The following is a 111,209-nucleotide window of genomic DNA, read 5'->3' on the forward strand; positions in this document are numbered from 1 at the left end:
ATCGCCGAGCCGTACCCGATGCGGCTGGACTCGCCGATGATGTTGTTGGTGACCAGGATCGACAGCAGCTCGGTGCCCTGGGCGCCCTTGTTGAAGACGAACACGAGGTCGAAGGCGCGCAGTGCCTCGATGATCGTCACGACCAGCACGACGGTGTTGGTGGGGCGCAGGGTCGGGAAGATGACGCTCCTGAACGTCTGCCACTCGTCGGCGCCGTCCAGTGCGGAGGCCTCCCGCAGCGAGGGGTCGACGCTCTTCAGGCCGGCCAGGTAGAGGATCATCATGTAGCCGGTGTGCCGCCAGGAGGCCGCGACCAGCACCGCCCACAGGTTGAGGTCGGGGTCGCCGATCCAGTCGATGTAGTGGCCCGGCTCGTTGGCCCCGATGATGCTGTTGATCAGCCCGGTGTCCGGGTTGTAGACGAGCTGCCAGACGAAGCCGATGCAGGCCATGGAGATGACCACGGGCAGGAAGAACGCCGTCTGGTAGACCCGGCTGAAGCGGATCCGCTTGTCCAGCTGGACCGCGAGGAACAGCCCGAGCGGGGTCGGGACGAGGATCAGCACGACGAACCAGATGACGTTGTGCTCGACGGCCGGCCAGAACTGCGGGTTGTCCTGGAACAGCTGGGTGAAGTTCCGCAGGCCGACCCACTTGATGGAGTCGAAGCCGATGCCGTCCCAGGTGGTGAAGGCCAGGAGGACCGACGCGAGGGCGGTGACCCAGACGAGGGCCACGTGCAGCAGGGTCGGCACCCCGGCCATCAGGCCCAGGGTGATGCGGTCGCGGCGGGTCAGCAGGCGCTGGTGGCCCCGCCGGTCCCGTCCGGTGCCGGACGCGCGCCGCGGGGGCGGCACGGCGGCCGCCTCCGGGGACTTCGTGGGGGTGTCGGTCGCCATCTCGCGCGCGCTCACTCGGACGCGAAGATGGTCTTCTTCTGCCGCTCGATCGACGAGAGCAGACCGTCCACGCCCTTGGGGTTCTGCAGGAACTTCTGCAGGCCGGGCTGCATCACCGTGGAGGTGAAGTCGGGGCGCGAGTCGCGGTCCATGAACTGGGTGAGGCTCTTGGCGCCGGAGATCATCTCGAACGCCTTCTTCTGCAGCGGCGTGTAGGAGGCCGTCGAGGCATTGGTGGAGGCGGCCACCACGCTCGGGTCGCCCTTGAGGTAGATCTCCTCGGCCGCGGGGGTGCCGAGGAACTCCAGCAGCTTGACGACGCCGTCGTGGTTCTTCGGCGACTTCGACACCATGAACCCGTCGGTGGGGGCCTCCACGGTCTCCTGGCCGTAGGCCGGGTTGATCTCCGGGAAGGCGAAGAAGTCCAGGTCGTCCAGGTCCGCCTGGTTCGTGAACTGCTGGCCGACGAACGAGCCGAGCACGTACATCCCGGCCTTCTTCGCCACCAGCGTCTGCGCCGCGTCCTGCCAGGTGCGGCCCATGAACCCGTCCTGGTGGTACGGCAGGATCTCCGACCAGTGGTCGAACACCGCCTTGACCTTGGCGTCGGTCCAGGACGCCTTGCCGGCCATGAGCTGCACGTGGAAGTCGTAGCCGTTGACGCGGAAGTTGATCTGGTCGAAGGTGCCCATCGCCGGCCAGGCGTCCTTGTCGCCGAACGCGATCGGCACGAGGCCGTCCTTCTTCATCTGCTTGCACAGCGCCACGAACGCGTCCCACGTCGTGGGGACCTGGTAGCCGTGCTGCCGGAACACGCTCTTGCGGTAGAAGACCGCCCACGGGTACGTGGTCAGCGGAACGAAGTAGTACTTGCCGTCCTCACCCTTGCTGAGCTTCCGCATGGCCTCGGGGAAGTTGCCCGCGATCTTCTGCCACACGTCGTCGATCGGGGACGCCAGGCCCTTCTTCGCGAAGAACTGCATCCGGTAGCCCGCGAACCAGTTGAACACGTCGTCCGGAGTGCCCTGCAGGTACGAGTTGATCTGCTCCTGGAACGTGTTGTGGTCCTTGGTGTTGACCTTGACCGTGATCCCGGACTGCTGGGTGAACGCCGTGTAGATGTCCCCGTACGCCTTCTTCGGCACCGCGTCCGACTGGTTCGAGCCCAGCGTGACGGTCTTGGGGTCGGACGACGAGCCGCTGCCGCCGCACGCGCTCAGCAGGGGGACGCCCGCCCCGAGCGCTGCGGCACCGGCTATGCCCCGCAGGAGGGTCCGGCGGGCGGGGGAGGGAAAGGTCGGCGAGGTCGGCGAAGTCGGCTGCATTGACGGCTCCTGGGAGGGTGTGGGCCAGGCAGGACCACATCACGTTCGGCCATACCTGGTCTCAACCAATCAGAAACCAACTCGACCGAACATGGTGTGGCGCAATAACAGTCGTATGTCCAGTCACCGTCAAGGGGTGGTGTGCGCAGTTGTCGAAACGTAATCGACATTGCCGAACGGAGACACCCGGTCGGGATGCCTCCGTTCGGCGGTGTTCGTCGCTGTCCGGCCCGTGTCAGTCGAAGGCGGCGAACGCCTTCGAGAAGGCGGACGGCTCCTGGACGATCGAGCTGCACGTGGCGTCGGCGGTGCCCTTCGCGCCGCCCGCGCACTGCTTGTCGCGGGTCGCCGACCACATCGACAGCCAGCCCAGGCCCTTGGCCTTGGCGAAGGTGACGAGCTGGGCGGCGTCGTCCACCTTGAAGACCTCGGAGGCGACGTCGTTCACACCGATCATCGGAGTGACCGCGACGGCCTTCCACGCGGCGCTGTCGCTGAGCTGCAGGACGCTCTTGATCTGCGCCTGGGTGGCCGTGGCGGCCTGCTCGGCGTAGCTGCCCATGTCGCCGCTGTACGCGGGCCCGTAGTCCATCGCCATGATGTTGACCGCGGAGATCTTCACGCCGTTCTTCTTGGCGTCCGCCAGCAGGTTCACGCCGTCCTGCGTCAGGCCCTCCGGCATCACCGGCAGCGTGAACGACACGTCCAGGCCCGGGTGCTGGCGCTGCAGCGTGGCGATCGCCTGGGCGCGGCGGGTGTTGGCCGCGGTGTTGGGCAGCGCACCGCCCTCGACGTCGAAGTCGACCTTGGTGAGCTTGTAGGCGTCCACGACCTTGCCGTACGCCGCCGCCAGCGCGTCCGCCGAGCCGCAGGTGGTGCCCAGTTCGGAACCGGAGGCGCCGCCGAAGGAGACCCGGACGTCACCGCCCTTGCCGCGCAGCGCGCCGATCTGCGAGGCCACACCGTCGCTCGCGAGGTCGGTGACGCCGCCCCACTTCGGGGTGCAGCCGCCGCCGTCGGTGACGAAGGCGAGGTTGTAGTTCTTGACGCCGGTGGCGTTCGCGGCGCCGATCAGGTCGAAGGCCGGGTAGAGCGAGGTGTCGACGTACGGCGCGAAACCGGCGTTCGCGGTGGTGCCGGTGCCGGTGGACTGCGAGGGGCTCGCGGTGGGGGTCGGCGAGGCCGGTGCGGTGGACTGGGAGGGGGACGCGGTCGGGGTCCGGCTCGCGCTCGGCGTCGGGGCGGGGGTCTGGGTCGGGCGGCCGCTGGGCTCGGGGGTCGGGCCGCTGTCGGTGGAGCAGCTCGCGCCGTCGATGCGGCAACCGGTGGGGTCGACGGTGCCGTTGACGACGAAGCCGACGGTGACCGACTCGCCGGCCTTCAGCCCGTCGCCGTCCCACTTCGGGGGCCTGACGGTGACGTGCTGCCCGCTGACGCTCGACTCGGCGTTCCACAGCGAGCTCAGCCGCGCCCCGGACGGCAGGTCGAACTCCAGCGTCCAGTCGGCCTTCTGCTGCCCGCTGTTGTTCGTCACGACGTACTGCGCGGTGTACCCGGTCGACCAGTCGCTGGTCCTGGTGTACGCGGCGCCGATCCCGGCGGCCTGCGCGGTGCTCGTGAGCAGGACGACACCGCCGCCTATGACCGCCGCGGCGAGGGCGCCGCCGATCACCTTGTTCCTGCCACTGATCCTGCGCCGGTGCGTGCTCATGGCGTGCCTGCCTTCGTGGTTCACGGGGGGAGTGCGCGGGTCCCGGAGGGGGGACGCGGCAGCACGCTAGCGATCGGGAACCGGACAAACCGCCTGAGCCGGACGCGGGCCGTGGATCTTAGGGTGCGCTTAAGGATGGGATCGGGAGCGATTAAAGGGGGCGGCCGGCCGGCGGGTGCGGCGGCGGCGCACGGAGCCCCGGTGGCCGCGCCGGGACGGGGTGCTCTCCCGCCCGTCGAGCTGGATCCAGACGCGCACCTCGGTGCCGCCGAGCACCGACGAGCCGATCCGGACGTCCCCGCCGGTGGACTCGGCGAGCCGGCGCACGATGTCCAGGCCGAGCCCGGTCGAGCCGTCGCTGCCCGAGCCCCGGCCGCGGGCCATCGCGGCCTCCGGGTCGGCGATGCCGGGCCCCGCGTCGGACACCAGCACGATCACCGCGTCGTCGCCGTTGTGCACGTCGACCGCGAAGGCGGTGCCCTCGGGGGTGTGCCGGAACACGTTGCCCAGCAGGGCGTCCAGGGCGGCGGCGAGGTCGGCGCGGGCCACGGGTATGCGCACCGGCCGCTCCACTCCGGCGACGCGCACCTTGCGGCCCTCGTCCTCGGCGAGCGCCGACCAGAACGCCATCCGCTCCCGGACGACCTCGGCGGCGTCGCACCCGGCGCCCGGACCGGCCGCCGCGGTCTGCGGCTTGGCCTCGCGGGCGGTGCGGATGATGGTGTCGACCTCGCGCTCGAGCTGGGCGACCGCGGCCCGGGTCTGCTCGGCGGCGGGCGAGTCGCCGAGCGAGGCGGCGTTCAGCCGCAGCACGGTCAGCGGGGTGCGCAGCCGGTGCGACAGGTCGGCGGCCAGCTCCCGCTCGTTCGCGAGGAGCTGGACGACCTGGTCGGCCATCGAGTTGAACGCCACGGCCGCGCGCCGCAGTTCGGTCGGCCCCTCCTCGGGCACCCGCACCCCCAGCTGCCCCTCCCCCAGCTCGTGCGCGCCCTCGGCGAGCCGCTGTGCGGGCTGCACCATGCGCACGCCCAGCCGGTCGGCGACCGCGACCGAGCCCACCACCAGCGCGGCACCGACGGCGGCGAGCACCGCCCAGGCCGTGCCGACGCCGTTGGTGACCTCGGACTCGGGCACGAACACCTCGATCACCACGGTCCCGGAGCCGAGTGCGACCGGCTGCAGCAGGGCGGAGCCGCCCGGCACCTCGGCGGTGGAGGCGCGGCCCAGGCGGCGCACGGCGGCGACGTCCTGCTCGGCGGCGCGCCGCCGGCCCAGGTCGACGGCGGCCCGGCCGTCCCCGGCCGGCAGGTGCACGGCGAGGTCGTCACCGGCGCCGGCGGAGGCGAGGACCCGCTCCAGCTCCTCGCGGTCGGTGGTGATGGACAGCGCGGGGACCAGGACGGCGGCCTCCCGCTCGGCGTTGGAGAACGCGCGGTCGCGGGCCATCTCCCGCACCACCAGCCCGAGCGGCACCGCGAACGCCACCACGACCATGGCGGTGACCGCCAGGCAGACCTTGACCAGCGCCCATCTCATCGCGCCTGCTCCAGGCCCCGGGAGCCCTCACCGGGCGGTTCCAGCTTCACGCCCACCCCGCGCAGGGTGTGCAGGTAGCGCGGGCGGGCGGCCGTCTCCCCCAGCTTCCGGCGCAGCCAGGACAGGTGGACGTCGATGGTCTGGTCGTCGCCGTAGGACTGCTGCCACACCTCGGCCAGCAGTTCCCGGCGCGGGACCACCACGCCCGGGCGCCCGGCGAGGAAGGCGAGCAGGTCGAACTCCCGCCGGGTCAGGTCGAGTCGGACGCCGTCCAGCTCGGCCTGGCGGCGCAGCGGGTCCACCGTCAGGCCGCCGACGCGCAGCACCCCGGCCGTGGGGGCCTCACCGGCGCCGGAGCGGGCGCGCCGCAGCACGGCGGCCATCCGGGCGGCCAGGTGCTCCACGGAGAACGGCTTGGTGAGGTAGTCGTCCGCGCCGGCGTTCAACAGCCGCACGACCTCCGTCTCGTCGTCCCGGGCGGTGGCGACGATCACGGGCACGTCGGTGATCCCGCGCAGCATCTTCAGCGCCTCGGACCCGTCCAGGTCGGGCAGTCCGAGGTCCAGGATGACCAGGTCGAAGGGGACGTGGGCGACCTCGCGCAGCGCCTCCAGTGCCGTGCCGACGCTGCGCACGGTGTGCGAGGCGTCGGTGAGGTGCCGGATCAGCGCCGAACGTACGAACTGGTCGTCCTCGACCACGAGCACACTTGCCATGCGCCGCACCGTACGCCATGCCGCACGACCCGGTCCGGACCTGTGGACAACTCGCCCGCTGTGCGAACTGTGGTGCTCCTGGGGCAGTATGGCCGCGATGCGCAGAGGACTCGTACACGTACTCGCGTGGTCGCTCGCCACGGGCGCGGCGGTCACGCTGTCGTGGTGGGGCGTCCACACCGTGATGGCCGGCACCGCCTACGACCCGCCCCGCGCGCTGCCGTTGACGGCGGCCGGGGCCGCGGCACGGGAGCCGGAGCCGCTGGTGCCGGCGACGTCCCGCCCGGCGCCCGCCCCGTCGCCCGACCCCTCGCCGAGCCGGTCCCCGAAGCCGTCGCCCACCCCGACCGCCTCGCGGACCCCGCTTCCGCCGTCGCCGTCCCCCTCCCCCAGCGCGTCCGGCCGGATCAAGAGCTACGACACCGACGGCGGCCGGGTGGTCTTCGACATCGGCGCGTCCTCCGCGACGCTCGTCTCCGCGACGCCCGGGGCCGGCTGGTCGATGCAGACCTGGACGACCGCGTCCTGGATCCGGGTGGAGTTCGCCTCGGGCGCGGACCGCGTGTCGGTGTTCTGCACCTGGCACGACGGGCCGCCGCACGTGGAGGTCGGCACCTACTGACCGGCCCCGGACCGCCCGGTCCCGTGGGCCTCTCCGCCCCGGGTCAGCGGAAGACGGAGGGCGGCGGGACCGGCGAGGCGGTCGCCGAGGCGTCGCTCACGGGGGCCGCGCCGCCGCTGAAGTCGACCAGCGCCCGGCCGTGTTCGAGCCGCGCGGGCTGCGGGTCGGAGGCGGCCCTGCGGGTCAGCTCGGCCACCGGCAGCGGCCGGTCGGAGGCGACCAGCACCGCGTTGCCGAAGCGCTTGCCGCGCAGCACCGCCGGGTCGGCGACCAGGGCGAGTTCCGCGAACCGCGCGGCGGCGGTGGCGATCTGGCCGCGCAGGTGGGCCAGCGGCGGGCCGTCGGCGAGGTTGGCGGCGTAGACCCCACCGGGCGCCAGCGCGCGGCGCACCTCGTCGAGGAACTCCGTGGACGTGAGGTGGGCGGGGGTCCGGGCGCCCGCGAACACGTCGGCGATCACCAGGTCCGCCCAGCCGTCGGCCACCTTGGCCAGGCCCTCCCGGGCGTCGGCGGTCCGCACCCGGATCCGCGCGCCCGGGTCCCACGGCAGCTCCCGCCGGACCAGTGCGACCAGCGCGCCGTCCCGTTCGACGACCTGCTGGGTGGAGCGCGGGCGGGTGGCGGCCAGGTACCGGGCGAGGGTCAGGGCGCCGCCGCCGAGGTGGACGGCGCGCAGCGGCCTGCCGGGCGGCGCGGCCAGGTCGATCACGTGGCCGAGGCGCCGCTGGTACTCGAAGGACAGGTGGGCCGGGTCGTCGAGGTCGACGTGCGACTGCGGTGCGCCGTCCACCAACAGGGTCCAGGCGCGGGGGCGGTCCCGGTCCGGAACGAGCTGGGCGAGCCCGCCGCCGACGTCCTCGACGACCGCTTCGGCCCCGCCGCGCCGCCGGGGGTTCCTGGCCTTTCCCATGGGGACAGTGTCCCAGGCGCCCGGACACGTGACCGTCCCGGGGAGACGGAGGCGGGGGCAGGGGGCGGGCCTCAGCGGCAGCTGTCGGCCGCCTCGATGAGCCGGGCCGCCTCGCCCAGTGCCCGGCGCAGGACGGCGGGGTCGGTCGCCAGGTCCGCCTCGCCGGGCGGCAGCAGCCAGTCGCAGCCCTCGGCGGGCGGTGCGGGCAGGGCGACGTCCTGTCCCATCAGGGCCGGCTCCTCCTCGTGCGGTCCCTGCGCGTCCGTCCCCTCCAGCCGCAGCCCGCGTCCGTCGGTCTCGGTGCAGGTGCTGCCCGGTACGTCCCACCCGGCCGCCGTGCCCGCCGGGACCACGAACACCAGCGTCCCGCCGCCCTCGATGTGCAGCACCGGCCCGACGCCGTCGCCCGGCGCGCGGCGCAGGATGTCCACCGCCTCCAGGCCCTGCCGCGCCGGCACGCTCACCACGTCGCACGGCTCACACGGAACGTTGCTCTGGCTGGTCTCCACGCCGGCCTCCACGACGGAACGGAACCCACTGCGGTCTGTGGGGTTCAACGCGCGAGTGCGTCAACGGCTACGGCGAAATTGCGCCGCAAAGGATGGCAGTTCATGGCAGATCGCGGAGGAGATATCCGGTTTGTGGCCAAACCGTGCGTGGCGGCCCGACCACAGACGGTACGTTCTAGCCCGCCGGAAACAGGGCGGGACCGTCGGGGCTCCAGGGAGTCGCGGGAGTCCCGGGAAGATCCAGGGAGTTGCTCGGACGGCCCCGGGAGGTCCGGACCGACTCGCCCGGTCCCCGGCATGGTTCGACGGTTCGCACGAGAGGACCCGGCCATGGCGTCGTCATCGGTGCCCGCACCCCGGCCCCACCGGCCACCCCTGCCCAACGCCGCGTTCCGGCGGCTGCGCGGGCCGCGCTCGCCCGCCGAGTTCGCGGCGCTGGTCCGCCGGGCCGCGCGGGAGATCGGGGAGCGGGTGAGCTGCGACGCGCGCTACATCGGCCGGGTCGAGGCGGGCGAGATCCGCTGCCCCAACTACGCCTACGAGCGCGTGTTCCTGCACATGTTCCCCGGCCGCACGCTCACCGACCTGGGCTTCGCACCCCGCTCGTCCGTCCGCGGACGCGCGGCGCGCACCGCCGAGGACGTTCCGGGCACGGCTGAGACGGACGGGGCGTACGAGCCGTATGACCCGCAGGACCCGTACGACACGCACCACAACGACGAGGAGAGCGACGTGCTGCGTCGCGCATTCATGACCGGCGGGGGCGCCACCGTGGCCGCCGCCTCGCTGGGGCCCCTCGGCCTCTGCCTCGACGCGTCGCCCGCGCGGCGCCCGCGCCGGGTGGGGGCCGGCCAGGTGAGCGCCCTGGAGGAGGCGGTCCGCAGGATCCGGCTGCTCGACGACCGGCACGGCGCCGACGGCCTCTACCGGCGCGCGGCCGCCCCGCTGCGCGCCGCCTACGCCCTGCTGGACGCGGGCGCGACCCGGCAGGCGACCGCCGACCGGCTGCACGCGGGAGCCGGTGAACTCGCCATCTCCGTGGGCTGGCTGGCGCACGACTCGGGCCGCTTCGACGACGCGCGCTCGCACTACGCGGAGGCGCTCGCCACCGCGCGCGTGACGGGCGACCCGGCGCTGGAGGCGCACGCGTTCTGCAACACGGCGTTCCTCGCGCGCGACGCCGGCCGCCCCCGCGAGGCGGTGCGGGCCGCGCAGGCCGCCCAGCGGGCCGCGCGGGGCCTCGGTTCGCCGCGGCTGATGTCGCTGCTCGCGCTGCGCGAGGCGGGCGGCTGGGCCGGACTCGCCGACCGCGCGGGCTGCGAGCGGGCCCTGGTGCGCGCCCAGACCCTGTACGGGCAGGGCCCCACGGACGACGACCCCGAGTGGATGAGCTTCTACGGCGAGGCGGAACTGGAGGGCCTGGAGGCGCAGTGCTGGTCCACCCTCGGGGACTGGCCGCGCGCGGCCCGGCACGCGCGGCGTGCGGCGCGGCTGCAGGACCCGCACTTCACCCGGAACATCGCGCTGTACACGGCCGAGCTCGCCGACGACCTCGCGCGCGGCGGCCGCCCCGACGAGGCGGCGGTGGCCGGGACGCGCGTCCTGGACCTGCTCGACCAGGTGCAGTCGTCGCGCATCCAGACGATGCTGGCGGGCACGGCCCGGGTGCTGCTGCCGCACCGGCGGGCGAGCGGCGTGGCCGACTTCCTGGACCGCCACGCGTCCCGGCCCCGGGCGGTGTCAGCCGGGACGGTGTGAGCCGCCCGCTCCCGGGGCCCCTACGCGGCCAGGTGCCCCTGGTCGTTCCAGCTCTCGATGGCCGCTTCCCCGTACGCCCAGCCCAGGACGGACAGGGACGTCGGGTTGAGGCGGATGCGGGACGCGAAGTCCAGCGGCAGGCCCAGCCAGCGGGCGCCGATGGAGCGCAGGATGTGGCCGTGGGCGAAGACGAGGACGTCCCGGTCGGCCGAGCGGGCCCAGGCGACGACCTCGTCGGCGCGGGCCGTGACCTCGGCCAGGCTCTCGCCGCCGGGGACGCCGTCGCGCCAGATGAGCCAGCCGGGGCGGACCGCCTGTATCTCCGCCGGGGTCATGCCCTCGTACGTCCCGTAGTCCCACTCCATCAGCGTGTCCCAGACGGTGGCGCGGTCCCCGAAACCGGCGAGCTCGCACGTCTCCCGCGCGCGTGCCAGGGGACTCGTGCGGACCTCGACACCGGGCAGGGAGTCGAACGGGGACCGGTGGAGCCGCTCGCCGAGCAGCTTGGCGCCGCGGCGGCCCTCCTCCAGCAGCGGCACGTCGGTCCTGCCGGTGTGCTTTCCGGACAACGACCACTCGGTCTGTCCGTGCCGGGCCAGCAGGATGCGCGGTGCCATGGGGAGACCTTTCCGAGGGGTGCGGACGCGTGCGGACGGGTGCCGAGAAGTCCGGAAACGAACGTGCGGGGGGACGCGAGGGAGGACAGGAGGACATCGACGGGCGGGACCCCTCCATCATCGCGCACCCCGAGATGGGGCAACCCGGCGGGCGATCCCGGCGTCTTGTCGGCCGGGGCGCCCGGGACCGGGCGCGTACATACGCCGTAAAGTGACACGCCCGTGCCACAGCCGGTGGACACCCGTGCCACGGCGGGGGAACGGCCGCGGCACGGCCGGCCGCACGACCGCGACCGGACCCACCGGACCTGACCGGACCGCCGTGCACAGACCACTGAAGGGGGAGGCGATCGGATGCCCCACACCGAGACACCGGGCACCGAGGCGACCTCGCGGACCCGGCTGCGCTGGTGGACGGAGCTGCCGCTGATCGTGCTGGTGTACGCCTGCTACTCGGCGGGGCGGCTGCTCGCGCGCGGTGACGTGTCGTCGGCCGTGGACCACGGGCTGGCGATCCTGCGCGTCGAGAAGACGCTGCGCCTGAACGCCGAACACCCGCTCAACCGGCTGTTCACGCGCGAGGCGTGGCTCGGCGTCCCGGCGGACTTCTGGTACGCCTCGCTGCACTACCTGGTCACCCCGGTGCTGCTGGTCTGGCTGTTCCGCCGGCGCGCGGAGGTCTACTCGGCGGCTCGCACCTGGCTGATGACGTCGACGTTCATCGGTCTGATCGGCTTCACGCTGCTGCCGACCTGCCCGCCCCGGCTGCTGTCGGCGGACCACGGCTTCGTGGACACGATGGCCCAGTACAGCTCGTACGGCTGGTGGGGCGGCGAGGCGAGCGCACCGCGCGGCCTGGGCGGCATGACCAACCAGTACGCGGCGATGCCCAGCCTGCACGTGGGCTGGGCCCTGTGGTGCGGCGTGATGCTGTGGCGCCACGGCGGGACGCGGACGGCGAAGGTGCTGGGCGTGGCCTACCCGCTGCTGACCACGGTCGTGGTGATGGGCACCGCGAACCACTACTTCCTCGACGCCGTCGCCGGCGCGGCCGCGATGGGCGTCGGGCTGCTGCTGACCCCGTTCGTGACGCGCGCTCTGGACCGGGCGCGCGGGTGGGTCGTCGCACGCGTGCCGGTGTTCTCGGCGAACTCCGAGGCAACACCCGCCACGATTGTCAGTGGAGGATGCCAGACTTCCCCGGGTGAGCGATTTCCACGGCAGCGCGAGTCACGGTTCGAACCGGGAACCGAGCCGGAGGCCTCTCCCAGCGACGCGGGGGACGGGGCTCCGGCAGCGGCTCGCTGAGCTGCGCGGTCCCGAGGTACCGGCCAAGGCGCTGGACGCCCGCGCCCTCGCGGCGCTCGCCGCGAACCCCGGGTGCCGGCGGCGTGCGATCCTCGACGGCGCCGGGGTGGACAAGGCGGTGCTGGCGGACCGGCTGGGCTCGCCCTCCGCGTTCGGCCAGTCCCAGTTCGCGCTGACCCGGGGCAACGCCTTCGAGGCCCGGGTGAAGGCCGACGGCGGGGCCGAGCTGCTGGGCCTGGTGCACCGCACCCTGGACCCGGCCGCCGAGCCGCCCGCCGGCGCGGCCACGCCCGACCTGACGGCGCCCGGCCCCGAGGGGCGCACGGCGCGCACGGCGCTCGCGCTGCGCGAGGCCACGGAGGCGGCCGGCACCTGGACGCTGCTGGACCACCCGATGCTCGCGCTGGACGTCGCGGGCTCCCCGGCCTTCCTGGAGCCGGACGCGGTCGTGGTGCACCCCGACGGGAGCTGGACGGTCGTGGAGATCAAGTCCTTCCCGATGCTGGACGGTTCGGCGGACCCGGCGAAGGTCGGCGCGGCCGCCCGCCAGGCCGCGGTGTACGTGCTGGCGCTGGAGGAGGTCGCCGCGCGCCTGGAGGCCGCCCCGCGCGTGCGTGACCGCGTGCTGCTGGTGTGTCCCAAGGACTTCTCCAACCTGCCCACCGCGTCCGCCGTGGACATCCGCAAGCAGCGCGCGGTCACCCGCCGCCAGCTGACCCGCCTCACCCGCATCGAGGACATCGCGGGCGCGCTGCCGGAGGGCGTGTGCTTCGCCCCGGACCTGCCCGCCGAGCGGCTGGCCGAGGCCGTCGCGTCGGTGCCGGCGACGTACGCCCCCGAGTGCCTGGCCGCCTGCGAGCTGGCGTTCCACTGCCGTGAGCGCTCCCGCACGGCCGGCGCGGTGACCGCGCTGGGCCGCTCGGTCCGCGCGGAGCTGGGCGGCCTGACGACGGTCGAGGACGTGCTCGCCGCCGCGCGCGGCGAGGCGGGCGACCCGCGCGACCCGGCGGTCGCCGCGCTGCGCCGGGCCGCACGGCTGCGCGCCGAGGCACTGGCCGGCGCGGCGCTCCCGCCCGCCCGGGAGCCTGCGGACGGGCCCGCGGGGGCCGCCGGGACGCCGGGCACGGTGCGGGAGGCCGCGCCGTGTCGCTGATCGCCACCCTGTCCCGGCTCGAGGCGGTCACCACCGGCCGGGCGCAGCCCCTCGCGACGGTCCGCCACCGGCACCTGTCCGAGCGGCCGCTGGTGTTCGTGCCGCTGACCACGGCCGGTGAGGCCGGTGCGCCGCTCGGCGCGCTGGTCGGCACCGACCGGGACGCGCCGCGCCTGCTCGTCGTCCCGCAGCCGCGCGACCGCGACCTGAGGTTCGCGTTCCTCGCCGAGCTGGCCGATGTGGTCCTGCCCTACGTCGACTCCCACGCCGACGCCGTCGAGGCCGCCGAGCGCACCGAGACCGACCCGGAGACCGGCAAGCGGGTCAAGGTCGAGGTCGAGCTGTGCGCGGACGCGCCGCAGATCGTCGTGCCGAGCCGCGCGGGCGTGGAGTTCGTGCGTCTGCTCGGCCGGTCGATGCGCTTCCGCCGGACGGCGGAGCAGGATCCGGAGGCACCGCACCCCGCGCCCCCGCGCGTGCCGTTGCTCGGCCGCTGGCTGACCCACTACGGCGAGCGGGCCCGGGTGCCCGGTTCCTCGCTGCTGCTGGCGCTCACCGAGGTGCTGGGCCGGCACTGGGCCACCGGGCAGTCCACCCTGGAGGACCAGCACCTGGGCGCGCTGCTGGCGTGGATCGACCCGCCCGCGGGCACCTCGGGCGCCGAGGCGGCGCTGCGCGCGGAGCTGGCGCGGGACGAGCAGGGGCAGTTGCTGTGCCCGCCGGCCGGCCCGGCCACCGACCCGGCGTTCGACAACAAGCTGCTGGCCCCGGCGATCGAGCGCTACGACCGGGCGCGCACCGCGCTCGCCGCCGCGGAGGACGGCCTGGAGGCCGACACCCGGCTGGGCATCCTGACCGCCGCCGAGCGGGAGGTCCGCGAGCTGGTCCTCAGCCGGACCCGGCCCACCTGGGACGCGGTCTGGCGGGGCCTGGACCTGCTGCGGGAGCTGCCCGAGGGGGCGCACGTCGAGGAGCGGTGGACGCGCGACCGCTGGTCGTTCACCGGCCACCGCGACCGGGTCCTCGCGGGCGAGCCCCCGCAGCCGCGCCGCGACGACGCGGTGACCGCGGCGAACAAACTGGCCACGCGCGAGCGCGAACAGGCCCGCCTGGACGCGCAGGAGGCGCTCGACGACCCGCTGGTGATGGCGGGACGGCGGCTGGCCGGGGAGGCGTTCGCGGGCGAGGTCACCGAGGTCGTCATGGCGTACAGCGAGGGCAAGCGGCCCAGCCCGCGCCCGCTGGTGACGGTGCGCACGGACGACCGGCCGCACCTGGGCGAGCGCGCGAAGGTCTACCGCTCGCTGGGCGGGAAGCCGCAGTCGGCGGAGTGCGTGGGCGTCGACACCGACGACGGCCTGGTCGTGCTGCGCGTGCTCGACAAGATGGGCCGCGGCAAGGAGCCGGAGCCCGGGTCGGTGCCGGAGAAGGGCGACCGGGTGTGCTTCACGCTCTTCGAGCACGAGCAGCGCGGCGGCGCCAAGCTGCCCGACCCCGAGCAGACCCCGTGGACGCACGGCGGGCCGCCCGGGGAGCCGGTGCCCGAGGCCGCCGACCCCCTCACCCAGGAGGACGTCCTGTGAGCACCGAGGCCGACGTCGACCCCGGTACGGCCGCCGCGCGGGCCACCGCGGCGATCCTGCGCGACACGCTGCACGGTGACGCGCGCGGGGTCGTCGTCGACTCCCCGCCCGGCGCCGGCAAGTCCACGCTGGTGGTGCGCACCGCGCTGGAGCTGGCCGAGGCGGGCCGCCCGCTCATGGTGGTGGCGCAGACCAACGCCCAGGTCGACGACCTGGTGCTGCGCCTGGCGGAGAAGTCCCCCGAGCTGCCGGTGGGCCGCCTGCACAGCAGCGACGCCGACCCCTACGACAAGGCGCTGGACGACCTGCCGAACGTGCGCAAGTCGGCGAAGGCGGGCGACCTCGCCGGGCTGCCGGTGGTGATCTCCACGGCGGCGAAGTGGGCGCACGTGAAGGTCGACGAGCCGTGGCGGCACGCGATCGTGGACGAGGCGTACCAGATGCGCTCGGACGGGCTGCTGGCCGTGGCGGGCCTGTTCGAGCGGGCGCTGTTCGTGGGCGACCCGGGGCAGCTCGACCCGTTCGCCATCGTGGGCAGCGAGCAGTGGGCGGGCCTGTCGTACGACCCGTCCGCGTCGGCGGTGACGACGCTGCTGGCCCACAACCCGGACCTGCCCCAGCACCGGCTGCCGGTGTCGTGGCGGCTCCCGGCGTCGGCGGCGCGGCTCGTGTCCGACGCGTTCTACCCGTACACGCGCTTCCGCAGCGGCACCGGCCACGGCGACCGCCACCTGTCCTTCGCCGTGCCCTCCGACGGCTCCGGCCCCGACCGGGTGATCGACGAGGCGGCCGCCTCCGGCTGGGGCCTGCTGGAGCTGCCCGCCCGGCACACCCCGCGCACGGACCCCGAGGCGGTGCGCGCGGTCGCCACCGTCGTACGGCGGCTGCTGGACCGGGGCGGGGCGGCGACGTCGGAGCGCTCGCCGGAGCCCGCGCCGCTGACCGCGGACCGGGTCGCCGTCGGCACGGCGCACCGGGACCAGGCGGCCGCGGTCCGGGCGGCGCTCGCCGAGCTGGGCGTGCGGGACGTCACGGTCGACACGGCCAACCGGCTGCAGGGCAGGGAGTTCGACGTCACGGTGGTCCTGCACCCGCTGTCCGGCCGCCCCGACGCGACGGCGTTCCACCTGGAGACCGGACGCCTGTGCGTGCTGGCCTCCCGGCACCGCCACGCGTGCATCGTGGTCTGCCGGGCGGGCGTCGGCGACCTCCTCGACGACTACCCGTCGACGGAACCGGTCCAGTTGGGCACGCTGGTGAAGTTCCCGGACGGCTGGGAGGCGAACCACGCGGTGCTCGCGCACCTGGGGGAGCACCGGGTGGCCTGGAAGCCGTGACAGCGGGGGGCGTGCGCGGGAACATCCCCGCGCGTGCGCGGCTTGAGAGTGCGGCGGGGCCCCCTTGCGGGGCCGCGAGACAATGGAGGGTGGTCCGTGCGGAAGCGCCGGGCGGGCCGCACCCGACCCCAGGAGGAGGCACGACATGGCGGAGCCCACGCCGCGTCGCAACGAACCGCGGCTACGCCCCGCGCCCCTGCTCTTCGAGCCCGCCGAGGCCACGGGCGATCCGGAGCACTTCTTCGACCTGGAGTCCATCGACGACCCGAGGGCGCTGTTCGCGCGGGCGACGGAGCTGACGGTGGCGTTCCGGGCGGCGGCCGACCGCGCGCTGGAGTTCCAGGCCATGGCGGCGGCCCAGCTCGCCGACCCGCGCCGCTTCGACCGGCTGACCACGGCGGACATCGCCGAGCGGGCGGAGTGGACCGAGGACTACGCCAAGAAGATGGTCGAGTTCGGGCGGGACCTGATGCGCGGCGGCGAGGGCCGGAGCCCGGTCGACCCGGTCTGACGGGCCGGCGCCCCGGGCGGCGGCGCGCCAGGGCCACGCCACCCCGGCATATGCCAGGCGGGCACGATACCCGCTGACCCACCGCCGCGTCCCCGGTTCGCGCAACTCACCGGAACCGGCTGCTCACAGGCAGTAGATGTAGGACTCATGAGCAGCGTATGGGACGAGTTCTCCGACATCTCGGGCGTCACCGCGGACGGCGCCGCCTGGCTGGCCTCGGCCGGCGCATACCCACGCAGCACGCTCGCCCTGTGGGAGGAGCAGCCGGACGCCCCGGTCGTCCTGCCCTGCGGCTCGGTCTTCGACGTCGTGAACGTCCCGGCCCTGTTCGGCCGGCGGATGCTGGACCGGCTGTGGGACGAGGGCGCCGGCACCGGCCCGGTGGCCGTCTTCCGTGGCCGGGTCCTGCTGTTCGCCGCCCCCGGCACCGCCCAGCGCCTGCCCTCCCTGCTGGCGTGGGAGGAGTGGGGCGCACGGGACGCCCGGGACTGCCGTACGGCGGCCGTGCCGCCCCTGCTGTGCCACGGCACCGGCGACGCCGTGACCGTCCCGCCGCTCACCGCGACGGCCCCGGCCGGGGCCCGCTGGCTGGTCGCCCCGGACACGCGTCAGCCCTGGCTGCCGGGCCCGGAGGTGCTGCTCTGGGCGGCCGTACGGGCGGCCCGCTCGGCGGTGCGGATATCGATTTCGCCCTCCCCGGACCCTGATGCTAAGGTCTACGACGTCAGCAGGCGCCGCTAGCTCAGTTGGTTAGAGCAGCTGACTCTTAATCAGCGGGTCCGGGGTTCGAGTCCCTGGCGGCGCACACGACGGAGAAGCCCTTCGCGCAAGCGGAGGGCTTTTCGCATGGCCGAAAAGCGCCGCCCCGCCGCTCCCCCACCGGCGTCACACGCCCGGCGTGATCCGTACCGCCCACGTCCCCGACGCCGTGCGGCCCTCCACGTCCACCCGGACCCCGTGCCCGCCGTCCTCCCCCGGCACCGTGAAGCTCTCCCCCGCCGCGACCGGCGCGTCCGCGAGGGGCGGGTAGACCGAGTCCTCCCAGCATGCCTCCGTGTGCGGGTGGGCGTCGACCACCTCGACGGGTCCGCGGCCGGACTCGGCGCGGCCGTGGACGCGGTAGACGAGGATGCCCGAGCGGCAGGCGTAGCGGTCGTTGCCGGCGGGTTCGCGCGCCTCGAAGGCGAGGGCGCTGTCGGCGCCGGTGCGCACGACGGCGAGCTTCACGCCGCCGCCCGGCCCGAGGCCCGGCGTGCGCAGGCCCGGGGTGCGGAAGGCCGGCGGGCCCGCGGCGGCCGGATCGGGGCCCGCCGCGCCGGCGAGGGGCACGCCGGGACCGGCGGCGTCGGGTTCCAGCGCCAGCCGGGTCGCCCCGGGACCCCGTACGCACACCACCTGGCGGGACCGCAGCCAGCCCAGCTTCCACTTGTGCCAGGCGAACAGGTCCGGGGCCAGGGCGAACTGGCTGCCCATCAGGTCCCAGTCGCCGACGTAGGTGTCCCAGTCGCCCTTGCCGTCGGCGGGCCGGTGGTACAGGTCGGGCAGATCGAACACGTGGCCGGTCTCGTGGGCGAGGACCAGCCGGTCCGGCGGGTGCTGCTCGAAGACGGTGACGACCCGGCGGATGGCGGTGCCGTCCGCGTGCAGCGGGGTCTCCAGGTTGACGACCTTGGTGGCGTCGGAGTCGACGCCGGGCGCGTCCGGGTCGGCGACGAAGTAGACGAGGTCGTAGCGGGAGAAGTCGACCTGGGGATCGGCCGCGGCGAGCGCGTCGCTCAGGTAGGCGGCGCGGTGCCCGGGGTTCCAGTCGCGCTGTATGGCGTACGCCGTGGACGGCCTCGGCATCCGGATCCAGCGCCGCAGGGGGTGTGCGCGCAGGGTGAACCGGCCGTAGGACGCGCGGCGGAAGAAGTCGGTGGTGGCCGGGAAGTGGTCGGCCGTCAGCTCGGCCGGGGTGCTCATCGGGGTCCAGTCCGGGAACGACAGGAACACCATCACCGCGTCGAGGGACCGGGTCGGCCGGGGGTAGGCGGTGTTCCAGGTGTCCAGGCCCTCGGAGTGGTGGGCGGCGGTGCGCTGCAGCGCGCAGGGCTCGGGTGAGAAGGGCTCGGCCACCGAGGGACCGGTGATCAGCGAGGTCGCGGCGAGTGCCGACAGGGTGGTGAACACGGCCGCCGCGCTGCGCAGTCGGGGACGCGGGAGCGGACGACGCGGCACGAGGACCTCCGGGAGCGGTTCACGGGACACCGCCACCCAGCCTGTGCTGATTTGTCATACTGCGCCCTGTTTGTCTGCCCCAGACGAGTGAGGGCCGGGCCCGAAGCGGAGCGCGCGACACCCCCGGACCACTCACGGAACGTCACAAGCGATCGGGGGCCCGCAGAACCGGTCCAGTGCGGGCAGAAACGATCTGTCAGAAGGGCCACCGCTTCGGGGACACTGGGCAGTGGCTGCGCAACTCCGCGGCCAGCCTCTATGATCGGCACACTTTGCTGCGCGGACAGAGATCGAGTGCACTGCGGGAGCGAGCGGTGAGCGGAACGTCCGAAGGGCCGACGCCCGCGGCAGACCTCGACGGGTCCGCCGTCACGGAGCGTGACAGCACGGCACCTCCCGGTACCGGGGAGGTCATCGACACGGGGACCACGGTGCTCCTCGACACCTACCCGGCCGGCGCCGGTGACCCGGGCGTTCCCGGCGACCCCGACGACCCCGTTCCCTACCGGTCCGTCTTCGCCACCGCCCCGCTGGCCATGGCCGTGGTGGACCGCGAGGGGCTGGTCGTCGGCGTCAACGACGCCCTGGGCGCGCTGCTCGGGGGCGAGCCCGGGGCGCTGGTCGGGCGGGTGGCCGCCGACCTGCTGGACCTGGCCTCCGACGCGCGGACCTGGCACGCCTACCGCGAGGTGCTGCGCGGCCGGCAGGCGCGGCTGCGCTGCACCCGGCGGCTGAAGCAGCCCGACGGGCGCTCCCTGTGGGCGCAGGTGACCGTGGCCCCGCTGGACGGCCGCACGCCCGGCGTGCTGCTGTCGGTGGCCGACATCAGCGCCCGCCGCGACCTCCAGGCCAGGCTGCGGCACCTGCAGATGCACGACCCGGTGACCCGGCTGCCCAACCGCACCCTGTTCTTCGAGCGGCTGACGGCCGCCCTGGAGGCGGACTCCCTGGAACACGGCGGCACCGGCCGGATCGGCCTGTGCTACCTGGACGTCGACGGCTTCAAGGCGGTCAACGACACCCTGGGGCACCGCGTCGGCGACCGGCTGCTGGCGGCGGTGGCCGAGCGGCTGACGGCCTGCGCCGAGGAGGTCGGCAGGTCCCGGCCCGGCACCCCGCTGGTGGCGCGGCTCGGCGGTGACGAGTTCGCCCTGCTGGTGGAGGACTCCACCGGCACCGACCAGCTCTCGGAGCTGGCCGAGGCCGTGCTGAAGGCGCTGCAGGCGCCGTTCGACCTGGACGGGCAGCGGTTGAGCCTGTCGGCGTCGATCGGGGTGGTGGAGCGGCACGCGGCCGGGACGACGGCGACCGGGCTGATGCAGGCCGCCGACACCACGCTGTACTGGGCGAAGGTGGACGGCAAGGCCCGCTGGACGCTGTTCGACCCGGAGCGCAACGCGCACCTGATGACGCGTCAGGCGCTCGCCTCCACGCTGCGGCCCGCGATCGAGCGCGGGGAGTTCGTGCTGGAGTACCAGCCACTGGTCGGCATGGCGGACGGGCGGCTGCGGGGCGTGGAGGCGCTGGTGCGCTGGGACCACCCCCGGTTCGGGCTGCTGCCGCCGAATCGGTTCGTCGCGCTGGCCGAGGAGGACGGCTCGATCGTGCCGCTCGGCCGCTGGGTCCTGGCCACCGCGTGCCGGCAGGCCCGGCGCTGGCAGCTGGAGAACCCCGACGAGCCGCCGCTGTTCGTGAGCGTCAACGTCGCCGTGCGCCAGGTGTGGGACTCCGACCTGGTGGCGGACGTGGCGGCGATCCTCGCGGAGACCGGGCTGCCCGCGCACCTGCTCCAGCTCGAGCTGACCGAGTCCGCGGTGATGGGCTCGGCGGGCCGGCCGCTGCAGGCGCTGCAGGCCCTCAGTGACATGGGCGTGCACATCGCCATCGACGACTTCGGCACCGGCTACTCCAACCTCGCCTACCTGTCGCGGCTCCCGGTGTCGGTGCTGAAGCTGGACGGGTCCTTCGTCCGGGGCTTCCAGTACGAGGGGCGCGGCGACGAGGCCGCGCCGCCCAACCCGGCGGACGAGGTGATCGTCGAGGCGATGATCGACCTGGCGCACCGGCTCGGGCTGACGGTCACCGCCGAGTGCGTGGAGACGGCGGCGCAGGCGGACCGGCTGCGCCGCATCGGCTGCGACACCGGGCAGGGGTGGCTGTACTCCCGCCCGGTGACACCGGACCGCATCGCCGCGCTGCGCACCACCCGGGCCTGCACCTGAGCGGCCCGGGGAGGGTCAGGCGGTGGGCAACCCGTAGGCGTCGGCGATGAGTTCGTAGGAACGCAGGCGCAACTCGCCGCGGTGGGCGTGCGTGGTGAGCATCAGCTCGTCCGCGCCGGTGCGCTTGTGGAGGTCGTCGAGGCCCGCGCGGACCTCGTCGGCCGTGCCGTGCACGATGTTCGCCGTCCAGGACGTGAGGAACTCCCGCTCCATCGGGCTGAACTCGTACGCCTCCGCCTCCCGCGGGTCGGGGAAGAGACCGGGCCGTCCGGTGCGCAGCCGCACCATGTTCAGCCCCGTGGCGAGGACCTGGCGGCGGGCCTCCTCGGGGTCGTCGGCGGCCAGGGCCGAGACGCCGATCAGGGCGTACGGCGCGTCCAGGAGCGCCGAGGGCCGGAAGGACTCCCGGTACAGGTCGAGCGCCGGGATCGTGTTCTGCGCGGAGAAGTGGTGCGCGAAGGCGAACGGCAGGCCGAGCAGTCCGGCCAGGCGGGCGCTGAACCCGGAGGAGCCGAGCAGCCAGACCGGCGGGCGGTGCCGGGACTGCACCCCGCCGGGCGAGGTGGCCTGCACCGGGCCGGGCACGGCGTGGATGCGGCGGTAGGGGTGGCCGTCGGGGAAGTCGTCGTCGAGGAAGCGGGTGAGCTCGGCGAGCTGCTGGGGGAAGTCGTCGGCGCCCTCGTTGAGGGTGTCGGTGCGGCGCAGGGCGGCCGCGGTGGCCCCGTCGGTGCCGGGCGCGCGGCCGAGGCCCAGGTCGATCCGGTGCGGGGCGAGGGCCTCCAGCGTGCCGAACTGCTCGGCGATCACCAGGGGCGCGTGGTTGGGCAGCATCACGCCGCCCGAGCCGAGCCGGATGCGGCCGGTGTGGGCGGCGAGGTGGGCGAGGATCACCGCGGGCGACGAGGAGGCCACGCCGGGCATGGAGTGGTGCTCGGCCACCCAGTAGCGGTGGAAGCCGCGCGCCTCGGTGGCCCGGGCCAGCTCCACGCTGGTGCGCAGGGCGTCGGTGGCGGTGCTGCCGCTGCCCACGGTGACCAGGTCCAGCACGGACAGCGGCACGGGCGCGCTGCCGAGGACCGGGCCGCGGATCCCGTCGTCCGGGTGGGTGTCTGCCGGGTGTCCGCTCACCGGGTGCCTCCTGCTCGTGCGGTGCGTCGCGTCTGCCGGGGTCACAACAGGAGACGGTCCCCGCTTATTCCCGTCCCCGCTCGTTCCCGGGTGCCGGGCCCCCGGCCCCGGTGTCCGGGGCCGGGATGCCGCCTCAGACCTGCACCACCGGCTCCCGCGTGAAGAGGGCGCCCAGCGCCGGTGCGTTCACCCGGCGGTCGGCCAGGCGCAGGGCCTGCCAGACAGTGACCTGGTTGGCGGTGAGGACCGGCTTGCCCAGGTTCTTCTCCAGGGCCGCGATGTGCGCCGCCGTGCTCAGCGAGGTGCCGGGCACCAGGACCGCCTGCGCGTCGGCGTGGTCGGCGGCCCGGACCAGGGCGAGCAGTTCGGCCTCGTCCCAGGCGGTCGCGGGCGGCGCGCCCGCCGCATGGGTGACGACCACCCGGACGCCGCCGGCGGTGAGGAAGTCCGCGAACCGGGCCGTCTCCTCGGGGGAGTACGGCGCCGCGACCGCGACCCGGCCGGCGTCCAGCTCCCGTACGGCGTGCGCGAAGGCCACCGACGTCGACGAGGCGGGCAGGCCGGCGGTCCGGGCCAGGGCGCCGACCTGGGCCTGGGCGCCCTCCCAGCCGTAGGCGAAGCTGCCGCCGGTCGCCGCCCAGACGACGGCCTCGGCGCCCGAGAGCCGCAGTTGCTCGGTGGCGCCGGCCAGGGCGTCCGGCGCGCCCAGCCGCCCCACCGGGTCGGCCGCGTGCGGGTCGGGCTCGACGCGGACCAGGTCGACCCGGACGTCGCTGCCCAGGAGCTGCTCGATGCGGGGGAAGTCGTCCTCGGCGGAGTGGCCCGTGTGGAGGAGTCCGAGTGCGGTCATCAGCCAGCCTTTCCTGCGGTCGCTCGTGACGGTCGCGTGCGGTGCGGGGGCCGTTCCGGGCGACGCCCCCTCGACCGGGTACCCCGTGGGCGCCGTCGCGCCCCCACCGTCCACCCGGTCGGCCGGAAACGACCAGCTCACCAAGGCCGAATCCGTTCACGGAAGCACCGGGCGACGGTCGCGGCGCGCCCCGGGGACCTTCACGAGCCCTGTTCATGCGGACGGGGCCGCAATCTCGTCCACACCCCCTCCGGACGCCGCCCCGGGCCCGTATCGTGGACGTGATCCGCCGCCCGGACCGGGCCGGAGAGCGACCGCAGGGGGACACCGTGGCGCTGAGGAACGAGCCGACCGCGCCCTACCACTCGGCCCAGGACGCCCTGCGCGTCCTGGAGGGCGTCGCACGGCACACCGCCGGCGTCACCGAGGCCGGGCTCGCCCGCGCGACGGGCCTCGGGCCGGAGCGACTGACCCCGCTCCTGCTGATGCTGCGCCGCGAGGGATACGTCGAGCAGACCGCCGACGGGGCGTACGTCACCGGTGACGCGCTCGCCCGCCTCGGCTCGGCGCGCGGCCGCGAGGAGGCCCTGCGGGAGAAGCTCCAGCGGACCCTGGACCGGCTGCGTGACGCGGTGGGCGCCGCCGTCTACATCAGCCGGTACGTCGACGGCGAGGTCCGGGTCACCCAGTACGCCGCCGGCCCGGCCACGCCCGCGGTCCACGAGTGGGTGGACTTCCGCTGCTCGGCGCACGCCACGGCGGTCGGCAAGAGCCTGCTGACCCAGCTCGACCACGACGGCCGGCGCGACCACCTGTCGCGGCACCGGATGGCCCGTCTCACCTCGCGCACCATCACCAGCGACAAGCTGCTGCTGTCCCGGCTGGAGGCCCAGCCGCCGACGGTGCCGGTGCTCGACCTCCAGGAGTACGCCGTCGGCACGGTGTGCGCGGCCGTCCCGATCACCGCCGGGTCGTCCGTGGGCTGCCTCGCGCTGTCCCTCCCGGTCGCCCACGCGCACCGGCTGCGCCGGGCGGCCGACGCCCTCAACCGGAACGCGGCACCGGTGCTGCTGTCGCTGGCGATCCAGGGGCCGTGACCACCCGGGACCGCAGGACACGGTGGTCACGAGCACCCCCGCGGACCAGGTAGTATTTTCTTCGTCGCCGACCGCGGGAAGCGGACGGCGAGGGTCATGCGCCGCTAGCTCAGTTGGTTAGAGCAGCTGACTCTTAATCAGCGGGTCCGGGGTTCGAGTCCCTGGCGGCGCACCCTGCAAGGGCCTCTCGTGGGAGCGAGGGGCCCTTCGGCATGTCCAGGGCCGCCCGGTCCGTGCGCTCAGGCCCGGAACTCGCTCGCGTAGGTGACCACGAAGGCGACGCAGAAGGCCACGATCGCGCCGAGGAACACCAGCGAGCCCAGCGCCGTGGCCGCGGCTCCGGCCGGGTCGGGCCGCCGGGCGGTGGCGACCACGTCCGGGCCCGGCGCGTAGTGCACGGTGACGACGTCCCCCTCGACCACGGTCGCCGGGCCGCCCTGCTCCTCGAAGCGGACGCTGCGGCCGTCGCGGGCGCGGAACTCGTAGACGTGGTGCAGCGTCGTGCGGACCGCGGTGTCGTGGCCGCCCTGGGTGGTGGTGAAGGTCCGCAGACAGCGCGCCTCGGCGGTCAGCCCGCTGTTCCAGGCCCGCCGGAGCTGCGCCGAGCGGCGCACGACCCGGTACGCGGCGAACAGCGCACCGGCCGCGATCAGGCCGGGAAAGACGTAGAAGATGTCGTCCATCGTGCGGTTCCCCCGTGGTCCGCGCCGGCCCGGTCGGCCGGCGTGGGAGGAACCTACCCACGCCGGCCGGCCGGCCCGCTCAAGGGAACCTCAGAACGTGACGTCCGAGCAGGCGTAGAACGCGTTGCCCGTGTCGGCGACCGTCCACACCGCGAGGATGACGTGGTGCCCGCTCAGCCCGGACGGCAGGGTGCCGCTGTGGGAGAGGGTGGACGGCGGTCGCCGGCCGCCGTAGGGGACGGTCAGGAACGGGGTGAGGTTGAGGTCGGAGCGGGACAGGTTGTGGTCCTGGTTCCAGCCCTGCCTGGTGACGTAGTACTTGAAGTCCGTCGTGGCGTGCATGGCGGTGAACTGCCAGCGGAACGTGTAGCTCTGACCGCCCGTCACCCGGGTCGTGGGCCAGGCCCCGCCCGACGGTGTGCGCGGTGAACTGAGCTGCGCGAAGCGGCTGTTGCCGCCGCTGCACAGTTGCCCGTCGGCCGGTCCTGACGCCGGGAAGCCCTTGGGGCCCTCGACGCTCTGCGGCTCCCACTGGATGTCGCCGCAGTTGCTGACGGTGCCGTTCTGACAGAGCTTCTGCCTGCTGATGGGGAGATCGGTGTAGCCGTGGCCGCTGGCGCCACCGGAGGAGAGCACGAGGGCTCCGGTGGCGGCCAGTCCCACCGCGGCGGCGGACAGCTTGGTCCTGGTGCGCATACGGCCGCTCCTGATGAGACGTGGGGAGATGCAGTGAGCCGTGCAGGTCTAGACCAAGTTCGAGATTATGGCCGTTGGTTGAACATGTCCATACCAACCGCAGAACCTCACCGCGCAACCCGGGGAACGGACTTGACGTACCGTCAGGGGCCCTGGTCCCCGCGACCCGAGCAGAACGCCACCGTCAGGTCCTTCACCAGGGCCTTGCGCTCGTAGTCGTCGAGCTCGACCAGGCCCCGCATGGTCAGCCGGGTCACCGTGTCCTCCACCGAGTCCACGACCGAGGTGAGCACGCTCGCCCGCTGCTGGGCGTCCAGCGCGGCGATCCGGCGGCGGTGCATCGCGGCGGCCACCTCCGGCGCGTACTCCACCCGCACCGGCCGTACCGAGAACACCTCGAGGCCGACCGCCTCCGCGTCCCGCGCCACCAGCCGGGTCAGCCGCTCCCCCGCCGCCTCGACCGAACCGCGCCCGGTACCCGGCCCCTCCACCGGCACCCGCACCACGGCCGCCTCCACGCACGCGCGCAGGTACGTCTCGTGGTCGTCGACGCCCAGCGCGGCCCGCGCGGTGTCCCGCACCCGCCACACCACCAGCACCACCACCCGCAGCGGGACCCCGCTGCCGTCGGCGGCCTGCATCGGCTCGCTGCGCCAGTGCCGCAGCCGCACGTCCACCCGGCGGCGCCGCAGCAGCGGGTTCACCCACAACAGGCCGGTGCGGCGGACCGTCCCCCGGTAGCGCCCGAACAGCCCCAGCACCCAGGCCCGGCCGGTCCGGCCGCGCGTCAGACCGCCGAAGCCGAACAGCGCGAGCGCCCCCGTCCCCGCGTACGCCGCCCACTGCGCCGGACCGAGCCCGGCACCCGCGTACACCGGCAGCCGCAGCGCCGCCTCCACCGGCGCCGGCAGCACACCGGCCCACCACGAGGCGGCCGCGCAGCCGGCCGCGCCGCACGTCCCGGCCAGCAGCCCCACCGCCCCCGGCAGCACCCGCGCCGGGCGCTCGGCCGGCGCGGTGTCCACGGGGACGGGCGGGCGGTGCGCGGCCGGTGCCGGACGGCGCAGGCGGGGCTGCTCGCCGGTGCCCTGCCGCCGGGACACCACGGTCGGGGCGAGCGGCACGGGCCGGGGGTCGGGCTCGTCACGGAAGAGCAGGTGGACGGGGATCTCGGTGGTGGCCTCGTTCTTGATGAGCCGGACGGGCCGCGGCGGCCCCTCGGCCGCTCCGCCCGGCTCCGGTGTGTGTGCGGTGGTCGTACTCATAGGTGCCTCCAGCCTCCGCGCCAGATGCGTCACGACAGGGGGTACGGGTCCGCAGGGGCGGGCGGGCCCGTGCGGGTGGGGGCAGCGGGGGCTGCCCGGTGACTCCGGTGACTCCGGTGCCTCCTCACAGGAACAGCCGGCGCCAGGTCTCCGGCCCCGGGTAGCCGTCCGCCGCGCCGCCGCGCCAGCCCTGGGCGCGCTGGAAGGCCTCGACGTTGCGCCGGTCCGCCTCGCCCCAGCGCGGCCCGGGGCCGCTCGTGTAGTGGGTGCCGAAGCCCTTCTCCACCAGCCGCCGGCCGAGCTGCGTGACGTGGGCATTGTCCGCGCCGGGCCGGAACATCGCCTTGCCCGGGAAGGCCGGCGCGCCCGGAGCCGGCGAGGGGTCCGGGGTGCCGGTGGCGGCGGACGCGATGTCCCGGCCGCCTCCGGAGACCAGCAGGGACCAGGTGCGCGGCCCCGGCACACCGTCGGCGTTCTCGCCCCGCCAGCCCTGCGCCCGCTGGAACGCCTCGGTGGCCCGGCGGTCCGCGTCGCCCCAGCGGGGGCCGGGCCCGGAGCGGTAGAAGGACGCCCCGCCGCGCGCGGCCAGCATCTGCCCGAGCCGGGTGACGTACGCGTTGTCCGCGCCGGGTCCGAAGAACGACCGGCCGGGGTACGCGGCCTGCCCGCCGCCCGCGCCCGCCTCCGCACCGGCCGTGCCCGCGGTGACGCCCTTGTAGCGGTAGGGGACGTACTGGCCGGAGTGGCTCCAGTAGACGTAGGGGGTGGTCCTGCGGCGGGTGGCCGGCGGGGTCTGCTCGTAGGCGACGTAGGAGGTGCGGGTGTAGTCCGTCCAGCCGCCGAAGATCACGACGTGTGAGCCCTTCTGCGGGTTCGCGGGGTTGTGGAAGAGCAGGATGTCGCCGGGCTGGAGGTCCCCCTTGCCGATCCTGACGCCGAACTGGCCGAGGCTGCCCGTCCACTCGTTGCCCGGCAGGCCCCAGGCCATCGAGACGAAGCCGGAGCAGTCCTGGCGGTACCCGTCCGACCAGTACGCGCCCATGCTGTACGGGACCTGCGCGGCGACCCACACCTTGGCCCGTCTGATGATCTCGGCGCGGGTCGTCGGCGGGGTCTTCACACCCGTGGCGGGCCGGGCCGGGGCGCCGGCGGGGCCGTGCAGGGGTGCCGTGCCGCCCTGCGGGGTGCCGGGCTCGTCCTCCGCGGGGACGGCCGGCCGGTCGGGGGTACGGGGAGCGGTGTGCGGGGCGGCCGCGGCGGCGGGGGCGGCGCCCAGCGCCGCGCCGGTGGCGGCGGCCGTGCTCGCCACGACCGCGAGGACCCTGCCGGCCGGGGGTCCGGGGCGCCCGCGGGACACGGCGGGCCGGCTCAGCGGGCCCCGGCCGCAGGCGGGGCAGTCACAGTCGTCCCCCGGATCGATGTCCTCGAACGCCGGAGCCTCCATGCGATTCCCCTCACACCCCTGACGGAAATGTCCACTGCTGTACACATTGGTCAGCTTCTCAACTGTCGTCCGGGCGCGCATGTTGACGGTCCGAATGATGTACGCCGGGGACACGCGCCCTCCGGCGCCCTCCGCGGCCGCCCGGCGACGGGCGGGGGCGGCCGTGCGGTGGTCCGGAGCACCGCCGCGGGTCCTGTAGAGTTGTCGCCGTCAACAGGCGCCGCTAGCTCAGTTGGTTAGAGCAGCTGACTCTTAATCAGCGGGTCCGGGGTTCGAGTCCCTGGCGGCGCACCGACACGAGAAGGCCCTCCGCGGGAGCGGGGGGCCTTCTGCGTTGCTCGCGCGAGGCGGTCAGCGTGCCGCGCCCGTCAGGTACGCCGAGACGACCACGTTCGCCGTGTAGGTGCCGCTCGCCCGGTCGAAGGTGCCGCCACACGTGATCAGGCGCAGTTCGGCGCGACCGGCGCGACGGGGGCCGTAGGCGCGCGCGGCGTCGAAGCGGTCGCGGGCGACGAGCTCGACGTCCTCCACGGTGAACACCGCGACCCGGCCGTCGGCCCGCACCACCCGGACCGCCGCCCCCGCCGCGAGCGTGCCGAGCCGGGCGAAGACGGCCGGGCGGGTCCGGGTGTCGACGTGCCCCACCAGCAGCGCGGCGCCCCGGGCGCCCGGCGTGGTGCCGCGCGCGTACCAGCCGACGACGCCCGCCTGGTCGTAGGGCGGCGGGTCGATCGCGCCCCGGGCGTCCAGGCCGCGGGGGACGACGGGGGCCTGGACGCCGAGACCGGGGATGTCGATCCGCTGGGGTGCCGCGGCGCCGAGCGGCTCGGCGGCCGGGGGCAGGGGCGTGCCGGGCGGGCGCCCCGGGGCCGCGGCGCCGGTGACGGCGGGCACGGCGGGCCGCGGCCGTACGGCGGTGACGTCCAGCCCCCACAGCCACAGCCCGAGCAGCAGCACCGCCCAGGTCACGCCGGTGAGCAGGCGTGACCTGGCGGTGGCGGAGCCGGGCGCCTCCCTCATCGTGCGGACATCGCTCAGTCCGCCTCGCGGTTGCGGCGCGCGCTGCGCAGGACCACCGCGGTGGCCGCCACTCCGGCGAGGACCAGCCCGGTCACCGCCTGGGCCGCGCCGGGGCCCTCGATGCGGGCGTCGGCGACGGTGATCTGCGCGGTGCCCCCGCCGCCCGCGGCGACGGGCGCGACCGGGGAGGCGGCGGCGGACGCTCCGGCCCCCTGGGCGGCGGAGGCCGCGGCGACCTGGACCGTGCCGTCGACCCGCACGCCGGCGCAGGAGACGCGGACGGTGTGGGGGCCGGGGGCCGCCGAGGTGCGCACCCGGGTCTCGCCGACCAGGGTGCCGTCCGCGCCGGTGAGCCGGGCGTCGGCGACGAACGCCTCGGAGACCGCGACCGCCGTCCTCGACGCGCAGCCGCCGACCCGCAGGGTGACGTCGGTACCGGGGGCGGGGGACGACGGGGTCACCGAGACGCCGCGCCCGTCGGCCGCCGCCGCGTACGCGGCGGGGATCAGAGCGGTGACGGCCAGTGCGGCGGCCGCCGTTGCCGAACGGACTGTGACCTTCAATGCACCCATCGTGAAACCTCCTGGTACCAGGAGACTCCCCCGGGGAGGGGGGCACCGCATCCTCAGGAGTGCCGGAATTGCGCCATACGGGTGGTTTGCGGGGCCGGACGGGTTTCAGAACACGGGTTCCGGAACCGAACAGCCGTCCAGCATGCGCCCGGCGGGCCGCCGGGCGGTCCGCCGGGCGGGTCAGATGCGGTCGACCAGGTCCGCGATCGAGTCCACGACCTGTGACGGGCGGTAGGGGAAGTTCTCGATCTGCCCGGCGCTGGTCAGACCGGTGAGCACGAGGAACGTCTGCATGCCCGCCTCCATGCCGGCCAGCACGTCGGTGTCCATGCGGTCGCCGATCATCGCGCTGGTCTCGGAGTGGGCGCCGATCGCGTTGAGCCCGGTGCGCATCATCAGCGGGTTGGGCTTGCCCGCGAAGTACGGCTGCTTGCCGGTCGCCTTGGTGATCAGCGCGGCGACGGCACCGGTCGCCGGGAGCGGGCCCTCGGTGGAGGGGCCCGTCTCGTCGGGGTTGGTGCAGATGAACCGGGCGCCGTCGTTGATCAGCCGCACCGCCTTGGTCATCGCCTCGAACGAGTAGGTGCGGGTCTCCCCGAGCACCACGTAGTCCGGCTCGTGGTCGGTGAGGATGTAGCCGATGTCGTGCAGGGCGGTGGTCAGCCCCGCCTCGCCGATGACGTACGCCGACCCGCCGGGCCGCTGGTCGTCCAGGAACTTCGCGGTGGCCAGCGCCGACGTCCAGATGTTCTCGATCGGCACGTCCAGGCCCATGCGGCGCAGCCGGGCGTGCAGGTCGCGCGGGGTGTAGATCGAGTTGTTGGTGAGGACGAGGAAGGGCCGGCCGGACTCCTTCAGCTTCTTCAGGAAGGCGTCGGCGCCGGGGATCGGTACACCCTCGTGGATGAGCACACCGTCCATGTCGGTGAGCCACGATTCGATGGGCTTGCGGTCTGCCATGGTGCCGTCTCCTGACCTGCGCGGTGCTGCGTGGGCCCCAGCCTAGCGATCAGCCGTGAGCGGTCCCGGGGCGACCGGTCCCCGAGCTCAGCGCCGCCGGCGGGCCAGCAGCAGGGCCGTACCGGCCGCCAGCAGCACGGCCGCGGCCGCCGCGGCGAGGGGCGAGGCGAGGCCGGTGCGGGCCAGCTCGCCGGCCCGCTCGGTCAGGGAGAGGACGGCCCCGGGGGACGGGGAGCCGGACGGGGCGTCCGGCGCGGGGGTCGTGCCGGCGGCGGTCGCGGCCGCCGGGGTGGCACCGCCGGGGTCGGCGGCGGCCGGATCGGTGGGGGCCGGGTCGGTGGGGACCGGATCGGTGGGGACCGGATCGGTGGGGGCCGGGTCGCCCGCGACCGTGAAGCGGTAGTCGCCGGACTGGCCCACCCAGTCCCCGTCGTCGCCGTGCCGCTGCACCACGGCCGCGTTCGCGGTGACGTCGTCGGGCGCGGTGTCCGAGGTGAACGCGAGGCGGACCCGCACGGTGACGGTGGCGCGCGGTCCGACGGTGAAGCCCGGGAAGCCGTCGAAGGCGCCGACCAGCTCGTCCTCGTCGGTGCGCTGGAAGCGCACGGGGTGCGGGCGGCCGTCGGCGTAGAACTCCAGTTGCGGCTGGGACGGGCGCAGCGCGCGCCGGGTGTCGACCAGGACGACGACGGGGTGGACGCCGGCGCAGGTCCGGTCGGTGGTGTTGGCCAGGTCCAGGTACCAGGTGCCGTAGCCGCCGCCGGGTTCGTAGGCCGCGGGGCCGCCGCGCAGGCGGGTGGTGAGCGGGAAGTCCTCGGCGTCGGGGGCGTCGCACGAGGACGCGGCGGGCGTCGTCCGCACGGGGGCGGCGGCCGGGGCCGCGTGGGTGGGGGTGGCGGGGGCCGCGTGGGCGGGGGTGGCGGTGGGGGGGAACATGGTCGCGGCTAACGCGAGGCCGAGGGCGGTGGCGGGCGCGGGCGTGGTCGGTCGCATGGTCATGTGAGCCTGCCGGACGGGCGGCGGGCACCGGGGGCGCCGCTCCGGGCGGGACACGGAGTCCGCCCGTTCAGCTCATATGACTGGTATGACCGGCACCCGGAGGAGATGCGCGGGAGCATCCCGGGCTCGCTCACCGTGCACCGGATCGGTGATCATGGGTAGACGGGTACGCGGAACGCAGGCACGGCGCAGACGGACGCCGCCACGGACGCCGCCCACGGACGACGTCCACGGACGACGGATCGCGCACGCCGGACGACGACGCACACACGCATGACGGATATGGGGTCACGGTGAACTTCTGGTCGCTCTATCAGCACGGATTCGCGCGCATCGCCGCGTGCACCGGCCACGCCGCCATCGCCGACCCGCCCGCCAACGCGGAGGCGGTGCTGCGACTGGGCCGCCGGTGCGCCGAGGAGGGGGTCGCCGTCGCGCTCTTCCCGGAGCTGTGCCTGACCGGCTACTCGATCGAGGACCTGCTCCTGCAGGACACGGTGCTCGACGAGGTCGAGCAGGCCCTGCGCACCGTGGTGGAGGGGTCGGCGGACCTGCTGCCGGTGCTCGTCGTCGGGGCGCCGCTGCGCCACCGCAACCGGGTTTACAACTGCGCGGTCGTCGTGCACCGCGGCCGCATCCTCGGCGTCACCCCCAAGTCGTACCTGCCGAACTACCGCGAGTTCTACGAGGCCCGGCAGCTCGCCTCCGGCGAGGACGAGCGCGGCGGCACGATCCGCGTCGGCGGCGAGAGCGTGCCGTTCGGACCCGACCTGCTGTTCGCCGCCGAGGACGTGCCGGGCCTGGTGCTGCACGTGGAGATCTGCGAGGACATGTGGGTGCCGGTGCCGCCGAGCGCCGAGGCCGCGCTGGCCGGCGCGACCGTGCTCGCCAACCTCTCGGGCAGCCCCATCACCGTCGGCCGCGCCGAGGACCGCAAGATGCTCTGCCGCTCGGCGTCCTCGCGCTGCCTGGCCGCGTACGTCTACGCGGCGGCCGGCCTCGGCGAATCGACCACCGACCTGTCCTGGGACGGGCAGACGATGATCTACGAGAACGGCGTCCTGCTGGCCGAGACGGACCGTTTCCCGCAGGACGAGCAGTACGCGGTCGCCGACGTCGACCTGGACCTGCTGCGCCAGGAGCGCGCCCGGATGGGCACCTTCGACCACAACCGGCGCACCCTCCGCGACCGCACCGGCGACTACCGGCGGATCGAGTTCCGGCTCGACCCGCCCGCCGCCGACCTGGGCCTCAAGCGCCGCGTCGAGCGCTTCCCGTTCGTGCCCGCCGACGCCGCCCGCCTCGCCCAGGACTGCTACGAGGCGTACAACATCCAGGTCGCGGGACTGCAGCAGCGGCTCGCGGCGATCGGCAGCCCGAAGATCGTCATCGGGGTGTCGGGCGGTCTCGACTCCACGCACGCGCTGATCGTCGCCGCCCGCGCGATGGACCGCTCCGGGCGCCCGCGCAGCGACATCCTCGCCTTCACCCTGCCCGGCTTCGCCACCAGCGACCACACCAAGGGCAACGCGCACCGGCTGATGCGGGCGCTCGGCGTCACGGCGGCCGAGCTCGACATCACGCCGACGGCGCGGCTGATGCTCAAGGAGATGGGCCACCCCTTCGCCGAGGGCGAGCCCGTCTACGACGTCACCTTCGAGAACGTCCAGGCCGGCCTGCGCACCGACTACCTGTTCCGCCTCGCCAACCAGCGCGGCGGCATCGTGCTCGGCACCGGTGACCTCTCGGAGCTGGCGCTCGGCTGGTCCACGTACGGCGTCGGCGACCAGATGAGCCACTACAACGTCAACGCGGGCGTGCCCAAGACCCTCATGCAGCACCTGATCCGGTGGGTCGTCAGCAGCGGGCAGTTCGACGACGAGGAGACCGACGAGACGCTGACGGCGATCCTCGACACGGAAATCAGCCCCGAGCTGGTGCCGGGCGAGGAGCTGCAGTCCACCGAGTCGAAGATCGGCCCGTACGCGCTGAACGACTTCACGCTCTTCCACGTGCTGCGCTACGGCTTCCGGCCGTCGAAGATCGCGTTCCTGGCCTGGCACGCCTGGCACGACCGGGAGGCCGGCGACTGGCCGACCAACTTCCCCGACGCCAAGCGGGTCGCCTACGACCTGCCGGAGATCCGGCACTGGCTCGAGGTGTTCTGCCACCGCTTCTTCGGCTTCGCCCAGTTCAAGCGCTCGGCCATGCCGAACGGGCCGAAGGTCGCGGCGGGCGGCTCCCTGTCGCCGCGCGGCGACTGGCGCGCGCCGTCCGACAGCACGGCGGATGCGTGGCTGCGGGACCTGGCTCGGTGGGAGTGGCCGGAGGGGTAGCCCTCCGGGCGGGGCGGGCAGCCCTCCGGGCGGGTCGGGGGGCGTTGGGGTTGCTCTGTGGTGGCCGGGTGCGGGTTGTCCGTGGCTGGTCGCGCAGTTCCCCGCGCCCCTTTGGTCGGCACAGTGGGCCGGGGTTTCGAGGTCGGCGGCGTTGGGCTCGCTGTGCGGCCATGGGTGGTCGCGCAGTTCCCCGCGCCCCTTGGGTGGGCACAGGGGGCCGGGGTTTTGTGGTGGTCAGCCGTTCGGGTGGCCGAAGATCGGGGCCAGGAGGAGTTGGGCGGCGCCGTGGGCGACCCCGCGGGCTCCGGCCGGGGCCAGGGTGACCGGGACGGCGCCGTCCGGGGCGCCCTCGCGGCGGGCGCGGGCGTCCAGCACGGCGGCGACCCCGCGGACGAACACCTCGGGCGCGCGGGCCACCGTACGGCCGCCGAGGAGCACCCGGTCGATGTCCAGCAGGGCGGCGAGGTTGGCCGCGCCGACGCCCAGGACGCGGGCGGCGCCGGGCAGGTCGCCGTGGTCGAGGGCGGCGAGGCACAGGGCTTCGAGGCAGCCCCGGTTGCCGCAGGGGCAGGGCGGCCCGTCGAGCTGGACGACCTGGTGGCCGAACTCGCCGGCGCCGGTGCGGGCCCCGCGGTGCACCGTTCCGCCGAGCACCAGCCCGGCGCCCAGGCCGGTGGCGAGGTGGACGTAGACGAAGGACCCGCGCTCGCCGCCGACCGCGAGGCCGAGCGCGGCGGCGTTGGTGTCCTTGTCGACGACGACCGGCACCCCGAGCCGCCGCGCGAGCGCGTCCCGCAGCGGGAAGCCGTCCCACTCGGGGAAGCCGGTGACCCGGTGCAGGACTCCCCGGTCGTGGTCGAGGGGGCCGGGGAGGGCGACACCGACGCCGAGGAGCGTCCGCACCTCGCTCAGCCGACCGCTCTCCGTCCCGTCGGCGACCAGCCGGCCCGTCTCGCGGACCACCGCCTCGACCACCGCGTCCGCCCCCGCGCCCAGGTCCACCGGGACGCGCCGCTCCCCCGTCACCGTGCCGTCGAGGTCGACGAGGACGGCCCGCAGCTCGTCGCGGTCGAGGTGCACGCCGATCGCGTGCCCCGCGTCCGGCACCAGCCGCAGCACCGTGCGCGGCTTGCCGCCGGTCGAGGCGCGGCGGCCCGCCTCCGTGGCCAGTCCCTCCGCCCGCAGCCGCGCGGTGATCTTGCTGACGGCCTGCGGGGTGAGCCCGGTGCGCTCGGCCAGCTCCAGCCGGCTGATCCCGTCCGCGCCGGCCGTCCGCAGCAGGTCGAGCACCAGCGCGGTGTTGTGGCTGCGCAAGGACGGCAGGTTGGCGCCGCCCGGGGCTGCTGCGTTCGTCCTGTACACGCTCCCATTGTCCCCACCGCTTGCACTTTGGCAACAGCGTTGCGAAAGTAGGGGGCATGAGTGCTGCTGCTACCCCCCTCCGCGTGGGCTTGATCGGCTACGGCCTCGCGGGCTCCGTCTTCCACGCCCCGCTGATCGCCGCGACCGACGGCCTGGTCCTGGACACGGTGGTCACCTCGAACCCGGAGCGCCAGGAGCAGGCCCGCTCCGCGTACCCGGACGTGCGCGTGGCCGAGACCGCCGAGGACCTGCTGGACCGCGCCGACGACCTCGACCTGGTCGTCGTGGCGTCGCCGAACAAGACGCACGTGCCGCTCGCCACCGCCGCCCTGAAGGCCGGTCTGCCGGTGGTCGTGGACAAGCCCGTCGCCGGTACCGCGGCCGAGGCCCGTGCGCTGGCCGCCCTCGCCGAGGAGCGCGGACTGCTGCTGTCGGTGTTCCAGAACCGCCGCTGGGACAACGACTTCCTCACCCTGCGCTCCCTCCTCGCGGACGGCGCGCTGGGCGACGTGTGGCGCTTCGAGTCCCGCTTCGAGCGGTGGCGGCCACAGCTGAAGGGGGGCTGGCGGGAGTCCGGCGACCCGGCCGAGATCGGCGGTCTGCTGTACGACCTCGGCAGCCACGTCGTCGACCAGGCGCTGGTGCTGTTCGGCCCGGTGGTGTCGGTGTACGCCGAGTCGGACGTGCGCCGGCCGGGCGCGGAGGCCGACGACGACACGTTCCTCGCGCTCACGCACGCGAACGGCGTCCGCTCCCACCTCTACGTCTCCGCCACGACCGCCCAGCTCGGCCCGCGCCTGCGGGTCCTCGGCTCGACGGCCGGCTACGTGAAGTACGGCCTCGACCCGCAGGAGGCGGCCCTGCGCGAGGGCCTGCGCCCGGGTCCCGGCTGGGGCGAGGAGCCCGAGGACCTGTGGGGCCGCGTCGGCTCCGGCGAGTCCCCGGCGACCGGCGGCGGACGCCCCGTCCGCACCCTCCCCGGCGCCTACCCGGCCTACTACGCCGCGGTGGCCGGGGCCCTGCGCGACGGCGGCCCCAACCCGGTGACCGCCCTGGAGGCGGCCGCCGCCCTCGACGTCCTTGAGGCGGCCCGGCGTTCGGCGCGCGACGGAGTGGCGGTGGCGCTGTGACGAACGGCCCGCAGACCACCCCGCAGTCAGTTCCGCAGACCGCTCCGGAGGCCACCCCTCGGTCCGCCCCGGAGACGGACGCCACCCCGACCCTCGAAGAGCTGCAGGCGCAGGAACGGCGCCTGGTCTTCCGCCGGTTCACCCACGAGGACGCCTGGGCGCTGGGCGGCCTGCTGGTCGGGCTGGCCCGTGAGCGCCGGGCGCCGGTGGCCATCGACATCCACCGGGCGGGCCAGCAGCTCTTCCACGCGGCCCTGCCCGGCTCCACGCCGGACAACGACGCCTGGATCGCGCGCAAGCGCCGGGTCGTGGAGCGGTACGGCGAGTCGTCGTACCTGGTGGGCTCCCGGTTCCGGGCGAAGGGCACGACGTTCGAGGCGTCCTCCCGGCTGGACCCCGACACCTACGCGGCGCACGGCGGTTCGTTCCCGATCACCGTGGAGGGCGTCGGCGTGATCGGCGCGGTGACGGTGTCGGGCCTGCCGCAACTCCAGGACCACCGCCTGGTGGTGGAGGCCCTGGAGGAGTTCCTGGCCGGGCACTGAGCGGGCCCGGCCGGCCGGCTCAGGCGTCCTTCAGTTCCTGCCGCTGCCGCCCGAGCCCGGGGATCTCCAGTTCCACCACGTCCCCGGCCCGCAGGAACGGCTTCGGCTCGGGCCGGCCGAGGGCGACCCCGGCGGGCGTACCCGTGTTGATCACGTCACCCGGGTACAGCGTCATGAACTGGCTGACGTACCGCACCACTTCACCCACCGGGAAGATCTGCTCGGCCGTCGTCCCGTCCTGCTTCAGCTCTCCGTTGACCCAGAGCCTGAGCGACAGCGCCTGCGGGTCGGGCACCTCGTCGGCGGTCACCAGCCAGGGGCCGAGCGGGTTGAAGGTCTCGCAGTTCTTGCCCTTGTCCCAGGTGCCGCCGCGCTCGATCTGGAACTCCCGCTCGGACACGTCGTGCGCGACGGCGTACCCGGCGACGTGCGCCAGCGCCTCCTCGGCCGACCCCAGGTAGCGGGCCGTCCGCCCGACCACGACCGCCAGCTCCACCTCCCAGTCGGTCTTGGTGGACCCGCGCGGCACGAGGACGGTGTCGTACGGCCCGACCACCGTGTCCGGCGCCTTGAAGAAGATCACCGGCTCGGCGGGCGGCTCGGCGCCCGTCTCCCGGGCGTGGTCGTGGTAGTTCAGCCCGATGCACACGATCTTGCCGATCCGTGCGAGCGGCGGTCCGACGCGCAGCCCGGTGTCGTCCAGCGCGGGGAGGTCGCCCGCCGCGGCCGCCGCCCGCACGCGGCCGAGGGCCGCCTCGTCGGCGAGCAGTGCACCGTCGATGTCGTCCACCACGCCGGACAGGTCGCGCAGGACCCCGTCGGCGTCGAGCAACGCGGGTCGTTCCGCTCCCGCCGTACCGACTCGCAGCAGCTTCATGGTCACCGTCTTTCTCGATCACGGGCGTCCGCCCGACGCGGTGCGACCGGAGTGCGGCCGGCGCAGCCGTCGGAGGACTGGTCGATCCTCCAAGGCGGGCGTCCACTCTGCAATACCCGGTTCACGTACTGGACCGCAGGGCCGGGGCCGGGCGTCGGTGACCGGCCCACCGGCGCCCGGTGTCCGGCCGGTCAGCGGTACAGCACCGCCCGTTCCACCGCGCTCCACGTCGTGCTGGTCACCACGTACAGCGCGGCGGCCAGCGGGACCACCGCCACGGTGACCAGCGTGAGGAACGGCAGGAACGGCGCGACGCGCTGCACGGCGCCGAGCCCGGGCACCTGCCCGGCCGCGTCGGGCAGCGCGGGGCTCCCGGTGGCCGACGGGCTTCCGGCGGCGGCGGTCGGCGCGGCGGCCGTCGCCCGCTTCGTACGGACGTAGCCGAAGCCGGCGACCACCGCCATGACCGCGAACAGCCCGGCGTACACCAGCCCCGCCGTGCCGAACGCCCCGCCGTGGGCGAGCGCGTCGGCCCAGCGGTCGCCGAGGGGCGCGGTGAGCAGCCGGTGGGTGAGCAGGGAGTTGGTCTGGCCGCCCACGGTCGTGCTGGAGAACAGGTGGTAGAGGAGGAAGAACGCGGGGAGCTGGAGCAGGCCGGGCAGGCAGCCCGACAGCGGCGACACCTGCTCGCGGGCGTGCAGGTCGAGCACGGCCCGCTGGAGCTTCTCCGGGTCCCTGGCATGCCGCTCGCGCAACTCGGCGACCTGCGGCTGGAGCGCCGCCCGCGCCTTCTGCCCGCGCGCCGCCGCCCGGGACAGGGGGTGGACGAGGAGCCGTACGAGTGCGGTGAACAGGACGATCGCGGCGGCCGCGGCGGACGCGTGGAACAGGGGCTGGAGCAGGTCGGCGAGCTGCTCGACCAGGGTCGCGAAGACTGCGAGGACGGACATGGGTGCGGAACCCTCCGGGGGTCTCGTCGTGCCGGAAGCGGTGAGGACGGCATGACGGACGACCCGCGCGGGTCACGGAACCGCGACGCTGATCAGCGATGCTGCTGTGAGCGACCTATGAGTGACACCTGCGCGACGGTCGTCCGCAGGAGGTGCCCTGGCGCTCTCGGCCGGGAGCGGCCGCGGGCGTCCGGGTCGCGCTGGGGCAGGAACGCCGTGCGGCGGTCACGGTCCCGGATGGCGGTGCGCACCCGGGTGGGCGGCACGGCGGGCGCGCAGCGCGCGACGACGAGGGAGCAGACGGCGAGCGCGGAGGAGGCGGCGGCGGTCGCGGCGAGCGCGACGGTCGCGGAGAGGCTGCCGGCGTCGAGGACGGCGACGAGCAGCACGAAGAGGACCAGGCAGGCACCGAGGCGCCCGGCAGCACGGCTGCGGACCATCGCTTTCCCCCCTCCCCCCTGTCCCGCTCTCCCGTTCCTGCGGTCCCGCTTCCGTCGCGGGACCGGCCGCTCACACCGGATCCGGCTCCAGCGGCGTCAGCAGACGCTTCGGCCTGAGCAGCGCGCGGCTGACCGGATCCGCCGGGTCGGGGTCGGCTCCCGGTCCCGGCTCCATCACAACGTCCGGGACCGGCACGATGGTTCCGCACGCGGGACATTCGCCGTAGGAGCCGAGTTCGGTGCCGCAGGCGGCGTGCCGGAACACCCGCACCTGCTCCTGGTCGAACTGCTCGCGCCCCCACCGGCCCAGCGAGCGCAGGGTCGGCCACAGGGCGATGCCGCGCTCGGTGGGGACGTACTCGTCGCGCGGCGGCGACTGCTGGTAGCGGCGCTTCTCGAGGATGCCCTCGGCGGTGAGGGCCTGCAGGCGGGCGGCCAGGACGGCGCGCGGGATGCCGAGGTGGACGAGGAAGTCGTTGTAGCGCCGTACGCCGTAGAGCGCGTCGCGGATGACGAGCAGCGTCCAGCGCTCGCCGACGATCTCCAGCGCACGGGCGATGGAGCACTCCTGGGTCGCGTAGTCCTTGCCGAGTGCCATGGCCCCCACTGTAACCAGGTTCCCGACGTGGGTTCAATGAACGAACTGACCGTGCTACGGTGACGCCCATGCCCAGGTTCAATGAACGAACCCTAAGTGCCGTCGCCGACCGGTCCCGCCGCCCGGCACCCGCCCCTTCCGCGCCGCCGGCCGCGCCCATCCCCGAGGCCGCGGCCCGCCCCCGGGCCACCCTGGCCCTGACCAGCGCCGCCACCGCCGTGGCGCTGATGACGTACACGGCGCCGATGGTCACGCTGCCCGACACGGCCGCCGCCCTGCACACCCCGCTGTCGGCGCAGGCGTGGCTGCTCAACGGCACACCGCTCGGCCTCGCCGCCCTCCTGCTGGTCGCCGGCAGCCTCGCCGACGACTACGGCCGCCGGCGGATCTTCCTCGCCGGCACCCTGGCCCTCGGCGTCACCACCGCGGCGGGCGCCCTGGCCACCTCGACCTGGGTGTTCACGCTGGCCCGCATCGCCCAGGGGGCCGCCAGCGCCGCCCTGCTCGCCAGCAGCCTCGGCCTGCTCGTGCACGCCTTCCCGACCGCGCGCGGACGGCTGCACGCCACCGGCGTGTGGGGCGCGTTCGTCAGCGGCGGCATCGCCGTCGGCCCGCTGATCGCGGGCGCGCTGCCGTCCTTCCGGGTCGCGTACGGCGTCCTAGGCGTCGCCGCGCTCGTCCTCGCGGCGCTCGGCCCGCGCGTGCTCACCGAGTCCCGCGCACCGCGGGGCGGCCGGCCGGACCTCGCCGGAGCGGTCACCTTCGGGCTGGCGCTGGTCGCCCTGGTCGCCGCGCTGACCCTGGGCCGCGACGGCTGGCTGCGCGCGGCCGTGGCGTGGCCGGCGGCCGCCACAGTGGTGCTCCTCGGCGCCTTCGTGCTCGTGGAGCGGCGCACCGCCAAGCCGATGATCGACCTGGCTCTGTTCCGCAGCCCCCGCTTCCTCGCCTCCTCCGCGGGCGGCCTGTTCACCGGGCTCGCCGTGATCGGGCTGTTCTCCTTCCTGCCCACGCTGCTGCAGCAGTCCCTGGGCATGTCCGCGATGAACACGGCCTGGCTGTTCCTGCTGTGGTCGGGACTGTCCTTCGCGGTCGCGCTCCAGGCCAAGCGGCTGGCGGGCCGGGTGCCGCCGCGCCACCAGCTCGTCATCGGCTTCGTGCTGCACACCGTCGCCGTGGTGACGATGCTCGGCGCCCTGGGCTCCGGCTCCTGGGAGCGGCTGCTGCCCGGCCTGCTCCTCGGCGGGGTCGGCAGCGGCCTGCTGAACGCCGCGCTGCCGCTGCTCGCCGTGGAGTCCGTCCCGGCGGCCCGCGCGGCGATGGGCTCGGGCGCGCAGCAGACGTTCCGCTACGTCGGTTCCTGCGCCGGGGTCGCGCTGACGATCGCCCTGGTGACGTCGTCCGGCGGGAGCCTGGCGCACGGTGCGAACGTGGCGATGGTCGTGTCGGCGGGGCTGGCGGGGACGGGGGCGCTGCTGAGCGGGATGGCGTCGAGGTAGGAAGTCTCACCCCACCGGCCGGCCCCACCGGTCCCCCGGGGCGGCCCGAGGGTGCTGTCTGTCCCGGGCCGCGGGCCCGAACTCCCCGGCGACTTCCGGACTTTCCCCACGCGTTGGAGGAAGGGCTGCCGAAACCCTCGACAACACCGCACCCCGCCCCGATGCTCATCGACGCACGGGCGGGCGACGACCACCGCACCGCCGCACCCCGACGCCGCCGGTGGGGACGACCGGCGGGTGAGCGAGCGGAGAAGCGATGATCCGGCGCAGAACACTGCTGGCGGCGACGGGAGGGGCGCTGGTCGGCGGCGCCCTGGCCACGGGAACGGCCCGCGCCGACGCCACGGTCCCCGTGAACCCGAGTGTCTCGTACGGCAGTTGGGAGGGCTGGGGCACGTCCCTGGCCTGGTGGGCGAACGTCTTCGGCGCCCGGGACGACTTCGCCGACCTGTTCTTCACGACCGGGTCGGTGACGTACGACGGCACGTCGCTGCCGGGCCTGGGCCTGACCATCGCCCGCTACAACCTGGGTGCTTGCAGCTGGAACAGCGTGGGCGGCACGACCATGGCGGTGTCGCCCGGCATCCCCGCCTTCAAACAGATCGAGGGCTACTGGCAGGACTGGAACAACGAGGACCCGGCGTCCTCCGCGTGGGACTGGACGGCCGACGCGACCCAGCGGGCCATGCTGGTGAAGGCGACGGCGCGCGGGGCGACGAGCGAGCTGTTCGCCAACTCCCCCATGTGGTGGATGTGCCTGAACCACAACCCGTCGGGCGCCGCGGCCGGCGGCACCAACCTCCAGCCCTGGAACCACCGCCAGCACGCCTCCCACCTGGCCGCGGTCGCCCTGTACGCGAAGAACCACTGGGGCGTGGACTTCGCGACCGTCGAGCCGTTCAACGAGCCGTCGTCGTCCTGGTGGACGGCCACCGGCACACAGGAGGGCTGCCACCTCGACTCCGCGGTGCAGGCGTCCGTGCTGCCGTACCTGCGCAGCGAGTTGGACAAGCGAGGACTGACGTCGACACGGATCGCGGCGAGCGACGAGACCAGCTACGACGTGGCCCGCGCCACGTGGAACTCCTTCTCGGCGACGACGAAGGCGTACGTCGACCGGGTCAACGTGCACGGCTACCAGGGCTCCGGCGGCCGCCGCGACCTGCTGTACACGGACGTGGTGACGACGGCCCGCAAGGCCCTGTGGAACTCGGAGACCGGCGACGGCGACGGCACCGGCTACACCCTGGCGTTCGACCTGCTCTACGACTTCCGCTGGCTGCACCCGACGGCCTGGGTGTACTGGCAGGTGATGGACCCCTCCGCGGGCTGGGCGATGATCGCCTACGACGAGAAGACCCTCCAGCCGACGGCGGTCCAGACGAAGTACTACGTCATGGCGCAGTTCAGCCGGCACATCCGCCCGGGCATGCGCGTCCTGGACACGGGCGCGAGCAACGCCGTGGCGGCCCATGACGCGGCGTCGCGCCGCCTGGTGATCGTCGCCCTGAACACCTCCGCCTCCGCCCGGACGCTGACCTTCGACCTGTCCCGCTTCACGACGGTGACGGGCGGCCCGGGCGGCCTGGTCCCGCGCTGGACGACGGCGACGACGGGCGGCGGCGACCTGTACCGGGCACGCTCGGACACGTACCTGTCCGGGAAGACCCTGAGCGTGCCGTTCCCGGCGAAGGCGGTGCAGACGCTGCAGGTGGACGGGGTGACGGTGTAGGACCCACCGCACGGCGGGCAGGGCAGGACCGGCCAAAGGGGGACCTCACGTTTGTCACCGGCGGGCAGTACGGTGTCGTGCATGCGCCCCGACACGCCTGCCGAGAACGTCGACCACACCGCCGAAGCGGCACGCCTGGAGCGGTCCGCCGGCCTCTACCCGGAGGACGCGGAAGCCCTGCTGCTCCAGGCCGCGGCCCACCGGGAACTGTCCGGCGACCGCCCCGCCGCGACGGCCCTCTACGACCGTCTGCTGTCCGACCCGGCCGCGCTGGACAACCCCCACCTGGTGCGCGCCCTGAAGGCGTCGAACCTGTGGGAGTACGACCACGAGGCCGAGGCCAGGGCCATCATCGACGGCATCCGCGCGGCCGCCCCGCGCGACGCGGCGCCCTGGGTGATCGTGGCGGAGGCCCTGGAGGCGCACGACGAGCTGGAGCAGGCGCAGGAGACGTTCACGCAGGGCGCGCGGCTGCTGCTGACGGACGGGGAGGAGCCGCCGTACGCGACGCACCCGCTGCTCTTCGGCCGCCACCGGGTCCGCCGCATGCTGGGCGCGGACCACGACGCGTGGGACACGCTGGCCGACTCCCTGAGCTCGGCGCCGGTCCCGCTGGACGAGCTGCACGACCCGGGGCGCGTGTGGTCGCTGGGTTCGGACAACCCGGCGGAGCTGCGGGCCGAGATCAGCCGCCTGCGCGCGGAGCTGGGCACGTACCGCGAGGCGCTGTCCCGTCCGTTCCCGGTGGCGGTCCTGCACTGGCCGAAGGACGAGCTCACCGAGCTCCTGGACGCCTACCCGACCCTGTCCGCGGAGTACCCGTCCCACGAGGCGCACCTCGCGACCATAGAGTCCTCCCTCCGCGAACTCGCCACCTCCGGCACCCCCAACCTGGGCATCGTCACGGGCACGGTCCCGTCGTACGAGGCGTTCGCGGCATCGGAGGGCACGACCCCGGCGGACACGGCCCTCCTCCCCCAGTACGCCACGACCCTCGCGGCGCGGGGGCGGGCGGTGGCGTGGCCTCCGCAGGGGGCGGAGCCGTGCTGGTGCGGGTCGGGGGCGCCGTATGGTCAGTGCCACGGCCCGCACGCTTGACCTAGCCGGGTGGGGCGCGGTGCAGCCGACCGCCGGCCGCGGGTCGAGCGCAGCGCCCCCTGGGGCGGGCCGCTGAGGCACGGCACGAACGGGGAGCGAACGGGCCCAGCGGTCGTAACCGCTGGGCTCATGGCGCGGCGTCTGTGTCCTACTGCCCGAACTGGCTGTGTCGTTGGCGAGCCACGCGGGCCAGGCTCGCTTGTAGCTGAGCCCGGTTCTTCCCACGGGTTTTCAGCGCGTGGCAGTTGGGGCACAACGCGATCATGACGTCTGGGGTGTCCTGCCCAGTGCGGGCTAGCCCAACGACATGATCCACTTCCAGAAGAGGTTGATCGCTGTCCGTGCGCTCCTGCGGGTGGCCCAGACAAGAGGGGTTCTCACAGCATCCCTCACTGCGAATGATGACAGCGTCTCGAGCAGCCGCTGAACGCAGATAACGCTCGACCTTCGTCATCGTCGACCGTCGCGTTCGGCGGTCAGCAGTTCTGCGCGCGGCAGCCGTCAATCGCCTGTACCGCTCCTTGGGCGTGAGAAGCAGAGAAGCGCCCTGCTCGTCGTCCACTTCGATCGGCACCACGTCGACGGAGTCGTCGTGAACCCGACCGTCGTCCTGCTCCAAGGCTTCCTTGACCTCTGCTGGCCAGGTCGCCGGCAGCGGGGAGGGAACAGGAGCGAGCACCCAGACGTACTCACGCCGTTGCCGGTCATCGTCCCCGGGCCCCCAGCGCCGACGGCACTGGACGATGACGGCCCAGGTTTCGAAGGTCCAATGTCCTTTGTACGGCTTGTGCCAGTACCGCAGTGCCTTCCTCTGCACCTGGTAGCGCTGCATCGACTTGTTTCCCTTGACCATCGCCTGGTCACCGGAAAGGCCATCCCCTGTGTACGCAATCCAGCCCGTCTCCGGGATGCGATGGTCCCCGTACGGGCCCTTTTCGTCCGAATAGACGGAAAGGATGCCATCCGCGAGAGGCGTGATGCCTGACACGCCGTTGCCGCCATAAGCCTGCTGAATCGCCGTGCGATGCGGGAAGGGCTCCCCCAGCAGAGGCTGCAGGTAAGCGTCGACATGGCCAGGCACCAACGCGTGGACGTGCAGAGCCTGCAGCACTTCAGCCGGGTTCGCGCTGAAGAACCGGACGATGAGGTTGCTCATGGCCGTGATGGCGAGTTCGCGGTCCCTCACCAGGAGGTCGTAATCGGCTTCGAGCAAACCCCCGAGCGGGTTCACCTCGTCCAGGGCCGTCAGCGTAGGGCGGCGCAGCTCACTAGTCAGAGGCAAGCCACCCTCGTTGACCACCTCCCACACAGCATCGTTGCGGAGAGCCCAGAAGGGATAGCGCACGTCGGCCTCGCTCAGGTGCGGTGCGGCGAACTGAGCGAGTAGGGGACCCACTTCGCCCTTCACCAGCGACCACGGCTGGAGACGTGGACGACCCTGCACAGCCTGGGCGATGGCCCAGAGAAGAAGGAGGGGACGGTGGAGCGCTTGCCCTCCCGGGCGGTGATCCGGCCGTATCTTGCCGATCCGTCTGAGCAAGTCCTGCTGGTCGGTCACGTGCCCACTCCCCTCCGATGGTCCCAGTAGGACTATCTGATCAGATGGCACTGACAGTGGGACTTCACGCTCGAGACTAGGTGGTCGAAGAGGGGCCACCCGGCTGCCATGCGGCGCTTCAATGCCCGAGTGATGAATTGGACGCACTGCCACGACAGCTACGGGGATACCGATCGCGTCCCCCTGCTCCTGGAACAGGTGGAGGCCGAGGACAGCGCTGAGGCATGGGACGAGTTGGAATACCGGCTGGTCCTTGAAGACGACCTCGTTTTCCCCGCCAGTTTCGCCGCCGTGCCGCGTCTGGTGCGTCTCGCTCCAAGGAGTGCACGGGCGCGTCACCTGGTCGGAGCGATCCTACGACGCGCCGCAGGGCATCACGGCTGCGACGATCTGCTGGCGCACTGCAGCGACGCCATTGCGGAGTTCCGCCAGTTGCTGGACCAGCACCTACAATCCCGGCCGACTGACTACCTCGTGACCTTCGTCGATGCGCTCGCGGCCAAGGAGGAATACCACTGGAGCGCTGTCCTCGGAAACTTCGTGGACGACTTCTACCACCTGGCCTGCCCCCACTGCTCCGTGGACGTAACCATCGCTATGGGGGACCACGGGCGCTATTCAGCGATCCGGGACTGGACCCTGGGCGACGTGGATCGCCGAGCTCTACGGCCAGCCTCTTCCGAGGCACTTCGCGGCACCGGGAGGTGGATGCACGAGACTGCCGTCCGTGATGGGCACGAGGACCTCGCCGATGGGATTGCCTACCTCTTCGGACAAGCTGAATGCCCCCGCTGCGCCAGCGTCTTCTACGTCGCGGACGAGTACACCTCCGCCAATCGCCCTGTACTGCAATGAGTAGCGCCTCAGGAAGGTTGCCGTCAGCGATTACCCACCGCCCCCTCCCACACCCCCCGCATCTCCCCCACCACCCCCGGCGCCACCAGCACCAACGGCCCGTCGTACACCGGTGTCGGGGGAATCGCCACCGCTCCCGCCTCCGTGGCGATCAGGTACGCCGGGAGGGCGTCCACCGCGTGGAACTCGCCGACCGCCGCTGCCGTGGCGCGGCCCGCTGCCACCTGGGTCAGGGAGAGGGCCGTGGAGCCCATGACGCGGGTCGTGCAGTGGCGGGAGGAGAGCTCGGTGAGCAGGGTGTCCAGGCCCGGCCAGTGGGCGTGGGCCGCCCATTCCGTCAGGAACAGGTGGCCGGTCAGTGTCGTGTGGTCGGCCGCGTGGGTCGGGATGCCGTTCAGCCGAGCTCCCCGGCCCCTCAGCGCCGTGAACGTCTCCCCCCGCCACGGGTCCGCCACCAGGCCCAGCAACGGGGTGCCGTCGGGGGCGACCAGGCCCAGGGAGAAGGAGCACCAGCCGATGCCGTGGGCGTAGTTGGTCGTGCCGTCGACCGGGTCGACCACCCAGTACGGCGCGTCCGGCGCCGTGCCCCGCTCCGTGCCGTACTCCTCGCCCTGGATGCCGTGCGTCGGGAACGCGCGGTGCAGGGTCTCGCGGACGTACGACTCGATCTCCTCGTCCGTCCTCGTGACGATGTCCGCCGGGCCCGCCTTCTCCCTGACCTCGCCCGGCTCGCCGGGCCGGCGCGGGCGGCGGATCCTCTCCACGGCCCACTCCGCCACGTCGTTCGCCACCTCCAGCGCCGCGTCCAGATCGACGTCCGCGCCCGGGTGTCCGTGGTCCTCCGTCATGCGTGGGCCGCGTCCTTCCTCGTCGCCGTCGTCCGGTGCAGGAACCTGCTGATCGCCTCGTGCAGCGTATGCGGATCGTGTGGCGTTGCGTCGCCGGCCCACATCGTGCGGGGCGCGTCGGCGGCGGATGTTCATGCCCGCGTCGGCGGACGTCGCCCGGGCGTCGCCCGCCCTTACCGGGCAGCGGGCGGGACCAGCTCGGCCTTGCCGAACAACAGGGCGTAGCCGGGCGGGAGTTCCCTCAGGACGCGGTCGATCAGGTCGTCGCCCACCAGTTCCGGCAGCACGCTGAGGACCGAGCTGACGTCCCAGCGGGCCGTCGCCGGGGTCGCCCCCTCGATGCGCGCGGCCACGCCGTCCACGAACTCCGCCGCCGTCTGCGGGCGGGTCACCGGGATCTGCGAGGCGACCACCCGCGCCGCCTCCGGGGGCAGGGCCTGCGCCAGGGCCACGCGTTCGTCGCCCACGACGTGGCCGCCGAGGGCGGACAGGACGATCCTGGTGACGCGTTCCGCCTCCGCGGTGGTCGTGTACCGGCCCGCCTCCCGGACGGCGTCCACCAGACGGGTCCAGGCGCGGCTGCGGGCGGTCGCCTTTCCCGGCCTCTCCTGCCGCTCCTGCCCCACCGACGCTGCCGTCGTGCCGGGACCGCCCGATCCGTCGGGCGCGGACGGCCTGGGAACGGGCGCGGGGATCACCGTCCTACGGAGGGACTGCGTCGACATCACGGTCATCGTTCGGGCTGCTCCTCAGGGTTGGGGCGCGTCCCCGGGGGGGGGGCGCGGGCAGGGCAGGGCGTCCCGCGCGCCCGGCCGGGGCGCGGGACGCCGGAGTGGGTCAGTTGCTGATCTGCTTGCGGTCGCTCGTGCCGCCCGAGATCTGGATGCGGCGCGGCTTGGCCTGTTCGGCCACCGGGATGCGCAGGGTCAGCACGCCGGCTTCGTACGAGGCGTCGATGCGCTCCGTGTCGAGGGTGTCGCCGAGGAAGAGCTGGCGGGTGAAGGAGCCCGTCGGACGCTCGGCGACCAGCAGCTCCGCGCCCTCGGGGGCGGGGTTGCGGCGCTCGGCGCGGACGTTGAGGACGTTGCGCTCGACGTCCAGCTCGATCGTCTCGGGGTCGATGCCGGGGAGGTCGAAGTGGACGAGGAAGTCGTCCCCGGCGCGGTAGGCGTCCATCGCCATCGCGGCGGGACGGCCGGTGGAGCCGAAGACCTGCTGCGCGAGGCGGTCGAACTCGCGGAACGGGTCGGTGCGCATGAGCATCACGGTTCACTCCCTTCTTCAGGCGCTGCCTGTGCGATGCCCTACGCCTTCTTATATAGCTCCGGGGAAGAAAGTTGACAACCCCCGACTCAGGTCGGGGTCCGGCGCGGGGGGCGGAGTTAGCCTCGGGAGAGCCGGAGATATGGAGACCGGCAGCACCAGGAGGGCATCACATGGCGAAGGTTCCCAGTTCCGTGATCGCGGCCGGCGGGCTCGTCGGCGGGTACGGCGTGGCCCGCTGGACGCGCAAGCGTCAGCTCGGCGGCGCCGTGCTGGCCGTGGCGGGCGCCGCGGCCGCCCAGCAGTGGCGCCGGCAGGCCGGCGGCGTGGCCGCGGGCGCCCTGACCGCCGCCTACGTGGCGGCCTTCGCCGGTTCCCACCCGCTGGCCAAGAAGGTCGGCGCCTGGCCGTCGGTGTTCGGCGTGGCGGGCGCGGTCGCGCTGGCGTCCTGGGCGGTCGCCGACCGACGGGCCTGAAACCTGCCGGGTTCCAGCTCGGTGCCGCCTTGTCCCGCGCCGCCGCCGGCGGGACCATGAGGGGCGTGACCACGCCGGAAGTGCCGCCCCCGGGCCTCAGCTGGGTGACCGTTGTTCTCGATCCGTCCTGGCGGCGGACACCGAGGAGGGGGCCAGGGGCGCCCGGCGCGACGCGCTGACCACCTGCGGCTACGTGGTGCTGATGTTCGCGGTGGTCATCGCCATCGCCCTGCTGGCGGCCTGAGCCGCACGGCGACCGGCGACCGGTTCCCGAGGTCCGCGACCGGTGCCCGGGGCCCGGGGCCCATGACCGGTGCCCGGCACGACACCGGTCGACAACCAACCGCCCGCTCACCTCCCCCGCCCCGACCTGAACGCCCTCCGGTACCCCTGCGGGCTCGTCCCCGCCACCCGGCGGAAGCGTTCGCGGAACGCCGTCGGCGAGCCGAAGCCCGCCTGGGACGCGATGCGTTCGACCGGGTACTCCGTCGTCTCCAGCAGGTACTGCGCCCGGCGCACCCGTGCCCGGTGCAGCCACTGCAGCGGCGTCGTCCCCGTCTGCTCGCGGAAACGGCGGTTCAGCGTGCGTGTGCTCATCCCCGCCCGCGACGCGATCTCGTCGAGGGTGAGGTCGCGTTCGCAGTGGCCCTCCAGCCAGTCGAGCAGCGGCTCCAGCGTCGCGCCCGCCGGGGCCGGCGGCAGGTCGTGCACGATGAACTGGGCCTGCCCGCCCTCCCGTTCGAGCGGCATGACCGACATCCGGGCCGTGTGCGCGGCGACCGCCGACCCGTGGTCCCTGCGGACCATGTGCAGGCACATGTCCAGGGCCGCGGCCGCGCCCGCCGAGGTGAGGAACTGGCCGTTGTCGACGTAGAGGACGTTGGGGTCGACCTCGACCTTCGGGTAGCGCGCCGCCAGGTCGGCCGCCGCGCGCCAGTGCGTCGTCGCGCGCAGCCCGTCCAGCAGGCCCGTGGCCGCGAGGAGGAAGGCGCCCACGCAGACCGACGCGATGCGCGTGCCCCGGTCGGCCGCCGCGCACAGCGCCTCGGTCACGCCCGGCGGCAGCGGGTCGGTCGGTACGGCGACGCCGGGCAGGACGATCGTGTCGGCCTCCGCGAGCAGCTCCAGGCCGTAGGGCGCCCGTACGGTGAACGGCCCGGAGCGCACCTCCCGGTCCGGCGGGCCCGCCGAGCAGACCTTCACCTGGTACGGCTCGCGGCCGTCCGGGAGCCGGGCCCAGCCGAAGGTGTCGATCGGTGCGGAGAGGTCGAACGGGATGACGCCGTCGAGGGCGAGTACGGCCACGGTGTGCATGGCGGGATCGTAGGCGGTCGACGAGTTCCGGCCAACGGGCCCCTGGGCAGGGGAAGCAGCCCGAGCAACCCGGTCCGGCCTCGGGGGTCGCCCTGGCGGGAATCCGTCGCAACGTGGCAAGAGCGCCACTGCCACAAGATCCACGGCCCGCCTAGCCTCGGGCCGTGACCAAGTTCCTCCTCGCCGTGCACGTCCTCGCCGCGATCGTCGCGATCGGGCCCGTCACCGTCGCCGCCAGCATGTTCCCGCCGGCCGCCCGTCGCGCCCTGGCGGCGCCCGAGGACGCACGGGCCGCCGAGACCCTGCGGCTGCTGCACCGGATCTGCCGGGTGTACGCGGTCGTCGGCGTCGTCGTGCCGCTGTTCGGGTTCGCCACGGCGGGGCAGATGGGGGTGCTCGGCGACACCTGGCTGATCGTGTCCATCGTGCTGACGGTGCTGGCCGCCCTCGTCCTCGGCGCGCTGGTGCTGCCCCGGCAGGAGGCGCTCGTGGAGAACGGCGGCACCCCGGCGGCCACGGCCCGACTGGCCATGGTCACCGGGGTGTTCAACCTGCTCTGGGCCACCGTGACGGTGTTGATGATCGCGCGCCCGGGGTCGACGACCGGGGCGTAGGCGCCCCCCACGAGGACCCTTCGCCCGGTCCTCGCGAGGACCACTCACCCGTCCCTCGCGAGGACCGCTCCCCGGCCCCGGCCCCCTACGCCGGCGCCGACCCCGTCCCCGACGCCGGACCGCTGCCCGCCACCTCGCGGGCCTTGGAGGCCGCCGCCGTCAGCGGGCGAGCGATGTCCTCCAGCGAACGGCGCTCCGCGTTGACGGCGAGGAACGCCGCCACCAGGCCCGCCGCGCACATCAGGCCCGCGCCGATCTGGAAGGCGAGCACCGTGTCGCCGACCTTGCCGCTGTCGGTGAGGTCGGCGAACAGCAGCGGTCCGCTGATGCCGCCGGCCGCGGTGCCGAGGGCGTAGAAGAAGGCGATCGACATCGCGCGGGTCTCCATCGGGAAGACCTCGGAGACGGTCAGGTAGGCGCTGGACGCGCCGGCCGACGCGAAGAACAGCACCACGCACCAGCAGGCGGTCATGGTCACGGCGTCCAGCGAGCCCCGGTCGAACAGCCAGGCCGTGCCGAACAGCAGGATGCCGGACAGCAGGTAGGTCGAGGAGATCATCACGCGGCGGCCGACCGTGTCGAACAGCTTGCCGAGCAGCAGCGGGCCGAAGAAGTTGCCGACCGCGATGACGGCGAAGTAGTAGCCGGTGTGACCGCTCGGCACGTCGAAGAACTTCGTCAGGATCGCGCCGAAGCCGAAGGTGATCGCGTTGTAGAGGAACGCCTGCCCGATGAAGAGGGAGAAGCCGAGGATCGAGCGGCGGCGGTACTGGGCGAACACCGTGCGGGCGATCTCCTTGAACGTCACGCTGCCGCGCTGGTGGATCGTCAGCTCGCCCTCCGGCCGGGCCAGCGGCCGGCCCTTTTCCGCCTCCACCTTCTGCTCGATGGAGGTGACGATCTCCTCGGCCTCCTCGTCCCTGCCGTGGATCAGCAGCCAGCGTGGGCTCTCCGGGACGTGCCGCCGTACGAGGAGGATGACCAGGGCGAGGACGGAGCCGAGGGCGAAGGTCAGGCGCCAGCCGACGTTCGCCGGGAAGATGTCCGTGTTCAGGGCCGGGATCGACAGCAGGGAACCGCCGACCGCGCCCAGCCAGAAGCTGCCGTTGATGATCAGGTCGACGCGCCCGCGGTACTCGGCAGGGATCAGCTCGTCGATCGCGGAGTTGATCGCCGCGTACTCACCGCCGATGCCGAAGCCGGTGAGGAAGCGGAAGAGGAGGAACCACCAGGTGTCGAAGGAGACGGCGGTCAGGGCCGTCGCCGCCAGGTACACCGCCAGGGTGATCATGAACAGGTTCTTGCGGCCGAAGCGGTCGGTCAGCCGGCCCCAGAACAGGGCGCCCACGCAGGCACCGGCGACGTAGAGCGCCGCCGCGATGCCGGTGACCTGGCCGGAGGAGATCGGCAGGCCGCTGCCGGGCTCGGAGAGCCGCCCGGCGATGTTGCCGACGACCGTGACCTCCAGACCGTCCAGGATCCACACGGTGCCGAGACCGATGACGATCGTCCAGTGCCAGCGGGACCACGGGAGGCGGTCCAGACGGGCAGGTATGTTCGTGGTGATGGTGCGACCGGTCCCGGCCGGGGCTCCTGCAGTGGCCATGGGCTCCCTCCTCGTCGAGCGGAACGAGCATCGGGTGCCCCCGGCCGTTTCGTTTACGCGCCGAGCGCCTGCGACACGGTGTAGATCAGCAGACCGGCCAGCGAGCCCACCACCGTGCCGTTGATGCGGATGAACTGCAGGTCACGGCCGATGTGTGCCTCGATCTTGCGGGTGGTGTGCTCGGGGTCCCAGCTCGCCACGGTGTCGGTGATCAGCGAGGTGATCTCGCGCCGGTAGGTGGTCACCACGTGCACCGCGGCGCCCTCGACCCAGCTGTCGACCTTGTCCTGGACCTTGGGCTCGCGGGCCATCCGCGCGCCCAGCGACAGCAGCGCGGCCCGCACGCGCAGCCGCAGCTCGCTGCGCTCGTCCTCCGCGGCCGACACGATCATGGAACGTACGGCGGTCCAGGTGGACGCGATCAGGTCCTGCACCTCGTCGCGGGCGAGGACCTCGCCCTTGAGCCGCTCGATCCGCGCCCGGGTCTCGGTGTCGGACTGCAGGTCGGAGGCGAAGTCGGTGAGGAAGCGGTCGAGGGCGCCGCGGGCCGGGTGCGAGGGCATGTCGCGCATCTCGGTGATGAAGCGCAGCAGCTCCTTGTAGACGCGCTCGCCCACCTTGCGGTCCACGAAACGGGGCGTCCAGCCGGGCGCGCCGCCCTCCACGGCGCCCATCACCTCGCCGCGGTGCAGCTCCAGCCAGTCGTGCGCGCGGGACACCACCAGGTCCACGAACCGCCGGTGCCCGCCGTCGGCGACGACCTTCTCCAGCATCTTGCCCAGGCCGGGGGCGATCTCCCGGGCGTCGGCGCGCCGGGTGATGGCCTCGCCGACCACCGCCTGCACGTCGGAGTCGCGCAGCACGGTCAGCGCGCCGCGCAGCGCCGTGGCGAGCTCCGCCGTCACCCGGTCGGCGTGCTCGGGCTCGGCCAGCCACGCGCCGAGCCTGCTGCCGATGCCGACGGCACGCAGCCGCTGCCGAACGACGTCCTCGGAGAGGAAGTTCTCGCCGACGAACTCGCCGAGCGAGACGCCCAGGGCGTCCTTCTTGGTCGGGATGATCGCGGTGTGCGGGATGGGCAGGCCGAGCGGATGACGGAACAGGGCGGTGACCGCGAACCAGTCGGCGAGCGCGCCGACCATGCCGGCCTCGGCGGCCGCCGACACGTAGCCTGCCCAGGCACCGGCGCCCGTGTGCTCCGCCACCTGCGCCAGGACGTACACCAGCGCTACGAACAGCAGCATCCCGGTCGCGGTGAGCTTCATCCGCCGCACACCGCGCTGCCGTTCCTCGTCGGCGGCGGTGAACGCGGTCATGGTGCGGTACGACGGCGCTCCGGCCCCGGCCGGTCCCGTCGCCGACCCTGCCGCCGCCCCGGCCGCCGTCCCGGTCTCGGGGCCGCTCGCCGGCCCCGGGCCCTGCGCCTCGCCGGTCCCCGCGCGGTCCGGTCGCTCCAGTCGCTTCATCGCTCCACCCGTTCGGTGATCCCGCACACATTGTCCCCTCCTGTCCGACTCCCGGAACGGAACAGGAGTTCCCGTCGTCTGTCTGCCCGGGGGACCCCACCGTGTGTTCGTTCGGGGTTCCTCCCGGCTCGTGCCCGATCATGAGCTCACAGCACCACGGTCTTCGACCCCTTTCGCCCTAGGAGCACGCATCCGCATGGCCAGACGTCGTGGTTATGCCCTTCTGTCCGCGATCGCCGCGCTGATCGTGGGTCTGTCCGCCGCCATATACGCCGGGGTGTCGGCCGGTGAGGGCGGCGCCGTCGCGTCCGCGAAGGACGGCGCCGCGGGCCCCGGCCGGGGCGACCGGGTCGCCCCCGCCTCGACCGGCGTCTGGACCGGCACCTGGGGTGCCTCCCCGGTGGCCGGGGAGCCCGGCACCGGGACCGACGGGATGGCGGGACGCTCGGTGCGCAACGTCGTGCACACCAGCGTCGGCGGAACGAGTGCCCGCATCACGCTGTCCAACCTCTACGGGACCGGTCCGCTCACCTTCACCCACGCCACCCTCGCCCTCGCCGGCGGGGACGGGGCGGGCGCGGCGGCCGGGACCATGCGGCGCGTCACCTTCGGCGGGCACACGACGGTGACCCTCCCGGCCGGCGCCGAGGTGACCAGCGACCCGGTGCGGCTGCTCGTGCCGGCGGACTCCGACGTGCTGGTGACCACGTACTCCCCCACCGCGTCCGGGCCCGTCACCTCCCACCCGCACGCCCGGCAGACCAACTACCTCGCCGACGGCGAGCACACCGCCGACCTGTCCGGGACGGCGTACGTCGCCGACCGCGCCGACCGCTGGCGCTACGTGACGGCGCTCGACGTGTCCGGCCTGGCCGCCGAGGGGACCGTCGTCGCGCTCGGCGACTCCCTCACCGACGGGGTGACGTCCACGGCGGACGCCGACCGGCGCTGGCCCGACGTCCTCGCGGACCGGCTGCGCGAGGCGGCGGACGCCGGATCCGACGTGCCGCTGCACGGCGTCGTCAACGAGGGCATCAGCGGCAACCGCGTGCTCACCGACGGCACCGGCCGGCCGGCCGAGAACCAGAGCGGGCTGCACCGCTTCCAGCGGGACGTCCTCGGGCGGCCCGGGGTGCGGGTCGTGGTGGTCGACCTCGGCATCAACGACATCCTGCGCGACCCCGGGGTGGCCGACCCCGACCGCATCCTGGGCGGGCTGCGCACCCTCGTCCGGCGCGCCCACGCCCACGGCATCAAGGTCGTCGGGGCGACGCTGATGCCGTTCGAGGGGCACCGCGGCTACGACGACGCCCGCGAAGGCGTACGGCAGGAGGTGAACGCGGCGATCCGGCAGGGCCGGGTGTTCGACGCGGTCGCCGACTTCGACGCGGCGCTGCGGGACCCGTACGACCCGCGCCGCTTCCGGCCGGACTACGACTCGGGGGACCACCTGCACCCGAGCGACAAGGGGTACCGGGTGATGGCCCGCACGGTACGCCTCGACGACCTGCGCACCGCACTGCCGGCCCGCTTGTAGGCAGGGGGCGCCGGTCCCCACCCCGGGGGCGCGGGGAGCTGCGCGACCAGCCCCCGCGCACCCGCGGACGGACGACTACTCGCCGTACCCCCGCCGGTCGCGACGGTCCCGCCGCTCCTCCCGGTATTCCTCACGAGCCTCCCGGCGCCCCTCCCCCAGCAGATCCCGGTGACCCTCCAGCATCCGCCGGTGGGCACCCTGGACGCCCCGGGCACCGCGCTCCGCACGCCGCAGCTCCCGGCGGGCCTCCCGCTCCCGCCGCCGCTGCGCCTTGGACGCGCGGACCTCCTTGCGCTCGATGCCGACCCCGCCCCAGAAGGCGACCCCCGTGACGATCACGCGGGGCGCCCCGGGGTCGCCCGGGACGCCGGCCTCGCGGTGGTCGAAGCCGCCCATGATCCCGATGCCGCGCACGACGACCTCGACGCCCGGCGGCACGGTGATCTGGATGCCGCCCATGACGGCCACGCAGTTGATCTCGACCTCGCCGGCCGAGAAGTCCGCCTGGCGCAGGTCGAGTTCGCCGCCGCCCCAGAACGCGACGCAGTTCATGCGGCGCGGCACGACCCAGCGCCCCTTGCGCTCGAAGCCGGACATCACCGCGACCGCCCAGGGCGTCGCCCCCGGGTCGGCGCCGCCGACGATGCGGCCGGCCCAACCCCCCTGCGGAACGGGGTCCTTGTGCAGGTCCACCACGGGCGGCGGGGTGACCCCGGCGACCGGCAGGTCACGGGTGATCGGCGCCAACTCCCCGTAGGTGCGCGCCTTGTACGTCGCGTCGAGCCGTTCCTCGAACTCGGTCATGTCCAGGCGGCCCTCGGCGACGGCGTCCCGCAGCACCTCGGCGACCCGTTCCCGGTCGGCGTCGGAGGCCCGTAGGTCGGGTGCCGTGCCGGCCGCGTCCGCTGCGTCGTCGGTCATGGCAGCAGCCTACGAGGTCGCCGCGCCGGGGGCCATGGAGCGCGGGAACCGTCAGCGAACCGCTCCCGGGGTGTCCACGCCCGCGCCGTCCCCGCGCTCGTCGCTGCGCTCCGCGTACATCTTCGCGATCACCGTCTCGATGTCCGGCTCCCGCACCGACAGGTCCACCAGCGGGTACTCGGCCGCCACCCGCGCCACCAGCGGCGCCGCCGACTGCGAGGACGGGAAGGCCAGCCACTGGCGGGGCCCCTCCACCCGGACGACCCGCGTGCCCGGCACCCGCACCGGCGGCAGTTCGCGCTCCAGGTCGACCACCAGGGTCCGTTCGCTCTCCCCCGCCTCGTGCAGGCCGGCCAGCGCGCCGTCGTACATCAGGCGCCCGTGGTCGATGACCATCACGCGGCGGCAGAGCTGCTCGATGTCCTGGAGGTCGTGCGTGGTCAGCAGGACCGTCGTGCCGCGCTCGGCGTTCACCTCCCGCAGGAACTCCCTTACCCGGGCCTTGGAGACGACGTCCAGCCCGATCGTGGGCTCGTCCAGGTACAGCACCTCGGGGTCGTGCAGCAGGGCCGCCGCGATGTCGCCGCGCATGCGCTGGCCCAGCGAGAGCTGCCGCACGGGCACGTTCAGCAGGTCGGACAGGCCGAGGAGTTCGACGAGCCGGTCGAGGTTCTCGCGGTAACGGGCGTCGGGGATGCGGTACATGCGGTGCATCAGCCGGTAGGAGTCGATCAGCGGCAGGTCCCACCACAGCGTGGTGCGCTGCCCGAACACCACCCCGATCCGGCGCGCCAGCCGGGTGCGTTCGCGCGCGGGGTCGATGCCGGCCACCCGCAGCCGGCCCCCGCTCGGCACCAGGATGCCGGTGAGCATCTTGATCGTGGTCGACTTGCCGGCGCCGTTCGGGCCGATGTAGCCGACCATCTCGCCGCGGCCCACGGTGAACGAGATGCCGTCCACCGCGCGCACCTCGCGCCGCTCCCGCTTCAGGAAACCGGTCCTGCGGCGCACCGGGAAGACCTTCTCCAGCCCGTCCACCTCGACGAACGCCCCACCGGCCGGCTCACCCACCGCACGTCCCTCCGCTCCGTCCACGTCCCTGCACACATCCGCGTCCGCGTCCCCGTGGGCACCCGGGGTCCCGTCCACCGCTAGCTCCCCGTGCTCCGGTACGACCGCAGCGCCGTCCGCCACGCCAGCCCGGCCAGCGCGCAGCACACCCCGGCCACCACGGGCGACACGGCGGCCGTCCACGCGGGCAGCCCGAGCGGCAGCGGCCGGTCCAGCACGTAGCTCACCGGCACCCAGTTCACGAAGGCCAGCGGCACCAGGCAGGTCACCGAGCGCACCAGGTCCCGGCCGAACACGCTCGGCGGGTACTGCAGCAGCGTCGTCCCGCCGTAGGTGAACGCGTTCTGCACCTCTGCCGCGTCCTGCGCCACGAACTGGAAGGACGCGCCCGCCACGAACAGCGCCCCGAACAGCGCGGCGCCGCTCAGCACCGCCACCGGCAGCAGCAGCACCTTGACCGGCGACCAGTCGGCGTCGACGCTCACCAGGCCCCAGCCCAGCACCAGCGCGCCCTGGGTGATCCGGCCCAGGCGGCGCAGCGCGAAGTGGTCGGCGGCGACCTGGGCGAGGACCGGCGCGGGCCGCACCAGCAGCGTGTCGAACGAGCCGTCGCGCATCCGGCCGCCCAGCACGTCCATCGAGCCCATCACCAGGTCGGCCACCCCGAACGCGGTCGCCGACACGCCGTACAGGAGCGCGACCTCGGGCAGCGACCAGCCGCCGAGCGAGTCGACCTGCGCGAACATCAGCAGGATCGTCGCGAAGTCCAGGCCGGTGATCAGCAGGTTGCCGACCACCGTCAGCGCGAAGGAGGTCCGGTAGGCCATCGTGGAGCGGATCCACATGCCCGCGACCAGCCGGTACGTGCGCAGGCTCTCGGTGAGCCGGGAGCCGCCCGGGGCCGGTTCCGGCGTCCAAGGCCGGGCGGCGGCCGCGCACTCGGCCACCGGGCGCCCGGTCACCCCGCGCTCAGCCACCCTGGACCACCACCCGCCGCGTCGCCGCCGCCTGCACCAGCCGGCCCGCGCCGAGCAGCGCCACCGCCCACGCCGCCTGGAAGGCGAACGCGTCCGCCCAGGACGCCTCGCCCATCAGCACGTCCGCCGGGACCTGCACCTGGGCCGCCCACGGCAGCGCCCGCAGCACCTCGCCGAATCCCGCGGGGAACGCGTTCAGCGGCAGCGTCATCCCCGAGCAGAAGATCCCGAGGATCATCATCGCCTGACTGACGCCCTGGCCGTCCAGCAGCCAGAACGCGCTCAGCGCGAACAGGTAGCGGATGCCGAAACTGACCACCAGGCCGAGCAGCAGCGCGAGGACGAACGCCGCCCAGGTGCCCGCGTCGCGCGGCAGCGCCGTCGGGAACAACAGCGCGCCGACCGCGAACGGGACCACCCCGCGCCCCACCAGCTGGAACAGCGCCCGGCCCAGGTCGGTCGCCAGCCACCAGAGCTGCAGGTCGGCCGGGCGGTACAGGTCGATGGCGATCTCGCCCGTGCGGATGCGCGCCATCAGGTCCTTCTCCACTCCGCCGCCCTGGATGGCGAACGTCGCGTACAGGGCCTGACCGAGCCACACGTAGGTGACCGCCTGCGCCTGGTCGTAACCGCCCAGGTGCGGCCGCTCGTCCCACAGGGCGAGGTAGGTGTGCACGAGGATCAAGCCGAAGACGGTGTTCGTGAACACCCCGGCGGCAGTGGCCGCCCGGTAGGTCGCGTACCTTCTGAATCCCCCCGCCGCGACGGCCGCGTACAACCGCGCCGATCCCACGGCAACCGCCTTTCCGCCCGCCGGAACCGAAGCAAGGGACCCTAGCGGGCCCGGGAAGTGGCGTGCCACGCATTTTCCGGCAGAACGCGTGCCGGTTGCCGGGAACGGAACGCAGGGTGCGACAGTCTCTAGCAGGGGGCGCAAAAGCGTACGAGGCGTATGAGGCGTACGGGAACGTACGACGCGACAACGGGAGTCCGTGCAACACATGAGTGACGAGCCGCAGCCGCAGCAGCCGACCGAGGGCGGGGCACCGGACGAGCCACCGGCGGCTCTCGCAGCGGACGACGGCGGGAAGAGGCCGAAGCGCACCGGGTGGCGCCGGATACTGCCCACCTGGCGGATGGTGCTGGGCACCGTGCTGGTCGGCGCCGTGCTGATCGTCGGCCTGTTCTTCCTCGGCTACTCGATGGTGAAGATCCCGGACGCCAACGCGCTCGCCACCAAGCAGTCCAACGTGTACCTGTACGCCGACGGCACCGAGATCGCCCGCGACGGCGCGGTCAACCGGGAGAACGTCACCCTCGCGCAGATCTCCAAGGAGGCCCAGCACGCCGTGCTCGCCGCCGAGGACCGCGACTTCTACACCGAGTCGGCCGTCGACCCCAAGGCCATGATCCGCGCCGGCTGGAACACCGCCACCGGCAAGGGCAAGCAGTCCGGCTCCACGATCACCCAGCAGTACGTGAAGAACTATTACCTCGCCCAGGAGCAGACCGTCACCCGCAAGGTGAAGGAGTTCTTCATCTCCATCAAGCTGGACCGCGAGCAGCCCAAGGACAAGATCCTCGAGGGCTACCTCAACACCAGCTACTTCGGCCGCAACGCCTACGGCATCCAGGCCGCCGCCCAGGCCTACTACGGCGTCGACGCCGGCGAACTCACCGCCCCCCAGGGCGCCTACCTCGCCGCGCTGCTCAACGCGCCCAGCGAGTACGACGTGATCGCCCACCCGGAGAACAAGGCGGCCGCCGAGGCCCGCTGGAACTACGTCCTGGACGGCATGGTCAAGAAGGGCTGGCTGACGGAGGCCAAGCGGCAGGGCACCGCGTTCCCCACCCCGCGCGAGGAGAGCGCCGCCGACACCGGCATGTCCGGGCAGCGCGGCTACATCGTGCGCGCCATCCGCGACCACCTCACCCAGAACAAGATCGTCACCGAGGCCCAGCTCGACGGCGGCGGCTACCGCATCACCACCACGCTGGAGAAGAGCAAGCAGGACGCCTTCGTCGACGCCGTCGACGACAAGCTGATGTCCAAGCTGGACAAGAAGAACCGCAAGGTCGACACCTACGTCCGCGCGGGCGGCGCCGCCGTCGAACCCAAGACCGGCAAGGTCCTCGCCCTGTACGGCGGCATCGACTACGTCAAGCAGTACACCAACAACGCCACCCGCCGGGACTTCCAGGTCGGCTCCACCTTCAAGCCGTTCGTGTTCGCCGCGGCCGTCCAGCACGACTCCGAGACCCAGGACGGCCGCCCCATCACGCCGAACACGGTCTACGACGGCACCAACGAACGCCCCGTCCAGGGCTGGAGCGGCGGCGGCTACGCCCCCGAGAACGAGGACCAGACCTCCTACGGCGACATCTCCGTGCGCGAAGCCACCGACAAGTCCGTGAACGCGGTGTACGCGCAGATGGCGGTCGACGTCGGCCCCGCCAAGGTCAAGCAGACCGCGATCGACCTGGGCCTGCCCACCGCCACCCCCGACCTCCAGCCGTACCCGTCCATCGCCCTCGGCACCGCCACCGCCAGCGTGCTCGACATGGCGGAGGCGTACGCCACGCTCGCCAACCACGGCCGGCACGGCACGTACACCCTGATCGAGAAGGTCACCCGGAACGGCAAGGACGTCGTCGAACTGCCCGCCCGCAAGACCTCGCAGGTGGTCAGCCGGGAAGCCGCCGACACCACCACCTCGATCCTGCGCAGCGTCGTCCAGAACGGCACCGCGTCCGCCGCCCAGGCCGTCGGCCGCCCGGCCGCGGGCAAGACCGGCACCGCGGAGAAGGACACCGCGGCCTGGTTCGCGGGCTACACGCCCGACCTCGCCACCGTCGTCGCCGTGATGGGCCAGGACCCGGTCACCGCCGCGCACAAGCCCCTGTACGGCGCGATGGGCCTGCAGCGGATCAACGGCGGCGGGGCGCCCACCGAGATCTGGGCGCAGTTCACGAAGAAGGCCCTCAAGGACACCCCGGCCGACGACTTCAACCTCCAGCTCCAGGAGGGCTCCGAGGACAGCGCCTACCCGTCCGGCGAGCCCTCGCAGACCAAGCCCACCGGCGACGGGGACAGCAGCGCCACGCCCTCCGGCCAGGCCACGCAGGGCCAGGGCGACCAGGGGCGGACGCAGGGCCAGACCGGCGGGGGCGGCACCCACGGCGGAACGACCACCGGCGGCACCTCCAACGGCGGCCCCGGCACCGGCGGCACCACCGGCTCCACCCCCACCGGCGGCGCGACCACGGGCAGCAGCACGTCCGGCGACACGGGCAACGGCGGCACGGGCAACGGCGGCACCACCGGGAACACCACGGGCTCCACCTCCGGCGACACCGGCGGCGCGACGGGCAGCACGCCCGGCAGCAACGGGGCGACCGGCGCGGTCCTGCCGCAGACCACGGCCCGCCGGGAGTGACCGGCGGGCCGGGCGACCGGTCGGACGGGCGACCGGTCGGACGGGCGACCGGTCGGGCCGCCGTGGCTCAGTGGCCGCCGGTCGCCTTCAGGCCCACCACGGCGACCAGCAGCAGGCACACGAAGAAGATCCGGGCGGCGGTGACCGGCTCCCCCAGCACCACCATGCCGAGCACGGCCGCCCCGGCGGCGCCGATCCCCACCCACACGCCGTAGGCGGTGCCGATCGGCAGCGAGCGCGCCGCGTACGACAGCAGCAGCATGCTGGCGACGATGCCGGCGCCGGTGAACAGGCTCGGCACGAGCCGGGTGAAGCCGTCGGTGTACTTCATGCCGACCGACCAGGCGACTTCGAGCAGACCGGCGACGACGAGCAGGATCCAGGCCATGACGGGCACCTCCGGGGACGACGACCGCGCACCGTGCGCGGCGGGGGTGCGTCGTCTTTGCCTCTCCCCTCGCGAGGGGGACCCGGTACGGCGCGTCTCGTCGGGCGACCTCCTTCGAACCTAGCAAAGGCACGACGAAAGGGCTGGTGACAACCGTCACCAGCCCTTCGTCACCTCCGGTTCAGAGGTACAGCCCCGTGGAGTCCTCCGACCCCTCGAACCGGTCGGCGGCCACCGCGTGCAGGTCGCGCTCGCGCATCAGCACGTACGCGATGCCGCGCACCTCGACCTCGGCCCGGTCCTCCGGGTCGAACAGGACCCGGTCACCCGGCTCCACGGTCCGTACGTTCTGCCCCACCGCGACGACCTCGGCCCACGCCAGGCGCCGGCCGACCGCCGCCGTGGCGGGGATCAGGATGCCGCCACCGGAACGCCGCTCGCCCTCGGAGGTGTCCTGCCGGACCAGAACGCGGTCGTGCAGCATCCGGATGGGGAGCTTGTCGTGGTGGGTGCTGTGCTCGTTTCTCTTGGCGCTCACGCTTCGAACCTACCTGCCCCGGGCCGTCCCGTCCGCGCCCGGGTCAGCCCTTGCGGCGCCGGGTGCCCAGCACGAGCAGCCCGACGAGGCCCACGGCGACCACGGCCACCGGCACGACGCGCTCGAGCCGGGGCGAGCCCTCCTCGTCCACGAACTGCGCCTTGACGTCGCTGACGACCTTGTTGACCTGGACGTACGCCCGTCCGAGGGTGTGATCGACATTCGCCACGACCTTGGCCCTGGCATCGCCGACGATGGTCCTGGGGTGCACCCGCACCCCGATCTCGTCGAGCGTCTCGGCCAGCACTTCGCGGCGGCGCTTGATGTCCGCCTCGATCTGCGCCGGGGTTCTGGTGTCCGACGTGTCCGCCACCGTACGGCCTCCGAAGTCCGATGATGCTGTTCCGGACAGTCTGTCAGCTCCACGCGTCGGCGCACTGTCAGGACCCCCCGTTACGCTGGTCCGATGAGCGAGCGACTCCAGCCCGGGGACGTGGCCCCCGCCTTCACCCTGCCCGACGCGGACGGCAAGCCGGTCTCCCTTGCCGACCACCAGGGCCGCAAGGTCATCGTGTACTTCTACCCGGCGGCGCTGACCCCCGGCTGCACCAAGCAGGCCTGCGACTTCACGGACAACCTCGAGCTGCTGGCCGGCGCGGGGTACGACGTCATCGGCATCTCCCCCGACAGCCCGGAGAAGCTCGCGAAGTTCCGCGAGAAGGAGTCCCTGCGGATCACCCTGCTCGCCGACCCCGACAAGAAGGTCACCGAGGCCTACGGCGCGTACGGCGAGAAGAAGAACTACGGCAAGACCTACCTGGGCGTCATCCGCTCCACGGTCGTCGTCGACGAACAGGGCAAGGTCGAACGGGCCCTGTACAACGTCCGCGCGACGGGCCACGTAGCCAAGATCATCAAGGACCTCGGCCTCTGACCACTCCCGAGCGGCCCGCCCCCACCCGACCGGGGCCGGGCCGCTTCGCTGTCGGGCGTGACCCTCAGCGCACCGGGTCGTTGATCCGTTCGGCGGAGGAACGTCTTGCCGAACGGGGGGACACATGGGGGCGTCGGTCTACACCCGAGAGCGCCTGGAGCAGGCGGCCGACGGGGCGCGGACCCTGACCGAGGCGCTGCTGCGGCTCGGCGTGGACCCGAGGAGCTCGACACGGCGCCATGTGGCCGATCGGATGCGGAAACTCGGGGTGGACGTCTCCCACTTCGAGCGCGAGGGCGTCAAGTGGACGAAACAGGCCCTCGCACCCGTGGTCGCCGAGTCGACGAGCGTCGGTGACGTACTGCGCAGGCTCGGGCTCGACGTGGTGGGCGGCCACCACGCCCACATCAGCCGCAAGATCAAGTCCTACGGACTCGACACCTCGCATTTCCGGGCCACCGCCCCCCGGGGCACCTCCCAGGGTCCCCGGTCGCCGCAGGCCCTGTTGGTCCGGCAGGCGCCGGACCGGGCACGACGGGTCCCCGGCAGCCGGCTCAAGCGGGCGATGACGGCCCTGGGGGTGGCGGAGCGCTGTGCCCTCTGCGGGACCGAGGCGGTCTGGCTCGGCCGGCCGCTGCCGCTGGAGGTGGACCACATCGACGGCGACTGGCGCGACAACCGGCTGGAGAACCTCCGGCTGCTGTGCCCGAACTGCCACTCCGCGACGGACACGTTCCGGGGCCGAGGCAAGGGACGCCGCGGGGCAGGTGCCGTATGAGCGAGGACGTGGTCCCGCTCGCGGCGACCGGCCGCAGGGGTTCCCCGCCCCCCGCGGACGTGATGCGGAGGGCGGTCGGGGAGTCCGCCTCCCTCGCGGAGGTGCTGCGGCGCCTGGGCCGTGCCGACAACACCTGGCAGCGCGCGCAGGTCCGCCGGTGGATCGCCGAGCAGCACCTGGACACGAGCCACTTCCTCGGCCGGGCGCACCAGCGGGGGAAGCCCGCGACCAATGCCAAGCGGCCGCAGGACGTCCTGGTCCGTCAGGGCGGAGGGCATCGGATCGCCACCGTTCGGCTGCGCAGGGCGCTCGTCGCCCTGGGTGTGCCCGAGCGGTGCGTCCGCTGCGGGCTCGGCCCCGAATGGCGCGGCCGGCGCCTGACGTTGGAGGTCGACCACGTCAACGGCGACCGGTACGACAACCGGCCGGAGAATCTGCGCCTGCTCTGCCCGAACTGCCATGCGGTGACGAGCACCTGGTGCCGAGGAGGGCGCCGAATGATCGGCGGCGCCCAGTAGAGTAGGCCCTGCTGCGGGCCCGTACCCCAGCTGGCTAGAGGGCGCCGGTTTAGGTCCGGTGTGTCGTGGGTTCGAGTCCCACCGGGCCCACCTGTGAGGGGCGCGCCACGCATCGTGGGCGCCCCTCGGCGCGTTCGCCGGGCGTTCTGCCGGTTCAGGTCGTCAGTTCGCGGATGGCCGGGAGCAGGGCGCGGAAGGCCTTGCCCCGGTGGCTGATGGCGTTCTTCTCCGCGGGGGTGAGTTCCGCGCAGGTTCGGGTCTCGCCCTCCGGCTGGAGGATCGGGTCGTAGCCGAAGCCGTGGGTGCCCTGGGGGGTGTGGCGCAGGGTGCCGTGGAGCCGGCCCTCGACCACGCGTTCGGTGCCGTCGGGCAGGGCGAGGGCGGCGGCGCAGGCGAAGTGGGCCGCGCGGTGGCCGTCGGCGATGTCGGAGAGCTGGGCGAGCAGCAGGTCGAGGTTGGCCCGGTCGTCGCCGTGGCGGCCCGACCAGCGGGCGGAGAAGATGCCGGGGGCGCCGCCGAGGACGTCGACGCAGAGGCCGGAGTCGTCGGCGATGGCGGGGTGGCCGGTGGCGCGGGCGAGGGCGTGGGCCTTGAGGAGGGCGTTCTCGGCGAAGGTGACGCCGGTCTCCTTGACGTCGGGGACGTCGGGGTAGGCGTCGGCGCCGATGAGTTCGTGGGGGAGGCCGGCCTCGGCGAGGATCGCGCGGAGTTCGGTGATCTTCCCGGCGTTGCGGGTGGCGAGGATCAAGCGGGTCATGGCCCTCAGTATCCCGGGGGCCGCGGGAGCCGCGGGAGCCGTGGGGCGCGGCCCGGGGTGTCTTGCCGGTCAGGCCGGATCGGGGAGCGGCGTCTGGTGCCGTGCATCGCCATCCGACGACGACGGGGCGAGGCGCGGTGCCAGGCGCCGCGAGCCGCGCGTGAACGGCAGGACACCTAGGGCGTGCAGACCTTGGTGAGTTCGCCGGCGGCGTCGGTGACGGGGCTGATGTCGGGGGTGCGGTCGCCGTTGCGGACGGCCGTGCGGACGTTGTCGACGGCCTTCTGGAGGTCGTCGACGGCCTTGTTGACGTCGGTGTCGTCGGTGCGGTCGCCGATGCGGTCGAGGTCGGTGTCGATGCTCTGCAGGGACTGGTCGATCTGGGTGGGGTCGCTGGAGGCGTTCTCGACGGCCTGCTGGAGCCGGGTGACGCCGTCGGCGATGGTGTCGGCGGTCTGGACGCAGTCGAGGGCCTTGTCGACGGCGTCGCAGGCGGTGGCGAGGGCGGTGGTCAGTGCGACGGCCGCGAGGGCGGTGGCGAGGGCGGTGCGGTGTCGTCGGTGGCGGCTCGCGGCCATGGTGGTGGTCCTCCCCTGTCAGGCCCTGGCAGGGCCCCCGTGTGTGGTGCGCGCGCTGTGTGCTGCGTGTGGTGGCGTCTACTGGCGTGTACTGGCGTGTACTGCGCAAGACGCCGGGGCGGGCGGCGGGGTTGCCCCCGGCCGCCCGCCTCCTTGGTGTGCCTTTTACCTTTCGGTGGCGAGGGCGGCGCGCTGCAGGGCGGCCAGTTCGGTGCAGCCGGCGACGGCGAGGTCGAGCAGGGCGTCGAGTTCCTCGCGGGCGAAGGGCGCGGCCTCGGCGGTGCCCTGGACCTCGACGAAGCGGCCGTCGCCGGTGCAGACGACGTTCATGTCGGTCTCGGCCCGTACGTCCTCCTCGTAGCGCAGGTCGAGGAGGGGGACCCCGCCGACGATGCCGACGGAGACGGCGGAGACGGTGCCGGTGAGCGGCTGGCGGCCGGCCTTGATGAGCTTCTTGCCCTGGGCCCAGGTGACGGCGTCGGCGAGGGCGACGTAGGCGCCGGTGATGGCGGCGGTGCGGGTGCCGCCGTCGGCCTGGAGGACGTCGCAGTCGAGGACGACGGTGTTCTCGCCGAGTGCCTTGTAGTCGATGACGGCGCGCAGGGAGCGGCCGATGAGGCGGGAGATCTCGTGGGTGCGGCCGCCGATGCGGCCCTTGACGGACTCGCGGTCGCCGCGGGTGTTGGTGGCGCGGGGCAGCATGGCGTACTCGGCGGTGACCCAGCCTTCGCCGCTGCCCTTGCGCCAGCGGGGGACGCCTTCGGTGACGGTGGCGGTGCAGAGGACCTTGGTGTCGCCGTAGGAGACGAGGACGGAGCCCTCGGCGTGCTTGCTCCAGCCGCGTTCGATGGTGACGGGGCGGAGCTGTCGGGGGGTGCGGCCGTCGATTCGAGACATGGGGCTGAGCCTAGTGGTAGCCGGGGATGCGGAAGGGGCCCCTCCCTGGGTCGGGAAGGGCCCCTGGGACGCGGGGGGCGTCCGGGTCACATCATGTCTTCGATCTCCGCGGCGATGGGGTCCGCGTCGGTGCCGATGACGACCTGGATGGCGGTGCCCATCTTGACGACGCCGTGGGCGCCGGCGGCCTTCAGGGCGGCCTCGTCGACCAGCGAGGCGTCGTTCACCTCGGTGCGCAGGCGGGTGATGCAGCCCTCGATCTCCTCGATGTTGTCGATGCCGCCGAGCCCGGCGACGATCTTCTCAGCCTTGCTGGCCATGTTGCTTCTCCCTGATCCGAACCGCTTTGTCGCAGTAACCCACAGTTGGCCCAACTTCGCGAGCGGTCTTGCCGTCCGTACCGAATGATGGCGTCACGACAGCGGAACCGTCCGAAACTGGTCTACACCACCTGGCGGACGGTCGCCAAACCCCGCCGCCGAGCCGAGCGGCCCGGAAGGACACCCATGAGTGCCGACGCCGAGGTCAGCCCCGCGCGGGCGCGCTGGAACAGTCTGTTCCAGGGCCTGCAGAAGATGGGCCGCAGCCTGCAGCTGCCGATCGCCGTGCTGCCGGCGGCGGGCATCCTGAACCGGCTGGGCCAGCCGGACGTGTTCGGGTCGGACGGGCTGGGCTGGGACAACGTCTCGAAGGTGATGAAGGGCGCGGGCGGGGCGCTGCTGGACGGGTCGCTCGGTCTGCCGCTGTTGTTCTGCGTGGGTGTGGCGATCGGGATGGCCCGCAAGGCGGACGGGTCGACGGCGCTGGCGGCGGTGGTGGGCTTCCTCGTCTACTACAACGTGCTGCACCAGTTCCCCGAGTCCTGCCCGGGCGGCTCGAAGGAGCTCCCGGGCCTCGGGTGCCAGGTGAGCGTGGGGGCGGGGGTCGGGTCGGTGACGCCGTACACCTTCCAGAACCCGGGGGTGTTCGGCGGCATCGTGATCGGTCTGCTGGCGGCGTTCTTCTGGGCGCGGTTCCACCGGACGAAGCTGGTGGACTGGCTGGGCTTCTTCAACGGGCGTCGGCTGGTGCCGATCATCATGGCGTTCGTGGCGATCGCGTTCGCGGCGCTGTGCCTGTGGATCTGGCCGCCGATCGGTGACGGGCTGGAGAGCTTCAGCCGGTGGCTGCGGGACGCGGGGTCGTGGGGGGCGGGGGTGTTCGGGGTGGCGAACCGGGCGCTGCTGGTGATCGGGCTGCACCAGTTCCTGAACGTGCCCATCTGGTTCCAGTTCGGCACGTACACGCCGCCGGGCGGGCAGCCGGTGCACGGTGACATCAACATGTTCCTGGCGGGCGACCCGAACGCGGGGCAGTTCACGTCGGGGTTCTTCCCGATCATGATGTTCGCGCTGCCGGCGGCGGCGCTGGCGATCACGCACTGCGCGCGGCCGGAGCGGCGCAAGGAGGTCGGCGGCCTGATGCTGTCGGTGGCGCTGACGTCGTTCGTCACGGGCATCACCGAGCCGATCGAGTACTCGTTCCTGTTCGTCGCGCCCGCGCTGTACGCGGTGCACGCGGTGCTGACGGGTGTGTCGATGGCGGTGACGTGGGCGCTGGGGGTGCACGACGGGTTCAGCTTCTCGGCGGGGCTGATCGACTACGTCATCAACTGGAACCTGGCGACGCGGCCGTGGGCGATCGTCCCGATCGGGCTGTGCTTCGCCGCGGTGTACTACGTGGTCTTCCGCTTCGCGATCACCAGGTTCGACCTGAAGACGCCGGGCCGGGAACCGGCGGAGGAGCACGAGGACGTCACCAAGGCCTGAACGGCCTTCGTCAGCAGGGTATTTGGGCCCTCGGACCACTGGTCCGGGGGTCCTTCCGCGTGCTCGTGGAGGGGCCCGGATCCGGTACGCGGCGTAGCGCTCCGGTTGCAGTTTTGACGGGTTCCTTATATCCACCCCATCGTGCTACAACAGGCCTACACCACTGAGTGGTGTAGACCACCACCCGATGGAGGAAGTCTATGAGCACCGCCACCGAATCGGCGGCCCCCCCGAAGAAGTGGGGATCCGGTCTGATCCAGGGCCTGCAGAAGGTCGGCCGCAGCCTGCAGCTGCCCATCGCCGTGCTGCCGGCCGCGGGTCTGCTGCTCCGTTTCGGCCAGCAGGACATCCACGACAAGCTGAACCTGCCCGACAAGGTCACAGCGGTGTTCGCCACGGCCGGTGGCGCGATCTTCGACAACCTGCCGCTGCTGTTCTGTATCGGTGTCGCGATCGGCTTCGCCAAGAAGTCCGACGGCTCCACGGCGCTGGCCGCCCTGGTCGGGTTCCTGGTCTACAGCAACGTGCTCAAGGCGTTCCCGGTCACCGAGGCCAAGGTGCAGGCCGGCGCGGACATAGCCGCGACCTACAACAACCCCGGTGTGCTCGGCGGCATCATCATGGGTCTGCTGGGCGCCGTGGTGTGGCAGCGCTTCCACCGCACCAAGCTGGTGGACTGGCTCGGCTTCTTCAACGGCCGCCGCCTGGTGCCGATCATCATGGCCTTCGTCGGCACGGTCATGGGTGTGTTCTTCGGTCTGGTCTGGGAGCCGATCGGTGAGGTCATCTCCGACTTCGGCGAGTGGATGACCGGTCTGGGCGCCGTCGGTGCCGGCCTGTTCGGTCTCATCAACCGCGCGCTGATCCCGGTCGGCATGCACCAGTTCGTGAACACCGTCTCCTGGTTCCAGCTCGGCGACTTCAAGGACGCGGCCGGCCAGGTCGTCCACGGTGACCTCAACCGCTTCTTCGCCGGTGACCCGACCGCCGGCCAGTTCATGTCCGGCTTCTTCCCGATCATGATGTTCGGCCTGCCGGCCGCCGCGCTCGCCATCGCGCACTCCGCCCGCCCCGAGCGCCGCAAGGCCGTGCTGGGCATGATGATCTCGCTCGCCCTGACCTCGTTCGTGACCGGTGTGACCGAGCCCATCGAGTTCTCGTTCATGTTCATCGCGCCGATCCTCTACGGCATCCACGCGGTCCTCACCGCGCTGTCCATGGCGGTCACCTGGGCGCTCGGCGTGCACGCGGGCTTCACCTTCTCCGCGGGCTTCATCGACTACGCGCTGAACTGGAACCTCGCCACCAAGCCGTGGCTGATCATCCCCATCGGACTGGTCTTCGCCGCGATCTACTACGTGGTCTTCCGGTTCGCCATCGTCAAGTTCGACCTGCCCACCCCGGGCCGCGAGCCCGAGGAGGAGGTCGAGGACCTCACGAAGGCGTGAGCCCCGGCTGACACCCGACGAAGGCCCCCGCAGCGGCGAACCGCTCCGGGGGCCTTCGCATGCACGGGCTCGTGCACGGGCTCCGCGTACGGGGCCCCGCGTGCGCGGGTCAGATCTCGTACGTCGCCCGGGGCGCCGCCAGCTCCACCGGGCCGTCGTACACCGCGCGGGCGTCCGCCGCGTTGACCTCGGGGTCGGTCCACGGCGGGATGTGGGTGAGGACCAGGCGGCGGACGCCGGCCCGGGCTGCCGTCTCGCCGGCCTCGCGGCCGTTGAGGTGCAGGTCGGGGATGGACTCCTTGCCGTGCGTGAAGGCCGCCTCGCACAGGAACAGGTCGGTGTCCCGGGCGAGTTGCTCCAGCGCGTGGCTCGGTCCGGTGTCGCCGGAGTACGTCAGCGACTTCCCGCCGTGCTCGACCCGGATGCCGTACGCCTCCACCGGGTGGGCCACGCGTTCGGTGTGCACCGTGAACGGGCCGATCTCGAAGGTGGACGGCTTGACCGTGTGGAAGTCGAAGACCTCGCTCATCGAGGAGGCCGAGGGGGTGTCGGCGTAGGCCGTGGTCAGCCGGTGCTCGGTGCCCTCCGGGCCGTAGACCGGGAGCGGGTCGCAGCGGCCGCCGTCATGGCGGTAGTAGCGCGCCACGAAGTACGCGCACATGTCGATGCAGTGGTCGGCGTGCAGATGGCTGAGGAAGATCGCGTCGAGGTCGTAGAGACCGCAGTGGCGCTGCAGCTCGCCCAGGGCGCCGTTGCCCATGTCGAGGAGCAGCCGGAAGCCGTCGGCCTCGACGAGGTAGCTCGAGCAGGCCGATTCCGCGGACGGGAACGACCCCGAGCAGCCGACGACGGTGAGCTTCATGGGAGCAGAAACCTCCGCTGGCGGGAAATGGTCGTGGGCGGGGCGACGGGGGTCGTGCGGTCCGTCGAGCGTAAGGCGCGAAACGCCGGGTCGCTCCTCCACCAGGGGCCGTTGTGGGCGAACTCACCTGCGCTGTCACCGGTTCGGCTGGACCTGCGGCGCGCGAGGCAGGACAGGGGGCGCGCACTGCCGATCGCGCGCCGGTACCGTCATCGTATGGACACGTCCTGGTGGCTGGCACTCGCTGCGGTGGTCCTGCTCGCCCTGGTCGCCACGCTCGTGGACGGCTGGGGGCGCGGGTCCCGGCCGCGGCGTCCGCGAACGACGCGGCCGGCGCGGCAGAAGGGGCCGACGCGGCCTGCGCGGCGGAAGGGGCCCACGCGGCCTGCGCGGCGGAAGGGCCCGGCGGCCGGGGTGCCGCGGCCCGCGGAGATCTGGTGGGCGAACGTGCCCTTCGAGGACCGGCCCGGTGAGAAGGACCGGCCGTGCCTGGTGCTGGTGGTGCGCGGCAGCCGGGCGACGGTCGTGAAGATCACCAGCAAGCACCACGACGAGCGGCCGGGAGTGATCCCGCTGCCGCCCGGTTGTGTGGACGACGCCCGGGGGCGGGCGAGCTTCCTGGAGACCGACGAGCTGCGCGAGGTGCCGGTGGGCGACTTCCGGCGGCGGGTGGGAGTGGTGGACCCGGCCCTGTGGGACCAGGTCCGTCACCTCGCTCCCTAGCCGGAGCGGCGGCCGGCGCGGCTCACGCCCAGAGCTGGCCCTGGAGCGTGGCGATGGCCTCCTCGGTGGTGGCGGCCGTGTAGACGCCGGTGGAGAGGTACTTCCAGCCGCCGTCGGCGACCACGAACACGATGTCGGCGGACTCCCCCGCCTTCAGCGCCTTCTGCCCGACGCCGATCGCCGCGTGCAGCGCCGCGCCGGTGGAGACGCCCGCGAAGATGCCCTCCTGCTGGAGGAGTTCACGGGTGCGGGTGACCGCGTCGGCCGAGCCGACCGAGAAGCGGGTGGTGAGCACGGAGGCGTCGTACAGCTCCGGGACGAAGCCCTCGTCGAGGTTGCGCAGCCCGTACACCAGGTCGTCGTAGCGCGGCTCGGCGGCGACGATCCGCACGTCCGGCTTGTGCTCGCGCAGGTAGCGGCCGACGCCCATGAGGGTGCCGGTGGTGCCGAGGCCCGCGACGAAGTGGGTGACCGAGGGCAGGTCGGCGAGGATCTCGGGGCCGGTCGTGGCGTAGTGCGCGCCCGCGTTGTCCGGGTTGCCGTACTGGTAGAGCATCACCCAGTCGGGGTGCTCGGCGGACAGCTCCTTGGCGACGCGTACGGCGGTGTTGGAGCCGCCCGCGGCCGGGCTGGAGATGATCTCGGCGCCCCACATCCCGAGCAGGTCCCGGCGCTCCTGCGAGGTGTTCTCCGGCATCACGCAGACCATGCGGTAGCCCTTGAGCTTGGCGGCCATGGCCAGGGAGATGCCGGTGTTGCCGCTGGTCGGCTCGAGGATCGTGCAGCCGTGGGTGAGCCGGCCGTCCTTCTCCGCCTGCTCGATCATGTGCAGCGCGGGGCGGTCCTTGACCGAGCCGGTCGGGTTGCGGTCCTCCAGCTTCGCCCAGATGCGGACGTCGGCGGACGGCGACAGCCGCGGCAGGCGCACCAACGGGGTGTTGCCCACCGCGGCCAGCGGGGAGTCGTAACGCATCCGCGATCAGGCCATCCCGCCGGCAACGGCCGGCAGGATCGTCACGGTGTCGCCGTCGGTGAGCTTGGTGTCGATGCCGTCGACGAAGCGGACGTCCTCGTCGTTCAGGTAGACGTTGACGAAGCGGCGGAGCTGGCCCCCGTCCACGATGCGGGCCTGGATGCCCGCATGCCGGGTCTCGAGGTCGGCGAACAGGTCGGCGAGGGTCTCACCGTTGCCCTCCACCGCCTTCTGACCGTCGGTGTACTGGCGGAGGATGGTCGGGATGCGGACCTCGATGGCCATGGCTCAGGGCTCCTGTCGGAAGGGTTCGTCGGTTCGTCGGGCGGGAGGGCGCACCACGGCGCGCCGCGGCTCGGGGCCGTGCGGCGGCGGCGGTCGGTCAACAGATGGCGCTGTTCAGCCTGCACAGATCGACGTGCAGCCGCGCCACGAGCAGCGTGCCCGGCGCTGTGTCGCCCACGTCGAGAAGAACCATGCGCTCATCGTAACGATTCCCGGCCGCGCTCCCCGAGTGTGATCCCACCTGCTGGACAGAATCCGGCCGAGGCGTGAGACGGAGGGGGTCGGGGGCCTCCGCGCAGGGGTCAGTACGCGTCGACGATCCGGACCTCCTCCTCGCTCACCTCGCCGTCCACGATGCGGAAGGAGCGGAACTGGAAGTCGCCGAGTCCGTCGGTGTCCGCGGTGGAGACCAGGACGTAGTGGGCACCGGGCTCGTTGGCGTAGGAGATGTCGGTGCGGGAGGGGTAGGCCTCGGTGGCCGTGTGCGAGTGGTAGATGACGACCGGTTCCTCGTCGCGGTCGTCCAGGTCGCGGTACAGCTTGAGCAGGTCGCCCGAGTCGAACTCGTAGAACGTGGGCGACATCGCCGCGTTGAGCATCGGGACGAAGCGCTCGGGGCGGTCCGAGCCCGCCGGGCCCGCCACCACGCCGCACGCCTCGTCGGGGTGGTCCTTGCGCGCGTGGGCGACGATCTGGTCGTGCAGGGCCTGGGTGATGGTCAGCATGGGGCCCAGGATAAGCGGCGGACCGCCCCGTACCGAGGGATGGTACGGGGCGGTCCGTATGGCGGACGCCCTGGGCGGCGGCGGTCCGGGGCTGCCACGAGCGGTCCCGTGCGCCGCGGGTCCCAGGAGGGCCGGCCGGGGGTCAGCCGATCTTCTCCAGCTCAGGCTCGCGGCGCTGGGTGACCTCCGGGTTGCGCGACTTCAGCACCGCCCAGCCGACGCCGAGGGCGGCGGCCCAGCCGGCCATCACGTACAGGCAGACGCGGGAGTCGGCGTCGTAGGCGATGAGGCAGGTGACGAAGAGCAGGAACACGATGGCGATCCAGCTGCACACCGAGCCGCCGGGCGCCGGGAAGGACGAGGCGGGCAGCCGGCCGGCGACCACGGCGCGGCGGTACAGGACGTGACTGATCAGGATCATCAGCCAGGTCCAGATGCCGGCCGCGGTGGCGACGGAGGTGACGTAGCCGAACGCCTTCTCCGGGACCACGTAGTTCAGGACCACGCCGATGCCCATGAACAGCACCGAGACGGTGATGCCGAGCGCCGGGGTCTTGGTGGCGGACAGCTTGCGGAAGCCCTTCGGGGCCTCCCCGTTGTCGGCCAGGGTGCGCAGCATGCGGCCGGTGGAGTACATGCCGGAGTTGCAGGACGACAGGGCCGCGGTGAGCACCACGAAGTTGACGATGCCGGCGCCGGCCGGGATGCCGATCTTGGCGAAGGCGGCGACGAAGGGGCTCACGCCGGGCGCGAACTCGGTCCACTTCACCACGCACAGGATCACGGTGAGGGCGCCGACGTAGAACAGGGCGATCCGCCAGGGCAGGGTGTTGATGGCCTTGGGGAGGGTCTTCTCCGGGTTCTCGGACTCGCCCGCGGTGACGCCGACCAGCTCCACGGCGAGGTAGGCGAACATGACGCCCTGCAGGGTCATCAGGGACGAGCCGATGCCCTTGGGGAAGAAGCCGTCGAACTGCCAGAGGTTGGAGACCGCGGCGGTGTCGCCGGCGCTGCTGAAGCCGAAGGTCAGCACGCCGAGACCGATGACGATCATGCCGATCAGGGCGGTGACCTTGACCATCGAGAACCAGAACTCCAGCTCGCCGAAGAGCTTCACGGAGATCAGGTTGACCCCGAACAGGAGCACCAGGAAGACCAGGGCGGTGACCCACTGCGGGACGGCCGGGAACCAGTAGTTGACGTAGATCGCGGCGGCCGTCAGCTCGGCCATGCCGGTGACGACCCACATCAGCCAGTACGTCCAGCCGGTGAAGTAGCCGAAGAACGGGCCGAGGAACTCGCGCGAGTACTCCGCGAACGAGCCCGACACCGGGCGGTACAGCAGCAGTTCGCCGAGGGCCCGCATGATGAAGAACACGATCGCGCCCGCGAGCGCGTACATGAGGATCAGGCTGGGGCCCGCCTTGGCGATGTTGGCCCCGGCTCCCAGGAACAGACCGACGCCGATGGCGCCGCCGATCGCGATCATCTGGACCTGACGACTGCCGAGCCCTCGCTCGTACCCCTCTTCAGGGGTGTCCGTGACCTGCTTCGAGGTCATGTGTGGTGCGCCTTTCTCCATGCCGACCCGGGCCTTTCGTCGGCCGCGGATCGGGTTTCGATCCCCCCGGATGATGGAGCTGAGCGGGCCGCGCGGGCCCGCCCGTGCCTGGCCGGCGGTCGCCGGCTCGGTGGCGCACCCGACCGAACATACGGGTGGTGTTCGTCGGGCGGTCGTGAAGATTTATCACGACCGCAACACTGATCGCCGCAGGGTGCTGTGGCGGACACCACAGGAAGAAGTGGACACAACGGACACACGGCGGCAAAGGCGGCCGCCGTGGTGACGGGATCGTTATCCGGATTTGAGCGTCCTCTGAGCGAACACCCGGAGACGGCCGCCGGCCGGGGCGGCCGGCCGGCGGATCACGGCATGAGGGTGTTGACCAGCGTCTCCTGCAGTCCGCCGAGCCAGAGGTAGGCCATCACCATCGGCTTGCGCGGGTCCTCGTCGGGGAGCCGGAAGAGCAGGTCGGTGTCGTCCTCGTCGCTGATGTCCAGCCGGGAGCCGATCGCGAGGCGCAGGTCGTTCAGGGCGCCGAGCCAGCGCCGGGACTCCTCGGTGGACAGCTTCAGCACCGCCCCGCCCTCGCCGGCCGCCTCGGAGGCGAGCGCGTCGAGCGTGCGGACCACCGCGAGGGCGTTGTCGCGCTTGCCGGCCCGCAGGTCGTTCTCGGTGTAGCGGCGGAACTCGGCGGAGTACGCCTGGTGCTCCTCGGCCTGCCGGGGGCCGGCGGGCGGCTCCACCGGGTCGGTGTAGGCGTCCGGGAACAGCCGGCGCAGCACCGGGTCGGAGGGCGGCTCGCTCGGGCCCTCGGCGAACAGCTCGGCGAGCGGGTCGTCGCCGGCGTCCTCGGCGGGGCCGGGGCCGATCAGCTCCAGGAGCTGCACGGCCAGCGAGCGGATGATGGAGATCTCGACGTCGTCGAGGGCGACGGCCGCGCCGCCGCCGGGAAGCGGTTCGAAGTGTCCGGGCATGAAGTGGTTTCGCGGTCTCTTCGCTGGAGGGCGGGCGTGCTCGCTACTTGCGGTCCTGCTGGAGGGTGGCCCACAGGCCGTAGCCGTGCATGGCCTGCACGTCGCGCTCCATCTCCTCGCGGGTGCCGCTGGAGACGACCGCCCGGCCCTTGTGGTGGACGTCGAGCATGAGCTTGGTGGCCTTGTCCTTGGAGTAGCCGAAGTACGTCTGGAAGACGTAGGTCACGTAGCTCATGAGGTTGACCGGGTCGTTGTGCACGATCGTCACCCAGGGGACGTCCGGCTCGGGTACGGCGAAGACCTCCTCCGCCGACTCGGTGCGTTCGATCTCAAGGGGAGCGGGTGACGTCACACTGCCCATGCTGCCACGGCCGCCAGATATCGTCACACTGACGAGATTGGGGTACGATCTCCGTATGAACACAGCGGACCTTGGGCTGCCGGTGGACGTTCCCTCGACGGCGCTCTTCACGGACCAGTACGAGCTGACCATGCTGCAGGCGGCGCTGAAGGCGGGCACCGCCGAGCGGCGCAGCGTGTTCGAGGTCTTCACCCGGCGCCTGCCGGAAGGCCGGCGCTACGGCGTCGTCGCGGGCACCGGGCGGGTCCTGGACGCGGTGGAGAACTTCCGCTTCGACGCGGGTGTCCTCGGCTTCCTGCGCGAGCGGCAGATCGTGGACGAGGCGACGCTGGACTGGCTCGCCGGATACCGCTTCACGGGTGACGTGTGGGGCTACCCCGAGGGCGAGGTCTACTTCCCCGGCTCCCCGATCATGCGCGTCGAGGGCTCCTTCGCCGAGTGCGTGCTGCTGGAGACCGTGATCCTGTCCATCCTCAACCACGACTCGGCGATCGCGGCCGCCGCGTCCCGGATGTCCTCGGCGGCCGGCTCCCGCCCGCTGATCGAGATGGGCGCGCGCCGCACCCACGAGCTGTCCGCGGTGGCCGCCGCGCGCGCCGCCTACGTCGGCGGCTTCACCACCACCTCCGACCTGGCGGCCGGCTTCCGGTACGGCATCCCGACGGTGGGCACCTCCGCGCACGCCTTCACCCTGCTGCACGACACCGAGCGGGACGCGTTCCGCGCCCAGGTGGACGCCCTCGGCCGGGGCACCACGCTGCTGGTGGACACCTACGACGTCGCCGAGGCCGTCCGTACGGCGGTGGAGGTGGCCGGCCCCGAGCTGGGCGCGGTCCGCATCGACTCCGGCGACCTGCTGCTGGTGGCGCACCGGGTGCGCCAGCAGCTCGACGAGCTGGGCGCCACCGACACGAAGATCGTCGTGACGTCCGACCTCGACGAGTACGCCATCGCCTCGCTGGCGGCGGCGCCGGTGGACGCGTACGGCGTCGGCACCCAGCTCGTCACCGGGTCCGGGCACCCCACGGCGTCCATGGTCTACAAGCTGGTCGCCCGCGCCGAGTCCGACGACCCGCGCGCCCCCCTGGTGCCGGTGGCGAAGAAGTCGTCCGGCGGCAAGACCTCCATCGGCGGCCGCAAGTGGGCCGCGCGCCGGCTGGACGAGGACGGGGTCGCCGAGGCCGAGGTCGTCGGCACCGGGCCGGTCCCCGCCGAGCTGGCCGGCCGGCAGCTCCAGGTCGAGCTGGTCAAGGACGGCGAGGTGCTGGCCCGCGAGCCGCTCGACGTGGTCCGCGACCGGCACATCGCCGCCCGGGCGGGCCTGCCGCTGTCCGCGACCCAGCTCTCCCGCGGGGAACCGGTCCTGCCCACGGAGTACGTGCAGGTGCCTTCGGGTAACTAGGGTCTGTTCCCTCCCGGTCCCGGCCCCGAGTCTCTACGCTCAGTCACTTCACCCATCGTCGAAGGACACCGACCATGCGCCGCGCCTTGATCGTCGTTGACGTGCAGAACGACTTCTGCGAGGGAGGGAGCCTCGCCGTGGGCGGGGGTGCCGACGTGGCCGCCGCGATCACCGAGCTGATCGGGCAGGCCCCCGCCGGATACCGGCACGTGGTGGCCACCCGCGACCACCACATCGCACCCGGCGGCCACTTCGCCGACGAGCCCGACTACGTCCGCTCCTGGCCGGCCCACTGCGTCGCCGGCACCGAGGGGGTGGGCTTCCACCCGAACTTCGCGCCGGCGGTCGCCTCCGGGTCGGTCGACGCCGTCTTCGACAAGGGGGCGTACGCGGCGGCCTACAGCGGCTTCGAGGGGACCGACGAGAACGGCGTCGGGCTCGCGGAGTGGCTGCGCGCGCGGGAGGTGGACGAGGTCGACGTGGTCGGCATCGCGACCGACCACTGCGTGCGGGCGACGGCGCTGGACGCGGTGCGGTCGGGGTTCCGTACCCAGGTGCTGCTCGATCTGACGGCGGGGGTGGCGGGGCCCACCACGGAGCGGGCGCTGGAGGAGATGCGGGCCGCGGGGGTGGAGCTCACGGGGAAGCCGGTCGTCCAGTAGCGGTCGGTTCGTGTGGGGGGCTTGTCGCCGGGGGTGCGTGCGGGTGCGTCGTGGCTGGTCGCGCAGTTCCCCGCGCCCCCGAGGCGGGACCGGTCGGCCTGGTCACGCTTGTGCCGTCGGTCGGCGCAGGAGTGCCCTGATCGGGTGCCAGAGTTCGATCGTGAGGTCGGTGACACCGTTGTCCGGGGCCGTGCGCCATATCAGGCCGTCGGGGTGGTGGAGGACCGCCGTGATCTCGTCCGGGGTCGGCGGGGCCGCGTTGCCGCGGAGGTAGACGGCGCGCAGGCCGAGGTTGCGCAGCCTGGTCAGGGCGCGGGCGCGGTTGGCGGCGTGCACGAGGACGCGTACTCCCCCGGGGCCGTCGGCGGCCGGGCGGGGCAGGTTCAGCGCCACCACCACGGTGCCGTTCGGCAGCTTGCAGAAACCTCCTGCGGCCATGCGGTCACATCCCCGTTCTGTTCGGTCGGTCCGTCGGTGTCAATAAGCGAGCCACAGGACGCACCTAAACACGGATCGGCGGCGACCCGCCAGGGGGTCGCCGCCGATACGCTTCTGACCTGGGGAAACGTCGACTACTTCGTCGACGGACCCACCTTCACCGTGATCGTGGAACCGCTCAGCGGCTCCGAGATGATCTTGATGGAGGTGTTGGTGTCAGTGACCTTGACCCCGGCCGCCGGGTTGGAGGCGTCGTAGTAGGTCGAGCGGCCGTCGTCGAACAGCGGGACGCCCGGACGCGACTTGATCTTGGTGGCCACGTCGGCCTTGTGCAGCGTGATCGCGTCGGTCGGGTACCAGCTGAAGGTCGAGTCGAAGGCCTGGACGCGGTTGCGCATCAGGGTGCCGTCGGTCCACTTCAGCGGGGCCGGGTGCGAGTCGATCGGCAGGATCAGGCCCTCGCCCGGGTGGACGCTGGTGTTGTCGTCCGCCTGGGAGGTGTCCCACTTCCAGATCAACAGGCCGTTCTGGTACGGGTAGTGCTCCACCCAGTCCGGACGGGTCGTCGAGAAGCCGAAGTTGTACGGGCCCGTCTTCAGGGTCTTGTCGTACGAGACGTACTGGCGGTTCTCGGCGATGTAGTACTGGGCGTAGTCGTCCGTGATGGACGCGCCGATGCGCGAGAAGCCGTTGGCGGTCCACGCGGCGTCCGCCGCCTCGGCGTTGTCGGAGAACAGGGTCGCGCCGTCGGCGGTCACCGCGATCTCGTCGGCCGTGAAGCCCTTCTGGGCCACGCCGCCGTCGGTGGCGTAGCGGAAGCGGAGCTGGATCTTCTGGCCCGCGTAGGCGTTCAGCGGGAACGTCAGCTTCTGGTGGGTGTCCACCGTGCCGGTCAGGGCCGGCTTGTTGCTGCCGTCGCGCGGGATGGCGGTGCCGTCGGCCAGGGTGCCGTCGAGGGGCGTGTAGCTCGCGCCGCCGTCCGTGGAGACCTCGGTGTAGAGGAAGTCGTAGTCCTTCTCGATGTCCCACCAGCCGGTGAGCGACAGGGAGGCGGAGGACTTGCCGGTGAGGTCGACCGTGCGGGTCAGGGTGTTGCGCAGGTCGTCACCGCTGCCGCTCCACCACTGCGTGGCACCCTGCGCCGGGGCGACCACCTCGGTGGTGACCTCCTTCTGCGGGAGCTGCACCACGAGGGCCTGGGCGTCCTTGGTGTTGTACTCGGCGACGCCCAGCTTGTGGGTGGACTTGCGGCCCGCCGCGGCGACGTCGTAGTCGAGCCAGCCGAGCTGGAGCTTGTCCCAGGCGTTCATGTCGCCGGGCAGGTTGCCGATGGCTTCCTTGCCGGTGCCGAGCCACGAGCCGGAGGACATGAGGGTCCAGAAGCCGGTGGAGTTCTCGCCGCCCGCGGTGTCGTACTCGTCGGGCAGGCCGAGGTCGTGGCCGTACTCGTGGGCGAAGACGCCGAGTCCGCCGTTCTCCGGCTGGATGGTGTAGTCGCCGACCCAGATGCCGGTGTCACCGATCTGGGTGCCGCCGAGCTTGTTGCCGGCGGGGCCGCTCGCACCGGCGTCGGTGCCGAAGGCGTACCAGCGGTGGGCCCAGATGGCGTCCTCGCCCTGCGCGCCGCCGCCCGCGGACTCGTCCTCGCCGGCGTGCACGATCTGGAAGTGGTCGATGTAGCCGTCGGGCTCGTTGAAGTTGCCGTCGCCGTCGTAGTCGTAGCGGTCCCACTGGTCGTAGCTCGCCAGTTCCGCGCGGATCTTCTCGGCGCTGTCACCGGCCGCCTCGCGGTCGGCGACCCAGGCGTTCACGCCGTCCTGGACGGCGTACCAGGCGCCGGTGGGGGCGTCGTTGGAGCCGTAACGGGCCTCGTTGTAGGGGACCTTGACCCAGTCGGTCACCTCGCCGTCGACCGAGTAGCGGCCCGAGGACTGCTTCTCGTAGTACTTCTTGAGCGACTCGGTGTTCTTGGCGGTGCCGAAGTACAGGTCCTGGTAGTGCTTCTGGTCGTAGTCCGCCTGCCAGTCGGTGCTGTTGTCCTTGGCGCGGTCCGGCGCGGCGATCTGGTTGTGCAGCGGGCCGGGGGTGCCGCCGTAGCGGCTGTCGACCTTGTCGCCGAACTCCACCAGGATCGTGAAGATCTTGTCGGTCTTCTCGCGGCCGAGCTCGACGTACTTGCTGCTGCCCTTGCGGCTCTGGAGCTGGACGACCTTGGAGCCGTTGCGGTCCTTGACGGTCGCCTGCCCGGATATGACCTGCTGGAGGGCCTCCTGGCGCTGGGCCTCCTGCGTCTTGCTCAACGGGCCGTCGAAGTCGTGCTCCTTGGCCTTGACCGGCTGCGGGTCGTGCCGGTCCACCGCCGGGGCACCGGCCGACGAGGTGTCGGCGGCCTCCGCCACGGCGAACGTCGAGAACGTCGCCGAGGCCGCCGCGAGGGCGACCACCGTGGCGGCCGTTCTGAACGTCCAGGATCTACTGCTCACTTGATGCCTCCCCTGACGCGCCCGGACCGCGCGGCAGGGGGTCCCGATTGTCAAGGGATGTCCGCGCGGGGTTATACGCGTGTAGTCAAGTGACGCCATTTGACTACTGGTTTACGAGAAAAGACAGACCTTGACTTGAGCAGGTCAAGTGCATTAATGGGACTCCGTGTTCGCATGGCGGACACATGACTGTCATATGACGGGCGCGTGGGACGGGCCACGGAGCGGACATCATGACTCCGTGCGCCCCCCGTGCACCGGCACCGTGGGTCAGCTCACGCTTACTGTTCGTTCCCCTCGGGCATGGAGCCGAATAGAGTCGAGATCTCCCCCGCTTCCGAGGACACGATTGCCATGCCTCGTCCGACTGTCGCACAGCTCCTGTACGGCTCCTGCACCGTCGTCGTCTCGACGCTCGCCATGCTGCTGCTGTCGCAGACGAGTTCGGGCCCAGGGATCGCCGTGATCGCCGTGGCGGCCCTCGCGCTCGGCCTGCTCGTCGCGCTCACGGTGCCGGCGCCGAAGCCGTCGCCCGGGCCGGCCGCCGCCGCTCCCGCCCCCGACCCGGAGCGGGAGCCGGTGGCCCGCTGAACCGCCTCCCGGAGGGCCCGCGCCGCGGCGCGGGCCCTCCGGCGCGCCGTCACCGCACGGACACCACCACCGTCTTGGCGGCCTTGTCGTGCAGGCCCTGTTTGTACGGCTTGTCGAAGAAGCTCCAGCCGCCGCAGATCACGGTCCACACACAGGCGCAGCAGAACGCGAACGGCAGCCACAGCACCAGCGCGCGGACCAGGGAGGTCTGCACGGAGGGGGTGGCGCCGTTGCTCAGGTCGGCCACCCGCAGGCCCAGCCACTTCTTGCCCAGGGTCTGGCCCGAGCGCGTGATCATGAAGGTGTCGTAGGCGATGTAGAGCACCGCGGCCACGACCGACTGCGCGAACGACTTGCCCACCTCGACCTTGTCGCCGTTCACGTCGTACTCGTTGACGCCGAAGCCCCAGGTGAGCAGGGCCACCACGATGCCGACGAGGACCATGTCGATGATCCTGGCCAGCGTGCGCCGGCCGCTCTCGGCGAGCGGGGGCATCCCGGCGAGCGGATCGGTGGGCCCGCCCCCGTAGGGGTCGCCGCCGTAGGGGCCGCCGCCGGGGCCGCCGCCGTACGGGCCGCCGGGGCCACCGCCGTAGGGGGGCGGCTGCTGTCCCCCGTAGGGCGGGGGCTGGCCCCCGGGCGGAGGGGGCTGGCCGCCGCCGGGCGGGGGCTGCTCGCCGTACGGCGGCTGCCGGTCGCCGTAGGGGCTGTCGTACGGCGAGCCCTGCCCCTGGCCCGGGCCGGGCCGACCGTACGGGGGCTGCGGGGGCTGCTTCCGGAACGGGTCGTCCTCCGGCGGCTCGCCGCCGGAGGAGGGGGGCGGTTCGGTCGTCATGGAGCCGAGTCGACCGCGAACCCCGCCGCCGCGCATCCGGCGTGCGGCCGTCCGGAGTATCGGTTCCGCTGCGGCCGCCGCGGTGCCCGGTCAGCCCGCGACGAACGTGTGCGCCGCCTTGTCGTGCCAGCACTGGCGCCACGGGCGGTCGAACAGCCCCCACAGCACGCCCACCAGACCCACCGCCAGCAGACCCGGGACGCTGTAGACCAGCCAGCGGCGCAGGGCCGCTCCGAACGCGGGCGGCTCGTGCGCCTCGATGTCCCGCACCTGCAGGCCCAGCAGCTTCTTGCCCAGCGTGCGGCCCCACTTGGCGGTCGGCAGCGCCTCGTACAGGACGCCGGCCAGCAGCAGGACGGCCACCACGATGCCGAGGTACACGGACGTGGTGCCGTCCAGGATCCAGACGGTGACGGTCCGTCCGGACAGCCTGGCCGCGTCGATCTTCTCGTGGACGTGGTCCAGGGCCCGCGTGCCGAGCGGCACGGCGGCCACGGCGGTCACCGCGCCGAGGACCAGGCTGTCGACGAAGCGCGCGGCCAGCCTGCGGCCGAGGCCCGCGGGACGGGCCGACGCCTGGCGCCGGGCGGCCGCCTGGAAGACGTCCTCCACGGGCGGCTTCCACGGCACGACCGGCTGGTCGTCCCCCGCTCCGGCGAGCCGGTGCACCTGCTGCGCCCAGGAGGGCTGGCCACCGCCCGGGCCGCTGGTCACGGGGGTGGCGGGCGCGACCGGCGCGGCGGGCTGGACGGGGACGCCAGGGGTGGGCAGCGGGGCGGCGGGGAAGGCGGCCTGACCCGCCGCGAAGCCGGGCCGGACGGGGGCCGCGGGGCCGGCCTCGGGGGCCGGGGCGCCCGGGGCCGGGGTGCCCGGGGCCGGGGCGGGGCCCTGGCCGGCGGGCGCGAAGGCCGGGCCGCCCGCCACGGGCGGTGTACCGGCGCCCTGCGCCGCCGCTCCGGCGGATGCCGGGGACGCGCCGTCGTGGCGCCCCGTGCGCGGCCCGGGCGCGCGGATGGTGAGGGTGCCGTCGTCCCGTACGGGACGGGAGGCGGCCGGAGCGCCGGGCACGGCGCTGCCGTCGTCGGCGCCGGGGGCCGCACCGCTTCCGGGAGGCCCGAACATGCCCTGTCCAGCGGGTGTGTTCGGGGCACCGGCCCCGACGATCCCGCCCGCGGGCCGCGGCGTGCCCGGGTGCGGGGTGTCCCCCGTGCCCGCCGGGTCCGGGTCGCCCGGGGCCGGGGGGTGGGAGACGAACGTTCCGGCGGACGGGGCGGGTTCCGGGGCCGGGTGGGGGGACGGGACACGGGGGTCGGCGGGCGGGGTGCCCCAGGAGACGCGGTGGTCCTGGTCGGCGCCGAAGCCGGACTGCCGGGACCGGTCGGCGCCCCAGGCCGGCGCGGCCTCCTCCGGACGCGGGTCCTCGTCGAAGAAGTGCGGTCCCGTCGTCTCCACCACGGGTACCCGGTCCGTGGCCGGGTCGGGGGCGGGCGGGCTGAGCGGCCGGCCGTCGGACGGCGCCGGGCGGCTGGTGCCCGGCACCCACGAGGCGCCGTTCCAGTACCGGACGTATCCGGGGATGGACGGGTCCGGGTAGTACCCCTCGCGGGGCCTGTCGTCGCCGGGTGCCGGGGTTGGGGCGCTCATGTCCGTCGTCCCGTATCTGCTCGGGGGTGGGATGGGGGGCTCCACATCTACCAGACGAGCGGGGGCCCCACGTCCCCTCCCGCAAGTCCCGCCCCTTTCCGGGCAGGGTCGTGCACCCGCGTCACCCGTTCGGAGAGAAATCTTCCCGAACCCGCGTAATGGCCGGCCCCCAGCTCCCTCTCACCCCGTACGGGCCCGGTCCGAGCGGCCTTCCAGTGGAAAGGACACCGTCATGCATCACACCGTCGTCGAGCGCGAGCTGGAGATGAAGCTGGTCCTGTCGCCGGAGCGCAGCGTCGCCGTCCCGGCCCGGCTGACGTACCGCAGTGACGACCCGTTCGCCGTGCACGTCGTCTTCCACACCGACTCCGCGCAGCCGGTGCACTGGACGTTCGCCCGCGAGCTGCTGGTGGAGGGCGTGTTCCGGCCGTGCGGGCACGGGGACGTGCGGGCGTGGCCGGCGAAGTCCCAAGGGCGCAGCGTGGTGCTGATGGCGCTCAGCTCGCCGGACGGCGACGCGCTGCTGGAGGCGCCGATCCCGCAGGTCTCGGCGTGGCTGGAGCGGACCCTGACGGTGGTGCCCCCGGGGACGGAGGGCGAGCAGCTCGGCCTCGACGACGCGCTCGACGAGCTGCTCGCGCAGTGAGCCCCGGGCCGGTCAGGGGCCGCCGGTCAGAAGAGCTTGCCGGGGTTGAGGATGCCCAGCGGGTCGAAGACGTCCTTCACGGCCCGCTGCATCTCCAGTCCCACCGGCCCGAGTTCGCGGGCGAGCCACTCCTTCTTGAGCACGCCGACGCCGTGTTCGCCGGTGATGGTGCCGCCCAGTTCCAGGCCGAGGGCCATGATCTCGTCGAAGGACTCGCGGGCGCGCCGCGACTGAGCGGGGTCCTGGGCGTCGAAGCAGACGGTGGGGTGGGTGTTGCCGTCGCCCGCATGGGCGACGACCCCGATGGTCAGGCCGTACTTCCCGGCGATCCGCTCCACCCCTTCGAGCATGTCGCCGAGGCGCGAGCGGGGCACGCACACGTCGTCGATCATCGTCGTGCCCGTGACCGCCTCCAGCGCGACGAGCGAGGACCGCCGTGCCTGCAGCAGCAGTTCGGACTCGGCGGTGTCCTCGGCGGGCACCACCTGGGTGGCGCCGGCGGCCTCGCACAGCGCGCCGACGGCGGCGAGGTCGGCCGCCGGGTCGGGGGTGTCGAAGGCGCACAGCAGCAGTGCCTCGGTGGCCTCGGGCAGCCCCATGCGGGTCAGTTCGTTGACGGCGCGGACCGTCGTACGGTCCATGAGTTCGAGGAGTGAGGGCGTGTGCCCGCCCGCCATGACGCGGCAGACGGCGTCGCAGGCGGCGCCGGCCGAGGCGAACTCGGCGGCCAGCACGAGCTGGCGCGGCGGCTGCGGCCGCAGCGCCAGGACGGCCCGCACGACGATGCCGAGCGAGCCCTCGGAGCCGACGAACAACCGGGTGAGGTCGTAGCCGGCGACGCCCTTGGCGGTGCGGCGGCCGGTGGACATCAGCCGCCCGTCGGCCAGGACGACGTCGAGGCCGAGGACGTACTCGGCGGTGACGCCGTACTTGACGCAGCACAGGCCGCCGGAGGCGGTGCCGATGTTGCCGCCGATCGTGCACGTCTCCCAGCTCGAGGGGTCCGGCGGGTAGTACAGGCCGTGCTCGCCCACGGCCCGGGAGAGCGCCGCGTTGACCACGCCGGGCTCGACGACGGCGACGCGGTCGACGGGGCTGATGTCGAGGATGCGGTCCATGCGGGTCAGGGACAGCACGATGCAGCCGTCGGAGGCGTTCGCGCCGCCCGACAGGCCGGTGCGGGCGCCCTGCGGGACGACCGGTACGCGCAGCTCGGTCGCGACGCGCATCACGTGCTGCACCTGTTCGACGGTGCGCGGCAGCACGACCACGGCCGGGACGCCGGCCGGGCAGAAGCTCGCCATGTCGTGGGCGTAGGAGGCCGTGACGTCGGGGTCGGTGTGGACGGCCTCGGCGGGCAGGCCGGTGAGCAGCCGGTCGAGGAGGTTGCCGGTGACGTCGTCGCTGGGCGCTTCGATACGGCTCATGATCACAGGTTCGCACCGGGGGCCATCGGTGTGAACCCCACTCGCCGCACGCTTCGGCTGCGCCACCGCGGTGGCCGCGCCGACGCACAGTGAGCGCCATGGAGAACCAAGCGGAGCCCCGCGCGCGACGGCCCCTGGTCCCGGCCGTGCTGCGCCGCCGGCCGCTCCTGGCCGGTGCGGTCGCCGGGTCGCTGGCGCTGGGCGCGGTGCTGCTCTGCGTGCCGTTCGGGGAACCTCCCGCGGCGCGGGCGCCCGCCGCCGCGGCGCCGGGGACGCGCGCCGGGACGGCGGTCGCGGCGGGCGTGCCGGCCGGGCCGGGGGACCTCGGGGAGCTGATCGCCCAGCGGGAGCGGGCGGTGCGCCGGCAGCCGCGCGACGGCCGGTCCTGGGCGCTGCTCGGGACGGCGTACGTCGAGCAGGGGCGGCGCACGGGGGACGCGGCGGGCTCCTACCCGAAGGCCGAGCGGGCGCTGCGCACCTCGCTGCGGGTGCGGCCCGACGACTCCGACGACCTCGTCGCCCTCGACGGGCTGGCCGCGCTCGCGGTCGCGCGCCGGGACTTCCGGGCCGCGCTCGGCTGGAGCGAGACCGCGCTGGAGGCGGCGCCGAAGCGGTGGTCGGCGTACCCGTCCCTGATCGACGCCTGCACGGGGCTCGGCGACTACAAGCGGGCGTACGCCGCCCTCGGGCGGCTGCGGCGGCTGCGGTCGGGGCCCGCGGTGCTGGCGCGGGCGGCGGAGGTCTACCGCGAGCGCGGCTGGCGGGAGGACGCGGCGGCCGCCCTGTCCGACGCGGCGGCGGCCGCGACCGCGCCGGCCGAGCAGGCGGCCTGGCTGGAGCGGGGCGGTGAGCTGGCGTTCGAGCGCGGTGACCGGGAGGACGCGCTGCGGCACTTCGAGGAGGCGGCGCGGCTCGACCCGGAGCTGGCGGCCGCGCAGGCCGGGCGGGGGCGGGCGCTGGCCGCGCTGGGCCGCACCGCGCAGGCGCTGTCGGCGTACCGGGCGGCGCTGGCCCGCCAGCCGCTCCCCGGGTACGCCCTGGAGCTCGGCGAGCTGCAGGAGTCGCTGGGGCACGGGCAGGAGGCCGCGGCGCGGTACGACCTGGTGCGGGAGCGGGTGCGGCGGGACGCGGCCGGCGGGGTCGACGGTGACCTGGTGCTGGGCCTGCTGGAGGCGGACCACGGCGACCCGGTGGCCGCGGTGCGGCTGCTGCGCGCCGAGTGGCGGCGCCAGCCGGGCATCGACGTGGCCGACGCGCTGGGCTGGGCGCTGCACCGGATCGGCCAGGACACCGAGGCGCTCGGGTACGCGACGGTCGCCACCGACCGGGAGCACGGCGGCACGGTGCGCAGCGCGCCGTACATGTACCACCGGGGCGTGATCGAGCAGGCGATGGGCCGGCCCGGGGCGGCGCGGCGGCACCTGGAGGAGGCGCTGCGGATCAACCCGTACTTCTCGCCGCTGGGGGCGCCCGCGGCGCGGGCGGCGCTGGCGCAGGTGGCCGAGGAGCCGGACGTCGGCGTGCCGCGCTGACGTCCGGCGGCCGGGCCGCGCCCCGCCGGGGGGCGCGGCGGGGTGGGTCAGAGGTTGCCGCGCTTCTCCTGCTCGCGCTCGATCGCCTCGAACAGGGCCTTGAAGTTGCCCTTGCCGAAGCCCATGGAGCCGTGCCGCTCGATGATCTCGAAGAAGACGGTCGGCTTGTCCTGGACCGGCTTGGTGAAGATCTGCAGCAGGTAGCCGTCCTCGTCGCGGTCGGCGAGGATCTTCAGCTCGCGCAGGGTGTCGACCGGCACGCGGGTCTCGCCGACCCACTCGCCGAGCGTGTCGTAGTAGGAGTCCGGGGTGTCGAGGAACTCCACGCCGGCCGCGCGCATGGTGCGCACCGTCTCCACGATGTCGTTCGTGTTGAGCGCGATGTGCTGGCAGCCGGGGCCGTTGTAGAACTCGAGGTACTCGTCGATCTGCGACTTCTTCTTCGCGATCGCCGGCTCGTTGAGCGGGAACTTCACCTTCAGGGTGCCGTCGGCCACGACCTTGGACATGAGCGCGGAGTACTCGGTGGCGATGTCGTCGCCCACGAACTCCTTCATGTTGGTGAAGCCCATGACCCGGTTGTAGAAGCCGACCCACTCGTCCATCTTGCCGAGCTCGACGTTGCCGACGCAGTGGTCGATGGCCTGGAAGGTACGCCGCGCGGGCGGCGCGACGATCGGCTTGGCCGCGGTGTAGCCGGGCAGGTACGGGCCGTCGTAGCCGGAGCGCTCGACCAGGGTGTGGCGGGTCTCGCCGTAGGTGGCGATCGCGGCCAGGACCACCGTGCCGTGCTCGTCCTTCAGCTCGTACGGCTCGGCGATGCTCTTCGCGCCCTGCTCGACGGCGTACGCGTGGGCGGCGCGGGCGTCCGGGACCTCGATGGCCAGGTCGATGACGCCGTCGCCGTGCTCGGCCACGTGCTGGGCGAGGAAGTGGCCCCAGGGGGTGGCGGGCTTGATGACCGAGGTGAACACGAACCGCGCGGAGCCGTTCTCCAGCACGTAGCTCGCGGTCTCGCGGCTGCCGGTCTCCGGTCCGGAGTAGGCGACCAGCGTCATGCCGAAGGCGGTGGAGTAGTAGTGCGCGGCCTGCTTGGCGTTGCCCACGGCGAAGACGACCGCGTCCATTCCCTTGACCGGGAAGGGATCGGCCTGCCGTGCGGTCGCGTCGGGAGTGTGGTGTGTGGTCTGCGTCATGCCGGAAGGGTCACCCCGGCCCTGCAAGGTGCGCAATAGTTTGCGCATTCGCTGGGCAAGGTGTTCAGCAATACGGCCGAACCATCGGCCTTTCTGTACAGGATGACCACCCGGGGAGGCACCGCTGTGGGGATCGATCAGCTCGACGGCCGGATCATCGTGCTGCTGGCCCGTGAGCCGCGCGTCGGCGTGCTGGAGATGTCGCGCCGGCTGGGTGTGGCGCGCGGGACCGTGCAGGCGCGCCTGGACCGGCTTACGTCGAACGGAGTCATCCGCGGATTCGGCCCGGACGTCGATCCGGCGGCCCTCGGCTACCCGGTGACAGCGTTCGCCACCCTGCAGATCCGCCAGGGCCAAGGCCCGGACGTACGGGCCCACTTGGCCTCGGTGCCGGAGGTGCTGGAACTGCACACCACCACCGGCACCGGGGACATGCTGTGCCGGCTGGTGGCCCGCTCCAACGCCGACCTCCAGCGGGTCATCGACCGGGTCGTCGGTTTTGATGGCATCGTCCGGGCCTCCACCGCGATCGTGATGGAGAACCCCGTCCCGCTGCGGATCATCCCGCTGGTGGAGCAGGCGGCGGAGGAACGGGCGAGGACCTGACCCGCGAGGAGGTGCCGCGTGACCTTCTGGGAGTACCTGAGCAGCCGGCACCAGCAGCTGCTCACCGACGCCTACCAGCACGCGAGCGCGGTCTTCCAGTGCATGGTCGTGGCCACCCTGATCGGCGTGCTCATCGCGGTCGCCACCTACCGCAGCGACTGGGCCGGCGGCCTCGCCACCACGGCCACCTCGACCGTCCTGACCATCCCCTCGCTCGCCATGATCGGCCTGCTCATCCCGGTCGTCGGCCTGGGCGTGCCGCCGACGGTGACCGCGCTGACGCTGTACGGGCTGCTGCCGATCGTGCGCAACGCGATCGTGGGACTGCGCGGTGTGGACCCCTCCCTGGTCGACGCGGCGCGCGGCATCGGGATGTCCCGGCCGGCCCGGCTGCTGCGGGTGGAGCTGCCGCTGGCCTGGCCGCCGATCCTCACCGGGATCCGGGTCGCCACCCAGATGCTGATGGGCATCGCCGCCATCGCCGCCTACGCCTCCGGGCCCGGCCTCGGCAACGAGATCTTCCGCGGCATCTCCTCGCTGGGCAGCGCGAACGCGCTCAACCAGGTCCTGGCCGGCACGCTCGGGATCATCGTGCTGGCCCTGCTCTTCGACGCCGCGTACGTCCTGATCGGACGGCTGACCATTCCGAGGGGGATCCGTGTCTGAGCCGTCCGCCGGGGGCGCGACCATCGAGCTGGAGAACCTGACGAAGCGGTACCCGGGCAGCCCCCGGCCCGCCGTCGACAACGTCAGCATGGAGATCAAGGCGGGCGAGACCGTCATCTTCGTCGGGCCGTCGGGGTGCGGGAAGTCGACCACGCTGAAGATGATCAACCGGCTGATCGAGCCGACCGGCGGCCGCATCCGCATCGGCGGTGAGGACGTCACCGACATCGACCCGGTGAAGCTGCGCCGCAAGATCGGCTACGCGATCCAGTCGGCCGGGCTCTTCCCGCACATGACCGTCGCCCAGAACATCGCCCTGGTGCCGAGGATGATCGGCTGGTCCAAGAGCCGGATCAGGGCCCGGGTGGAGGAGCTGCTGGACCTGGTGGGTCTCGACCCCGGCGAGTTCCACGGCCGCTACCCCCGGCAGCTCTCCGGCGGCCAGCAGCAGCGCGTCGGCGTGGCGCGGGCGCTCGCCGCGGACCCGCCGGTGCTGCTGATGGACGAGCCGTTCGGCGCGGTCGACCCGATCACCCGCGACCACCTCCAGGACGAGCTGATCCGCCTCCAGCACGAGCTGCACAAGACGATCGTGTTCGTCACCCACGACTTCGACGAGGCGATCAAGCTGGGCGACCGGATCGCGGTGCTGCGCGAACGCTCCCACATCGCCCAGTTCGACACCCCGGAGGCGATCCTCACCAACCCGGCGGACGACTTCGTGTCCGGGTTCGTCGGCGCCGGGGCCGCCCTGAAGCGGCTCAACCTCACCCGCGTACGGGACGTGGAGATCACCGACTACCCGACGGTGACCGTCGACGACCCGCTGCAGACGATCTTCAACCGGCTGCGCTCCAGCGGCACCAACGAGATCCTGCTGCTGGACCGGCGCGGCCGCCCCTACAAGTGGCTGCGGCGCGGCGACCTGATGCGGGCCAAGGGCTCGCTGGCCCGCGCGGGGACGCTGGTGCACGACACGGTGACCCGGGACGCGACCCTGCGCGACGCGCTGGAGGCGGTCCTCACCGACAGCTCGGGGCGGGCCGCGGTGACCGGGCGGCGCGGCGAGTACACGGGCGTGGTGGACATGGAGACGCTGATGAACTCCGTGCACGAGCTGCTGGAGGCCGACCGGCTGGAGGCCATGGAGCACCAGCACGACCTGGCGGAGACCCGGGCCGCGCAGACCCACGCCGAACAGGAGGGCGCGAGCGGGGGGACGACGGCGTGAGAGGGCGGACGGGACGGGGTGACGGCCGGCGCGGCGCGGGCGGCCGGGCGGACGGCGCCCGCGCGGAGGGCGCCCGGGCGGACGGCGTGGTCGCGCGGCACGGCGTGGACCTGGCCGCCGACGGCCCGGACACCGCGGACGGCACCGGCGCGGCGGACGGCGGCTCCGAGGGCACCGGCGGGGCGGCGGACGCGGGACGGGTGGACACGCGGCCGGCGGCCGGAGCGTGGCGCTCCCGGATCACCTGGCAGAAGCTGACGCTGCTGCCGCTGTTCCTGGTCGCCCTGCTGCTGGCGACCTGGCTGTGGTTCCGGCAGGCCGAACTGGACGCCATCTCCGAGAACGCCCTGTCCGGCGGCCAGGTGTCCAAGGCGCTGTGGCAGCACGTCGAACTGACCGTGATCTCCACCTTCTTCGTGCTGGTCATCGCCATCCCGGCGGGCATCCTGCTCACCCGCCGCTCCCTGCGCAGGGCGACCCCGGTGGCGATGGCGTTCGCCAACACCGGTCAGGCGACCCCGGCGATCGGCCTGCTGGCGCTGCTCGTGATCTGGCTGGGCACCGGCATGAAGGCGGCGCTCATCGGCATCGTCATCTACGCCGTGCTGCCCGTGCTGTCCAACACGATCGCCGGGCTCGACGCCAACGACCCGACGCTCCTCGAGGCGGCCCGCGGCATCGGCATGTCCTCGCTGGGCGTGCTCACCCGGGTCGAACTGCCCCTCGCGGTGCCGCTGATCCTCGCGGGCGTGCGCACGGCCCTCGTCCTCAACGTCGGTACGGCGACCCTGGCCACCTTCGGCGGGGGCGGCGGCCTGGGCGTCCTCATCACCACCGGGATCACCAACCAGCGCATGCCGGTCCTGGTGTTGGGCTCGATCCTCACGGTGGCGCTGGCGCTGCTCGTGGACTGGCTGGCGTCGCTGGCGGAACTGCTGCTGCGGCCGCGCGGGCTGGAGGACGGACGATGACCCGCCGACCCCGCGGCCTGCTGCTGTGCGGGCTGCTGCTGCTCGCCCCGGGGTGCGGGCTGAGCAGCGGTTCGCCGATGGCGGACGACGTGCAGCCCGGGACCATCGGGCGGGGCGAGCCGCTCAAGGGCGCGCACCTGACGGTCACCTCCAAGGAGTTCAGCGAGCAGCTCGTCCTCGGCGCGATCATGGGCATCGCCTTCCAGGCGGCCGGCGCCGACGTCCTGGACCGCACCGGCATCCAGGGTTCCATCGGCTCCCGCGAGGCCGTGCGGCAGGGCTCCGCGGACGCCGACTACGAGTACACCGGCACCGGCTGGATCAACTACCTCGGCAACACCCAGCCCATCCCCGACCCGTACGAGCAGTGGAAGGCGGTGCGCGACGCCGACCGGAAGAACGGCGTCACCTGGCTGGACCCGGCCCCGCTCAACAACACCTACGCGCTCGCCACGAACCAGGCCAACTTCGAGAAGTACGGCACGAAGACCCTGTCCGACGTGGCCGCGCTGGCCAAGAAGGACCCGGGGGCGGTGACCCTGTGCGTGGAGAGCCAGTTCGCCAACCGCGCGGACGGACTGCCGGGCATGGAGAAGAAGTACGGCATGTCGCTGCCGGCCAGGAACATCACGCAGATGGACACCGGCATCATCTACACCCAGGTCGCCAAGGGCGCCTGCACCTTCGGCGAGGTCTTCACCACGGACGGCCGCATCAAGGCGATGCACCTGGTGGTCATGGAGGACGACAAGAAGTTCTTCCCCAACTACAACGCCGCCCCGATGATCCACACCAGGACGCTGGAGAAGTACCCCGAGATCGCCGACATCCTGGCCCCCGTCACACGCAGGCTGACCAACACGGTGGCGCAGGAGCTCAACGCCAAGGTGGACGTCGAGGGGCAGGACCCGCACCTGGTGGCGCTGGAGTGGATGACGCAGCAGGGGTTTGTGAAGCAGGGCTGAGCGGGGCCCGCCCGCGCTAGCAGCTCGGGACGGACCCCTTGCCCGTGCGGAGGGCCTCCAGTGCGCCGACCGCGCCCTTGAGGGTGGTGACCGGGATCAGCCGCAGCCCCTTCGGCAGCTCGGACGTGGCGTCGGAGCACTCGTCCTTCGGCACGAGGAAGACCGTCGCCCCGTCCCGGCGCGCGGCCTGCGTCTTCAGGGCGACGCCGCCGACCGCGCCGACCGTGCCGTCCGCCTCGATCGTGCCGGTGCCGGCGACGACCCGGCCACCGGTGAGGTCGCCGCCGCTGCCGTCGCCGTTCAGCTTGTCGACGATGCCGAGGGAGAACAGCAGACCCGCGCTCGGGCCGCCGACGTCGGCGAGCCGCAGGGTGACCTTCACGTCGGAGGGGCTCAGGTGCAGGTAGCGCAGGGCCGCCGCGGTGGCCGCGTCCTGCGACTGCTGCATCTGCTCGGTGTTGTGCTCCTCGATCTCGCGCGTGCTCTTCCCGCTGGGGTAGACCGAGTCGTGCGGCATGACGGCGCGGTCGGTGGCGAACCAGGCGTCGAGCACGTCACCGAGGGACACCCGGGTGTCCGGGTTGGTCGCCTCGATCGTGGTCATCCGCAGCTCGCCGCGGGTCGGCCGGGTGGGTGCCCCCTCGATGGTGATCACCGGCGTGCCCTTGTTGTCCCCGAGCACGTTCGCCGTCATCCCCGGCTGCGCCACGGAGAAGGGCAGCGGCGCGAAGGCGGCCGTGCCGAGCAGCGCGACGAGGGGGACGGCACAGGCGGCCAGGGCTTGGGGGCGTGTGAGGCGTGAGAGCACGGAGCCAATGTAACGGTGCCGGTGCGGGGCGACGGGACGCGGTCGATCCGGCGGGTACGCCGTCGGCTGCCCCCGGCCCGCCGCGTGCGCCCCGGCCCGCCCCTGGAGACCGTCCCGGTGCGCGGCGGCCGTCAGCGCAGCGCCTCGGCCACCTCGCGGGCCGCGTCGACCACCCTCGGGCCCACGCGCTCCGGTATCGCGTCCGCGAGCATGACCACCCCGACGCTGCCCTCGACGCCGGTCACGCCGATCAGCGGCGCCGCCGCCCCGCTCGCGCCGGCCTCCAGCTCGCCGTGCGTGAGGGTGTACCCCGGCTCCCCCGGCGGCTGCTGCCGCGCGGCGAGGATCGCCCGGCCCGCGGCCCCGCGGTCCAGGGGGTGGCGGAACCCGGCCCGGTAGGCCACGTGGTAGTCCGTCCACGAGGGCTCGACCACGGCGACGGCCAGCGCCTCGGCTCCGTCCACCAGCGTCAGGTGCGCGGTGGCCCCGATGTCCTCGGCCAGCGAGCGCAGCGCGGGCAGCGCCGCCTCCCGTACCAGGGGGTGCACCTGGCGGCCGAGCCGCAGCACCCCGAGGCCCACCCGGGCCCGCCCGCCGAGGTCACGCCGGACGAGGGCGTGCTGTTCGAGCGTGGCCAGCAACCGGTACACCACGGTCCGGTTGACGCCCAGTTTGGTGGACAGCTCGGTGACGGTCAGCCCGTGGTCGGTGTCGGCCAGCAGCTTGAGGACCCGCAGTCCCCGGTCGAGCGTCTGAGAGGTCTCCGCGGTCACGACGCCCACTCCTCCAAGCGGTGAGGTCGGCGGGCCCCTTCGTGGCGGATGCGTCACCGAGTCCCGTCAGTGACGCGCTTCAGAGGCCGCCGATCGGTGACGGCCAGGGTTCTTCCCGGGCCAGAGTCGCTTCACGGCTGCGCTCCGCGGCGGCGCTGCCACGGGGCGTGTGCGTAGCGGGACAGTAGCCGCACGGGTTCGCTGAGCGGAAGGCTCCGTCCAGAATCCGGTCAGCGACCTCGAGGGACTTCCGGACTTTGTCCCGGTACGTACGCGAACACGCGCCGGACCGCACGCGCCCCCGGCCGCACGGGGCACGGGACCGCCGGCGTGCCCGGCCGCACGGGGCGCCGGACCGCCGGCGTGCCCGGCCGCGGGGGCGGGCCGGGCGGCGGCCCGCGGTCACTTCATGCGGGTCGCCCACTCCTGGACCTTGGCGATGCGCTGCCGCAGCTGTCCGGCCGTGGCCTCGGCGCTCGGCGGCCCGCCGCACACCCGGCGCAGCTCGGTGTGGATCACGCCGTGCGGCTTGCCGCTCTGGTGGACGTACGCGCCGACCATCGTGTTGAGCTGCCGGCGCAGCTCCATCAGCTCCTTGTGCGAGACGACCGGGCGCCGCTCGGCGGGCATCTCCAGCAGGTCGGCCTCGGTGTCGGGCTTCTTCCTGCTGTGCGCGATCTGCTTGGCCTGCCGCTTCTGGAGCAGCAACTGCACCTGGTCGGGTTCGAGCAGGCCGGGAATGCCGAGGTAGTCCTGCTCCTCCTCGCTGCCCGGGTGGGCCTGCATGCCGAACTCGGCGCCGTTGTACATGACCCGGTCGAAGACGGCGTCGGACTCCAGCGCCTCGAAGGGCAGCATGTCCTGCTCGCCGGTGTCCTCGTCCTGCTCCCGGTTGGCCTCGTCCATCTCCTTCTCGGACTCGGCGTACGGGTCCTCCTCGCCGCCGTCCTTCTTCGGCTTGTCGAGGACGTGGTCGCGCTCGCGCTCCATCTCGTTGGCGAAGCCGAGCAGGTCGGGCACGGTCGGCAGGAACACCGAGGCGGTCTCGCCGCGCCGCCGGGACCGTACGAAACGGCCGACGGCCTGCGCGAAGAACAGCGGCGTCGAGATCGTCGTCGCGTACACGCCGACCGCGAGGCGCGGTACGTCGACGCCCTCGGACACCATGCGGACGGCGACCATCCACCGGTCGGTGCTCTGGCTGAACTCGTCGATCCGCTTCGAGGCGCCCACGTCGTCGGACAGCACGAGCGTGGCCCCGCTGCCGGTGATCTCCCGGATCAGCTTGGCGTAGGCGCGGGCCGACTCCTGGTCGGAGGCGATGACCAGCGCGCCGGCGTCCGGGATGGCCTTCCTGACCTCGGTCAGCCGCTGGTCGGCGGCGCGCAGCACGCTCGGCATCCAGTCGCCGCGCGGGTCCAGCGCCGTGCGCCAGGCCTGGCTGATCGCGTCCTTGGTCATCGGCTCGCCGAGCCGCGCGGCGATCTCGTCGCCGGCCTTGGTGCGCCAGCGCATGTTGCCGCTGTAGGAGAGGAAGATGACGGGCCGCACGACGCCGTCCGCGAGGGCGGAGCCGTAGCCGTAGGTGTAGTCGGCGGCCGACCGCCGGATGCCGTCCTGCCCCTCCTCGTACGTCACGAAGGGGATGGGGTTGGTGTCGGAGCGGAACGGCGTACCGGTGAGCGCGAGGCGCCGGGTCGCCGGCTCGAACGCTTCCAGGCACGCCTCGCCCCAGGACTTGCTGTCGCCGGCGTGGTGGATCTCGTCGAGGATGACGAGCGTCTTGCGCTGCTCGGAGCGGTTGCGGTGCAGCATCGGGCGCACGCCGACACCGGCGTACGTCACGGCGACGCCGTCGTACTCCTTGGAGAGCGGGCCCGCGCTGTACTCCGGGTCGAGCTTGATCCCTATACGGGCGGCTGCCTCGGCCCACTGCTTCTTCAGGTGCTCGGTGGGCGCGACCACGGTCACCTGCTGCACGACGTGGTGGTGCAGCAGCCAGGAGGCGAGCGTCAGCGCGAAGGTCGTCTTGCCGGCGCCGGGGGTGGCGACGGCGAGGAAGTCGCGCGGCTGCTCCTGGAGGTACTTCTCCATCGCCCCCTGCTGCCAGGCACGCAGCTTGCTGGCGGTACCCCAGGGGGCGCGGCCGGGGAAGGCCGGTGACAGGTGGTGCGAGGAGGAAGCGGCGGTGGTAGTCACGGTCTCCGGGTGGGTCTTCCGGTGGGCTTCGGGGTCCACCGGTGGCTCGGGGTCCAGCGGCGGGCTGGTGGGGCCCAGCGCGGCGGACTGGTGCGGACGGCAACCGGGCCACCCTACCGGCGGCCCCTACCCGCGACCGCGCGGACGAGCCCGACTGCGGCCCGGGTGGGACCCACATCACAGCTCCCGCAGCCGCCCGGCGATCTCCCCGACGTCCCCCTCCCGGCCGGAGGCGACGTCGACGACCAGGTCGTACGCGACGTCCTGGTCGCAGCCGGCCAGGTCGACGCCGTTGAGGGCGAGGAAGGTGGCGGCCGCGAGCCAGGCCGCGCGCTTGTTCCCGTCGACGAGGGGGTGGTTGGTGGCGACGGCGTGCAGCAGGGCGGCGGCCTGCTCGTACAGGTCGTCGTAGGCGGGGGTGCCGAACATGCGGGCGCGGGGCCGGTGCGCGGCCGACGCGAGCAGGCCGGGCGCGCGGACCTCGGGCGGCTGCCCGCCGAACGCGATCCGCGCGATGTCGGTGACCTCGGCGACGGTGAGGAACCGGGTCGTCATGCGCCGAGCCTCTCCAGCAGGCCGGCGTGGGCGTCGGCCAGCCGCTCGGCCACGGCCCGCACCCGCGCCTCCTCGGCCCGCAGGTGCGCGGCGACGGCCTCGCTCACCACGTCCTGCGGACGGCGTCCGGTGGCGTCGGCGAGGTCGTCGAGGGCGGCGTGGAGGCCGGCGGAGCCGGGGGTGCGGGGGAAGGGGCGCATGGCGGTGAGGGTAGAGGCGGGGGCGGGGTGGGGGCGAGGGATTAAGAGGGGGACCCGGACCGCGGGTGGGCTCCGTCGCGGGTGTGCAGGCGGGTGGTGACCCAGGCGCCGACCAGGGCGACGACGGCCATGGGGAAGAAGACGACGGCGAACGCGGCCGGGTGGGAGCCGGTGGTCGCGGCGGCGGTGTCCGTCGTGGCGGTGTGGGCGACGGAGCCACCGCCGAGGGCGGCGAAGGCGGCGCCGCCCAGGGCGAGGAGGAGGGAGTTGGACAGGCCGTCGGAGATCTGCAGGGCGGCGGAGTTGGCGCCGGCCTCCTCGGGGGCGGAGAGCTGGAGCAGCAGCACGCTCGTGGAGGAGATGACCAGCCCCATCCCGAAGCAGCCGAACGCCCAGGCGACGGCCACCGTCCAGACCGGCACCGAGGGGATCAGCACGCTGGGCGCGGCCGCGATGGCGGCGGCCACCAGCACCATGCCGGCGACCATCAGCCGTTCCCGGTACGGCGCGACGCGCGGCCGGGACTGCACCCACGACCCCAGGGCCCAGGTCGCCCCGCCGGCCGCGAGCGAGAACCCGGCGAGGGTCGGTGCCAGTCCCCGCTGGGTCACCAGCATCAGCGGGACGAACGACTCGGCGGCGATGAAGGACCCGGCGGCGAGGCCGCGCAGCAGCACCACCGAGGGCAGCCCGCGGGCGGCCCGGCAGGTACCGCGCGGCAGGAGCCCGCGCACGGCCGGGACGAGCAGCGCGACCCCGGCGAGGCCGGGCAGGAGGGAGAGCGGGCCGAGGTCCTGCACGGCGTACTGCACGAGTCCCGCGCCCAGGGACACGGCCAGGGCGAGCCGGATGCGGCGCGGGTCGGCGGCGGCGGGCCCGGCGCCGGTGTCGACCGGTCCGGCGGCGCGGCGGCGTATCTGGGGCAGCGCGAGGGCGAGGGGCAGCACGACGAGGACGGGGATGCCGAGGAACACCCAGCGCCAGCCCAGGTGCTCGGTGACCGCGCCGGAGGCGAGCGGCCCGACGACGGACGGCACGACCCAGCCGGCCGCGAACGCCGCCATGATCGAGGGCCGCAGCCGCTCGGGGTAGGCGCGGCCGACGACCACGTACAGGGCGACGATGACCAGTCCGCCGCCGAGCCCCTGCACGGCCCGCCCGAGGATGAACACCCACATGGCGCCCGCGGTGCCGGCGAGCAGCAGCCCGGCCGCGAACGCGGCCATGCCCGCGGTCAGCGCCCCGAACGGCCCGCGCCGGTCGGCCCACTGGCCGGCGAGCACCATGCCGAAGAGGCTGGTGGTGAAGTACCCGGAGAACGCGAACGCGTAGACCGACAACCCGTCCAGCTCCCGCGCGGCGACCGGCATCGCCGTCCCGACGGCGGTCGCCTCGAAGGCGATGAGCACCACGACGGACACGATCCCGACACTCAGCGCCCGGTAGGACCGCCCGAGCACGGTCTGCCCTGCGGCGGCGGTGTCTGCTGCGACGACGGTGTCACCTGGTTCCACGACGGCCATGCCCGCCAGAGTAAGGTCCACGACCGCCTGTGACCCCTGTCGGGGGACGGTCCCGCCCTCAGCCCTTGGTCGTAGTCCCGCCCCGGCCGTTCATGAACGGCGTGTGGCAGTCGCGTTGCGGGGGGCCCGGATCCCTTGAGCGCCCCGCTTCCCGGCCCGTACGGTCGAGTCACCGGGACGGGGAGGGAACGCACCACCTCCCGACCCGGAAACGGCCGTGTGCCCGAGTGGTTTAGGGGCTCGCCTGCAAAGCGAGTTACGTGGGTTCGATTCCCGCCACGGCCTCCACCCGCCTGACAGGGCGACACGAAGGAGGCGGTGCCCCGAGGGGCCCGCCTCCTTCGGTCGTTCCTCAGTCGCCGCTTCCCGGACGACCCCGGGTCACACCACTTCCGCCAAGCGGTCCACCTGGTCCGGGTCGACGCCGTAGCAGTAGAGCATCACCTCGTCCGCACCCAGGTCCTCGAAGGCCCTGATGGCGGTGCGGATGGTCGTCGGGGTGGTCAGCAGGCCGGAGACCATGCGGTCCGGGGTGCCGGTGAAGCGGTAGTACGCGTGCATGTTCGTGCGGGCGTCCTCGATCACCTCGGCCGGGCCCAGTGCGACGTTGACCTGGGCCACGAGGCGGGGGGTGCCCGTGCGGCCGTGGGTCGTCCAGGACGCGCGGACCGTGTCGAAGAGGGTGCCCGCCCAGGACGGCGGCGCCGCCGCGAGGAAACCGTCGCCCCAGCGGGCGACGCGTTCCAGCGCGGCCGGGCGGAAGCCGCCGAACAGGACCTCGGGGCCGCCGGGGCGGGCCGGGGCCGGGCCGATGGGGCCGACGCCGTCGCCGTACGGCTCGCCGGACCACAGGCGGCGCAGCACGGCCATCTGCTCGTCCAGGCGCCGGCCGCGCGTGCGCAGGTCGACGCCGGCGACCTGGTGGTCGTCGGCGCGGCCGCCGATGCCGAGGCCGAGGACCAGGCGGCCGCCGGTCATCCGGTCCAGGGTGGCGGCCTGCTTGGCCAGGAGCGCGGTGTCGCGCAGCGGGGCGAGCAGCACCTCGGTCTGGACGCGGACGCGGCGGGTCGCGCCCGCCAGGACGGCGAGGGCGACCAGGGGCTCGGGGTTGTCGTAGACGAGCCGGTCGAGCAGGCCGAGCGTGCTGAACGGGCCGGCGTCGGCGCGCCGGGCCCAGGTGAGCAGGGTCGCGGGAGCGCCGATGGGCAGGCCGATTCCGACGTTCATGAACGGGACCTCCGGAAGGAAGGGTCGACAAAGGTGGCTGCCGCCCCTCCGGCACCTCGGTACGGGTGAGGTGGGACGTTCCCGCTCTGCGGCGTACTTCCGGGGGAACGTCTCGTCGGAGTGCCCCGCAGACTAGGCCAGGGCCGTCCTGGTCCGCGAGTGGTTTTCAGCGTCCGGTGGTCGGGCCGCCCGCTCCCGCCGCGAAGACCGCGGGCCAGTGGGGGCGGCCGGGCGCGCACGCCGCGGGGTCCACCGCGGACAGGGTGCGGGTCATCGTGTCGGCCAACTGGTCGTAGGCGTCGGTCAGATCGTGGATCGTGTCGAGGGCCCGCTCCTGGTGGATCAGCCAGAGGGTGAAGGCCAGCGTGGACACGTCGGCGTTCAACGGGCGCAGGGCCGCGTCCCGTTCGCCCCAGGACAGCACCGCGCCCGTGCCGCCGTCGACGACCAGGCTGGTGTCCTCGACCAGCCGGCCGAGCCGGATCAGGCGGTCCGCGGTGGGCGGGAGCGGCGCGGTGGCGGGGGCGCAGTCGGCCTCGTGGTACTCCGCGAGCGTGGGGAGCTGCACCTCGGTGTTGCCGCCGAACCAGACGCCGTCCTCGGGCAGGCCCACCTCCCGCAGGAAGCGGCGGGTCGGCTCGTGGGTGAGGGCGGCCGGGAAGTCGACGTCCTCGAAGCGGGCGATCGCGGCGGCGCCGAACGCGTCGTCCAGCAACCGCGGCGGGAGGTCCAGCGCCAGCTCGGAGCGGGTGCCCGGGCCGGCGATGAGGGCGAGCGGGCGGATCACCGCGGTGATGGTCCAGAAGGGCGCGGGACGGCCCTGGGTGTCCGTGCCGAAGATCGCCAGGAGCTGGTTCGTCGCCTCCGCCACCGCCTCCGGACCGAAGCGGCCCGCGTAGGAGGCGAACTGGCCGCGCAGCGCCGCCAGTTCGTCGGCGGCCGTGGCGAAGCGCACCAGGGTGCCCAGCGAGGGCGCCAGCGGGCGGGTGCGCATCAGGTCGGGGCGGTCGTGCAGGAAGTGGGTCGTGGAGACGGCGCCCGTCATCCCGTCGAGCAGCACCGACTCCCGCTCCCGGCCGTCGGCGCCCAGGATGCCGCCGATCACCAGTTGGTCGCGCAGCCGCGCCGCCAGGCGGCCGGGGTCGCCGGTGGAGTCGCCGACCGTGCGCAGACCCTCGGTGCGCACCGCGTCGAAGGTCAGCAGGCCGCCCTCCACGGGCAGACCGGGGCCGGTCAGCCAGCGGCGCGTGGGGGCGTGCGTGACGTAGGGGTCCAGCGCGTCCTCGGTGAGTGTGATCACCGGTGTGGCGGTGTCGGTCCTGCTCATCGCTCCCCCGTGCTCCCGTGCGTGCTTCGCCGTACGTGCTTCCCCGTGGGGGGACAGCGGACCGGCGCGCCGGACGACCAGCGCCGGCCGACCCCCGCAGGACGCCCGCGCCGGGACACCCCGTGCCGGACGACCGCCCCCACTGCCCCGCACACTACGCGGCCCCACTGACAACGCCCCGCCCTCCGGGGAACGTTCCCCCGGGGAAGACGTCAGGCCACCGTGGCGCGTTCCCGTCCCGCGAGGATCGCCGCCACGGTCCGCTCCACGCTCCACCCACCGGTGTCCAGCCAGAGCCCGAGGCGCGGGGTGCGGGTGCAGGGAGCGGGCGCCCGGCGTCGTGCTGATCAGCGGCGTGATGGCCTCGGGGAATCCGCGGTGGCCCGGGCGCTCGCCGAGCGGCTGCCGAGGGCGGCACACACGCGGGGGCGGCACCCGCCGAATGATCGTCTCCGGCCGCGCCGACTACGCTCGCGACACCGCACCGGACGGGCAAGCGGGCCGACTGCTGCTGCGCCAGCGGGAGTCGGCCGCCACGGCGGAGGCGTAAGCCGAGGTCGGTTTCACGGCGGTCGTCCAGGACGTGGTCCTCGGCGCCGACCTCACGGTGTACGTAGGGCTGGTGCGGGCCGCCTCACGTGAAGTAGATGCCGCCCAGCACCACCACGACCGCCGCCAGGACGAACACCGCGATCCACAGCAGCAGTTTGCCCACGCCCGGCGCGGGTTCGTAGCGGGGCTCCCGCTGCCCGTCGTGGCCGCTCACTGGGGGGTCACCACGGCGGCCTGGGGGCGGATGGGCAGGCGGTTGACCGGGCGGCCGGTGGCGGCCCGTACGGCCGAGGCGACGGCCGCGGGGGACGTCACCACCGGCACCGCGCTGACCGCCTTCGCGCCGAACGGCGCCACCACGTCCCGTTCCTCGACGAGTCTGACGATCCGGATGTCCGGGGCGTCCAGGGCGGTGGGCAGCGCGTAGCCGGTGAGGTCGGGGTGGCGGACCAGGCCGCGGGGCGTGCGCAGGTTCTCGGTGAGCGCGATGCCGACGCCCTGGGTGACGCCCGCCTCGATCCGGGCCTCCAGCTGCGCCGGGTTCAGGACGCGGCCCACGTCCTGGGCGACGGCCAGCTCCACCACGCGCACCGAGCCCAGCTCGATGTCGACGTCGACCACCGCGCGGATCGCGCAGAACGCCAGTCCGACGAAGGCGTCGCCCTGGCCGGCCTCGTCCAGCGGTTCCGTGGGGTGGGGGCGGCACTGGGCCGTGGCCCACAGCTCCTTGCCGTCCATCGCCTCGGTGACGGTGGTCGACAGCACCCCGTCGTACGAGGTGATCTTGCCGTCCGTGATCTGCAGCAGTTCGGTGGACATGCCGAACTTGTGCGCGAGGGGCTGCAGGAGCTGGGTGCGGACCATCTTCGCGGCGCGTTCCACGGCACCGCCCGACACCCACGTGTGGCGGCCGCGGCAGCCCGCGCCGGCCGGGGGCTGGTCGGTGTCGACCGGCGCCACGTGCACCTCGTCGATGCCGAGGGTCTCCTGGACGATCTGGCGGGCGAGCGTGGTGAAGCCCTGGCCGGTCTCCACCGCGGCGCACAGCACCGTCGCGACGCCGTCCTGGACCTTCACGGTGGCCGTGGAGACCTCGTCCGCGCCCTCCGCGCCGAGCATGTGCACCATGCCCAGGCCGTAGCCCACGCCCCGGCGCACGGCGCCCGGTTCGCCCGCGCCCTCGGGGCCGCCGGGCAGCAGCCACTCCTCCTCGGGGGCGTCCTTGGGCAGCGGCGGCAGCGGGAAGTCCCGTACCGCCTGGAGGAGTTCGGCGACCGGGGCCGGGCAGGTCACCGTCTGGCCGGTGGGCAGCACGTCCCCGGTGGCCATCACGTTGCGCAGGCGCAGCTCCGCCGGGTCGAGGCCCAGCTTCTTGGCGAGCTTGTCCATCTGCGCCTCGTAGGCCGCGCAGACCTGCAGGGCGCCCTCGCCGCGGACGTGGCCGGAGGGCGGGTTGTTGGTGCGCACCGCCCAGCCCTCGATGAAGGCGTTCGGTACGACGTAGGGGCCGCAGGCGAAGGACACGGCGGCGGCCAGCGCCTCGGCGGAGGTGTCGGCGTACGCGCCCGCGTCCAGCAGGATCTGCGCCTCCACCTTCACCAGCCGGCCCTCGGCGTCGGCGTGGTGGCGGTACCTCAGCAGCGTGGGGTGGCGGTGGACGTGGCCGAGGAAGGACTCCTCGCGGGTCGCGGTGAGCTTCACCGGGCAGCCCGTCCTGAGCGCCAGCAGGCCGAGCGGGAGCTGGAAGCCCTGGTCCTCGCGGTCGGCGGTGGCGCCGGGCACTCCGGTGACGACGATCTTCACGCGCTCGGGGGCCAGGCCGTACACCGCGGCGGCCGTGTCGCGGTCGGCGTGCGGGTCGGTGGAGGCCAGGTACAGCTCCACGCCGCCGTCCGGGCGCGGGACGGCGAGGCCGGCCTCGGCGCCGATCGGGGCGGGGTCCTGGCGGCCGATGCGGTACAGGCCCTCGACGACGACCTCGCCGGCCGCCTCCGGGTCGCCGTGGCGCAGCGGGATGTGCCGGATCAGGTTGCCGTCGGGGTGCAGCGGCTCGGCCTCGAAGGCCTGTTCGGGGTCGGTGACCGGGTCGAGCACCTCGTACTCGACGATGACGGCCGCGGCGGCCATGCGCGCGGTGTCGGGGTGGTCGGCGGCGACGGCCGCGATGGGCTCGCCGTGGTGGCGCACGACGTCGGAGGCGAACACCGGGCGGTCCGCCGTGCCGCGCCCGTGCAGCGCCCTGCCGGGTACGTCCTCGTGCGTGACGACGGCCCGCACGCCGGGCATCTCGCGCGCGTGGGAGGTGTCGATGGACACGATGCGCGCGTGCGCGTGCGGCGAGCGCAGCACCGCCGCCCACAGCAGGCCCTCGGCCCACAGGTCGGCCGCGTACGGGAAGGTGCCCTCCGTCTTGGCGCCCGCGTCGGCGGGCGGCAGGGACGCGCCCAGGCCGTGCGCGATCGGGTCGGGTGCCGGTGCGGCCTCCGCGGCGGTGGTCGCGGTGGCGGCTTCGTTGCTCACGCCTGGCCTCCGTCCTGTCCCTGTCCGTACGCCTGTCCGTGCCCGGGCCCGTCCGCCGGGCCGCGACCGGGTCCGTGCGTCTGCCCGCGCGCGTGGTGGGGTGCCGGGTCGAACGCCGAGGCGTGGACGCCGCCGGCGCCGGGACCGGCCTGGTGCGGGATGCGGGCCTCGTCGCCGTCCGCGTCGGCGCCGTCGCCGCCCGCGTGCGTGTCGCGCTCGGCCACGACCTCCTGGACGGCGCGCAGGACGCCCCGGTAGCCGGAGCAGCGGCAGAGGTTGCCGCACAGCGCCTGGCGGGCCTCCAGCTCGGTCGGCGCCGGGTTGCCCTCCAGCAGGTCGTGCACGGTCATCGCCATGCCCGGTACGCAGAAGCCGCACTGCACCGCGCCGCACCGGGCGAGCGCCCGCTGCACGTCCGAGGGCTGCCCGTCGACGGCCAGGCCCTCGACGGTGCGGATCTCGCTGCCGGCGGTGGTGACGGCCGGGACCAGGCAGGAGGCGACGAGCCGGCCGTCGACCTGCACGCTGCACGCCCCGCACTCGCCCTGCGAGCAGCCGTCCTTGGCGCCCGCGAGCCCGAGCCGCTCGCGCAGCACGTACAGCAGCGACTCGCCGATCCACGCGTCCGTGACGGGGCGGTCGGAGCCGTTGACGCGCAGCACGTACGACGCGAGGGGGTGCTCCTCGTGCGGGGCCTGCGGCGGTACGTCGTCCTGTTCGCGCCCGTCGGGGTCCGCGGCCGCGTCGGCTCCGTGGGCGCGGTCGGCCGCGGTGTCCCGGGGCCCGGTGGAGTCGGCGGTCCCGGCGTGGTCGGGGCCGGTGTCCTCGCCCTCGGGCGCGGGGGTGTCGCCGTCGGCCGCGGGGGCGCTGTGCGGCGCGTCGGCGGCCTCGTGCGGGCCCGGGGTGGCCTCGGTGCCGTCGTGGCCCTCGGGGGCCTCGGACGGGGTCTGTGCGCCCTCCACGGGGGCGTGCTCGTACGACGGCTCGGTGGCGCTCGGTGACCCGGCGTCCGGGGCGTGGTGACGCGCGTCGCCCGCGGTGTCGGGCGCGCCGTGGGAAGCGGGGTGGCCGCCCCGGTGCTGTGCGGGGTCGGCGGGTCGGTGCCCGGCCGGGTGCGCGGGGGCGCCCGGCGTCGCGGGGTGCGCGCCCGCCTGCCCGGCGTCGGCGGGGTGTGCCTCGCCCGCGTGGGCGCCGGCGTGCGGGTCGAACCCCTGTCCGCCGTACGTGTCGTCGTAGCCGGGCTGCCGCTCCCACGCGTCGCCGTGGGCGTCCCCGCCGTGCGGGTCACCGGCGCCCGGGTCCGCCGGTCCGGTCGCCCAGGGGGCCGGCGCGCCGCCGGGCAGGGTGGCCGGGGGGCTGCCGCCGCCCCACTGCTCGACCAGGGAGGACGTGGTGAACTCGCCCGACTCGTCCGGCAGGTCGCCCCCGGCGACGGGGATCGACCACTGCCCGGTCACGTCGTGCCCGGGGCCGGGCGCGGGCTCCTGCGGGCCGGCCGCGTCGGCGTCGGCCGAGTGGTCGGCGAAGGTCCACTGGCCGGTCGCGCCGGGGTGGTACGTGAAGCGGTCGCCGCCGGAGGTCGGCGGGCCCGGCTCGGGCCACTGCACACCGCCGGCCGGTGCCGCCCACGCGCCCGTGTCCCCGGGGGCCGGGGCACCGTCGTGCGGGGTGTTCGCCTGTATCTGCGGCGGCACGTACTGGCCCGGTGCCGCCAGCGGGCTGTCGCCGGACAGCAGGGCGTCGATGCCGCCCTCGGGCAACTGCACGAAGGCGGTGGCGCCGTCGTCGTACTCGCCCTGGGGCAGCGGGTCCCAGCGGCCGCCACTGCGCGGGGCGCCGTGCCCGTGCCGGTCTGCGTGCTGGTCGTCGGTCACGACAGCGCCCTCCCCAGTGCTCGTCGGGCCAGCGCGGCGACGGTGCGCCGCAGGTGCAGTACGGCGGGCGGCAACGGCGTCACGCTGCCGTCCGGCTCGGGGGCCGGGTCGGGGATGCAGGCCGCAGCGACGTACTCCCCGAAGGCGGTCAGGGCCTCGGGGACGAGCGCGCGGCTGTTGTCCCAGTCGATCAGCCGGGCGACCCACTGCTCGGCCTCCAGGGGCCGCAGCGGCATGGGGGCGATGGCGCCGACGGCGCACCGCACGCCCCGCCGGGCGGGGTCGAGGACCAGCGCCACCGAGGCGACGGCCCGCCCGGGTCCGGTCCGGCCGGTCGCCTTCAGGAAGACCTGGGGGGCGTGCAGCAGCGGCACGCGCACGTACCCGATGAGCTCGCCGCCGCGCAGCATCTCCACGCCCGCCAGCAGGTGCGACACGGGGATCTCGCGGCGGGCCCCGCCCTGGCCGGCGATGATCAGGGTCGCCTCCAGGGCGGCCAGCACGGGCAGCGCGTCGCCCGTGGGCGCGGCGGAGGCGATGTTGCCGCCGAGGGTGCCCGCGTTGCGGATCTGCGGCGGTCCGGCGGCGCGCGCGGCGGCGGCGAGCGCCGGGATGAGCGCGGCGAAGTCGGGGCGCCCCATGCGCGCGTGCGTGAGCCCGGCGCCGAGCAGCGCGTGCCCGTCCTGGTACTGCCAGCCGCGGATCTCGCTGATCCGGCCGAGGCCGACCAGGGCGGCGGGCCTGAGCTGACCGGAGTTGACGGCGGCCATCAGGTCGGTGCCGCCCGCGACGGGCACGGCCGCGGGCATGGCCGCGAGGGCCGCCACCGCCTCGTCGAGCGTCGTGGGCAGCGTGACGGCCTGCGCCGCCTGCGGTGCGTGCGTGCTCAAAACCGGCTGCCCCTTCCCGCTGCCCCACCTGGTCCCACCTGTGTTGCCGTACGGTACGTGCTGACAGGGCGGACGTGGCAACTCTGGCACATCTTCCGGGCACCCGAGGACGGGGGTCCGCTAGGAGGCATTCGCCCACCTCACCGGCGGGATGGTCCGTTTTCGCACGGCATCACCGATGCGCGGGAATTGCCACTCTTCGGTGACCCTGCCGGGATTTCCGCCGGAGCCCTACCGGTTCGGCGGCTGACCGTCCACGGGGCGGCCCGAGATGCCCGGGCGGCGCTGCCAGGGCAGGGGACCGGCCGGCGGGCGGTAGGCCACGCCCAGGGCGTCGAGGCGGGCGTAGTGGGCCGTCATGCGCCGCTCGAAGTCCGCGAAGTCCCGTTCCGGGGACGCCGGGAGGTCGCTCCAGGCCACCTCGGCGAAGGCCGCCAGGCGCGGGAACTCCTGGTAGTCCACGCGCCCCTGGTCCTCCATCACCTCGGTCCACACGTTGGCCTGGGTGCCCAGCACGTGGCGGGCCTGGTCCGCCGTCAGGTCGGGCGGCACGGGCTCGAAGCGGTAGACGTCCTCCAGGGTGCGCACGTACCCGATCGGCACCGGCTCGTCCTCGCCGGGCGCCTGCCGGTGGTCCAGGTACACCTGCTGCTCGGGGCACATGACGACGTCGTGGCCGGCCCGCGCGGCGGCGATCCCGCCCGCGTAGCCGCGCCAGGACGACACGGCCGCGCCGGGCGCCAGGCCGCCCTCCAGGATCTCGTCCCAGCCGATCAGGCGCCGCCCGCGCGCGGCGAGCCAGGAGTCGAAGTGCCGTACGAACCACGACTGCAGGGCGTCCTCGTCGGCGAGCCCCAGGTCCGCGATGCGGGCCTGCGCGGCGGGCGAGGCGCGCCACTGGTCCTTGGGGCACTCGTCGCCGCCGATGTGCACGAACGCCGAGAAGCGCGCGGCGTCCGCCGGGAACAGTTCCAGAATCTCCTCGAACACTCCCTCGAAGAACCGCAGTGTGGTGTCGGTGGGCGCGAGTACGTTGGGGTTGACGCCCCAGGTGTCCCAGACGGAGAGGGCGGTGGTGTCGACGACGTCGGTGTTGCCGAGTTCGGGGTAGGCGGCGATGGCGGCCTGGGAGTGCCCCGGTACGTCGATCTCCGGGACGACCGTGATGTGCCGCTCGGCGGCGTAGGCGACGATCTCGCGGAGGTCGTCCTGGGTGTAGAAGCCGCCGTGCGGCCGCTCGTCCCACAACGGCGAGGCGCGGTGGCCGAGTTTGGTGCGCGAGCGCCAGGACCCGACCTCGGTGAGGCGCGGGTGGCGCCGGATCTCCACCCGCCATCCCTGGTCGTCCGTCAGGTGCAGGTGCAGCACGTTCAGCTTGTGCGCGGCCATCAGGTCGAGCTGGCGCAGGACGCCGTCCTTGGGCATGAAGTGCCGGGCGACGTCGAGCAGGAGGCCGCGCCAGGGGAAGCGGGGGGCGTCCTCGACGCGCAGGTGCGGCAGGCCGTGGCGGTTCCCGTGGCGCACGGGGGCGCGCCGGAACGCGTCGGGGCCGAGGAGCTGGCGCAGGGTCTGCGCGCCCCAGAAGACGCCGGCCGGGTCACCGCCGCGGATCTGCGCACCGCCCTCGGCGGTGACGTCCAGCCGGTACGCCTCGGCGCCCAGCGTCTGGTCCAGGACCAGCCGGATCCCGTCCGGGGCGTCCGGCGCGCCGGGCCGCAGCGGCAGGCCCAGGGCGGCGCCGAGGGTGGCCCGCAGCCAGCGCTCGGTCGACTCGGTCCCGGGGGCCGCCCACAGGGTCGTGGAGTCGTCGAGCTCCAGCCCCCGCCGCGTCGGGCCCTCGACGGCGCGCGGCGCCGGAAGGAGGGACGTTGCACGCTGCGCAATGTCGGTTTCGCTCTGCACAGCGGGAGGCTAGGTCGTCCGGGAGCCGCCCACAAGAGGTCTCGACCACTGGCCGCAACGCACCGTGTCCCCCGCCGGGACGCGAAGACCCCCGGGCGCGCGTCCACGCGCCGCGGGGGCCTTCGCCGTGCCGTCGGACCGGAGGTCAGCTCTTGCCGTCGCCGCCGCCCTTGCCGTCGTTGCCGCCGGCGCCCATGGAGTCGTAGATCTCCTTGCACATGGGGCACACGGGGTACTTCTTCGGGTCGCGGCCGGGCACCCAGACCTTGCCGCACAGCGCCACGACGGGGGTGCCGTC

General features: G+C 73.5%; 107 protein-coding genes, 5 tRNA genes, 1 pseudogene and 1 riboswitch (2 of these 114 only partly in view). Of the genes and pseudogenes, 43 read left to right on the top strand and 70 right to left on the bottom strand.

Translation table 11 applies throughout. The features are described 5' to 3' along the window. The 5 genes from E4U92_RS17405 to E4U92_RS17425 all read right to left on the bottom strand — a co-directional run. A protein-coding gene (locus tag E4U92_RS17405; protein ID WP_137301352.1) for a carbohydrate ABC transporter permease crosses the window boundary here: on the bottom strand, positions 1–899 show its 5' portion. 82 nt of this gene lie to the left of the window's left edge; the window shows 899 of its 981 coding nt (coding positions 1–899); its start codon is at positions 897–899; its stop codon lies off the left edge, out of view. Positions 900–910: 11 nt separating this feature from the next. After that, positions 911–2,224, bottom strand: coding sequence for an ABC transporter substrate-binding protein (locus E4U92_RS17410; protein ID WP_137301353.1), 1,314 nt, complete (start codon positions 2,222–2,224; stop codon positions 911–913). 235 nt (positions 2,225–2,459) lie between these two features. Further along, entirely contained in the window at positions 2,460–3,935 is a 1,476-nt protein-coding gene (locus tag E4U92_RS17415; protein WP_137301354.1) for a glycoside hydrolase family 18 protein, read from the bottom strand. 129 nt (positions 3,936–4,064) lie between these two features. Then, the gene (locus tag E4U92_RS17420; RefSeq protein ID WP_137301355.1) at positions 4,065–5,471 is read right to left on the bottom strand and encodes a HAMP domain-containing sensor histidine kinase; all 1,407 of its coding nucleotides are present in this window, start codon (positions 5,469–5,471) and stop codon (positions 4,065–4,067) included. After that, positions 5,468–6,187 carry a response regulator transcription factor gene (locus E4U92_RS17425; protein ID WP_137301356.1) on the bottom strand — a complete coding sequence of 240 codons (720 nt, stop codon included), beginning with the start codon at positions 6,185–6,187 and terminating at the stop codon, positions 5,468–5,470. Before E4U92_RS17425 ends, E4U92_RS17420 begins: the two co-directional genes overlap by 4 nt. A 97-nt stretch (positions 6,188–6,284) precedes the next feature. Here E4U92_RS17425 and E4U92_RS17430 point away from each other — a divergent pair, with 97 nt between their 5' ends. After that, on the top strand, positions 6,285–6,809 hold the full coding sequence (locus tag E4U92_RS17430; RefSeq protein ID WP_137301357.1) for a hypothetical protein: 525 nt from the start codon (positions 6,285–6,287) through the stop codon (positions 6,807–6,809). A 43-nt stretch (positions 6,810–6,852) separates the two neighbouring features. On the opposite strand, the gene E4U92_RS17435 is transcribed toward E4U92_RS17430, so the two are convergent. Together E4U92_RS17435 and E4U92_RS17440 are read right to left on the bottom strand one after the other, a co-directional pair. After that, a complete protein-coding gene (locus E4U92_RS17435) occupies positions 6,853–7,719 on the bottom strand; it encodes a spermidine synthase (RefSeq protein ID WP_137301358.1) in 867 nt (288 codons plus the stop codon). A 71-nt stretch (positions 7,720–7,790) separates the two neighbouring features. Continuing rightward, the gene (locus E4U92_RS17440) at positions 7,791–8,228 is read right to left on the bottom strand and encodes a hypothetical protein (protein WP_174863919.1); all 438 of its coding nucleotides are present in this window, start codon (positions 8,226–8,228) and stop codon (positions 7,791–7,793) included. Positions 8,229–8,558: 330 nt separating this feature from the next. On the opposite strand from E4U92_RS17440, the gene E4U92_RS17445 reads away from it, so the two are divergent. Continuing rightward, a complete protein-coding gene (locus E4U92_RS17445) occupies positions 8,559–9,986 on the top strand; it encodes an NsdA family TPR-like regulatory protein (RefSeq protein WP_137301360.1) in 1,428 nt (475 codons plus the stop codon). Between the two features lie 20 nt (positions 9,987–10,006). Here the strand turns inward: E4U92_RS17445 and E4U92_RS17450 are convergent, their stop codons facing one another. Further along, the gene (locus tag E4U92_RS17450; RefSeq protein ID WP_137301361.1) at positions 10,007–10,603 is read right to left on the bottom strand and encodes a histidine phosphatase family protein; all 597 of its coding nucleotides are present in this window, start codon (positions 10,601–10,603) and stop codon (positions 10,007–10,009) included. Positions 10,604–10,957: 354 nt separating this feature from the next. On the opposite strand from E4U92_RS17450, the gene E4U92_RS17455 reads away from it, so the two are divergent. The 7 genes from E4U92_RS17455 (at position 10,958) to E4U92_RS17485 (ending at position 17,300) form a co-directional block, all read left to right on the top strand. Then, the gene (locus E4U92_RS17455) at positions 10,958–11,911 is read left to right on the top strand and encodes a phosphatase PAP2 family protein (protein WP_137301362.1); all 954 of its coding nucleotides are present in this window, start codon (positions 10,958–10,960) and stop codon (positions 11,909–11,911) included. 1 nt (position 11,912) lies between these two features. Continuing rightward, positions 11,913–13,064, top strand: a complete 1,152-nt coding sequence (locus E4U92_RS17460) for a hypothetical protein (protein ID WP_137301502.1) — start codon at positions 11,913–11,915, stop codon at positions 13,062–13,064. Next, the gene (locus tag E4U92_RS17465; RefSeq protein WP_137301363.1) at positions 13,055–14,647 is read left to right on the top strand and encodes a hypothetical protein; all 1,593 of its coding nucleotides are present in this window, start codon (positions 13,055–13,057) and stop codon (positions 14,645–14,647) included. Before E4U92_RS17460 ends, E4U92_RS17465 begins: the two co-directional genes overlap by 10 nt. After that, positions 14,644–15,984, top strand: a complete 1,341-nt coding sequence (locus E4U92_RS17470) for an AAA domain-containing protein (RefSeq protein ID WP_137301364.1) — start codon at positions 14,644–14,646, stop codon at positions 15,982–15,984. Before E4U92_RS17465 ends, E4U92_RS17470 begins: the two co-directional genes overlap by 4 nt. 145 nt (positions 15,985–16,129) lie before the next feature. Continuing rightward, on the top strand, positions 16,130–16,495 hold the full coding sequence (locus E4U92_RS17475) for a hypothetical protein (protein ID WP_137301365.1): 366 nt from the start codon (positions 16,130–16,132) through the stop codon (positions 16,493–16,495). Positions 16,496–16,642: 147 nt separating this feature from the next. Next, positions 16,643–17,236: a bifunctional DNA primase/polymerase gene (locus tag E4U92_RS17480; protein ID WP_137301366.1), complete on the top strand. Its 594-nt coding sequence runs from the start codon at positions 16,643–16,645 to the stop codon at positions 17,234–17,236. Continuing rightward, positions 17,227–17,300: transfer RNA gene (locus E4U92_RS17485), tRNA-Lys, on the top strand. The genes E4U92_RS17480 and E4U92_RS17485 overlap by 10 nt, the downstream gene beginning before the upstream one ends. A gap of 80 nt (positions 17,301–17,380) precedes the next feature. Here E4U92_RS17485 and E4U92_RS17490 read toward each other — a convergent pair. Next, positions 17,381–18,742: a M6 family metalloprotease domain-containing protein gene (locus E4U92_RS17490; protein WP_229863128.1), complete on the bottom strand. Its 1,362-nt coding sequence runs from the start codon at positions 18,740–18,742 to the stop codon at positions 17,381–17,383. Between the two features lie 284 nt (positions 18,743–19,026). On the opposite strand from E4U92_RS17490, the gene E4U92_RS17495 reads away from it, so the two are divergent. Continuing rightward, the gene (locus tag E4U92_RS17495; protein WP_137301368.1) at positions 19,027–20,934 is read left to right on the top strand and encodes a putative bifunctional diguanylate cyclase/phosphodiesterase; all 1,908 of its coding nucleotides are present in this window, start codon (positions 19,027–19,029) and stop codon (positions 20,932–20,934) included. 15 nt (positions 20,935–20,949) lie between these two features. Here the strand turns inward: E4U92_RS17495 and E4U92_RS17500 are convergent, their stop codons facing one another. Further along, entirely contained in the window at positions 20,950–22,062 is a 1,113-nt protein-coding gene (locus tag E4U92_RS17500; protein ID WP_229863136.1) for an LLM class flavin-dependent oxidoreductase, read from the bottom strand. A gap of 133 nt (positions 22,063–22,195) precedes the next feature. After that, positions 22,196–22,912 (bottom strand): maleate cis-trans isomerase family protein, encoded by a 717-nt coding sequence (locus E4U92_RS17505; protein ID WP_137301369.1) that lies wholly within the window; start codon positions 22,910–22,912, stop codon positions 22,196–22,198. A 329-nt stretch (positions 22,913–23,241) separates the two neighbouring features. Between E4U92_RS17505 and E4U92_RS17510 the strand changes: the two genes are divergently transcribed. Beyond that, entirely contained in the window at positions 23,242–24,009 is a 768-nt protein-coding gene (locus tag E4U92_RS17510) for an IclR family transcriptional regulator (protein WP_168725145.1), read from the top strand. Between the two features lie 98 nt (positions 24,010–24,107). Beyond that, positions 24,108–24,181, top strand: a tRNA-Lys gene (locus E4U92_RS17515). A gap of 67 nt (positions 24,182–24,248) precedes the next feature. Here E4U92_RS17515 and E4U92_RS17520 read toward each other — a convergent pair. From E4U92_RS17520 to E4U92_RS17535, 4 genes are all read right to left on the bottom strand, one after another. Continuing rightward, the gene (locus E4U92_RS17520; protein ID WP_137301371.1) at positions 24,249–24,692 is read right to left on the bottom strand and encodes a DUF3592 domain-containing protein; all 444 of its coding nucleotides are present in this window, start codon (positions 24,690–24,692) and stop codon (positions 24,249–24,251) included. A 90-nt stretch (positions 24,693–24,782) separates the two neighbouring features. After that, positions 24,783–25,388 (bottom strand): lytic polysaccharide monooxygenase auxiliary activity family 9 protein, encoded by a 606-nt coding sequence (locus E4U92_RS17525; RefSeq protein WP_137301372.1) that lies wholly within the window; start codon positions 25,386–25,388, stop codon positions 24,783–24,785. Between the two features lie 143 nt (positions 25,389–25,531). Further along, complete coding sequence (locus E4U92_RS17530; protein WP_137301373.1) at positions 25,532–26,653, bottom strand: SPFH domain-containing protein; 1,122 nt, start codon at positions 26,651–26,653, stop codon at positions 25,532–25,534. A gap of 124 nt (positions 26,654–26,777) precedes the next feature. Further along, a complete protein-coding gene (locus E4U92_RS17535) occupies positions 26,778–28,097 on the bottom strand; it encodes a peptidoglycan-binding protein (RefSeq protein WP_137301374.1) in 1,320 nt (439 codons plus the stop codon). Between the two features lie 217 nt (positions 28,098–28,314). On the opposite strand from E4U92_RS17535, the gene E4U92_RS17540 reads away from it, so the two are divergent. Next, positions 28,315–28,388, top strand: a tRNA-Lys gene (locus tag E4U92_RS17540). A gap of 60 nt (positions 28,389–28,448) precedes the next feature. Here E4U92_RS17540 and E4U92_RS17545 read toward each other — a convergent pair. From E4U92_RS17545 to E4U92_RS17560, 4 genes are all read right to left on the bottom strand, one after another. Then, the gene (locus E4U92_RS17545; protein WP_137301375.1) at positions 28,449–29,117 is read right to left on the bottom strand and encodes a class F sortase; all 669 of its coding nucleotides are present in this window, start codon (positions 29,115–29,117) and stop codon (positions 28,449–28,451) included. Positions 29,118–29,131: 14 nt separating this feature from the next. Further along, positions 29,132–29,689, bottom strand: a complete 558-nt coding sequence (locus E4U92_RS17550) for a hypothetical protein (RefSeq protein ID WP_137301376.1) — start codon at positions 29,687–29,689, stop codon at positions 29,132–29,134. Positions 29,690–29,869: 180 nt separating this feature from the next. Further along, positions 29,870–30,649, bottom strand: coding sequence for an HAD-IIA family hydrolase (locus E4U92_RS17555; RefSeq protein ID WP_137301377.1), 780 nt, complete (start codon positions 30,647–30,649; stop codon positions 29,870–29,872). A gap of 87 nt (positions 30,650–30,736) precedes the next feature. Continuing rightward, positions 30,737–31,648, bottom strand: coding sequence for a hypothetical protein (locus E4U92_RS17560; RefSeq protein ID WP_174863921.1), 912 nt, complete (start codon positions 31,646–31,648; stop codon positions 30,737–30,739). Positions 31,649–31,941: 293 nt separating this feature from the next. Between E4U92_RS17560 and E4U92_RS17565 the strand changes: the two genes are divergently transcribed. Further along, positions 31,942–33,984 (top strand): NAD(+) synthase, encoded by a 2,043-nt coding sequence (locus tag E4U92_RS17565; protein WP_137301378.1) that lies wholly within the window; start codon positions 31,942–31,944, stop codon positions 33,982–33,984. Between the two features lie 234 nt (positions 33,985–34,218). On the opposite strand, the gene E4U92_RS17570 is transcribed toward E4U92_RS17565, so the two are convergent. After that, on the bottom strand, positions 34,219–35,346 hold the full coding sequence (locus E4U92_RS17570; protein ID WP_137301379.1) for an ROK family transcriptional regulator: 1,128 nt from the start codon (positions 35,344–35,346) through the stop codon (positions 34,219–34,221). A gap of 56 nt (positions 35,347–35,402) precedes the next feature. Here E4U92_RS17570 and E4U92_RS17575 point away from each other — a divergent pair, with 56 nt between their 5' ends. Together E4U92_RS17575 and E4U92_RS17580 are read left to right on the top strand one after the other, a co-directional pair. After that, positions 35,403–36,476 (top strand): Gfo/Idh/MocA family protein, encoded by a 1,074-nt coding sequence (locus E4U92_RS17575; protein ID WP_137301380.1) that lies wholly within the window; start codon positions 35,403–35,405, stop codon positions 36,474–36,476. Between the two features lie 101 nt (positions 36,477–36,577). Then, complete coding sequence (locus tag E4U92_RS17580; RefSeq protein WP_210720017.1) at positions 36,578–37,021, top strand: heme-degrading domain-containing protein; 444 nt, start codon at positions 36,578–36,580, stop codon at positions 37,019–37,021. A gap of 19 nt (positions 37,022–37,040) precedes the next feature. Here the strand turns inward: E4U92_RS17580 and E4U92_RS17585 are convergent, their stop codons facing one another. From E4U92_RS17585 to E4U92_RS17600, 4 genes are all read right to left on the bottom strand, one after another. After that, positions 37,041–37,898 (bottom strand): fumarylacetoacetate hydrolase family protein, encoded by an 858-nt coding sequence (locus tag E4U92_RS17585; protein ID WP_137301382.1) that lies wholly within the window; start codon positions 37,896–37,898, stop codon positions 37,041–37,043. 191 nt (positions 37,899–38,089) lie between these two features. Beyond that, positions 38,090–38,848 (bottom strand): YidC/Oxa1 family membrane protein insertase, encoded by a 759-nt coding sequence (locus tag E4U92_RS17590; protein WP_137301383.1) that lies wholly within the window; start codon positions 38,846–38,848, stop codon positions 38,090–38,092. A 92-nt stretch (positions 38,849–38,940) separates the two neighbouring features. Beyond that, on the bottom strand, positions 38,941–39,288 hold the full coding sequence (locus tag E4U92_RS17595; protein ID WP_137301384.1) for a DUF6412 domain-containing protein: 348 nt from the start codon (positions 39,286–39,288) through the stop codon (positions 38,941–38,943). A gap of 70 nt (positions 39,289–39,358) precedes the next feature. Continuing rightward, positions 39,359–39,886: a winged helix-turn-helix transcriptional regulator gene (locus E4U92_RS17600; RefSeq protein WP_137301385.1), complete on the bottom strand. Its 528-nt coding sequence runs from the start codon at positions 39,884–39,886 to the stop codon at positions 39,359–39,361. 68 nt (positions 39,887–39,954) lie between these two features. Between E4U92_RS17600 and E4U92_RS17605 the strand changes: the two genes are divergently transcribed. The 3 genes from E4U92_RS17605 (at position 39,955) to E4U92_RS17615 (ending at position 44,212) form a co-directional block, all read left to right on the top strand. Continuing rightward, positions 39,955–41,382: an MFS transporter gene (locus E4U92_RS17605; protein WP_137301386.1), complete on the top strand. Its 1,428-nt coding sequence runs from the start codon at positions 39,955–39,957 to the stop codon at positions 41,380–41,382. A 256-nt stretch (positions 41,383–41,638) separates the two neighbouring features. Continuing rightward, positions 41,639–43,114 (top strand): glycoside hydrolase, encoded by a 1,476-nt coding sequence (locus tag E4U92_RS17610; RefSeq protein ID WP_137301387.1) that lies wholly within the window; start codon positions 41,639–41,641, stop codon positions 43,112–43,114. Between the two features lie 81 nt (positions 43,115–43,195). Continuing rightward, the gene (locus E4U92_RS17615; RefSeq protein ID WP_137301388.1) at positions 43,196–44,212 is read left to right on the top strand and encodes an SEC-C domain-containing protein; all 1,017 of its coding nucleotides are present in this window, start codon (positions 43,196–43,198) and stop codon (positions 44,210–44,212) included. A gap of 148 nt (positions 44,213–44,360) precedes the next feature. Here the strand turns inward: E4U92_RS17615 and E4U92_RS17620 are convergent, their stop codons facing one another. Next, on the bottom strand, positions 44,361–45,770 hold the full coding sequence (locus tag E4U92_RS17620) for an HNH endonuclease signature motif containing protein (RefSeq protein WP_137301389.1): 1,410 nt from the start codon (positions 45,768–45,770) through the stop codon (positions 44,361–44,363). A gap of 108 nt (positions 45,771–45,878) precedes the next feature. On the opposite strand from E4U92_RS17620, the gene E4U92_RS17625 reads away from it, so the two are divergent. Then, positions 45,879–46,625, top strand: a complete 747-nt coding sequence (locus E4U92_RS17625) for a hypothetical protein (protein WP_137301390.1) — start codon at positions 45,879–45,881, stop codon at positions 46,623–46,625. 23 nt (positions 46,626–46,648) lie between these two features. On the opposite strand, the gene E4U92_RS17630 is transcribed toward E4U92_RS17625, so the two are convergent. The 3 genes from E4U92_RS17630 to E4U92_RS17640 form a co-directional block, all read right to left on the bottom strand. Further along, positions 46,649–47,473, bottom strand: a complete 825-nt coding sequence (locus E4U92_RS17630) for an inositol monophosphatase family protein (protein ID WP_137301391.1) — start codon at positions 47,471–47,473, stop codon at positions 46,649–46,651. A 173-nt stretch (positions 47,474–47,646) separates the two neighbouring features. After that, positions 47,647–48,207, bottom strand: coding sequence for a DUF2267 domain-containing protein (locus E4U92_RS17635; protein ID WP_373311658.1), 561 nt, complete (start codon positions 48,205–48,207; stop codon positions 47,647–47,649). A 103-nt stretch (positions 48,208–48,310) separates the two neighbouring features. Continuing rightward, positions 48,311–48,736, bottom strand: coding sequence for an Hsp20/alpha crystallin family protein (locus tag E4U92_RS17640; protein WP_174863929.1), 426 nt, complete (start codon positions 48,734–48,736; stop codon positions 48,311–48,313). A gap of 173 nt (positions 48,737–48,909) precedes the next feature. Between E4U92_RS17640 and E4U92_RS17645 the strand changes: the two genes are divergently transcribed. Continuing rightward, on the top strand, positions 48,910–49,212 hold the full coding sequence (locus E4U92_RS17645) for a hypothetical protein (protein ID WP_137301394.1): 303 nt from the start codon (positions 48,910–48,912) through the stop codon (positions 49,210–49,212). A 351-nt stretch (positions 49,213–49,563) separates the two neighbouring features. Here the strand turns inward: E4U92_RS17645 and E4U92_RS17650 are convergent, their stop codons facing one another. Further along, on the bottom strand, positions 49,564–50,526 hold the full coding sequence (locus E4U92_RS17650) for a GlxA family transcriptional regulator (RefSeq protein ID WP_137301395.1): 963 nt from the start codon (positions 50,524–50,526) through the stop codon (positions 49,564–49,566). Positions 50,527–50,690: 164 nt separating this feature from the next. Here E4U92_RS17650 and E4U92_RS17655 point away from each other — a divergent pair, with 164 nt between their 5' ends. After that, positions 50,691–51,140, top strand: coding sequence for a hypothetical protein (locus tag E4U92_RS17655; protein ID WP_137301396.1), 450 nt, complete (start codon positions 50,691–50,693; stop codon positions 51,138–51,140). A gap of 85 nt (positions 51,141–51,225) precedes the next feature. Here E4U92_RS17655 and E4U92_RS17660 read toward each other — a convergent pair whose 3' ends face one another. Together E4U92_RS17660 and E4U92_RS17665 are read right to left on the bottom strand one after the other, a co-directional pair. Continuing rightward, positions 51,226–52,746: an MFS transporter gene (locus E4U92_RS17660; protein WP_137301397.1), complete on the bottom strand. Its 1,521-nt coding sequence runs from the start codon at positions 52,744–52,746 to the stop codon at positions 51,226–51,228. A 53-nt stretch (positions 52,747–52,799) separates the two neighbouring features. Continuing rightward, positions 52,800–54,212, bottom strand: a complete 1,413-nt coding sequence (locus E4U92_RS17665; protein ID WP_137301398.1) for a DUF445 domain-containing protein — start codon at positions 54,210–54,212, stop codon at positions 52,800–52,802. A 196-nt stretch (positions 54,213–54,408) separates the two neighbouring features. Between E4U92_RS17665 and E4U92_RS17670 the strand changes: the two genes are divergently transcribed. Beyond that, positions 54,409–55,749, top strand: coding sequence for an SGNH/GDSL hydrolase family protein (locus E4U92_RS17670; RefSeq protein WP_137301399.1), 1,341 nt, complete (start codon positions 54,409–54,411; stop codon positions 55,747–55,749). Between the two features lie 75 nt (positions 55,750–55,824). Here E4U92_RS17670 and E4U92_RS17675 read toward each other — a convergent pair whose 3' ends face one another. The 4 genes from E4U92_RS17675 to E4U92_RS17690 form a co-directional block, all read right to left on the bottom strand. Beyond that, positions 55,825–56,670: a DUF1707 SHOCT-like domain-containing protein gene (locus E4U92_RS17675; protein WP_137301400.1), complete on the bottom strand. Its 846-nt coding sequence runs from the start codon at positions 56,668–56,670 to the stop codon at positions 55,825–55,827. Positions 56,671–56,721: 51 nt separating this feature from the next. After that, complete coding sequence (locus tag E4U92_RS17680; RefSeq protein ID WP_229863145.1) at positions 56,722–57,741, bottom strand: ABC transporter ATP-binding protein; 1,020 nt, start codon at positions 57,739–57,741, stop codon at positions 56,722–56,724. Positions 57,742–57,821: 80 nt separating this feature from the next. Then, positions 57,822–58,586 (bottom strand): ABC transporter permease, encoded by a 765-nt coding sequence (locus E4U92_RS17685; protein WP_137301505.1) that lies wholly within the window; start codon positions 58,584–58,586, stop codon positions 57,822–57,824. Between the two features lie 124 nt (positions 58,587–58,710). Beyond that, complete coding sequence (locus E4U92_RS17690; RefSeq protein WP_137301506.1) at positions 58,711–59,496, bottom strand: ABC transporter permease; 786 nt, start codon at positions 59,494–59,496, stop codon at positions 58,711–58,713. A gap of 223 nt (positions 59,497–59,719) precedes the next feature. Between E4U92_RS17690 and E4U92_RS17695 the strand changes: the two genes are divergently transcribed. Then, a complete protein-coding gene (locus tag E4U92_RS17695; RefSeq protein ID WP_137301401.1) occupies positions 59,720–62,155 on the top strand; it encodes a transglycosylase domain-containing protein in 2,436 nt (811 codons plus the stop codon). Between the two features lie 67 nt (positions 62,156–62,222). Here E4U92_RS17695 and sugE read toward each other — a convergent pair whose 3' ends face one another. From sugE to E4U92_RS17710, 3 genes are all read right to left on the bottom strand, one after another. Next, positions 62,223–62,543, bottom strand: coding sequence for a quaternary ammonium compound efflux SMR transporter SugE (gene sugE / locus E4U92_RS17700; RefSeq protein ID WP_137301402.1), 321 nt, complete (start codon positions 62,541–62,543; stop codon positions 62,223–62,225). A gap of 45 nt (positions 62,544–62,588) precedes the next feature. Beyond that, positions 62,589–62,669: riboswitch (guanidine-III (ykkC-III) riboswitch) on the bottom strand. Positions 62,670–62,724: 55 nt separating this feature from the next. After that, positions 62,725–63,081, bottom strand: a complete 357-nt coding sequence (locus E4U92_RS17705; protein WP_137301403.1) for a GroES family chaperonin — start codon at positions 63,079–63,081, stop codon at positions 62,725–62,727. Between the two features lie 43 nt (positions 63,082–63,124). Beyond that, positions 63,125–63,454 carry a DUF3618 domain-containing protein gene (locus E4U92_RS17710; protein ID WP_137301404.1) on the bottom strand — a complete coding sequence of 110 codons (330 nt, stop codon included), beginning with the start codon at positions 63,452–63,454 and terminating at the stop codon, positions 63,125–63,127. Positions 63,455–63,547: 93 nt separating this feature from the next. Here E4U92_RS17710 and bcp point away from each other — a divergent pair, with 93 nt between their 5' ends. The 4 genes from bcp to E4U92_RS17730 all read left to right on the top strand — a co-directional run bounded on the left by bcp (position 63,548) and on the right by E4U92_RS17730 (position 65,401). Then, positions 63,548–64,015, top strand: coding sequence for a thioredoxin-dependent thiol peroxidase (bcp, locus tag E4U92_RS17715; RefSeq protein WP_137301405.1), 468 nt, complete (start codon positions 63,548–63,550; stop codon positions 64,013–64,015). A gap of 124 nt (positions 64,016–64,139) precedes the next feature. Continuing rightward, entirely contained in the window at positions 64,140–64,793 is a 654-nt protein-coding gene (locus E4U92_RS17720; protein WP_137301406.1) for an HNH endonuclease signature motif containing protein, read from the top strand. Then, positions 64,790–65,311, top strand: a complete 522-nt coding sequence (locus tag E4U92_RS17725; RefSeq protein ID WP_137301407.1) for an HNH endonuclease signature motif containing protein — start codon at positions 64,790–64,792, stop codon at positions 65,309–65,311. Before E4U92_RS17720 ends, E4U92_RS17725 begins: the two co-directional genes overlap by 4 nt. 15 nt (positions 65,312–65,326) lie before the next feature. Continuing rightward, positions 65,327–65,401: transfer RNA gene (locus E4U92_RS17730), tRNA-Leu, on the top strand. Between the two features lie 64 nt (positions 65,402–65,465). On the opposite strand, the gene rdgB is transcribed toward E4U92_RS17730, so the two are convergent. From rdgB to E4U92_RS17750, 4 genes are all read right to left on the bottom strand, one after another. Next, a complete protein-coding gene (rdgB, locus tag E4U92_RS17735; protein ID WP_137301408.1) occupies positions 65,466–66,068 on the bottom strand; it encodes an RdgB/HAM1 family non-canonical purine NTP pyrophosphatase in 603 nt (200 codons plus the stop codon). A 176-nt stretch (positions 66,069–66,244) separates the two neighbouring features. Then, positions 66,245–66,646: a hypothetical protein gene (locus tag E4U92_RS17740; RefSeq protein ID WP_137301409.1), complete on the bottom strand. Its 402-nt coding sequence runs from the start codon at positions 66,644–66,646 to the stop codon at positions 66,245–66,247. A gap of 165 nt (positions 66,647–66,811) precedes the next feature. Next, positions 66,812–67,543, bottom strand: a complete 732-nt coding sequence (gene rph, locus E4U92_RS17745) for a ribonuclease PH (protein WP_137301410.1) — start codon at positions 67,541–67,543, stop codon at positions 66,812–66,814. 86 nt (positions 67,544–67,629) lie between these two features. Then, positions 67,630–67,863, bottom strand: coding sequence for a PTS sugar transporter subunit IIB (locus tag E4U92_RS17750; RefSeq protein ID WP_067236054.1), 234 nt, complete (start codon positions 67,861–67,863; stop codon positions 67,630–67,632). A 186-nt stretch (positions 67,864–68,049) separates the two neighbouring features. On the opposite strand from E4U92_RS17750, the gene E4U92_RS17755 reads away from it, so the two are divergent. Together E4U92_RS17755 and E4U92_RS17760 are read left to right on the top strand one after the other, a co-directional pair. Beyond that, a complete protein-coding gene (locus tag E4U92_RS17755) occupies positions 68,050–69,351 on the top strand; it encodes a PTS transporter subunit EIIC (RefSeq protein WP_137301411.1) in 1,302 nt (433 codons plus the stop codon). Positions 69,352–69,551: 200 nt separating this feature from the next. Further along, positions 69,552–70,799, top strand: a complete 1,248-nt coding sequence (locus tag E4U92_RS17760) for a PTS transporter subunit EIIC (RefSeq protein WP_137301412.1) — start codon at positions 69,552–69,554, stop codon at positions 70,797–70,799. Positions 70,800–70,908: 109 nt separating this feature from the next. On the opposite strand, the gene E4U92_RS17765 is transcribed toward E4U92_RS17760, so the two are convergent. Continuing rightward, a complete protein-coding gene (locus E4U92_RS17765; protein ID WP_137301413.1) occupies positions 70,909–71,661 on the bottom strand; it encodes an MBL fold metallo-hydrolase in 753 nt (250 codons plus the stop codon). 216 nt (positions 71,662–71,877) lie between these two features. On the opposite strand from E4U92_RS17765, the gene E4U92_RS17770 reads away from it, so the two are divergent. After that, on the top strand, positions 71,878–72,384 hold the full coding sequence (locus E4U92_RS17770; RefSeq protein WP_137301414.1) for a type II toxin-antitoxin system PemK/MazF family toxin: 507 nt from the start codon (positions 71,878–71,880) through the stop codon (positions 72,382–72,384). A 22-nt stretch (positions 72,385–72,406) separates the two neighbouring features. Here E4U92_RS17770 and E4U92_RS17775 read toward each other — a convergent pair whose 3' ends face one another. The 7 genes from E4U92_RS17775 to clpS all read right to left on the bottom strand — a co-directional run bounded on the left by E4U92_RS17775 (position 72,407) and on the right by clpS (position 77,266). Beyond that, positions 72,407–73,357, bottom strand: coding sequence for a PLP-dependent cysteine synthase family protein (locus tag E4U92_RS17775; protein WP_137301415.1), 951 nt, complete (start codon positions 73,355–73,357; stop codon positions 72,407–72,409). A 6-nt stretch (positions 73,358–73,363) separates the two neighbouring features. Continuing rightward, positions 73,364–73,642: a MoaD/ThiS family protein gene (locus tag E4U92_RS17780; RefSeq protein WP_137301416.1), complete on the bottom strand. Its 279-nt coding sequence runs from the start codon at positions 73,640–73,642 to the stop codon at positions 73,364–73,366. A 97-nt stretch (positions 73,643–73,739) separates the two neighbouring features. After that, a complete protein-coding gene (locus E4U92_RS37155; protein WP_312038430.1) occupies positions 73,740–73,835 on the bottom strand; it encodes a putative leader peptide in 96 nt (31 codons plus the stop codon). Between the two features lie 109 nt (positions 73,836–73,944). Beyond that, on the bottom strand, positions 73,945–74,367 hold the full coding sequence (locus tag E4U92_RS17790) for a M67 family metallopeptidase (protein ID WP_137301418.1): 423 nt from the start codon (positions 74,365–74,367) through the stop codon (positions 73,945–73,947). A 142-nt stretch (positions 74,368–74,509) separates the two neighbouring features. Next, positions 74,510–75,928 (bottom strand): amino acid permease, encoded by a 1,419-nt coding sequence (locus tag E4U92_RS17795; protein ID WP_137301419.1) that lies wholly within the window; start codon positions 75,926–75,928, stop codon positions 74,510–74,512. Between the two features lie 365 nt (positions 75,929–76,293). Continuing rightward, positions 76,294–76,905, bottom strand: coding sequence for a DUF2017 domain-containing protein (locus tag E4U92_RS17805; protein ID WP_137301421.1), 612 nt, complete (start codon positions 76,903–76,905; stop codon positions 76,294–76,296). A gap of 43 nt (positions 76,906–76,948) precedes the next feature. Beyond that, positions 76,949–77,266 (bottom strand): ATP-dependent Clp protease adapter ClpS, encoded by a 318-nt coding sequence (gene clpS, locus E4U92_RS17810; protein WP_137301422.1) that lies wholly within the window; start codon positions 77,264–77,266, stop codon positions 76,949–76,951. Positions 77,267–77,321: 55 nt separating this feature from the next. Here clpS and E4U92_RS17815 point away from each other — a divergent pair, with 55 nt between their 5' ends. Then, a complete protein-coding gene (locus E4U92_RS17815) occupies positions 77,322–78,668 on the top strand; it encodes a nicotinate phosphoribosyltransferase (RefSeq protein WP_137301423.1) in 1,347 nt (448 codons plus the stop codon). Positions 78,669–78,742: 74 nt separating this feature from the next. Beyond that, complete coding sequence (locus E4U92_RS17820; RefSeq protein WP_137301424.1) at positions 78,743–79,330, top strand: nicotinamidase; 588 nt, start codon at positions 78,743–78,745, stop codon at positions 79,328–79,330. 102 nt (positions 79,331–79,432) lie between these two features. On the opposite strand, the gene E4U92_RS17825 is transcribed toward E4U92_RS17820, so the two are convergent. Then, the gene (locus E4U92_RS17825) at positions 79,433–79,768 is read right to left on the bottom strand and encodes a hypothetical protein (RefSeq protein ID WP_137301425.1); all 336 of its coding nucleotides are present in this window, start codon (positions 79,766–79,768) and stop codon (positions 79,433–79,435) included. Between the two features lie 134 nt (positions 79,769–79,902). After that, complete coding sequence (locus E4U92_RS17830; protein ID WP_137301426.1) at positions 79,903–82,251, bottom strand: immune inhibitor A domain-containing protein; 2,349 nt, start codon at positions 82,249–82,251, stop codon at positions 79,903–79,905. Between the two features lie 354 nt (positions 82,252–82,605). Between E4U92_RS17830 and E4U92_RS17835 the strand changes: the two genes are divergently transcribed. Further along, a complete protein-coding gene (locus tag E4U92_RS17835) occupies positions 82,606–82,842 on the top strand; it encodes a hypothetical protein (RefSeq protein ID WP_137301427.1) in 237 nt (78 codons plus the stop codon). A 49-nt stretch (positions 82,843–82,891) separates the two neighbouring features. Here the strand turns inward: E4U92_RS17835 and E4U92_RS17840 are convergent, their stop codons facing one another. After that, positions 82,892–83,677: an RDD family protein gene (locus E4U92_RS17840; protein ID WP_137301428.1), complete on the bottom strand. Its 786-nt coding sequence runs from the start codon at positions 83,675–83,677 to the stop codon at positions 82,892–82,894. A 90-nt stretch (positions 83,678–83,767) separates the two neighbouring features. Then, positions 83,768–85,321 carry an RDD family protein gene (locus tag E4U92_RS17845; protein WP_137301429.1) on the bottom strand — a complete coding sequence of 518 codons (1,554 nt, stop codon included), beginning with the start codon at positions 85,319–85,321 and terminating at the stop codon, positions 83,768–83,770. Between the two features lie 232 nt (positions 85,322–85,553). On the opposite strand from E4U92_RS17845, the gene E4U92_RS17850 reads away from it, so the two are divergent. Further along, positions 85,554–85,967 (top strand): SsgA family sporulation/cell division regulator, encoded by a 414-nt coding sequence (locus E4U92_RS17850; protein WP_137301430.1) that lies wholly within the window; start codon positions 85,554–85,556, stop codon positions 85,965–85,967. 26 nt (positions 85,968–85,993) lie between these two features. Here E4U92_RS17850 and E4U92_RS17855 read toward each other — a convergent pair whose 3' ends face one another. After that, on the bottom strand, positions 85,994–87,400 hold the full coding sequence (locus E4U92_RS17855) for an FAD-binding oxidoreductase (RefSeq protein WP_137301431.1): 1,407 nt from the start codon (positions 87,398–87,400) through the stop codon (positions 85,994–85,996). Between the two features lie 92 nt (positions 87,401–87,492). Here E4U92_RS17855 and E4U92_RS17860 point away from each other — a divergent pair, with 92 nt between their 5' ends. Then, positions 87,493–88,926, top strand: a complete 1,434-nt coding sequence (locus E4U92_RS17860; RefSeq protein WP_137301432.1) for a tetratricopeptide repeat protein — start codon at positions 87,493–87,495, stop codon at positions 88,924–88,926. 47 nt (positions 88,927–88,973) lie between these two features. Here E4U92_RS17860 and hppD read toward each other — a convergent pair whose 3' ends face one another. Beyond that, complete coding sequence (hppD, locus tag E4U92_RS17865) at positions 88,974–90,122, bottom strand: 4-hydroxyphenylpyruvate dioxygenase (RefSeq protein ID WP_137301433.1); 1,149 nt, start codon at positions 90,120–90,122, stop codon at positions 88,974–88,976. 126 nt (positions 90,123–90,248) lie between these two features. Between hppD and E4U92_RS17870 the strand changes: the two genes are divergently transcribed. From E4U92_RS17870 to E4U92_RS17890, 5 genes are all read left to right on the top strand, one after another. Further along, entirely contained in the window at positions 90,249–90,728 is a 480-nt protein-coding gene (locus E4U92_RS17870; RefSeq protein ID WP_067235994.1) for an Lrp/AsnC family transcriptional regulator, read from the top strand. A gap of 18 nt (positions 90,729–90,746) precedes the next feature. Next, positions 90,747–91,394, top strand: coding sequence for an ABC transporter permease (locus E4U92_RS17875; RefSeq protein WP_137301434.1), 648 nt, complete (start codon positions 90,747–90,749; stop codon positions 91,392–91,394). After that, the gene (locus tag E4U92_RS17880; RefSeq protein WP_137301435.1) at positions 91,387–92,625 is read left to right on the top strand and encodes a betaine/proline/choline family ABC transporter ATP-binding protein; all 1,239 of its coding nucleotides are present in this window, start codon (positions 91,387–91,389) and stop codon (positions 92,623–92,625) included. Before E4U92_RS17875 ends, E4U92_RS17880 begins: the two co-directional genes overlap by 8 nt. A gap of 200 nt (positions 92,626–92,825) precedes the next feature. Next, positions 92,826–93,596, top strand: coding sequence for an ABC transporter permease (locus E4U92_RS17885; RefSeq protein WP_229863151.1), 771 nt, complete (start codon positions 92,826–92,828; stop codon positions 93,594–93,596). After that, complete coding sequence (locus E4U92_RS17890; protein ID WP_137301436.1) at positions 93,593–94,561, top strand: glycine betaine ABC transporter substrate-binding protein; 969 nt, start codon at positions 93,593–93,595, stop codon at positions 94,559–94,561. The genes E4U92_RS17885 and E4U92_RS17890 overlap by 4 nt, the downstream gene beginning before the upstream one ends. Before the next feature lie 16 nt (positions 94,562–94,577). On the opposite strand, the gene E4U92_RS17895 is transcribed toward E4U92_RS17890, so the two are convergent. From E4U92_RS17895 to E4U92_RS17920, 6 genes are all read right to left on the bottom strand, one after another. Then, complete coding sequence (locus tag E4U92_RS17895) at positions 94,578–95,369, bottom strand: YlbL family protein (RefSeq protein ID WP_137301437.1); 792 nt, start codon at positions 95,367–95,369, stop codon at positions 94,578–94,580. 131 nt (positions 95,370–95,500) lie between these two features. Beyond that, positions 95,501–96,142 (bottom strand): IclR family transcriptional regulator, encoded by a 642-nt coding sequence (locus tag E4U92_RS17900; RefSeq protein ID WP_137301438.1) that lies wholly within the window; start codon positions 96,140–96,142, stop codon positions 95,501–95,503. Positions 96,143–96,544: 402 nt separating this feature from the next. Next, positions 96,545–98,341 carry a DEAD/DEAH box helicase gene (locus E4U92_RS17905; RefSeq protein ID WP_137301439.1) on the bottom strand — a complete coding sequence of 599 codons (1,797 nt, stop codon included), beginning with the start codon at positions 98,339–98,341 and terminating at the stop codon, positions 96,545–96,547. A gap of 177 nt (positions 98,342–98,518) precedes the next feature. After that, positions 98,519–98,896 (bottom strand): type II toxin-antitoxin system death-on-curing family toxin, encoded by a 378-nt coding sequence (locus E4U92_RS17910; RefSeq protein ID WP_137301440.1) that lies wholly within the window; start codon positions 98,894–98,896, stop codon positions 98,519–98,521. Next, positions 98,893–99,096 (bottom strand): hypothetical protein, encoded by a 204-nt coding sequence (locus tag E4U92_RS17915; RefSeq protein WP_137301441.1) that lies wholly within the window; start codon positions 99,094–99,096, stop codon positions 98,893–98,895. The genes E4U92_RS17910 and E4U92_RS17915 overlap by 4 nt, the downstream gene beginning before the upstream one ends. A gap of 41 nt (positions 99,097–99,137) precedes the next feature. Next, positions 99,138–100,619 carry an MFS transporter gene (locus tag E4U92_RS17920; protein WP_137301442.1) on the bottom strand — a complete coding sequence of 494 codons (1,482 nt, stop codon included), beginning with the start codon at positions 100,617–100,619 and terminating at the stop codon, positions 99,138–99,140. Positions 100,620–100,832: 213 nt separating this feature from the next. On the opposite strand from E4U92_RS17920, the gene E4U92_RS17925 reads away from it, so the two are divergent. Beyond that, a tRNA-Cys gene (locus E4U92_RS17925) sits at positions 100,833–100,907 on the top strand. 93 nt (positions 100,908–101,000) lie between these two features. Here E4U92_RS17925 and E4U92_RS17930 read toward each other — a convergent pair. After that, entirely contained in the window at positions 101,001–101,846 is an 846-nt protein-coding gene (locus tag E4U92_RS17930) for an LLM class flavin-dependent oxidoreductase (protein WP_137301443.1), read from the bottom strand. Positions 101,847–102,012: 166 nt separating this feature from the next. Next, the gene (locus E4U92_RS17935; protein WP_137301444.1) at positions 102,013–103,173 is read right to left on the bottom strand and encodes an SUKH-4 family immunity protein; all 1,161 of its coding nucleotides are present in this window, start codon (positions 103,171–103,173) and stop codon (positions 102,013–102,015) included. Positions 103,174–103,531: 358 nt separating this feature from the next. Between E4U92_RS17935 and E4U92_RS36655 the strand changes: the two are divergent. Next, positions 103,532–103,801 (top strand): annotated as a pseudogene (locus E4U92_RS36655) (phosphotransferase); the annotation flags it as partial. 6 nt (positions 103,802–103,807) lie between these two features. Here E4U92_RS36655 and E4U92_RS37045 read toward each other — a convergent pair. The 6 genes from E4U92_RS37045 to E4U92_RS17965 form a co-directional block, all read right to left on the bottom strand. Further along, positions 103,808–103,939, bottom strand: a complete 132-nt coding sequence (locus E4U92_RS37045; RefSeq protein WP_268253541.1) for a hypothetical protein — start codon at positions 103,937–103,939, stop codon at positions 103,808–103,810. After that, positions 103,936–106,245, bottom strand: a complete 2,310-nt coding sequence (locus E4U92_RS17945; protein ID WP_137301445.1) for a xanthine dehydrogenase family protein molybdopterin-binding subunit — start codon at positions 106,243–106,245, stop codon at positions 103,936–103,938. The genes E4U92_RS37045 and E4U92_RS17945 overlap by 4 nt, the downstream gene beginning before the upstream one ends. Then, complete coding sequence (locus E4U92_RS17950) at positions 106,242–108,119, bottom strand: 2Fe-2S iron-sulfur cluster-binding protein (protein ID WP_137301446.1); 1,878 nt, start codon at positions 108,117–108,119, stop codon at positions 106,242–106,244. The genes E4U92_RS17945 and E4U92_RS17950 overlap by 4 nt, the downstream gene beginning before the upstream one ends. Continuing rightward, a complete protein-coding gene (locus E4U92_RS17955) occupies positions 108,116–109,009 on the bottom strand; it encodes an FAD binding domain-containing protein (protein ID WP_137301447.1) in 894 nt (297 codons plus the stop codon). Before E4U92_RS17955 ends, E4U92_RS17950 begins: the two co-directional genes overlap by 4 nt. 231 nt (positions 109,010–109,240) lie before the next feature. Then, on the bottom strand, positions 109,241–110,911 hold the full coding sequence (locus E4U92_RS17960; protein ID WP_174863925.1) for a beta-N-acetylhexosaminidase: 1,671 nt from the start codon (positions 110,909–110,911) through the stop codon (positions 109,241–109,243). A 145-nt stretch (positions 110,912–111,056) separates the two neighbouring features. Then, positions 111,057–111,209: the 3' portion of a DUF3039 domain-containing protein gene (locus E4U92_RS17965; protein ID WP_137301448.1), read on the bottom strand. 138 nt of this gene lie beyond the right edge of the window; only the last 153 of its 291 coding nucleotides appear in the window; its start codon lies off the right edge, out of view — the gene reads right to left on this strand; it ends in the stop codon at positions 111,057–111,059.

Origin of the sequence: Streptomyces galbus (assembly GCF_005280195.1) — a bacterium.
Taxonomy (GTDB): Bacteria; Actinomycetota; Actinomycetes; order Streptomycetales; family Streptomycetaceae; genus Streptomyces; species Streptomyces galbus.

What these genes read in the sequence shown, in the direction of transcription:
- E4U92_RS17410 (WP_137301353.1), bottom strand. Translation starts at nt 2,224, where the DNA reads ATGCAGCCGACTTCGCCGACCTCGCCGACCTTTCCCTCCCCCGCCCGC.
- E4U92_RS17415 (WP_137301354.1), bottom strand. Translation starts at nt 3,935, where the DNA reads ATGAGCACGCACCGGCGCAGGATCAGTGGCAGGAACAAGGTGATCGGC.
- E4U92_RS17420 (WP_137301355.1), bottom strand. Translation starts at nt 5,471, where the DNA reads ATGAGATGGGCGCTGGTCAAGGTCTGCCTGGCGGTCACCGCCATGGTC.
- E4U92_RS17425 (WP_137301356.1), bottom strand. Translation starts at nt 6,187, where the DNA reads ATGGCAAGTGTGCTCGTGGTCGAGGACGACCAGTTCGTACGTTCGGCG.
- E4U92_RS17430 (WP_137301357.1), top strand. Translation starts at nt 6,285, where the DNA reads ATGCGCAGAGGACTCGTACACGTACTCGCGTGGTCGCTCGCCACGGGC.
- E4U92_RS17435 (WP_137301358.1), bottom strand. Translation starts at nt 7,719, where the DNA reads ATGGGAAAGGCCAGGAACCCCCGGCGGCGCGGCGGGGCCGAAGCGGTC.
- E4U92_RS17445 (WP_137301360.1), top strand. Translation starts at nt 8,559, where the DNA reads ATGGCGTCGTCATCGGTGCCCGCACCCCGGCCCCACCGGCCACCCCTG.
- E4U92_RS17450 (WP_137301361.1), bottom strand. Translation starts at nt 10,603, where the DNA reads ATGGCACCGCGCATCCTGCTGGCCCGGCACGGACAGACCGAGTGGTCG.
- E4U92_RS17455 (WP_137301362.1), top strand. Translation starts at nt 10,958, where the DNA reads ATGCCCCACACCGAGACACCGGGCACCGAGGCGACCTCGCGGACCCGG.
- E4U92_RS17475 (WP_137301365.1), top strand. Translation starts at nt 16,130, where the DNA reads ATGGCGGAGCCCACGCCGCGTCGCAACGAACCGCGGCTACGCCCCGCG.
- E4U92_RS17480 (WP_137301366.1), top strand. Translation starts at nt 16,643, where the DNA reads ATGAGCAGCGTATGGGACGAGTTCTCCGACATCTCGGGCGTCACCGCG.
- E4U92_RS17505 (WP_137301369.1), bottom strand. Translation starts at nt 22,912, where the DNA reads ATGACCGCACTCGGACTCCTCCACACGGGCCACTCCGCCGAGGACGAC.
- E4U92_RS17520 (WP_137301371.1), bottom strand. Translation starts at nt 24,692, where the DNA reads ATGGACGACATCTTCTACGTCTTTCCCGGCCTGATCGCGGCCGGTGCG.
- E4U92_RS17525 (WP_137301372.1), bottom strand. Translation starts at nt 25,388, where the DNA reads ATGCGCACCAGGACCAAGCTGTCCGCCGCCGCGGTGGGACTGGCCGCC.
- E4U92_RS17530 (WP_137301373.1), bottom strand. Translation starts at nt 26,653, where the DNA reads ATGAGTACGACCACCGCACACACACCGGAGCCGGGCGGAGCGGCCGAG.
- E4U92_RS17535 (WP_137301374.1), bottom strand. Translation starts at nt 28,097, where the DNA reads ATGGAGGCTCCGGCGTTCGAGGACATCGATCCGGGGGACGACTGTGAC.
- E4U92_RS17545 (WP_137301375.1), bottom strand. Translation starts at nt 29,117, where the DNA reads ATGAGGGAGGCGCCCGGCTCCGCCACCGCCAGGTCACGCCTGCTCACC.
- E4U92_RS17550 (WP_137301376.1), bottom strand. Translation starts at nt 29,689, where the DNA reads ATGGGTGCATTGAAGGTCACAGTCCGTTCGGCAACGGCGGCCGCCGCA.
- E4U92_RS17555 (WP_137301377.1), bottom strand. Translation starts at nt 30,649, where the DNA reads ATGGCAGACCGCAAGCCCATCGAATCGTGGCTCACCGACATGGACGGT.
- E4U92_RS17560 (WP_174863921.1), bottom strand. Translation starts at nt 31,648, where the DNA reads ATGACCATGCGACCGACCACGCCCGCGCCCGCCACCGCCCTCGGCCTC.
- E4U92_RS17575 (WP_137301380.1), top strand. Translation starts at nt 35,403, where the DNA reads ATGAGTGCTGCTGCTACCCCCCTCCGCGTGGGCTTGATCGGCTACGGC.
- E4U92_RS17585 (WP_137301382.1), bottom strand. Translation starts at nt 37,898, where the DNA reads ATGAAGCTGCTGCGAGTCGGTACGGCGGGAGCGGAACGACCCGCGTTG.
- E4U92_RS17590 (WP_137301383.1), bottom strand. Translation starts at nt 38,848, where the DNA reads ATGTCCGTCCTCGCAGTCTTCGCGACCCTGGTCGAGCAGCTCGCCGAC.
- E4U92_RS17595 (WP_137301384.1), bottom strand. Translation starts at nt 39,288, where the DNA reads ATGGTCCGCAGCCGTGCTGCCGGGCGCCTCGGTGCCTGCCTGGTCCTC.
- E4U92_RS17600 (WP_137301385.1), bottom strand. Translation starts at nt 39,886, where the DNA reads ATGGCACTCGGCAAGGACTACGCGACCCAGGAGTGCTCCATCGCCCGT.
- E4U92_RS17605 (WP_137301386.1), top strand. Translation starts at nt 39,955, where the DNA reads ATGCCCAGGTTCAATGAACGAACCCTAAGTGCCGTCGCCGACCGGTCC.
- E4U92_RS17610 (WP_137301387.1), top strand. Translation starts at nt 41,639, where the DNA reads ATGATCCGGCGCAGAACACTGCTGGCGGCGACGGGAGGGGCGCTGGTC.
- E4U92_RS17615 (WP_137301388.1), top strand. Translation starts at nt 43,196, where the DNA reads ATGCGCCCCGACACGCCTGCCGAGAACGTCGACCACACCGCCGAAGCG.
- E4U92_RS17625 (WP_137301390.1), top strand. Translation starts at nt 45,879, where the DNA reads ATGCGGCGCTTCAATGCCCGAGTGATGAATTGGACGCACTGCCACGAC.
- E4U92_RS17630 (WP_137301391.1), bottom strand. Translation starts at nt 47,473, where the DNA reads ATGACGGAGGACCACGGACACCCGGGCGCGGACGTCGATCTGGACGCG.
- E4U92_RS17635 (WP_373311658.1), bottom strand. Translation starts at nt 48,207, where the DNA reads ATGACCGTGATGTCGACGCAGTCCCTCCGTAGGACGGTGATCCCCGCG.
- E4U92_RS17640 (WP_174863929.1), bottom strand. Translation starts at nt 48,736, where the DNA reads ATGCTCATGCGCACCGACCCGTTCCGCGAGTTCGACCGCCTCGCGCAG.
- E4U92_RS17645 (WP_137301394.1), top strand. Translation starts at nt 48,910, where the DNA reads ATGGCGAAGGTTCCCAGTTCCGTGATCGCGGCCGGCGGGCTCGTCGGC.
- E4U92_RS17650 (WP_137301395.1), bottom strand. Translation starts at nt 50,526, where the DNA reads ATGCACACCGTGGCCGTACTCGCCCTCGACGGCGTCATCCCGTTCGAC.
- E4U92_RS17660 (WP_137301397.1), bottom strand. Translation starts at nt 52,746, where the DNA reads ATGGCCACTGCAGGAGCCCCGGCCGGGACCGGTCGCACCATCACCACG.
- E4U92_RS17665 (WP_137301398.1), bottom strand. Translation starts at nt 54,212, where the DNA reads ATGAAGCGACTGGAGCGACCGGACCGCGCGGGGACCGGCGAGGCGCAG.
- E4U92_RS17670 (WP_137301399.1), top strand. Translation starts at nt 54,409, where the DNA reads ATGGCCAGACGTCGTGGTTATGCCCTTCTGTCCGCGATCGCCGCGCTG.
- E4U92_RS17675 (WP_137301400.1), bottom strand. Translation starts at nt 56,670, where the DNA reads ATGACCGACGACGCAGCGGACGCGGCCGGCACGGCACCCGACCTACGG.
- E4U92_RS17685 (WP_137301505.1), bottom strand. Translation starts at nt 58,586, where the DNA reads ATGTGGATCCGCTCCACGATGGCCTACCGGACCTCCTTCGCGCTGACG.
- E4U92_RS17695 (WP_137301401.1), top strand. Translation starts at nt 59,720, where the DNA reads ATGAGTGACGAGCCGCAGCCGCAGCAGCCGACCGAGGGCGGGGCACCG.
- sugE (WP_137301402.1), bottom strand. Translation starts at nt 62,543, where the DNA reads ATGGCCTGGATCCTGCTCGTCGTCGCCGGTCTGCTCGAAGTCGCCTGG.
- bcp (WP_137301405.1), top strand. Translation starts at nt 63,548, where the DNA reads ATGAGCGAGCGACTCCAGCCCGGGGACGTGGCCCCCGCCTTCACCCTG.
- E4U92_RS17720 (WP_137301406.1), top strand. Translation starts at nt 64,140, where the DNA reads ATGGGGGCGTCGGTCTACACCCGAGAGCGCCTGGAGCAGGCGGCCGAC.
- E4U92_RS17725 (WP_137301407.1), top strand. Translation starts at nt 64,790, where the DNA reads ATGAGCGAGGACGTGGTCCCGCTCGCGGCGACCGGCCGCAGGGGTTCC.
- rdgB (WP_137301408.1), bottom strand. Translation starts at nt 66,068, where the DNA reads ATGACCCGCTTGATCCTCGCCACCCGCAACGCCGGGAAGATCACCGAA.
- E4U92_RS17740 (WP_137301409.1), bottom strand. Translation starts at nt 66,646, where the DNA reads ATGGCCGCGAGCCGCCACCGACGACACCGCACCGCCCTCGCCACCGCC.
- rph (WP_137301410.1), bottom strand. Translation starts at nt 67,543, where the DNA reads ATGTCTCGAATCGACGGCCGCACCCCCCGACAGCTCCGCCCCGTCACC.
- E4U92_RS17750 (WP_067236054.1), bottom strand. Translation starts at nt 67,863, where the DNA reads ATGGCCAGCAAGGCTGAGAAGATCGTCGCCGGGCTCGGCGGCATCGAC.
- E4U92_RS17755 (WP_137301411.1), top strand. Translation starts at nt 68,050, where the DNA reads ATGAGTGCCGACGCCGAGGTCAGCCCCGCGCGGGCGCGCTGGAACAGT.
- E4U92_RS17760 (WP_137301412.1), top strand. Translation starts at nt 69,552, where the DNA reads ATGAGCACCGCCACCGAATCGGCGGCCCCCCCGAAGAAGTGGGGATCC.
- E4U92_RS17765 (WP_137301413.1), bottom strand. Translation starts at nt 71,661, where the DNA reads ATGAAGCTCACCGTCGTCGGCTGCTCGGGGTCGTTCCCGTCCGCGGAA.
- E4U92_RS17770 (WP_137301414.1), top strand. Translation starts at nt 71,878, where the DNA reads ATGGACACGTCCTGGTGGCTGGCACTCGCTGCGGTGGTCCTGCTCGCC.
- E4U92_RS17775 (WP_137301415.1), bottom strand. Translation starts at nt 73,357, where the DNA reads ATGCGTTACGACTCCCCGCTGGCCGCGGTGGGCAACACCCCGTTGGTG.
- E4U92_RS17780 (WP_137301416.1), bottom strand. Translation starts at nt 73,642, where the DNA reads ATGGCCATCGAGGTCCGCATCCCGACCATCCTCCGCCAGTACACCGAC.
- E4U92_RS37155 (WP_312038430.1), bottom strand. Translation starts at nt 73,835, where the DNA reads ATGGTTCTTCTCGACGTGGGCGACACAGCGCCGGGCACGCTGCTCGTG.
- E4U92_RS17790 (WP_137301418.1), bottom strand. Translation starts at nt 74,367, where the DNA reads ATGCTGACCATCACCCAGGCCCTGCACGACCAGATCGTCGCCCACGCG.
- E4U92_RS17795 (WP_137301419.1), bottom strand. Translation starts at nt 75,928, where the DNA reads ATGACCTCGAAGCAGGTCACGGACACCCCTGAAGAGGGGTACGAGCGA.
- E4U92_RS17805 (WP_137301421.1), bottom strand. Translation starts at nt 76,905, where the DNA reads ATGCCCGGACACTTCGAACCGCTTCCCGGCGGCGGCGCGGCCGTCGCC.
- clpS (WP_137301422.1), bottom strand. Translation starts at nt 77,266, where the DNA reads ATGGGCAGTGTGACGTCACCCGCTCCCCTTGAGATCGAACGCACCGAG.
- E4U92_RS17815 (WP_137301423.1), top strand. Translation starts at nt 77,322, where the DNA reads ATGAACACAGCGGACCTTGGGCTGCCGGTGGACGTTCCCTCGACGGCG.
- E4U92_RS17820 (WP_137301424.1), top strand. Translation starts at nt 78,743, where the DNA reads ATGCGCCGCGCCTTGATCGTCGTTGACGTGCAGAACGACTTCTGCGAG.
- E4U92_RS17825 (WP_137301425.1), bottom strand. Translation starts at nt 79,768, where the DNA reads ATGGCCGCAGGAGGTTTCTGCAAGCTGCCGAACGGCACCGTGGTGGTG.
- E4U92_RS17835 (WP_137301427.1), top strand. Translation starts at nt 82,606, where the DNA reads ATGCCTCGTCCGACTGTCGCACAGCTCCTGTACGGCTCCTGCACCGTC.
- E4U92_RS17840 (WP_137301428.1), bottom strand. Translation starts at nt 83,677, where the DNA reads ATGACGACCGAACCGCCCCCCTCCTCCGGCGGCGAGCCGCCGGAGGAC.
- E4U92_RS17845 (WP_137301429.1), bottom strand. Translation starts at nt 85,321, where the DNA reads ATGAGCGCCCCAACCCCGGCACCCGGCGACGACAGGCCCCGCGAGGGG.
- E4U92_RS17850 (WP_137301430.1), top strand. Translation starts at nt 85,554, where the DNA reads ATGCATCACACCGTCGTCGAGCGCGAGCTGGAGATGAAGCTGGTCCTG.
- E4U92_RS17860 (WP_137301432.1), top strand. Translation starts at nt 87,493, where the DNA reads ATGGAGAACCAAGCGGAGCCCCGCGCGCGACGGCCCCTGGTCCCGGCC.
- hppD (WP_137301433.1), bottom strand. Translation starts at nt 90,122, where the DNA reads ATGACGCAGACCACACACCACACTCCCGACGCGACCGCACGGCAGGCC.
- E4U92_RS17890 (WP_137301436.1), top strand. Translation starts at nt 93,593, where the DNA reads ATGACCCGCCGACCCCGCGGCCTGCTGCTGTGCGGGCTGCTGCTGCTC.
- E4U92_RS17910 (WP_137301440.1), bottom strand. Translation starts at nt 98,896, where the DNA reads ATGACGACCCGGTTCCTCACCGTCGCCGAGGTCACCGACATCGCGCGG.
- E4U92_RS17915 (WP_137301441.1), bottom strand. Translation starts at nt 99,096, where the DNA reads ATGCGCCCCTTCCCCCGCACCCCCGGCTCCGCCGGCCTCCACGCCGCC.
- E4U92_RS17920 (WP_137301442.1), bottom strand. Translation starts at nt 100,619, where the DNA reads ATGGCCGTCGTGGAACCAGGTGACACCGTCGTCGCAGCAGACACCGCC.
- E4U92_RS17930 (WP_137301443.1), bottom strand. Translation starts at nt 101,846, where the DNA reads ATGAACGTCGGAATCGGCCTGCCCATCGGCGCTCCCGCGACCCTGCTC.
- E4U92_RS17935 (WP_137301444.1), bottom strand. Translation starts at nt 103,173, where the DNA reads ATGAGCAGGACCGACACCGCCACACCGGTGATCACACTCACCGAGGAC.